Annotated in this window: 106 protein-coding genes and 3 tRNA genes (2 of these 109 cut by a window edge); 50 read left to right on the top strand and 59 right to left on the bottom strand. The window is 68.1% G+C overall.

The features are described from left to right. A protein-coding gene (gene gyrB / locus ACOZ32_RS08700) for a DNA topoisomerase (ATP-hydrolyzing) subunit B (protein WP_205251665.1) crosses the window boundary here: on the bottom strand, window positions 1-451 show its 5' end (the start). The gene continues 1,463 nt to the left of window position 1, outside the view; only the first 451 of its 1,914 coding nucleotides appear in the window; the start codon lies at window positions 449-451; its stop codon lies off the left edge, out of view. 140 nt (window positions 452-591) lie between these two features. Here gyrB and ACOZ32_RS08695 point away from each other — a divergent pair, with 140 nt between their 5' ends. After that, entirely contained in the window at window positions 592-3,006 is a 2,415-nt protein-coding gene (locus tag ACOZ32_RS08695) for a DNA topoisomerase VI subunit B (protein ID WP_205251664.1), read from the top strand. Continuing rightward, window positions 3,003-4,103 (top strand): DNA topoisomerase IV subunit A, encoded by a 1,101-nt coding sequence (locus tag ACOZ32_RS08690; protein WP_010902622.1) that lies wholly within the window; start codon window positions 3,003-3,005, stop codon window positions 4,101-4,103. Before ACOZ32_RS08695 ends, ACOZ32_RS08690 begins: the two co-directional genes overlap by 4 nt. Here ACOZ32_RS08690 and ACOZ32_RS08685 read toward each other — a convergent pair. From ACOZ32_RS08685 to psmB, 4 genes are all read right to left on the bottom strand, one after another. Continuing rightward, the gene (locus ACOZ32_RS08685; RefSeq protein ID WP_205251663.1) at window positions 4,054-4,848 is read right to left on the bottom strand and encodes an MBL fold metallo-hydrolase; all 795 of its coding nucleotides are present in this window, start codon (window positions 4,846-4,848) and stop codon (window positions 4,054-4,056) included. The two genes, ACOZ32_RS08690 and ACOZ32_RS08685, sit on opposite strands and share 50 nt — an antisense overlap. A gap of 65 nt (window positions 4,849-4,913) precedes the next feature. Further along, window positions 4,914-5,687, bottom strand: a complete 774-nt coding sequence (locus ACOZ32_RS08680) for an HAD-IIA family hydrolase (protein ID WP_205251662.1) — start codon at window positions 5,685-5,687, stop codon at window positions 4,914-4,916. Between the two features lie 54 nt (window positions 5,688-5,741). Then, window positions 5,742-7,427, bottom strand: coding sequence for an ATP-dependent DNA ligase LigA (gene ligA / locus ACOZ32_RS08675; protein WP_205251661.1), 1,686 nt, complete (start codon window positions 7,425-7,427; stop codon window positions 5,742-5,744). 141 nt (window positions 7,428-7,568) lie between these two features. Then, entirely contained in the window at window positions 7,569-8,300 is a 732-nt protein-coding gene (gene psmB, locus ACOZ32_RS08670; RefSeq protein ID WP_012289244.1) for an archaeal proteasome endopeptidase complex subunit beta, read from the bottom strand. Window positions 8,301-8,534: 234 nt separating this feature from the next. On the opposite strand from psmB, the gene ACOZ32_RS08665 reads away from it, so the two are divergent. Together ACOZ32_RS08665 and ACOZ32_RS08660 are read left to right on the top strand one after the other, a co-directional pair. Beyond that, window positions 8,535-8,900, top strand: a complete 366-nt coding sequence (locus tag ACOZ32_RS08665; RefSeq protein ID WP_010902617.1) for a DUF555 domain-containing protein — start codon at window positions 8,535-8,537, stop codon at window positions 8,898-8,900. A 40-nt stretch (window positions 8,901-8,940) separates the two neighbouring features. Continuing rightward, window positions 8,941-9,480: a helix-turn-helix domain-containing protein gene (locus tag ACOZ32_RS08660; protein ID WP_010902616.1), complete on the top strand. Its 540-nt coding sequence runs from the start codon at window positions 8,941-8,943 to the stop codon at window positions 9,478-9,480. A gap of 85 nt (window positions 9,481-9,565) precedes the next feature. Here ACOZ32_RS08660 and purM read toward each other — a convergent pair whose 3' ends face one another. From purM to ACOZ32_RS08645, 3 genes are read right to left on the bottom strand one after another with little or no spacing between them, the layout of a single operon-like run. After that, complete coding sequence (gene purM, locus ACOZ32_RS08655) at window positions 9,566-10,561, bottom strand: phosphoribosylformylglycinamidine cyclo-ligase (RefSeq protein ID WP_424335139.1); 996 nt, start codon at window positions 10,559-10,561, stop codon at window positions 9,566-9,568. A gap of 57 nt (window positions 10,562-10,618) precedes the next feature. Beyond that, window positions 10,619-11,227, bottom strand: coding sequence for a Zn-dependent protease (locus ACOZ32_RS08650; RefSeq protein WP_012289243.1), 609 nt, complete (start codon window positions 11,225-11,227; stop codon window positions 10,619-10,621). Further along, window positions 11,224-12,738 (bottom strand): TraB/GumN family protein, encoded by a 1,515-nt coding sequence (locus ACOZ32_RS08645; RefSeq protein WP_010902613.1) that lies wholly within the window; start codon window positions 12,736-12,738, stop codon window positions 11,224-11,226. Before ACOZ32_RS08645 ends, ACOZ32_RS08650 begins: the two co-directional genes overlap by 4 nt. A 102-nt stretch (window positions 12,739-12,840) precedes the next feature. On the opposite strand from ACOZ32_RS08645, the gene ACOZ32_RS08640 reads away from it, so the two are divergent. Further along, window positions 12,841-13,308 (top strand): acyl-CoA thioesterase, encoded by a 468-nt coding sequence (locus ACOZ32_RS08640; protein ID WP_010902612.1) that lies wholly within the window; start codon window positions 12,841-12,843, stop codon window positions 13,306-13,308. 7 nt (window positions 13,309-13,315) lie between these two features. Here ACOZ32_RS08640 and gatA read toward each other — a convergent pair whose 3' ends face one another. Beyond that, entirely contained in the window at window positions 13,316-14,587 is a 1,272-nt protein-coding gene (gene gatA, locus ACOZ32_RS08635; protein ID WP_235158000.1) for an Asp-tRNA(Asn)/Glu-tRNA(Gln) amidotransferase subunit GatA, read from the bottom strand. Next, the gene (gene gatC, locus ACOZ32_RS08630; RefSeq protein WP_012289242.1) at window positions 14,587-14,862 is read right to left on the bottom strand and encodes an Asp-tRNA(Asn)/Glu-tRNA(Gln) amidotransferase subunit GatC; all 276 of its coding nucleotides are present in this window, start codon (window positions 14,860-14,862) and stop codon (window positions 14,587-14,589) included. Before gatC ends, gatA begins: the two co-directional genes overlap by 1 nt. Before the next feature lie 160 nt (window positions 14,863-15,022). On the opposite strand from gatC, the gene ACOZ32_RS08625 reads away from it, so the two are divergent. Both ACOZ32_RS08625 and ACOZ32_RS08620 read left to right on the top strand, forming a co-directional pair. Continuing rightward, window positions 15,023-16,009 carry a transcription initiation factor IIB gene (locus ACOZ32_RS08625; protein WP_010902609.1) on the top strand — a complete coding sequence of 329 codons (987 nt, stop codon included), beginning with the start codon at window positions 15,023-15,025 and terminating at the stop codon, window positions 16,007-16,009. A gap of 32 nt (window positions 16,010-16,041) precedes the next feature. Beyond that, entirely contained in the window at window positions 16,042-16,515 is a 474-nt protein-coding gene (locus tag ACOZ32_RS08620; RefSeq protein WP_235157841.1) for an NUDIX hydrolase, read from the top strand. Between the two features lie 15 nt (window positions 16,516-16,530). On the opposite strand, the gene ACOZ32_RS08615 is transcribed toward ACOZ32_RS08620, so the two are convergent. Then, window positions 16,531-17,613 carry an asparagine synthetase B gene (locus ACOZ32_RS08615; protein WP_338416985.1) on the bottom strand — a complete coding sequence of 361 codons (1,083 nt, stop codon included), beginning with the start codon at window positions 17,611-17,613 and terminating at the stop codon, window positions 16,531-16,533. Then, the gene (locus tag ACOZ32_RS08610; RefSeq protein WP_235157846.1) at window positions 17,613-18,296 is read right to left on the bottom strand and encodes a PHP domain-containing protein; all 684 of its coding nucleotides are present in this window, start codon (window positions 18,294-18,296) and stop codon (window positions 17,613-17,615) included. The genes ACOZ32_RS08615 and ACOZ32_RS08610 overlap by 1 nt, the downstream gene beginning before the upstream one ends. A gap of 115 nt (window positions 18,297-18,411) precedes the next feature. On the opposite strand from ACOZ32_RS08610, the gene purL reads away from it, so the two are divergent. Next, window positions 18,412-20,514: a phosphoribosylformylglycinamidine synthase subunit PurL gene (purL, locus tag ACOZ32_RS08605; RefSeq protein WP_424335138.1), complete on the top strand. Its 2,103-nt coding sequence runs from the start codon at window positions 18,412-18,414 to the stop codon at window positions 20,512-20,514. 7 nt (window positions 20,515-20,521) lie between these two features. On the opposite strand, the gene ACOZ32_RS08600 is transcribed toward purL, so the two are convergent. Further along, the gene (locus ACOZ32_RS08600; protein ID WP_010902604.1) at window positions 20,522-20,659 is read right to left on the bottom strand and encodes a DUF7550 family protein; all 138 of its coding nucleotides are present in this window, start codon (window positions 20,657-20,659) and stop codon (window positions 20,522-20,524) included. Window positions 20,660-20,711: 52 nt separating this feature from the next. Continuing rightward, window positions 20,712-21,137, bottom strand: a complete 426-nt coding sequence (locus tag ACOZ32_RS08595) for a universal stress protein (RefSeq protein ID WP_070807663.1) — start codon at window positions 21,135-21,137, stop codon at window positions 20,712-20,714. Window positions 21,138-21,254: 117 nt separating this feature from the next. Here ACOZ32_RS08595 and hisF point away from each other — a divergent pair, with 117 nt between their 5' ends. After that, complete coding sequence (gene hisF / locus ACOZ32_RS08590; protein WP_010902602.1) at window positions 21,255-22,076, top strand: imidazole glycerol phosphate synthase subunit HisF; 822 nt, start codon at window positions 21,255-21,257, stop codon at window positions 22,074-22,076. 6 nt (window positions 22,077-22,082) lie between these two features. On the opposite strand, the gene ACOZ32_RS08585 is transcribed toward hisF, so the two are convergent. Further along, a complete protein-coding gene (locus tag ACOZ32_RS08585) occupies window positions 22,083-22,367 on the bottom strand; it encodes a DNA-directed RNA polymerase subunit L (RefSeq protein WP_235157850.1) in 285 nt (94 codons plus the stop codon). Window positions 22,368-22,466: 99 nt separating this feature from the next. Between ACOZ32_RS08585 and ACOZ32_RS08580 the strand changes: the two genes are divergently transcribed. Then, on the top strand, window positions 22,467-24,263 hold the full coding sequence (locus ACOZ32_RS08580) for a rhomboid family intramembrane serine protease (protein ID WP_285265871.1): 1,797 nt from the start codon (window positions 22,467-22,469) through the stop codon (window positions 24,261-24,263). On the opposite strand, the gene ACOZ32_RS08575 is transcribed toward ACOZ32_RS08580, so the two are convergent. Continuing rightward, complete coding sequence (locus ACOZ32_RS08575; protein WP_424335137.1) at window positions 24,254-24,874, bottom strand: METTL5 family protein; 621 nt, start codon at window positions 24,872-24,874, stop codon at window positions 24,254-24,256. The genes ACOZ32_RS08580 and ACOZ32_RS08575 overlap by 10 nt on opposite strands. Window positions 24,875-24,922: 48 nt before the next feature. Further along, the gene (gene dph2 / locus ACOZ32_RS08570) at window positions 24,923-25,957 is read right to left on the bottom strand and encodes a diphthamide biosynthesis enzyme Dph2 (RefSeq protein ID WP_010902598.1); all 1,035 of its coding nucleotides are present in this window, start codon (window positions 25,955-25,957) and stop codon (window positions 24,923-24,925) included. A 107-nt stretch (window positions 25,958-26,064) separates the two neighbouring features. On the opposite strand from dph2, the gene ACOZ32_RS08565 reads away from it, so the two are divergent. Continuing rightward, entirely contained in the window at window positions 26,065-26,463 is a 399-nt protein-coding gene (locus ACOZ32_RS08565) for a YlbF family regulator (protein ID WP_010902597.1), read from the top strand. A gap of 8 nt (window positions 26,464-26,471) precedes the next feature. Here ACOZ32_RS08565 and ACOZ32_RS08560 read toward each other — a convergent pair whose 3' ends face one another. After that, the gene (locus tag ACOZ32_RS08560) at window positions 26,472-27,122 is read right to left on the bottom strand and encodes a helix-turn-helix domain-containing protein (RefSeq protein ID WP_010902596.1); all 651 of its coding nucleotides are present in this window, start codon (window positions 27,120-27,122) and stop codon (window positions 26,472-26,474) included. A gap of 82 nt (window positions 27,123-27,204) precedes the next feature. On the opposite strand from ACOZ32_RS08560, the gene ACOZ32_RS08555 reads away from it, so the two are divergent. From ACOZ32_RS08555 to ACOZ32_RS08545, 3 genes are all read left to right on the top strand, one after another. Beyond that, the gene (locus ACOZ32_RS08555) at window positions 27,205-28,041 is read left to right on the top strand and encodes an MBL fold metallo-hydrolase (RefSeq protein ID WP_049892496.1); all 837 of its coding nucleotides are present in this window, start codon (window positions 27,205-27,207) and stop codon (window positions 28,039-28,041) included. An 86-nt stretch (window positions 28,042-28,127) separates the two neighbouring features. Next, window positions 28,128-29,477: a hypothetical protein gene (locus tag ACOZ32_RS08550; RefSeq protein ID WP_424335136.1), complete on the top strand. Its 1,350-nt coding sequence runs from the start codon at window positions 28,128-28,130 to the stop codon at window positions 29,475-29,477. 48 nt (window positions 29,478-29,525) lie between these two features. Then, window positions 29,526-30,431, top strand: a complete 906-nt coding sequence (locus ACOZ32_RS08545; RefSeq protein WP_010902593.1) for a hypothetical protein — start codon at window positions 29,526-29,528, stop codon at window positions 30,429-30,431. Window positions 30,432-30,455: 24 nt separating this feature from the next. Here the strand turns inward: ACOZ32_RS08545 and ACOZ32_RS08540 are convergent, their stop codons facing one another. Next, a complete protein-coding gene (locus ACOZ32_RS08540) occupies window positions 30,456-31,931 on the bottom strand; it encodes an HTTM domain-containing protein (protein ID WP_424335135.1) in 1,476 nt (491 codons plus the stop codon). Window positions 31,932-32,067: 136 nt separating this feature from the next. On the opposite strand from ACOZ32_RS08540, the gene ACOZ32_RS08535 reads away from it, so the two are divergent. Both ACOZ32_RS08535 and ACOZ32_RS08530 read left to right on the top strand, forming a co-directional pair. Further along, window positions 32,068-32,877 carry a class I SAM-dependent methyltransferase gene (locus ACOZ32_RS08535; RefSeq protein WP_010902591.1) on the top strand — a complete coding sequence of 270 codons (810 nt, stop codon included), beginning with the start codon at window positions 32,068-32,070 and terminating at the stop codon, window positions 32,875-32,877. A gap of 80 nt (window positions 32,878-32,957) precedes the next feature. Beyond that, window positions 32,958-33,641 (top strand): carbonic anhydrase, encoded by a 684-nt coding sequence (locus tag ACOZ32_RS08530; RefSeq protein ID WP_424335134.1) that lies wholly within the window; start codon window positions 32,958-32,960, stop codon window positions 33,639-33,641. A 291-nt stretch (window positions 33,642-33,932) separates the two neighbouring features. On the opposite strand, the gene ACOZ32_RS08525 is transcribed toward ACOZ32_RS08530, so the two are convergent. From ACOZ32_RS08525 to ACOZ32_RS08515, 3 genes are all read right to left on the bottom strand, one after another. Continuing rightward, window positions 33,933-35,006, bottom strand: coding sequence for a tyrosine-type recombinase/integrase (locus ACOZ32_RS08525; protein ID WP_424335133.1), 1,074 nt, complete (start codon window positions 35,004-35,006; stop codon window positions 33,933-33,935). Beyond that, a complete protein-coding gene (locus ACOZ32_RS08520) occupies window positions 34,999-35,376 on the bottom strand; it encodes a DUF5805 domain-containing protein (protein WP_424335132.1) in 378 nt (125 codons plus the stop codon). Before ACOZ32_RS08520 ends, ACOZ32_RS08525 begins: the two co-directional genes overlap by 8 nt. A gap of 1,742 nt (window positions 35,377-37,118) precedes the next feature. Next, complete coding sequence (locus tag ACOZ32_RS08515) at window positions 37,119-38,057, bottom strand: halocin C8-like domain-containing protein (protein WP_285271664.1); 939 nt, start codon at window positions 38,055-38,057, stop codon at window positions 37,119-37,121. A 206-nt stretch (window positions 38,058-38,263) separates the two neighbouring features. Between ACOZ32_RS08515 and ACOZ32_RS08510 the strand changes: the two genes are divergently transcribed. Together ACOZ32_RS08510 and ACOZ32_RS08505 are read left to right on the top strand one after the other, a co-directional pair. Further along, window positions 38,264-39,205, top strand: coding sequence for a hypothetical protein (locus ACOZ32_RS08510; RefSeq protein WP_350338676.1), 942 nt, complete (start codon window positions 38,264-38,266; stop codon window positions 39,203-39,205). Between the two features lie 360 nt (window positions 39,206-39,565). After that, window positions 39,566-39,928 (top strand): metal-dependent transcriptional regulator, encoded by a 363-nt coding sequence (locus tag ACOZ32_RS08505; RefSeq protein WP_010902585.1) that lies wholly within the window; start codon window positions 39,566-39,568, stop codon window positions 39,926-39,928. Window positions 39,929-39,939: 11 nt separating this feature from the next. On the opposite strand, the gene ACOZ32_RS08500 is transcribed toward ACOZ32_RS08505, so the two are convergent. The 7 genes from ACOZ32_RS08500 to dmsR all read right to left on the bottom strand — a co-directional run bounded on the left by ACOZ32_RS08500 (window position 39,940) and on the right by dmsR (window position 47,073). Next, complete coding sequence (locus tag ACOZ32_RS08500) at window positions 39,940-40,830, bottom strand: DUF106 domain-containing protein (protein ID WP_010902584.1); 891 nt, start codon at window positions 40,828-40,830, stop codon at window positions 39,940-39,942. A 72-nt stretch (window positions 40,831-40,902) separates the two neighbouring features. Beyond that, window positions 40,903-41,481 (bottom strand): TorD/DmsD family molecular chaperone, encoded by a 579-nt coding sequence (locus tag ACOZ32_RS08495; RefSeq protein ID WP_285271655.1) that lies wholly within the window; start codon window positions 41,479-41,481, stop codon window positions 40,903-40,905. Continuing rightward, a complete protein-coding gene (gene nrfD, locus ACOZ32_RS08490) occupies window positions 41,478-42,785 on the bottom strand; it encodes an NrfD/PsrC family molybdoenzyme membrane anchor subunit (protein WP_424335131.1) in 1,308 nt (435 codons plus the stop codon). Before nrfD ends, ACOZ32_RS08495 begins: the two co-directional genes overlap by 4 nt. After that, the gene (gene dsrO / locus ACOZ32_RS08485) at window positions 42,785-43,573 is read right to left on the bottom strand and encodes a sulfate reduction electron transfer complex DsrMKJOP subunit DsrO (protein WP_010902581.1); all 789 of its coding nucleotides are present in this window, start codon (window positions 43,571-43,573) and stop codon (window positions 42,785-42,787) included. The genes nrfD and dsrO overlap by 1 nt, the downstream gene beginning before the upstream one ends. After that, complete coding sequence (locus ACOZ32_RS08480) at window positions 43,570-46,086, bottom strand: molybdopterin-dependent oxidoreductase (protein WP_235168072.1); 2,517 nt, start codon at window positions 46,084-46,086, stop codon at window positions 43,570-43,572. The genes dsrO and ACOZ32_RS08480 overlap by 4 nt, the downstream gene beginning before the upstream one ends. Further along, window positions 46,079-46,318 (bottom strand): 4Fe-4S ferredoxin N-terminal domain-containing protein, encoded by a 240-nt coding sequence (locus ACOZ32_RS08475; protein WP_010902579.1) that lies wholly within the window; start codon window positions 46,316-46,318, stop codon window positions 46,079-46,081. Before ACOZ32_RS08475 ends, ACOZ32_RS08480 begins: the two co-directional genes overlap by 8 nt. Before the next feature lie 80 nt (window positions 46,319-46,398). Further along, window positions 46,399-47,073, bottom strand: coding sequence for a dimethyl sulfoxide reductase transcriptional activator DmsR (dmsR, locus tag ACOZ32_RS08470; protein WP_205252564.1), 675 nt, complete (start codon window positions 47,071-47,073; stop codon window positions 46,399-46,401). Between the two features lie 145 nt (window positions 47,074-47,218). On the opposite strand from dmsR, the gene mobB reads away from it, so the two are divergent. The 6 genes from mobB (at window position 47,219) to ACOZ32_RS08440 (ending at window position 53,068) form a co-directional block, all read left to right on the top strand. Then, a complete protein-coding gene (gene mobB / locus ACOZ32_RS08465) occupies window positions 47,219-47,665 on the top strand; it encodes a molybdopterin-guanine dinucleotide biosynthesis protein B (RefSeq protein ID WP_205251646.1) in 447 nt (148 codons plus the stop codon). 79 nt (window positions 47,666-47,744) lie between these two features. Next, window positions 47,745-48,446 carry a molybdenum cofactor guanylyltransferase gene (locus ACOZ32_RS08460; RefSeq protein ID WP_010902576.1) on the top strand — a complete coding sequence of 234 codons (702 nt, stop codon included), beginning with the start codon at window positions 47,745-47,747 and terminating at the stop codon, window positions 48,444-48,446. Window positions 48,447-48,509: 63 nt separating this feature from the next. Further along, window positions 48,510-50,162, top strand: a complete 1,653-nt coding sequence (locus ACOZ32_RS08455; RefSeq protein ID WP_012289232.1) for a type II/IV secretion system ATPase subunit — start codon at window positions 48,510-48,512, stop codon at window positions 50,160-50,162. Further along, window positions 50,159-52,294 (top strand): type II secretion system F family protein, encoded by a 2,136-nt coding sequence (locus ACOZ32_RS08450; RefSeq protein WP_229373409.1) that lies wholly within the window; start codon window positions 50,159-50,161, stop codon window positions 52,292-52,294. Before ACOZ32_RS08455 ends, ACOZ32_RS08450 begins: the two co-directional genes overlap by 4 nt. Then, window positions 52,291-52,944, top strand: coding sequence for a class I SAM-dependent methyltransferase (locus ACOZ32_RS08445; protein WP_010902573.1), 654 nt, complete (start codon window positions 52,291-52,293; stop codon window positions 52,942-52,944). The genes ACOZ32_RS08450 and ACOZ32_RS08445 overlap by 4 nt, the downstream gene beginning before the upstream one ends. A 53-nt stretch (window positions 52,945-52,997) precedes the next feature. Beyond that, window positions 52,998-53,068 (top strand) — tRNA-Gly (locus ACOZ32_RS08440). Between the two features lie 129 nt (window positions 53,069-53,197). Here the strand turns inward: ACOZ32_RS08440 and ACOZ32_RS08435 are convergent. The 4 genes from ACOZ32_RS08435 to ACOZ32_RS08420 form a co-directional block, all read right to left on the bottom strand. Continuing rightward, window positions 53,198-54,883 (bottom strand): PKD domain-containing protein, encoded by a 1,686-nt coding sequence (locus ACOZ32_RS08435; protein ID WP_010902572.1) that lies wholly within the window; start codon window positions 54,881-54,883, stop codon window positions 53,198-53,200. Next, window positions 54,880-56,598: a glycosyl hydrolase family 18 protein gene (locus ACOZ32_RS08430; RefSeq protein ID WP_010902571.1), complete on the bottom strand. Its 1,719-nt coding sequence runs from the start codon at window positions 56,596-56,598 to the stop codon at window positions 54,880-54,882. The genes ACOZ32_RS08435 and ACOZ32_RS08430 overlap by 4 nt, the downstream gene beginning before the upstream one ends. Before the next feature lie 92 nt (window positions 56,599-56,690). Then, entirely contained in the window at window positions 56,691-58,331 is a 1,641-nt protein-coding gene (locus ACOZ32_RS08425) for a glycosyl hydrolase family 18 protein (RefSeq protein ID WP_205251644.1), read from the bottom strand. Window positions 58,332-58,524: 193 nt separating this feature from the next. Next, a complete protein-coding gene (locus ACOZ32_RS08420) occupies window positions 58,525-59,535 on the bottom strand; it encodes an NADP-dependent oxidoreductase (protein ID WP_012289230.1) in 1,011 nt (336 codons plus the stop codon). 136 nt (window positions 59,536-59,671) lie between these two features. Between ACOZ32_RS08420 and ACOZ32_RS08415 the strand changes: the two genes are divergently transcribed. Beyond that, a complete protein-coding gene (locus ACOZ32_RS08415) occupies window positions 59,672-60,304 on the top strand; it encodes an SDR family oxidoreductase (protein ID WP_205251643.1) in 633 nt (210 codons plus the stop codon). Window positions 60,305-60,323: 19 nt separating this feature from the next. On the opposite strand, the gene ACOZ32_RS08410 is transcribed toward ACOZ32_RS08415, so the two are convergent. Next, window positions 60,324-61,574, bottom strand: coding sequence for an ABC transporter substrate-binding protein (locus tag ACOZ32_RS08410; RefSeq protein WP_010902567.1), 1,251 nt, complete (start codon window positions 61,572-61,574; stop codon window positions 60,324-60,326). Beyond that, on the bottom strand, window positions 61,571-64,021 hold the full coding sequence (gene htr18 / locus ACOZ32_RS08405) for a chemotaxis signal transducer protein Htr18 (RefSeq protein WP_205251642.1): 2,451 nt from the start codon (window positions 64,019-64,021) through the stop codon (window positions 61,571-61,573). The genes ACOZ32_RS08410 and htr18 overlap by 4 nt, the downstream gene beginning before the upstream one ends. A 290-nt stretch (window positions 64,022-64,311) precedes the next feature. Here htr18 and ACOZ32_RS08400 point away from each other — a divergent pair, with 290 nt between their 5' ends. After that, window positions 64,312-64,635: a hypothetical protein gene (locus tag ACOZ32_RS08400; RefSeq protein ID WP_227970920.1), complete on the top strand. Its 324-nt coding sequence runs from the start codon at window positions 64,312-64,314 to the stop codon at window positions 64,633-64,635. Here the strand turns inward: ACOZ32_RS08400 and ACOZ32_RS08395 are convergent, their stop codons facing one another. Then, entirely contained in the window at window positions 64,636-65,193 is a 558-nt protein-coding gene (locus tag ACOZ32_RS08395; RefSeq protein WP_148265493.1) for a hypothetical protein, read from the bottom strand. It lies immediately after the preceding gene. A 112-nt stretch (window positions 65,194-65,305) separates the two neighbouring features. Between ACOZ32_RS08395 and ACOZ32_RS08390 the strand changes: the two genes are divergently transcribed. Both ACOZ32_RS08390 and htr4 read left to right on the top strand, forming a co-directional pair. Further along, entirely contained in the window at window positions 65,306-66,667 is a 1,362-nt protein-coding gene (locus tag ACOZ32_RS08390; protein WP_424335130.1) for an NAD-dependent succinate-semialdehyde dehydrogenase, read from the top strand. Window positions 66,668-66,822: 155 nt separating this feature from the next. Next, window positions 66,823-69,159, top strand: a complete 2,337-nt coding sequence (gene htr4 / locus ACOZ32_RS08385; protein WP_205251640.1) for a chemotaxis signal transducer protein Htr4 — start codon at window positions 66,823-66,825, stop codon at window positions 69,157-69,159. Window positions 69,160-69,184: 25 nt separating this feature from the next. Here the strand turns inward: htr4 and ACOZ32_RS08380 are convergent, their stop codons facing one another. Next, complete coding sequence (locus tag ACOZ32_RS08380) at window positions 69,185-69,997, bottom strand: HD domain-containing protein (RefSeq protein WP_136361142.1); 813 nt, start codon at window positions 69,995-69,997, stop codon at window positions 69,185-69,187. Window positions 69,998-70,203: 206 nt separating this feature from the next. Between ACOZ32_RS08380 and ACOZ32_RS08375 the strand changes: the two genes are divergently transcribed. Both ACOZ32_RS08375 and ACOZ32_RS08370 read left to right on the top strand, forming a co-directional pair. Further along, entirely contained in the window at window positions 70,204-70,494 is a 291-nt protein-coding gene (locus tag ACOZ32_RS08375) for a twin-arginine translocase TatA/TatE family subunit (protein ID WP_010902560.1), read from the top strand. 39 nt (window positions 70,495-70,533) lie between these two features. Beyond that, a tRNA-Arg gene (locus ACOZ32_RS08370) sits at window positions 70,534-70,606 on the top strand. A 142-nt stretch (window positions 70,607-70,748) separates the two neighbouring features. On the opposite strand, the gene ACOZ32_RS08365 is transcribed toward ACOZ32_RS08370, so the two are convergent. The 5 genes from ACOZ32_RS08365 to ACOZ32_RS08345 form a co-directional block, all read right to left on the bottom strand. Continuing rightward, entirely contained in the window at window positions 70,749-71,345 is a 597-nt protein-coding gene (locus tag ACOZ32_RS08365; RefSeq protein ID WP_010902559.1) for an ABC transporter permease, read from the bottom strand. Further along, the gene (locus ACOZ32_RS08360) at window positions 71,342-72,043 is read right to left on the bottom strand and encodes an ABC transporter ATP-binding protein (RefSeq protein WP_010902558.1); all 702 of its coding nucleotides are present in this window, start codon (window positions 72,041-72,043) and stop codon (window positions 71,342-71,344) included. The genes ACOZ32_RS08365 and ACOZ32_RS08360 overlap by 4 nt, the downstream gene beginning before the upstream one ends. A gap of 63 nt (window positions 72,044-72,106) precedes the next feature. After that, a complete protein-coding gene (locus ACOZ32_RS08355; RefSeq protein WP_010902557.1) occupies window positions 72,107-73,375 on the bottom strand; it encodes a DUF7405 family protein in 1,269 nt (422 codons plus the stop codon). A 59-nt stretch (window positions 73,376-73,434) separates the two neighbouring features. Next, window positions 73,435-74,652 carry a trans-sulfuration enzyme family protein gene (locus tag ACOZ32_RS08350; protein ID WP_010902556.1) on the bottom strand — a complete coding sequence of 406 codons (1,218 nt, stop codon included), beginning with the start codon at window positions 74,650-74,652 and terminating at the stop codon, window positions 73,435-73,437. A gap of 134 nt (window positions 74,653-74,786) precedes the next feature. Next, window positions 74,787-75,293 (bottom strand): plastocyanin/azurin family copper-binding protein, encoded by a 507-nt coding sequence (locus tag ACOZ32_RS08345; RefSeq protein WP_012289226.1) that lies wholly within the window; start codon window positions 75,291-75,293, stop codon window positions 74,787-74,789. Between the two features lie 371 nt (window positions 75,294-75,664). Between ACOZ32_RS08345 and ACOZ32_RS08340 the strand changes: the two genes are divergently transcribed. Next, the gene (locus tag ACOZ32_RS08340) at window positions 75,665-76,804 is read left to right on the top strand and encodes a BMP family lipoprotein (RefSeq protein WP_205251636.1); all 1,140 of its coding nucleotides are present in this window, start codon (window positions 75,665-75,667) and stop codon (window positions 76,802-76,804) included. Next, window positions 76,801-79,170, top strand: coding sequence for a chemotaxis signal transducer protein Htr6 (gene htr6 / locus ACOZ32_RS08335; protein WP_285271479.1), 2,370 nt, complete (start codon window positions 76,801-76,803; stop codon window positions 79,168-79,170). The genes ACOZ32_RS08340 and htr6 overlap by 4 nt, the downstream gene beginning before the upstream one ends. 291 nt (window positions 79,171-79,461) lie before the next feature. Here the strand turns inward: htr6 and ACOZ32_RS08330 are convergent. Next, window positions 79,462-79,533 (bottom strand) — tRNA-Ala (locus tag ACOZ32_RS08330). 224 nt (window positions 79,534-79,757) lie between these two features. On the opposite strand from ACOZ32_RS08330, the gene ACOZ32_RS08325 reads away from it, so the two are divergent. Genes ACOZ32_RS08325 through ACOZ32_RS08310 form a run of 4 tightly spaced genes read left to right on the top strand, consistent with a single transcriptional unit; the run spans window position 79,758 to window position 82,192 of the window. Continuing rightward, window positions 79,758-80,225, top strand: coding sequence for a 30S ribosomal protein S15 (locus tag ACOZ32_RS08325; protein WP_010902552.1), 468 nt, complete (start codon window positions 79,758-79,760; stop codon window positions 80,223-80,225). Window positions 80,226-80,229: 4 nt separating this feature from the next. Next, complete coding sequence (locus ACOZ32_RS08320) at window positions 80,230-81,333, top strand: hypothetical protein (RefSeq protein WP_010902551.1); 1,104 nt, start codon at window positions 80,230-80,232, stop codon at window positions 81,331-81,333. Further along, window positions 81,330-81,575, top strand: a complete 246-nt coding sequence (locus ACOZ32_RS08315; protein WP_012289224.1) for a KEOPS complex subunit Pcc1 — start codon at window positions 81,330-81,332, stop codon at window positions 81,573-81,575. The genes ACOZ32_RS08320 and ACOZ32_RS08315 overlap by 4 nt, the downstream gene beginning before the upstream one ends. Next, window positions 81,572-82,192 carry a 30S ribosomal protein S3ae gene (locus ACOZ32_RS08310; protein WP_136361135.1) on the top strand — a complete coding sequence of 207 codons (621 nt, stop codon included), beginning with the start codon at window positions 81,572-81,574 and terminating at the stop codon, window positions 82,190-82,192. The genes ACOZ32_RS08315 and ACOZ32_RS08310 overlap by 4 nt, the downstream gene beginning before the upstream one ends. 60 nt (window positions 82,193-82,252) lie before the next feature. On the opposite strand, the gene ACOZ32_RS08305 is transcribed toward ACOZ32_RS08310, so the two are convergent. Continuing rightward, entirely contained in the window at window positions 82,253-82,702 is a 450-nt protein-coding gene (locus ACOZ32_RS08305) for a cupredoxin domain-containing protein (RefSeq protein WP_010902548.1), read from the bottom strand. Between the two features lie 96 nt (window positions 82,703-82,798). Between ACOZ32_RS08305 and ACOZ32_RS08300 the strand changes: the two genes are divergently transcribed. The 3 genes from ACOZ32_RS08300 to ACOZ32_RS08290 are packed head-to-tail and all read left to right on the top strand — an operon-like array spanning window position 82,799 to window position 86,407. Continuing rightward, entirely contained in the window at window positions 82,799-83,476 is a 678-nt protein-coding gene (locus tag ACOZ32_RS08300) for a protein sorting system archaetidylserine synthase (RefSeq protein WP_010902547.1), read from the top strand. 52 nt (window positions 83,477-83,528) lie between these two features. Beyond that, window positions 83,529-84,830, top strand: a complete 1,302-nt coding sequence (locus ACOZ32_RS08295) for a HEAT repeat domain-containing protein (RefSeq protein ID WP_285270583.1) — start codon at window positions 83,529-83,531, stop codon at window positions 84,828-84,830. 32 nt (window positions 84,831-84,862) lie between these two features. Further along, entirely contained in the window at window positions 84,863-86,407 is a 1,545-nt protein-coding gene (locus ACOZ32_RS08290; protein WP_229373406.1) for a phospholipase D-like domain-containing protein, read from the top strand. Here ACOZ32_RS08290 and ACOZ32_RS08285 read toward each other — a convergent pair. Further along, on the bottom strand, window positions 86,404-88,296 hold the full coding sequence (locus ACOZ32_RS08285) for a DHH family phosphoesterase (protein ID WP_205251631.1): 1,893 nt from the start codon (window positions 88,294-88,296) through the stop codon (window positions 86,404-86,406). The two genes, ACOZ32_RS08290 and ACOZ32_RS08285, sit on opposite strands and share 4 nt — an antisense overlap. A gap of 107 nt (window positions 88,297-88,403) precedes the next feature. Here ACOZ32_RS08285 and ACOZ32_RS08280 point away from each other — a divergent pair, with 107 nt between their 5' ends. Together ACOZ32_RS08280 and ACOZ32_RS08275 are read left to right on the top strand one after the other, a co-directional pair. After that, on the top strand, window positions 88,404-88,889 hold the full coding sequence (locus tag ACOZ32_RS08280; protein ID WP_010902543.1) for a Mov34/MPN/PAD-1 family protein: 486 nt from the start codon (window positions 88,404-88,406) through the stop codon (window positions 88,887-88,889). After that, window positions 88,886-89,326 (top strand): adenylyltransferase/cytidyltransferase family protein, encoded by a 441-nt coding sequence (locus tag ACOZ32_RS08275; protein WP_136361131.1) that lies wholly within the window; start codon window positions 88,886-88,888, stop codon window positions 89,324-89,326. The genes ACOZ32_RS08280 and ACOZ32_RS08275 overlap by 4 nt, the downstream gene beginning before the upstream one ends. 19 nt (window positions 89,327-89,345) lie before the next feature. On the opposite strand, the gene ACOZ32_RS08270 is transcribed toward ACOZ32_RS08275, so the two are convergent. After that, window positions 89,346-90,485 carry an acyl-CoA dehydrogenase family protein gene (locus tag ACOZ32_RS08270; RefSeq protein WP_285271413.1) on the bottom strand — a complete coding sequence of 380 codons (1,140 nt, stop codon included), beginning with the start codon at window positions 90,483-90,485 and terminating at the stop codon, window positions 89,346-89,348. Window positions 90,486-90,644: 159 nt separating this feature from the next. Here ACOZ32_RS08270 and ACOZ32_RS08265 point away from each other — a divergent pair, with 159 nt between their 5' ends. Both ACOZ32_RS08265 and ACOZ32_RS08260 read left to right on the top strand, forming a co-directional pair. Further along, window positions 90,645-91,493, top strand: coding sequence for an RIO1 family regulatory kinase/ATPase (locus tag ACOZ32_RS08265; protein ID WP_285271414.1), 849 nt, complete (start codon window positions 90,645-90,647; stop codon window positions 91,491-91,493). 75 nt (window positions 91,494-91,568) lie between these two features. Continuing rightward, a complete protein-coding gene (locus tag ACOZ32_RS08260) occupies window positions 91,569-93,080 on the top strand; it encodes an aldehyde dehydrogenase family protein (RefSeq protein ID WP_205252540.1) in 1,512 nt (503 codons plus the stop codon). A gap of 252 nt (window positions 93,081-93,332) precedes the next feature. Here ACOZ32_RS08260 and ACOZ32_RS08255 read toward each other — a convergent pair whose 3' ends face one another. The 4 genes from ACOZ32_RS08255 to ACOZ32_RS08240 all read right to left on the bottom strand — a co-directional run bounded on the left by ACOZ32_RS08255 (window position 93,333) and on the right by ACOZ32_RS08240 (window position 95,328). Beyond that, window positions 93,333-93,743, bottom strand: coding sequence for an SRPBCC family protein (locus ACOZ32_RS08255; protein ID WP_136361129.1), 411 nt, complete (start codon window positions 93,741-93,743; stop codon window positions 93,333-93,335). A 45-nt stretch (window positions 93,744-93,788) separates the two neighbouring features. Continuing rightward, window positions 93,789-94,013, bottom strand: coding sequence for a DUF7123 family protein (locus ACOZ32_RS08250; RefSeq protein ID WP_010902537.1), 225 nt, complete (start codon window positions 94,011-94,013; stop codon window positions 93,789-93,791). A 40-nt stretch (window positions 94,014-94,053) separates the two neighbouring features. Next, complete coding sequence (locus tag ACOZ32_RS08245; protein WP_010902536.1) at window positions 94,054-94,233, bottom strand: DUF7525 family protein; 180 nt, start codon at window positions 94,231-94,233, stop codon at window positions 94,054-94,056. Between the two features lie 66 nt (window positions 94,234-94,299). Continuing rightward, on the bottom strand, window positions 94,300-95,328 hold the full coding sequence (locus tag ACOZ32_RS08240) for a phosphate signaling complex PhoU family protein (protein ID WP_010902535.1): 1,029 nt from the start codon (window positions 95,326-95,328) through the stop codon (window positions 94,300-94,302). A gap of 108 nt (window positions 95,329-95,436) precedes the next feature. Here ACOZ32_RS08240 and ACOZ32_RS08235 point away from each other — a divergent pair, with 108 nt between their 5' ends. After that, a complete protein-coding gene (locus tag ACOZ32_RS08235; protein ID WP_012289220.1) occupies window positions 95,437-95,607 on the top strand; it encodes a DUF5786 family protein in 171 nt (56 codons plus the stop codon). A 9-nt stretch (window positions 95,608-95,616) separates the two neighbouring features. Here the strand turns inward: ACOZ32_RS08235 and ACOZ32_RS08230 are convergent, their stop codons facing one another. From ACOZ32_RS08230 to ACOZ32_RS08200, 7 genes are all read right to left on the bottom strand, one after another. Next, window positions 95,617-96,693, bottom strand: a complete 1,077-nt coding sequence (locus ACOZ32_RS08230) for an ATP-NAD kinase family protein (RefSeq protein WP_205251629.1) — start codon at window positions 96,691-96,693, stop codon at window positions 95,617-95,619. 90 nt (window positions 96,694-96,783) lie between these two features. Beyond that, the gene (locus ACOZ32_RS08225) at window positions 96,784-97,410 is read right to left on the bottom strand and encodes an undecaprenyl-diphosphatase (RefSeq protein WP_205251628.1); all 627 of its coding nucleotides are present in this window, start codon (window positions 97,408-97,410) and stop codon (window positions 96,784-96,786) included. A gap of 228 nt (window positions 97,411-97,638) precedes the next feature. Then, complete coding sequence (locus ACOZ32_RS08220) at window positions 97,639-98,334, bottom strand: competence/damage-inducible protein A (RefSeq protein WP_205251627.1); 696 nt, start codon at window positions 98,332-98,334, stop codon at window positions 97,639-97,641. A gap of 34 nt (window positions 98,335-98,368) precedes the next feature. Continuing rightward, window positions 98,369-99,094, bottom strand: coding sequence for a DUF5803 family protein (locus tag ACOZ32_RS08215; protein ID WP_010902529.1), 726 nt, complete (start codon window positions 99,092-99,094; stop codon window positions 98,369-98,371). Continuing rightward, the gene (locus tag ACOZ32_RS08210; RefSeq protein ID WP_010902528.1) at window positions 99,091-99,762 is read right to left on the bottom strand and encodes a DUF2110 family protein; all 672 of its coding nucleotides are present in this window, start codon (window positions 99,760-99,762) and stop codon (window positions 99,091-99,093) included. The genes ACOZ32_RS08215 and ACOZ32_RS08210 overlap by 4 nt, the downstream gene beginning before the upstream one ends. Further along, window positions 99,762-100,280 (bottom strand): transcription factor, encoded by a 519-nt coding sequence (locus tag ACOZ32_RS08205; RefSeq protein WP_012289219.1) that lies wholly within the window; start codon window positions 100,278-100,280, stop codon window positions 99,762-99,764. Before ACOZ32_RS08205 ends, ACOZ32_RS08210 begins: the two co-directional genes overlap by 1 nt. A gap of 208 nt (window positions 100,281-100,488) precedes the next feature. Further along, window positions 100,489-101,067, bottom strand: a complete 579-nt coding sequence (locus ACOZ32_RS08200) for a tRNA (cytidine(56)-2'-O)-methyltransferase (RefSeq protein ID WP_424335129.1) — start codon at window positions 101,065-101,067, stop codon at window positions 100,489-100,491. Between the two features lie 193 nt (window positions 101,068-101,260). On the opposite strand from ACOZ32_RS08200, the gene ACOZ32_RS08195 reads away from it, so the two are divergent. The 3 genes from ACOZ32_RS08195 to ACOZ32_RS08185 all read left to right on the top strand — a co-directional run bounded on the left by ACOZ32_RS08195 (window position 101,261) and on the right by ACOZ32_RS08185 (window position 104,155). Further along, window positions 101,261-101,917 (top strand): hypothetical protein, encoded by a 657-nt coding sequence (locus ACOZ32_RS08195; protein ID WP_205251625.1) that lies wholly within the window; start codon window positions 101,261-101,263, stop codon window positions 101,915-101,917. A gap of 33 nt (window positions 101,918-101,950) precedes the next feature. Continuing rightward, entirely contained in the window at window positions 101,951-103,129 is a 1,179-nt protein-coding gene (locus tag ACOZ32_RS08190) for an inorganic phosphate transporter (RefSeq protein ID WP_010902524.1), read from the top strand. Window positions 103,130-103,210: 81 nt separating this feature from the next. Continuing rightward, window positions 103,211-104,155, top strand: coding sequence for an NAD-dependent epimerase/dehydratase family protein (locus ACOZ32_RS08185; RefSeq protein ID WP_285271113.1), 945 nt, complete (start codon window positions 103,211-103,213; stop codon window positions 104,153-104,155). Window positions 104,156-104,194: 39 nt separating this feature from the next. Here the strand turns inward: ACOZ32_RS08185 and ACOZ32_RS08180 are convergent, their stop codons facing one another. After that, complete coding sequence (locus tag ACOZ32_RS08180; RefSeq protein WP_010902522.1) at window positions 104,195-104,509, bottom strand: PadR family transcriptional regulator; 315 nt, start codon at window positions 104,507-104,509, stop codon at window positions 104,195-104,197. A gap of 74 nt (window positions 104,510-104,583) precedes the next feature. Continuing rightward, a complete protein-coding gene (locus tag ACOZ32_RS08175) occupies window positions 104,584-105,303 on the bottom strand; it encodes a GAF domain-containing protein (protein ID WP_205251623.1) in 720 nt (239 codons plus the stop codon). 343 nt (window positions 105,304-105,646) lie between these two features. On the opposite strand from ACOZ32_RS08175, the gene ACOZ32_RS08170 reads away from it, so the two are divergent. The 3 genes in view from ACOZ32_RS08170 to ACOZ32_RS08160 are tightly spaced (at most 53 nt apart) and all read left to right on the top strand, a layout consistent with a single transcriptional unit that may run on beyond the window. Continuing rightward, window positions 105,647-107,704, top strand: coding sequence for a PrkA family serine protein kinase (locus ACOZ32_RS08170; protein WP_010902520.1), 2,058 nt, complete (start codon window positions 105,647-105,649; stop codon window positions 107,702-107,704). Between the two features lie 53 nt (window positions 107,705-107,757). Further along, window positions 107,758-109,971 (top strand): PrkA family serine protein kinase, encoded by a 2,214-nt coding sequence (locus ACOZ32_RS08165; RefSeq protein ID WP_010902519.1) that lies wholly within the window; start codon window positions 107,758-107,760, stop codon window positions 109,969-109,971. Continuing rightward, on the top strand, window positions 109,962-110,220 hold the start of the coding sequence (locus ACOZ32_RS08160) for a YeaH/YhbH family protein (RefSeq protein ID WP_285270577.1). Its footprint extends 1,070 nt past the window's final position; the window shows 259 of its 1,329 coding nt (coding positions 1-259); the start codon lies at window positions 109,962-109,964; the stop codon falls past the right edge of the window. The genes ACOZ32_RS08165 and ACOZ32_RS08160 overlap by 10 nt, the downstream gene beginning before the upstream one ends.

Here is a 110,220-nt window from a genome sequence, read left to right as displayed (position 1 = left end):
GTTCGCCGCGCTCGAACTGCTCGCGGTACCGCGCGCCGTCCCGGGAGACTTCCACCGCGAGGCGCTCGGAGAGGGCGTTCACCACGGAGACGCCGACACCGTGTAGGCCGCCGGACACCTGGTAGGACTTCGCGTCGAACTTCCCGCCGGCGTGCAACACAGTGAGAATGACTTCCACCGCCGGTCGGTCGTACTCCTCGTGGGTGGCCACCGGGATCCCACGGCCGTCGTCGGTGACGCTCACCGAGCCGTCGTCGTGCAGCGTTACGTCGATTCGATCACAGTACCCTGCAAGCGCCTCGTCGATGGAGTTGTCCACGACCTCGTAGACGAGATGATGCAGACCACGAGCGTCAGTGGAACCAATGTACATCGCTGGCCGCTTCTGGACGGCTTCGAGCCCCTCCAGAACCTGAATTTGGCCAGCGCTGTACTCGCTTTGATCAGACATGAACGTTAGACCACAGTAGACGGTCGGGTGGTAAAAAAGGCTCGCACGCGTGTGCGCGTGTGCCGACTGTGGGCCCGGTTTCACTTTCACCCCGGCACCGCTGGTGTTTTAGCCGCTGGTCGTGAACCACGGGACACTGAATGACGTCGTTCCAGTCGACACTCGACGACGACGAGGACGGCATCGCGGAGGAGCTTGCCGCGAGCCAGCGCGAGATCTCCGTCGCCGAGTTCTTCGAGAAGAACAAGCACATGCTGGGCTTCGACTCCGGAGCCCGGGGGCTCGTCACGGCCGTCAAAGAAGCCGTGGACAACGCCCTCGACGCCACCGAGGAGGCGGGCATCCTCCCCGACATCTACGTCGAAATCTCGGAGGGACGAGACTACTACACCCTCATCGTGGAGGACAACGGGCCGGGCATCACCAACGCACAGATCCCGAAGATCTTCGGGAAGCTGCTGTACGGGTCGCGGTTCCACGCCCGCGAGCAGAGCCGCGGCCAACAGGGCATCGGGATCTCCGCGGCGGTCCTGTATTCGCAGCTGACGTCGGGGAAGCCGGTGCGCATCGAGAGCCGGACCCAGGACTCCGAGACCGCCAACGTCTACGAGCTCATCATCGACACCGACACCAACGAGCCGGAGATCAGCGCTGAAACGGAGGTTTCGGCCGCGAAAAGCGACCTCCGGGGGACGCATGGCACGCGCATCGAGATGGCCCTCGACGCGAACATGCGGGCTCGCGGGCAGCTCCACGACTACATCAAACACACGGCGGTCGTGAACCCACACGCCCGCATCGAGTTACAGGAGCCCGGCGGCGAGCTCAAATCAGAGCGCGCCGAGGAGGCCAGCCTGCCCGCCGAAACCGACGAAATCCTCCCCCACCCGCACGGCGTCGAGCTCGGCACGCTCATCAAGATGCTGGCGGAGACGGATTCACACTCCGTCTCGGGGTTCCTGCAGTCGGAGTTCACGCGCGTCGGCTCCAAGACCGCCACCGGCATCATCGACGCGTTCCGCGACGAGCATTTCGGCCGTGAGATGCGGTGGCGGCCGCCCGCCGACGCCGACCTCGAAGCGACGGTGGCCGACGCCGTTGCGAACAAGGACGCCACACACACGGCCGTGTTCGCGCGGACGGTCGCCGACGCCGTCCGGGACGCCGACAGCATCGCGCCCGCCGAGTTGGGGGCGCTCGTCGCGGACGCAGCCGCCGACGCACAGGACGACACCGGCACGTCGTTCGGCGAGACCGTGCAGGCGAACGTCGTGGCCGCCGTCCGGGACGCGCTCACCAGTGACCGCGTCGCCGACGTGCTCGGCCCGGTCGATGAGGCGACGACCGTCCAGAAAGACGACGCCACCGTACGCGGGCTCGCCGAGCGGATCGCCGCGAAGTTCGAGTCCGATGGTGACACCGACCGCGTCACGCGGGACACCCTCGACGAATACGTCTTCCGGGCCGCCGAGAACACCGCCGAGTACGCCGACGCCACGATCGGTGAGACGGCCCGCGAGAACGTCGCCGACGCGCTCTGGGCGCGCATGGCAACGGTGCCCGACGACCCCCCGAACACGAGCGCGCTCGCCGACGACCGCGACGCGGCCAGCGACCTGCTGGCGGCGATGGCGTCGGTCAGCGTGATGGCCCCGCCGACGTCGTGTCTGTCGCCGATCGAAGCCGACCAACTGGAGGCCGGGCTGCGCACGGAGTTCGACGCCGACTTCTACGCGGCGGCCACGCGGGACGCCGACGTGCACGGCGGCGATCCGTTCATCGTCGAAGCCGGCATCGCGTACGGCGGCGACATCGACAGCGAGGGCGGCGTCCAGCTGATGCGGTTCGCGAACCGCGTGCCCCTCGTCTACCAACGGGGCGCGTGCGCCACCACCGACGTGCTCGGGGACATCGGGTGGCGCAACTACAACCTCAGCCAGCCCGGCGGCTCGGGGCTGCCACAGGGGCCGGCGGTCATCATGGTGCACGTCGCCTCGACGAACGTGCCGTTCACGAGCGAATCCAAGGACGCCATCGCCAACGTGCCCGAGATCGAGGCCGAGATCGAGCTGGCGGTCCGGGAGGCCGCCCGCGAGCTGAAATCCTTCCTGCAGAAGCGCCAGTCGATGCGGAAACGCCAACAGAAACAGGACGTCATCATGGACATCCTGCCGACGATGGCCGAAAAAGTCGGCGAGCTGACCGGCCGCGGCGGCGTCGACGTGTCGGACTCGCTTGCCCGCATCATGAACAACGTGCTCGTCGAGCGTGCGCGCAGCGACGACGGGCAAACGGTGACGCTGCGCGTGGAGAACCACGGCACCGGGAGCGTGGACGTCGATGTCACCGACATCGTCTCCGCGGAACCCGACGGCGTCGGCGACGACGCCAGCGTCGTGGCGATGGACGACGAATACTTCGTGAAGTGGACGCCCGCTGTGGCCGGCGACGACGCCGCGGAGCTGACGTACAGCGTCGACGCTGACGCGGACTGCGAGCTCTCCGTATCGGGCGTTGCGGACGCACGACTCACCGTATCCGAGGCTGACACATGAGCGAGACACACACCTCCGACGAGACCGAGGCCCGCGACCAGTTGCTGGCGATCGCCGAGCAGTTCTACGACCAGTTCGCCGACGGCGACATCCCCCGGATGTCGCTGCCGACGCGCTCGAAATCCAACATCGAGTACGACGAGGACGCCGACGTCTGGGTGTACGGTGACAGCCAGTCGACGCGCTCGGCGAACTCGGTCCGTGGCGCTCGGAAACTGTTGAAATCCGTCTACACGGTCGATTTCCTCGCCCAGCAACTCGACGAGGGGCGGTCGTCGACGCTGCGTGAACTCTACTACCTCTCGGAGTCCTGGGACGAGGCCGAAGCCCAGTTCAACGACCAAAGCGAGAGCGACAAGCTCGTCGAAGACCTCGAAATCGTCTCCGGGGTGAAACGGGAGGACTTCCACATGCGCCCCGAGGAGTCCGGCGCGAAGGTCATGGGGCCGCTGCGGCTGCGCGAGCAGACCCGGCGGGGCGACCGCGAGATCCACTGCCAGGAGGACGTCGGGCAGGGCGGCTACCAGATCCCGAACAACCCGGACACGATCGACTTTCTCGACACCGACGCCGACTTCGTGCTCTGCGTGGAGACCGGTGGGATGCGCGACCGGCTCGTGGAGAACGGCTTCGACGACGACTACAACGCCATCGTCGTTCACCTCGGCGGCCAGCCCGCCCGCGCCACCAGGCGGCTCACCAAGCGCCTCCACGACGAACTCGACCTCCCGGTGACCGTGTTCACCGACGGCGACCCGTGGTCGTATCGCATCTACGGCTCCGTCGCCTACGGTTCGATCAAGTCCGCACACCTCTCGGAGTATCTCGCCACCCCGCAGGCGCAGTTCATCGGCATCCGCCCCCAGGACATCGTCGACTACGACCTGCCGACGGACCCGCTGAGCGACTCCGACGTCAACGCCCTCGAATCGGAGCTCGAGGACCCCCGGTTCCAGAGTGACTTCTGGACCGAGCAGATCGGCCTCCAGTTGGACATCGACAAGAAGGCCGAACAGCAGGCACTGGCGTCCCGCGGCCTGGACTTCGTCACGGACACCTACCTCCCCGAGCGCCTCGCTGAGATGGGCGTGCTGTAGACGCCTGTTCGTCAAGCGCCACCGGCACCCCGCTGCTCGCCACGGCGCTGGCGAACCTGCGGCCGTCGCCGGTCAGGCGCTCGACGGTGTTGTAATGGATCGGCACAGCCAGCGCCGGGTCGAGCCGATCGGCGAGGTCCGCGGCCTCCGTTTCTCCCATCGTGATGCGGCGGCTGATCGGTGCCAGCAACACGTCGCAGTCGATGGCGTCGTGGCTGGCGAGGGCGTCGGAGGCACCCGGCCAGAAGACCGTCGTGTCCCCGCGGGTGAGCGTGTACCCGCAGCCGACGCCGGGTGGGTGTAGGGACGTGCCGCCGGGCTCGTCGGGTGCCGTCTGGGCCTCGGTCACGGTGAGCGCGACGCCGGCGGCTCGCTGGCGGGCCCCGTACTCGACGCGCCTGACGTCGTAGTCCAGGGCGTCGACCGGTGTGACATCCCGGCTGGTGGTGGCGGCGTCGATCGCGTCGTAGACGACGACCGTCGCGTCCGCGCTGGCGACGCGCGCGATGCCGTGGGGGTCGTAGTGGTGGGCGTGCGTGATCACGACGAGATCGCCGTCCTGGGCGCGGTACTCCGCCCCCGGCGGGTGCTCGTGCGCCCCCTCGAAGCCGCCGGGCGTCCACTCGCCGGTGAGCACGCCGTACCGGCCGGGATCGGTGTAGGCGACGGTGCCGTCCGCCCACTCGATGCGCGTGGTCGCGTACCCGAGCCAATCAACGGTCACGCCGGCGGCAGTGACTGTCATAGCGTCGTGTACGCTCGGTGTGGATAAATGGCCGGCCGTGATTCCCAGCGCGTTGGCCACCGGGGTTACGCGATCAGCCGCCCGATCTCGCCCAGCGAATCGAGGACGTGGTCGGGCTGAGCGTGAGCGGGCGCGGCGGCGTCGACGCCCGTGCGAACCAGCGCCGTCGTCATCCCGGCGGCCGCACCCAACGCCACGTCCGTGTCCGGTCGGTCGCCGACGACCAGACACTCCGCCGGCGGGACGCCGAGGCGGTCGACCGCGAGCCGCGCAGTCGTCTCGGAGGGTTTGCCGAGCACCGCGTCCGGGTCGCGCTCGGCAACACCCGCGACGGCCTGCACGATCGCCCCCGACCCCGGTTTGGCTCCGTCCGCGGCCGGGATCGTGATGTCTGGGTCCGTGCCGACGAGCGCCGTGGTGCCGTCCGCGAACGCGTCGACCGCGGCCTGGAGGTCCTGAAAGCCGAACGCCGGGTCGAACCCGGCGACGACCACGTCGGCGGCCACCGGATCGGCGGTGATGGCGACGCCGGCGGCGCGCAGTTGGGCCGTGATCGCGTCCGCGGCGATGGGGTACACTGCCGCGCCGTCGTGGGATCGCTGGAGGTACGTGATCGTCGCGTCGGTCGCGGTCAGTACCTCACTCGGGGTGGCGTCGACGCCGAGGCCCTCCAGGCGGGCGGCGTGCTCGCTGGCCGGTCGCATGGGGTTGTTCGTCAGGAACAACACCGCGTTGGCGTGCTCGCGGAGCGCGGCGACGCCCGCCTCGGCACCGGGCAGCAGCGTGTCTCCACGGAGGACTGTCCCATCCAGGTCCAGAACGACGCCACGGTAGGTCACGTGGGTAGTGTGGGCGCGTGGGCGTGAAGGTCTTTGGTCAGTGCGGGGCGGCTGTCACTGCTGTTGCTGGGCGGCGAGCCGCTCGACGCGCTCGATGGTGTCGGCCGTCGCCGGGGTTTTGTCCTCGCGGACGGAGACGAACCGCGGGAACCGCAACGCGTACCCCGAGGAGTACGTCGGCGACGCCTGGATCTCCTCGTAGCCGACTTCGAGAACCACCGCCGGCTCGATGTCGACCGTCTGGCCGTCCTCGCTGCGGACGTGTGGCTCCAGGCGGTCGCTGAGGGCCGCAAGCTCCTCGTCTGTCAGCCCGGTGGCGACCTTCCCGATGGTCTCGAAGCCGTCGCCGGCGGCGTCCCGCGCGGACAACAGGAACGTCCCCAGCACTGACGCGCGGCGGCCTTCCCCCCACTCCGCGCCGGTCACGACCAGATCCAGCGTCTCCACGTCGGGCTTGCGCTTCAGCCAGTCTTTCCCGCGGTCGCCGGGCGTGTACGGGGCGGCCGGGTTCTTCAGCATGATGCCCTCGTGGCCGCCCTCCAGCGCGGCCGCCTCGAAGGCCGCGATCTCGTCGGCGTCGTCGGTCACGAGCACCTCCGAGACCGCCGACGCGTCGTCGACCACCGAGCGCAGTCGCCGGTGGCGGTCGGAAAACGGCGCGTCCAGTAGGTCCTCGCCGCCGTCGGCGCTCGGCGCGTGCAGGCAGTCGAACGCGTGCAGTTCCACGCTGATCTCCTCGCGCATCGCGGCCACGTCGTGCTTGCGGCGGAACCGCTTGAGGATCTCCTGGAACGGCAGTGGGTCGCCGTCCTCGTCGGCCGCGACGGCCTCACCGTCTATGATCACGGGGGCCGTGACGTTGTTCTCGACGAACTCCACGAGCTCCGGGAGCGCCCCGGTCACGTTCTCCATGTTCCGCGAGTACAGCACCACGTCGTCCCCGTCGTAGTGCACCTGGACGCGTGCGCCGTCGAATTTCGTTTCGACGGCGGCCTCGCGCCACTCGTCGAGGGCGTCCGTGACCGTGCCGGCCTGCGCGAGCATCGCCTGCACGGGGCGGCCCACCTCCAGCCCCATCGCGTCCAGCGCGTCGGTGCCGCTGTCGCGTGCGGTTTCGGCCACGAGGCCGTAGTCGTTCGACACCTGGAGGGCGCGCTGCACGGCCGCAGTCGGCACGTCGAACGCCTCAGCGATGGCGTCCCGGACGGCCCCCTCGCCGACGCCGATGCGCATCTCACCCAACACCAGCCGCGCGAGGTATCGGGCTTCCCGGCTGGTACACTGGTTGAACAGCCCGAACAGGAGCGTGACTTTCTCGGACTGGCTCCCGTCGCCGGCGGCGGCCGCCAGGGCCGCGAGTTCGTCCGCAACACCGCTGACGGTGAGTCCGTCGGCGTGGTCGTCGCCGCCCCCGAACGCCGCGAGTCCGGTCTGTCCGCCGAGGGCCAGGCTGCCGGCGACGGCCCCGATGTCCCCGGTCTCGGCCAGTCGTGCCTCGATGTCGTCCGCGTCGACGTTCCGGCCCGCAGCCCGCGAGAGCGCCGTGTAACAGAGCTGTGGCCCGATGTCGAGTTTCGTCTCGGAGTGGGCGGGGAACACGCGTCCCTGGACGAACCGCGCGACGACATCGAGGTCGCTGTCGGCCGCGTCGAAGAGCTCCGCGACCAGCGCCACCACGTCGAGGTCGGCGTCGGTGGCTTCGATGTCGGCAGCGAACGTGGCGAACGAGCCGAACTTCATTGCGATAACGTAGCGACTAGTCGCGGATAAGCGGCGCGAACCGCGGCGACAGTGGAGAAACAGACGGCGGTGAGCCGCCAGGACACGGGCTGCCACGGCGAGCCCGCGCGGGGGCCGTCACACCGGCTCTGGGTCGGCGCGTTACAGGAGCGCGTCGAATTCCTTGTGGCCGACGGTCGTGAGGCCGTCGTGGGTGATCTTCGTGATGTGGATGCCGTTGCCCGAGGCGGTGTCGCGTTCGCTCGCGGACTTCACGGCGTGGGCGGCGACCTGTTCGGCGTCCGCCATCGTCAGATCCTCGCTGTACTCCTGTTCGAGCACACCCAGGGCGTACGGCATCCCCGAGCCCTGTGCGGTGTACGTGTCGGACATCGAACTGCCGGCGGGGTCGAGGCTGAAGACGTGACCGCCGTCGTCGTCGACGCCGCCCAGGATCGGGACGACGCGGAAGAACGGCCCGCCGCGCAGGAGGTTCGACGCCATCGTGGAGAGCGCGTCGATGGACATGTACTCGCCGCGCCGCGCCTCGTAGAGGTTCGCCTCGGCGCGCAGCGACCGAATGAAGCTCTGGGCGCCACCGACCGATCCCGAGATCGAGAGGGCGGCGTTGGGCTGGATCTCCTCGACTTTCTGGACGTTCTTGTTGGAGATGACGCGGCCGCCGAGGCTCGCGCGCATGTCCGACGCCATCAGCACGCCGTCCTGGGTGGTCAGACCGACGATCGTGGTGCCGGTCTTGTTGACGGTGTCCGAGCCGGCCTGCGAGCGGTCGCCCTCGGGGAGCGAGCCGACCTCCGGCTCGTAGGGGTTGGGCGTGTCGTCGAGTCGCGCCCGATTGCGGGCGAACTCAGAGCCGTTGTTCGGGTTGAACATTACCACTCGATACCAGCCCGGGACTGATAAAAGCATCTCTTCCGGGGATTCCGCGGGGCGTCCGAAACACCGGCTGATACGCCGTCTACCTGTGGGTTACACCGTCCGGGTGAGTTGGATGCAGCGCGGTGAGCGGTGAGATGACGACTGGCGGGCGGGAGACACAGTCTGGCGGCGGTCTCGTGAGCGTTCGGAACCACAAAGCACGACTTCCCCCGTCACGTCCACTGTGGTATGAGCAACTACGTCGTTGCGATGGAAGCTGCGTGGCTGGTCCGTGACGTCGAGAACTCCGACGACGCCATCGGCGTCGCCGTGAGCGAAGCCGGCAAACGACTGAACGACCAGGACCTCGATTACGTCGAGGTCGAGGCCGGCGTGACCGGCTGCCCTGCGTGTGGCGAGGGCCTCGATGCTGCGTTCCTGGCGGCCAACACCGCCCTCGTCGGGCTGGTGCTCGAACTCACCGTGTTCAACGCGGACAGCGACGAGCACGCCCAGCGCATCGCGAAAAGCGAGGTCGGGGGCGCGCTGCGTGACGTTCCCCTGGAAGTGATCGACGTCATCGAGGACGGCGACGCGCCGGCCGAGGAGGCGTAACCCCCGAAGACTTATTAATAACTCCTAGTTATCTGGGCGTGTGCATCTACCGACGCCCCAAGATCTCCGCGAGCGGCGGACCTCCCTCGATCTGACCCAAAGCGAGCTTGCCGACCGCGCGGACGTCTCCCAGCCGCTGATCGCGCGCATCGAAGGCGGTGACGTCGACCCGCGGCTCTCGACGCTTCGGCGCATCGTCGAAGCCCTCGAAGAAGCCGAAGGCGACGTGGTGCGGGCGGCAACACTCATGCACGCCGACCTCGTGAGCGTCGCCCCCGACGACGCCGTCAGCGACGCCGTTGCGCGCATGCAGAACGCCGGCTACTCCCAGCTGCCCGTCATCTCCAGCGGGGTCCCGGTGGGCTCGATCAGCGACAACGACATCGTCCACGCCGGCGAGGACGTCGGCGACCATGCCGTCCGCGAGGTGATGAGCGAGAGCTTCCCCACCGTGTCGGCGGACGCGACCCTCGACGAGATCTCCAGCCTCCTCGACCACTACAAGGCGGTGATGGTGACCGAAGACGGCGAAACCGTCGGCATCATCACCCAGGCGGACATCGCCGCCCGGATCAGTTGACCCGCCCGCCAACCCGGGGGTATCGACGGGGCGATGCCGGCTGAACGCGCCGTGTGGCCCCGCCAGCGCTGGCCGTTACCGCCGGCTACAGGGACAGCCCGCGGATCGAGACGCCATCGCCGTCGGCGACGCGGCCGACGACCTCGCCGTCCGTCTGGCTCGCGAGCGCCGCCGCCGCGCCCTCTGGGAGCGCGACCACGAACCCGGTGCCCATGTTGAACGTCCGGTGCATCTCCGCGTCACTGACGCCGCCGGCGTCCTGCACGTAGTCGAACACCTGCTGGGCGGGCAGCGGGTCCGACACCTCGTAGCGGAACCCGCCCATGCGGTCGAGGTTCGTCCACCCGCCACCGGTGATGTGTGCGGCGGCGTGGACGCCGTGCTCGCGGAACGCATCGAGCAAATGGGTGTAGATGCGCGTCGGCTCCAACAGCGCGTCCCCCACTGTCTCGTAGCCCTCGTACGGATACGGCTCGTCGTAGCCGCCGTCCCGGGTCGCCGCCTCGCGGGCGAGCGTGAGCCCGTTGGAGTGGATGCCCGCGGACGGGAACCCAACGAGCGCGTCTCCGGCCTCGGCCCGACCGGGGAACAGCTCCGCGTCGGTGGCCACGCCCGCCGCGGTGCCCGCGATGTCGAACCCCCGCACGACGTCGGGCATCACCGCCGTCTCGCCGCCCACGAGTGCGACGCCGGCCGCGTCCGCCCCGGCGGCCAGGCCGTCGCCGAGCTCGGCCGCCCGCCGCTCGTTGGGCTCGTCAACAGCGAGATAATCCACGAATGCGGCCGGTTCGACACCCGCCGCAAGGAGGTCGTTGACGTTCATCGCGATGCAGTCGATGCCCACCGTGGAGTAGTCCCCAACAGCCTCGGCGACCAGCAGTTTCGTGCCTACGCCGTCGGTGGCGAGCGCGAGATACTGGTCGCCGAGGTCCACCAGGCCGGCGTACGCGGTGCCGTCGGTTCCCGTCGACGCGGCGTCGACGAGCGCCGCCGTCGCGGCCTCGCTGTCGGCGATGTCGACGCCTGCGTCGGCGTAGGTCAGTCCGTCCGGGTCGCCATCGGCGTTCTCGCCAGCAGTCATACACGCACGTGCGCAACTCGTGGCGTTAAGCGTACTGGTATATGCGCGTCCACCCAACTACACGAGGACGCCCGCGAAGAACAACACCGCCGGCCCGATCGTGACCACCGCCGACAGCGCGTACGCCGTCGTGCTCCATTCCAGCACCGTCGCGCCGTCCAGGGGGCCAAACGGGATCATGTTGAACCCCGCCAGCAGGACGTTGATGAACACCCCCCAGTAGCCGACTCTGGGGGCGACCGTCACCAACACCACCAGTGAGACCGCACCGAGCACGACGTTCATCAGCGGGCCGGCCAGTGCGATGAGGCCGTTCTCGCGTGGCGTGATGTAGCCGCGGTGGTGGACCGCGCCCGGCGCGGCGAACAGGAACCCCGCGAGCCCGCCGGCGACCGCAAGCCCCAGCATTCCGTAGTCGGCGCGGAACTCCGCCTCCTGTCCGAACCGCAGTGCCACCGCCTTGTGTGCGAGCTCGTGCAGCAGGAACGCCACGCCCACGGTCGCCAGGCTCAACGCGAACGCGCGGGCGAACACCTGACTGGCGAGCACGTCCGTCAGCGTCGTCGGCGACACCGGCACCCGGTAGAACGCGAACGCCAGCCCCAGCAGCAGCCACGCCGCGCCGAGATCCCGCGCCTCGTGCCAGGACACCCACGACCGTGTCACAGCAGCCCCCACAACGCCCGGGCGCTGTTCTCAGCGCCCTGCACCATCGCGTCCGAAACCGCGTGCAGCGAGTCGAACGGCCCGCCGATGGCCGGCAACACCACTAGCGGGAACAGCACCGACGCCACGATGCTGCCGACGTTGGTCATCGCGACGACGGCGATCAGCCGGAACAACGGCACGTCGAGCATCTCCGAGACGATCTCCCGGACCGGACGCGTTTCGTCGTCCAACAGCGTGTTCAGCGTCTCGATGTCGGTGACGTGCACGGAGAGATAGCGCAGTTCGATGTATCCGGCGAACCAGCCCGGCGCGAGCAGCGGGTTCACCGACGTGAGCCACGCCACTGCGCCGCCGACGCCGGCCGACGTCCAGTGGGCACCCGCGAGCTTCGCGGTGGTCAGCGAGAACACGCCGTTGAACAGAAACCAGCCGCCGAACACCTGCAACAGCACGTCGTTGCCCACGCCGGCCATCACGAGCAGCGCGAAAAACACCAGGAACCCCACAGTGAACGCCAGCCCGACGCCTTTCAGCAGCCACGACCCCCCGGTCTCTTTCCCCGTCAGCGACTCCATCGGGGGCAGCGAATCGGGGTTTTCGAGGTAGTTCATGATGCCGTCACGGTGGCCCGCACCGACGACGGCGACGACGTCTTTGCCCTGGGCGCGAAGCGCGAGCAGGTTGTGCGCGATGAACGCGTCGCGCTCGTCGATGAGCGCTTGCGCGCCGCCCGGACTGAACCGTCGGAACTCGGCCATCATCGCCGACACCACGTCGGCGTCAGTGAGCTCGTCCATGGAGAACTCCGCGACATCCGTCTCCGTGTCCGGCGCGGTCCAAGCCAACACCGCCGTGAACGCGATGCCGAACACGGCACCGCCCGCGATGGCGAACAGTCCGACTTCGGTGATCGCGGCGATCACGCCAACCACACCTGCCAACACACCGAGTCCGGGTGGCACGCTGGGCAGCACGTAGAGACCGCCGAGCAGCTCGGCGATCACACCCACGAACGCCCCGATCAGCCCGCCGACGGTCAGGCCGAGTGTCAGGCTGTCGGTGACGCCGAGCGCCAACTCGCCACCCATCCGCAGCTTCTCCGGCAGCGACATCCGTGCCCAGAAGCGCTGGATGGTCACCTGGATGTCGCGGTCGACGAGCGCCACGTCGGCCCCCGCGGTGTTCGCGGCGTCCACGGCCGCCTGCATGTCGGCCCCGGGCTCGATGCCGAACTTCTCGCCGAGGCGCCGTTGGGCGTACGACAACAGCCAGTACGCCAGGAACTGGAACGCCATGCTGCCTTTCAGGAGGTCCGTAGCGTCCAAGTCATCGGGGGCGTCGCCCTGCATCTGCCGGAACCGGCCTTCGTCGAGCTCTACGGCGACTGTGTCAGGGTGTTCGTCGTCGATAACGCGCTCGACCTCCTCGACGCTGTCCGAGGAGACGTGCGCCGTGCCGACGACCCGCACCGACCCCTCGCGGTCGGCCGACGCGGCGTCCTCACTCATTACCTAGCGGATACGGGGGCCCAGCCTTACACCTGTCGATGGCCCGATGCTTGGCCGGCCGCTCCCGCAAGCTTTCAACCGCTCCGGTGAAAACGACGGCGCATGACCGACACGGTCCGGCTGATGGAGTCGTACACGGAGATGACCGAGATGCTGCTGCCGAACGACACGAACAACCTCGGGCGGGCGCTCGGGGGGACAGTCCTGCACTGGATGGACATCTGCGCCGCCATCGCGTCGATGCGGTTCGCCGGCTCGCAGTGCGTGACCGCGTCGATGGATCACGTGGATTTCATCACCGCCATCGAGATGGGGGAGGTGGCGGTGGTCGAGGCGTACGTCTTCGACACCGGCTCGACCAGCATCGACGTGAAAGTCGACGTGCACGCCGAGGACCCCCGTGAGGGCGCGACCCGAAAGACGACGTCGTCGTTTTTCACGTTCGTCGCGGTCGACGACGACGGCTCCCCGATCCCGGTCCCGGATCTGGCGTGTGAGTCAGACGCCGAAACCGGCCTGCGGGCGGCGGCGATGGAGGCTCACGAAGAGCAGGCACACCAGGAGCTGTGAGCGGCGGCTACTGTTCGACGGCGGCGGCGGCGTTGATGATCGTTTCCTCGCCGAACTTCGGGCCGACGAGCTGAACGCCGACCGGGAGGCCGTCGGCGTCGCCGGCGGGCACCGAGATGGCGGGGAGGTTCGCGAGGTTCGCCGGCGTGGTGTTGGCGTCCGCGAGATACATCTGGACGGGGTCGTCGAGGCTCTCGCCGAGCTTCGGCGGGAGCACCGGCATCGTCGGGGACGCCACCACGTCGACGTCGGCGAACGTTTCGTCGAAGTCCTGTTTCACCCACGCCCGGGCTTCCTGGGCTTGCTTGTAGTATTTGTCGTGGTAGCCCGCCGACAGCGCGTACGTCCCCAGGAGGATGCGGCGCGTGACCTCGTCGCCGAACCCGTCGGCGCGCGCGTCCGCGAACGTCTCGTTCCAGTTGCCGTCGAAGCCGCCGCCGGTGCCGTACCGCACGCCGTCGAAGCGCGCGAGGTTCGAGGAGGCTTCGGACATGGCGATGACGTAGTAGGCGGCGACGGCGTACTCACAGGACGGCAACGCCACGTCGACGGTTGTCGCGCCCTGCGCGCGGAGGTCCGCAAGCGCCGCTTCGAAGCGCTCGACGACGCGGTCGTCAGCGCCGTCGGTGAGTTCCTGCGGGACGCCGATGGTCAACCCGTCGACGTCGCCGGTCGCGGCGCCGGCGTAGTCGGCGTCTGCGCCCGCGTCGCGGGTGGTGCCGTCGTGTTCGTCGGGGCCGGCGATCACGTCCAGGAGTTCGGCCGCGCCCTCGACGGTGGGCGCGATCGGCCCGATCTGTTCGAGGCTGTTTGCGTACGCCACCAGTCCGTACCGGGAGACCAGGCCGTACGTCGGTTTGAGGCCGACGACGCCACAGTACGCGGCGGGCGCGCGAACCGAGCCGCCGGTGTCGGAGCCGAGCGCGAGGTCGGCGTCGCCGTTCGCGACGGCGGCCGCGGAGCCGCCGGAGGAGCCGCCGGGCACCCGGGTTTCGTCGACCGGGTTCTTGGTGGGACCGAAGTACGAGGTCTCGGTGGTCGTCCCCATGCCGAACTCGTCCATGTTGGTCTTGCCGACGATGGTCCCGCCGGCCGCGAGGAGGTCCTCGACGACGGTGGCGTTGTACGGCGGCTCGTAGTCGGCCAGCATCTTCGAGCCACACGTGGTGGGCACGCCTTTCGTGGAGATGTTGTCCTTGACGGCCACCGTCGTGCCGTCGAGGGGGCCGTCGGCCGCTCCCTGGATGGTCGTCTCGGTGATGAATGCGTTCAGGCTCATTACGAGACGTTGGGGCCTTTGAACCGGCCGTCTTCGGTTTCGGGGGCGTTTGCGAGCGCGTCGTCCTGGTCGAGGGAGTCCGCGATCTCGTCGGCCCGCATCACGTTCACCAGCTCCGGCTCGGCGTCGACTTCAGGGACCTCTTCGAGGCGCTCGAAGTGTTCGAGGATGTCCCCACAGTGGTCGACGACGGTGTCGACGTCCTCGTCGTCCAGTCGGAGGCGCGCGAGGTCCGCGACGTGCCGGATCTCCTCGGCGTCGACGGCGTCAGTCATACGCGAGTGGTCGCGCGTGCCGGCGGTAAGCGTTTCGATGGCGGGACCGAGCACGCAAATTAATGATATGTGGTAACAGTTATCAAAGTACTTTTGCCCGTGCATGTGCATTATCCACACGAGCGGACAACCACACCGGCCCCCCGCAGCCAGCCCCACAATGACAAACCAGCGCACAACACGAGACGGGAGCCACGGCACGGAATCAGTACCCACGCAGCGCAGCCGTGAGTCCACCGACGAAGACCACGGGTGCCCGGAGTGCAACGGCGACCTGGTGACCGACGAGGATCGCGGGGAGACCACCTGCGGCGAGTGCGGCCTCGTGGTCGAGGAGGACGGCATCGACCACGGCCCCGAGTGGCGCGCGTTCAACGCCCAAGAACAGGACGAGAAATCCCGCGTGGGCGCTCCGACCACGAACATGATGCACGACAAGGGGTTGTCCACGAACATCGGCTGGCAGGACAAAGACGCCTACGGCAACACCCTGTCGGGGCGCCAGCGGCGGAAAATGCAGCGCCTGCGCAAGTGGAACGAGCGCTTCCGCACCCGCAACAGCAAGGAACGCAACCTCAAGCAGGCGCTGGGTGAGATCGAGCGCATGGCCTCCGCGTTCGGGCTGCCGGACAGCGTCCGGGAGACCGCGTCGGTGATCTACCGCCGCGCGCTCGGCGAGGACCTGCTGCCCGGGCGCTCCATCGAGGGCGTCGCCACCAGCGCACTGTACGCCGCCGCGAGGCAGGCAAACACGCCCCGCAGCCTCGACGAGGTCGCAAGCGTCAGCCGCGTCGACCGCGGCGAAATCGCGCGCACGTACCGCTACGTGGCCCGCGAGCTCAGCCTCGAAGTCGCGCCGACGGATCCCGCGAGTTACGTTCCCCGGTTTTGCTCTGACCTGGAGCTGTCCGGCGACGTCGAACGGCGCGCCCGAGACCTGCTGGCCGCCGCCGCCGACGCCGGCATCACGTCCGGGAAGTCGCCCGTCGGCCTCGCCGCGGCGTCGGTGTACGCGGCGGCGCTGCTCACGAACGAGCGCGTCACGCAAAACGAGGTCAGCACCGTCGCGAACGTCAGCGAGGTCACCATCCGCAACCGCTACCACGAGATCCTGGACGCGGGCGGTGAACCCGGCGTGGAAGCGTAACCCATATTCGGGGCGTCGCGCCACCGCTGGGTATGGAAACCACGCGGCATTTCACCGCCACCGTCTACGTCGTCAACGACGGCGCGACGGCGCTCCACGAGCACGCCCGCCTCGGCCTCACGATCCCACCGGGGGGCCACGTCGACCGCGACGAGCTCCCCCACGAGGCCGGCCTGCGGGAAGTCAGCGAGGAACTCGGCCAGGAACCGACCCTGTTGGGGGAGCGCCCCGAGATCCCGGCTCCCGCCGGGGTCGCGTTGCCGACGCCGCGCTACCAGCTCTGTTACGACATCAACGTCCACGAGGACGGCTCGGTGGGCCACCAACACATCGACCACGTCTACTTCGGGACGGTGCCGACCCGCACGGTCGCGCCCGACGACGGCGAGGCACCGCCGGACGCCTGGGAGTGGTATTCGCCGGCCGCCCTGCGCGCGGACGCCGCCGTCGACCCGGACACGGCGCGGATCGGTATCGAAGCCATCGAAGCGGCCGCCGGGGAGTAACCCCCGGCTGCCCGGTCACTCCTCGATGCGGGCCTCGACGTACTGTGTGACGTGGTCGTCCATGCGGCGCTTGAACCCCGCCTGGCGGGCGAGCCGGTCGACCTCGCGGGCGACCAGGCTGCCGTACTGCACGGCTTTCTTGTCGCGGTCAGCTACCGCGGCGGGCAGCCACGATCGGGCCGCCTCCCGGAGCGCGCGTTTCCGGGTGTCGCCCGACACGAGCCACTCCCCCGGCAGCGCGAGCGCCGCGCGCACCACGTCGTCGTGCAGCAGCGGCGTCACCGGCTCCACGCCGGCCGCCCGCAGCGCGCGCAGATCCCGCTCCAGTTGGGCCGGCAGCGACTGCACCGTCTCCCGGCGTGCACCGCGCACAGTGTCGGCGTCAGTGCGCGGGTCGGTCGGCGCTTTCGCGACCTTCGCGTACCCACCGAACAGCTCGTCGGCCCCCTGCCCGACCACGAGGCGGCTGTAGCCGTCGGCGGCCGCCCGGGCGGCGACCAGGAACAACGGCAACGCGATCTGGACGGCCATGGCGTTCGTGCGGCCGATCGCCCGCGCCACCGTCGGCACGGCCGCCTCGATGTCCGCCAGCGTCACTTCGTGCACGCGCAGGTCGTCGGCACGCCCCATGGCGGCCGCCGACTCGCGGGCCGCCGCGATGTCGCTGCTGTCCGCGTAGCCGACGACGTACAGCGGCGCGTCCAGCGCGGCCGCGGCGAGCGCGGAGTCGACGCCCCCGGAGAACGCCACCGCCAGGTCGTCGCCCGCAGGAACGCCCCCGAGCGCGCCCGCAACGGCGGCCCGAACGCGCTCAACCGGCTCGTCGCCGGTCGGCGCCGGCTCCGGGAGCGACCACACCGGCCGTCCGCTGCCGGTCGCGCCCGGCGCGCGGACGTGGCCGGCCGGCAGGAGCGTCGGCGCAGCGAGATCCCGTGGGTCGTGGCTCCACTCGTCGCCGTCGACGTAACACAGCCGGCGGCCCAACACGTCCCGTGCGAGCCGGCCGTCCGGCAGCTCGCCCGCGAACCCGCCGGTTCCGGGCAGCGGGTCGCCCGACTGGACGGCGTCCAGCACCGCGTCGGGGGCAGCGCCCCGCATCAGAAGAACTCCGCGAGGCGGTTCGTGATCCGGCGCTTCGCGCCGCCGGCCGCCTGCCGGAAGCTGATATGCCACGGGGTTCGTTTCCCGTTGACCGTGGTTTCGCCCGCCCGGATGGCGTCCAGGATGGCCTCGACCGTGTGGTCGTCGGCGTCGATCCGCGTGACCGCCTGCCCCACCATCTCGGCGATGTGCGCGTCGCTGCCGGCGGTCATGGGGCAGTCGTTGTGCTCCGCGAACGTCTCGGCTTTCCGGTTCGCGAGCCCGGTCAGCAGCCGGGAGTTGTACACCTCGATGGCGTCCGCGGACGCCAGTTCGCGCCGCGAGATGTGGGGCGCAACGCCGCTGCGCGAGGACTGGAAGGGGTGGGGGACGATGGCGATGCCACCGCGGTCCCTGATCTCGGCCAGCGTCTCGGCGAACGGCAGCCCGGCGGGCACGGCGCGCTCGACACCGATGGCGAGCACGTGACCGTCCGCGCTCGTCACCTCCATCCCGGGAATGCCGACGAGATCGTAGTCGGCGGCCAACTCCGCGGCCCGGAGACTTGCGTCTATTTCGTCGTGATCTGTCACCGCAAGCGCGTCGAGCCCCACGGCCTGGGCCTGCTCCAGCAGCATCTCGACGGGGTCACGGCCGTCGTAGGAGCGCTCGGAGTGCGCGTGGAGTTCGACAGACAGCACAGTCAACGCTTGCCGTGGTGGGAAGAAAAACGACTCGGTACCGGTGCGCCGCCGAACACACCACGACTATGCATATGGAAACGACTAAACCACCCGAGTCAGACCACGAAAGTGAATGTCTCTTGGTGACTCGGATCGGGAGCGCGTCGTGGCAGCCCTCGGCCGCGACCCCACACCCGCGGAAGCCGCGCTGTTCGAGAACCTCTGGAGCGAACACTGCGCGTACCGCTCCTCGCGGTCGCTGCTGTCCGCGTTCGACAGCGACAGCGAAGCCGTGGTCGTTGGCCCGGGTGACGACGCCGCCGTCGTGCGCGTCCCCGGCACCGACCAACTCGTGACCGTCGGCGTGGAGAGCCACAACCACCCCAGCTACGTCGACCCCTACGACGGTGCCGCCACCGGCGTCGGCGGCATCGTCCGGGACACCCTCTCGATGGGGGCCTATCCCATCGCGCTCGCCGACGCGCTGTACTTCGGTGACTTCGACGACGAGCACGCCCGATACCTCCTGGACGGCGTGGTCGAGGGGATCAGCGACTACGGCAACGCCATCGGCGTCCCGACGGTCGCCGGGGCCACACAGTTCCACGACGGCTACACCGGCAACCCGCTGGTGAACGTCGCGTGCGTCGGCCTGGTGACCGAGGACCGACTCGTCACGGCGGCGGCGAAATCGCCCGGGAACAAGCTCGTGCTCGTGGGGAACGCCACCGGCCGGGACGGCCTCGGGGGCGCGAGCTTCGCCAGCGAGGACCTCGCCGAGGACGCCGAAACCGCCGACCGCCCGGCCGTCCAGGTGGGCGACCCCTACACGGAGAAACTCCTCATCGAAGCCAACGAGACGCTGGTCGACCGCGACCTCGTGGTCGCCGCCCGCGACCTCGGGGCCGCCGGGCTCGGCGGGGCGTCCTCGGAGATGGTCGCGCAGGGCGAACTCGGCGCGCGCATCACCCTCGACGCGGTCCACCAGCGCGAGCCGGAGATGAACGCCATGGAGATCCTGCTGGCGGAGTCCCAGGAGCGCATGTGCTACGAGGTCGCCCCAGCCGACGTCGACGCCGTCCGCGAGGTCGCCACGCGATACGACCTGGGCTGCTCGGTCATCGGCGAGGTCACCACGGGCAACTACGTCTGCGAGTTCGACGGCGAGACCGTCGTCGACGCGCCCGCGACGGTTCTCGCGGACGGAGCGCCGGCAACCGACCAGCCGTCGACGGCACCCCAAGCGCCAGCCACGGACCGTCCCGATCCGGCGCTCGGGACGGCCATCGACGCCGTGCTCTCGGCCCCCAACACCGCGAGCAACGAGTGGGTGTACCGCCAGTACGACCACGAGGTCGGCGCGCGAACCGTCCAGCGCCCCGGCGAGGACGCCGCCGGGCTGGCGCTGCACGAGGCCGACGACGGGACGACGGTCGCGCTGTCCGCGGGCGCGAATCCGGGGTGGACGGCCTGCCAGCCGTACGCCGGCGCGTACGCCACCGCCGTCGAGAACGCCACGAACCTCGCGGCGGCCGGTGCCGAGCCGCTGGCGGCCGTCGACTGCCTCAACGGCGGCAACCCCGAGGACCCCGACGTGTACGGCGGCTTCGAGGCGATGGTTGCGGGGCTGGCGGACGGCTGTCGTGCGATCGACACGCCGGTCGTCGGCGGCAACGTCAGCCTGTACAACGACTCCGCGACCGGCCCCATCGCGCCGACGCCGACGCTCGCCGTGGTCGGCTACCGCGACCAGTACCCCGTCCCCGGCAGTGGCCTCGCGGGCGACGGGGATCTCGTGCTCGTCGGCGGGCACGCCGACGGCCTCGGCGGATCGGTCTACCTCCAGGCGCTGGGTGGCACCGACCAGTTCCCGGCCGCCGACGCAGCCGGCGTGGCCGCCGTCCGCGAGGCCGCCACGCGAGCGGACACGCTGGCCGTCCACGACATCAGCGACGGTGGGCTGGCGGTCACGCTCGCCGAGATGGTGACCGCGGACGCCGGCGCGACCGTCACCGTGCCCGGGTTGGCGGCGCTGTTCTCGGAATGCCCTGGTCGTGCGGTCGTCGAAACACGCGACGCCGACGCGCTCCAAGCGGCCCTTGATGTGCCCGTCGTGCGCCTCGGGTCGGCGACCACGGACGGCACGCTGTCGGTGACCATCGACGACGAGACTGTGACGCGGGACGCCGCCACGATCCGGGATCACCGCGGCGTCATCGCCCGCGAGCTGGACTGACCGGCGATTACACGACGACGGGGACGGCGTACGCGACCGCCAGCCCAACCAAAAGCACGATGAGCCCGTTCGTGACCTGTCCAATCGAGAACTCCTGCATGGGCGCGGTGACGCGGCCCCCGTCGTCGCCGTGATCGTCGGACATACGCGGCGGTTCTCGGCGCCCGCACTTGGCAGTATCGAAGCGCAGTGACTGCCTACCGGACGATGTGCACGTCGTAGCGGTCGTCCGCGGAGACGCCTTGTCCCACGGAGGTGAGGCCGCCGACCACGTGGCCGGCGTTGTCGCTGCCGACGAACACGACCGTCGCGCCGGCATCAACCGCGAGCTCGCGGACGGTGCGACTGACACGCCCCCGGGGCGCGTATGCGTCCAATACCTCGTACTCCACCGGCACGCCCGGCGCGATCTCGTGGACGTCCGCCGCGATCGCGGCCGCAACCGTCCCGACATCGAACGACTCGTCAGCGCCCAGCCAGCCCCGGTCGCGGGCCATCGCGGGATCGCGTTGCACGGCGGTGACAGCCACCACGGCCGCGTCGGCGGCGTCGGCGAACGTGACGGCACGCCGGAGTGCCGCCTCCGCGAGCGGCGAGCTGTCGAACGCGACGACGTATGTCATGGGTTCGCCTGGGCGTTCGGGCCCCCTCAGCGTTTCGAGATCCACACGCCACGCCAGGGGAGCGCGCGGATCGGACACCTTATCCGGGTCTCGGGTGTACGCCGTCGTACCCGACCGATGACACTCACCAAGCGCGTCATCCCCTGCATCGACGTGGACCTCGACGACGACGGGGAGCCCGCAGTGTACACCGGCGTCAACTTCGAGGAGCTGGCGTACACGGGCGACCCCGTCGAGATGGCGAAGCGGTACAACGAAGCGGGCGCCGACGAGTTCGTGTTCCTCGACATCACGGCCAGCGCCGAGGGCCGGGAGACGATGCTCGACACCGTTTCGGCGGTCGCCGACGAGGTGTTCATCCCGCTGACCGTCGGCGGCGGCATCCGGGACACCGACGACATCCGGGAGACGCTGCGCGCGGGCGCCGACAAGGTCTCGATCAACTCGGGCGCGATCGCCGACCCGTCGCTGGTGGACCGCGGCGCGAAAGCCTTCGGCAGCCAGTGCATCGTCATCAGCGTCGACGCCCGGCGGCGCTTCGACGAACAGGGCCAACACTACACGCAGGTCGACGGCGAGTCGTGCTGGTTCGAGTGCACGGTCCACGGCGGCCGCGAAGGCACCGGCATGGACGCCATCGAGTGGGTTCAGGAGGCACAGCGACGCGGCGCGGGCGAGTTGTTCGTGAACTCCATCGACGCCGACGGCACACAGGACGGCTACGACGTTCCGCTCACGGCGGCGGTCTGTGACGCCGTTTCGACGCCCGTGATCGCGTCCTCGGGGTGTGGCGCGCCCGGCGACATGGCCGACGCCTACGACGCCGGCGCTGACGCGGCGCTGGCGGCGTCGATCTTCCACTTCGACGAGTACAGCATCGCGGAGACGAAAGAGACGCTCGCTGACGCCGGCTATCCGATCCGCGCCCCGGACGCGTGAGCCGGCTCAGACCGCGGCTTCGAAGATGTCCGCGAACGACTGCAGTTTCTGGCTTGTGTGGCCGGCCGCCGCCTGCAGGGCGTCGACTGGGTCCACGTCGCCGTCGGTTTTGATCGTGAGCAGCGGCTCCGTCTGGCCGCCGGACTGCTCGGGGTTCATGTCGTAGGACGCCGCGGTGACGCCGTCGGTCTCCAGCAGCGTGCCCTTCAGCACGTTCATGAACGTGTGGTTCTCCCCGGCGACTTCGATGGTCAGCTCCGCGTCGTCCTTCTCAATAACCCGCAGATCCATGGCTCCGGTTTCGCCCGTCCGGCGTTTCAACGTTTCGAACGGCCGACCCGTCGGGGTGCGCCCGCTGGTTTATTACGTCCCAACACGGAGACGTGATGTATGCACGTGCCGTCGGACGCCGCCGCGGTCGTCGCCCTGACGGCGGTCGGTGGTGTGCTCGCTGTCAGTGTCGTCCCGCGCTTTCGCCGCGCGCGGTGGCTCGCCGGGGCTGCCGTCAGCGGGGTGCTCGCCGGGCTCGTCGTGGCGGGGAGCAGCGGCCTCCTGGACCTGTGGCGGGCCGTCGGATACGCCGCCGTCGTGGTGTTGCTTGCGACCGGCACCGCCGTGTTCACCCGTGGACCGGGCCAAGACGCCGTCCAGGCGGTTCGGTCGCGGCTCCTGTTCGGCGTGCCCTGGGGGACGCTGCTGGTTGCCGGGATCGTGGCCGGGTTCTACACGCTCGTCCAGCGCGGCCCGGACGGCACACTGCTTGTGGTGCCGTTCATCTCCTGGTCGTACGCCTATCCGCTGGGCGTGCTCACGTCGCCGATCGCCCACGCCAACCTCGGCCACGTCACCGGCAACCTCATCGGCACGCTGGCGCTCGCGCCGGTCGCCGAGTACGCGTTCTCGCATTACCCGACTGCCCGCGGCACCGCCGCGTTCGGGTCGTGGCGAACGAACCCCTACGTCCGTGCCGGCGTGGTGTTCCCCGCCGGCGTGCTCGCGGTGGCGCTTCTCACCAGCGTGTTCTCCTGGGGCGCGGCCGTCGGGTTCTCCGGGGTCGTGTTCGCGTTCGCGGGGTTCGCGCTCCTCAAATACCCCCTGGCGACGGTGGTGGCCGTCGCCGCCCGGGACGCCATCTCGGTGTTCTGGCGGACGCTGCTGGAGCCCGTGACGTTCGCGTCGGCGTCCCAGTCGTTCGGGCCGCCGTGGTGGGCGGGCGTCGCGGTCCAAGGCCACCTCTTCGGGTTCCTTCTGGGCGCGCTGGCGGCGGTCGCGGTGCTCGTGCACCGCGATGACCACCCCAACCCGGCCCGCGTCTGGCTGGGCGCGGTCGTGATCGCCACGTCGCTGTCGCTGTGGGCGGTGTGGTGGTACGGCCGGAGCGCCGAGTACGTGCTGTTCCGCGCCGGCGGGCTGTTGCTCGTGGTGGTGCTTGCGGTCGTGTTTGCGGTCGTCGCGGGCACGCACAGCGGCGTTACGCTCCCCGGCCGGGGCGGCGAAACCACCGCGACGGCGCGCAAACTCGCGGCGGCGGCGCTGATCATCCCCGTGGTGACGATGGCGTTCGTCGCGGTGCCCGTGAACCTCACCACCGTCCAGGACGCGAACGTCGCACAGTCGGCGGTCTCGGTCAACGGCTACGAAGTCACGTACGCCGAGAACGCGACCAACAAGCGGGTTGCGGCGGTCGACATCCCGTACTCGGGGGCCGCGACGAACGTCTCCGCCAGCGGCGTCATCGTCGCCAACCCGGACCGCGGCATGTGGACCGAACGCGTTGGCACCGACGAGCTCGCGTTCCGTGGTGACGCGGCCATCACTGTCGGCGGGCTGAACTGGCGGGAGACCGTCGGCGTGCACCGCGAGGGGTGGGTCGCCACCGGCGGCCAGCCGGTCTACAACGTCTACCTGCGACCGCCGGACGGCGGATCGTTGCGGCCGGTGTTCGCGTCGGCGAACCGCACCGCAGCCCCCGTGTTGGACGGCCGCCACGTCCGGCTGAACGCCGACGCCGGGCAGTTCTCGCTGACGGTGCTGCGAAACGAAACGGCGCTTGCCACCACCGGCGTGCCGGCGGCCAACGCCACCGCCACGGCGGGCGGCCTGACGTTCGAACATACGGCCGGCCGGCTGCTCGCGCACACCGGCAACACGACCGTCACGGTCGCGCACAGCGAATCCTACGACTGACGACCCCAGTCCACGCGGAACAGTTCCACGTCGAGGACGGCGCGGTCCTGGGTGTGGAAGGAGAACTGAGCGGGCACCGCAAACTCGGCGGCGAACGCGTGGGTGACGGTTCCACCCCGGTCGCCGGCGAACGACTCCACGAACGCTTTGCTGCCGGCGTTGTGCACGGAGTACGACACCGCCGCGACGTCCGAGGCGGCCGCCAGGAACGCCCGGTCGGCGTGCTCGGCGCGGTCCTGCGCGCCGAACGGCGGGTTCATCACGACGGTGTCGACGGCTGCCAGCGGCGGCCGCGTGGCGTCGGCCACCGTCCACTCGACGCCCACACCCGGCTCGACGCGGGGTTCGTTGGCCCGGCCGACGGCCACCGCGTCGGGGTCACGCTCGACCGCCAGAACGCGGTGGGGGTTGCGGGTCGCCGCCGCGATCCCGAGCATCCCCGTGCCGGCTCCGAGATCGGCGACCGTGCGACCGGCGAGGTCGTCGTGGAGGTCGGCGAGCGCGATGAGCTGGGCGGCCAGCTCGGTCGGTGTGGCGTACTGTTCGAGCCCCGGGTCCGGATCCCGGAACCCCTCGACTGCGCCGAGTCGCCTGGCGAGCGCGCGCTTCACGCTCCACCCGTGGTGGGCGGCGGCGAAGAACCCTGCGCCCGCACGGCGCTACCAGGTGCCGTGGAAGGTGTCGAACGAGAGGTCCTCCAGTGGCTTGTTCCCGACGGCGATCTCGTACTCGCCGGGGGTCAACATCGGCTTGTGGAACTGCGGGCCGTCGTCGGTGGTGATTCGCGGGCAGCCCGTGTTCACGAACGCGTCCATGTCGAAGTTCATCAGCCGGTCGGGGGTCACCTCGTCCATCGTGATGAGGTAGGCGTTGTCGTTGTTCTCCACGATCTCCTCGGCCTGATCGAACCGGCCTTGGCCGATCTTCGTGCAGAAGATCACGCCCCACTGCTCGGCGTCCATCGCCTTGTGGACGGACGCGTAGCGCTCCTTGAGGAACTGCTCGGCGTCCGCGATCGACACCGCGTTGTTGACCGGATCCGCGATGACGACGTTCTTCTCGGGGTGTTCCATCGCCAGGCCGAGCGGATGGAACTTCCCGCCGCCGACGTACAACACCTGGTCGGCGTCGATGTCCGCGCTGGCGTAGTTGCAGCCAAGCACCTGGCCCTCGTTGGTGAGGCGGTCGTCGCCGCGGCGCGTGTGCACCGTGTATCCGCGCTCCTCCAGCCACGTGCGCATCTCCTCGAACTGGTTCATGTGCTGGGCGGTGGTCACCAGCCCAACGTCGCCGTCGTGGAGCTCGTCGCGGGCCTCCTGCATGATGGGCTCGACGTCGACGTTCGAGAACAGCGGCACGTAGATGATCGAATCCGACTCCTTCATCGGGGAGTGCCCGAAGTGCACGAACACGTCGGTGCGCCGCATCAGATACGTGTCGAGGTCGCAGGCCCCATAACAGGGCTGCCCGGACAGCATGATGCGGGTGTCGTCCAGGCGCGCCCGCAGGTCGTCGGCGACCGCTGGCCCGCGGCGCTTCAACCCCTCGGGGAACTGCAGGCCGACTTTCTCGGCGTCTTTCCGCTCGACCTCGTCGACGATGCGGTCGAGCTCGTAATCCCACGTCCGGTCGTGGCGCAGCGAGAGTCCAGTGTTCCGGAGATCGCCCGCCGACCGTGCCTCCTCGTTGCTCATTAGCTGCGGTATGGGGGCTTGCTCGTTTAACCCCCGTGGTTCGCGGTACGGGGGCGGCGTTCGGGGGTTCCGGCAGTTTGAAACGACGCCAGCACCAACCCCGGAACATGAGTGTTGAGACCGACGCCGCCGGCCCCAGCGCGGACCACGCTGCGGACGACCTCGCGCGCCAGCTCGGCGACGCGATCGCCGACCTCCCCGAGTACCGCCGCCTCATGGAGACCAAGCGCGCCGTCGAGACCACCGATGAAGTGCAGTCTCGGATCGAGGAGTTCGAGCAACTCCGCCAGGAGTTCATGCTCGCCCGCCAGTCCGGGGACGCCGACGAGGCCGCCCTCAACCGCGTCCAGGAGGCCCAACAGCACCTCCACGACCACCCCGTGATGGCGGACTACCTCGACGCCCAGGACGCCCTGGAAGCACGGTTTGAGGGACTCAACGACCTCATCAGCGACCCCCTGGACGTGGATTTCGTCGGGGAGTCCGGTGCCTGCTGTCAGGACTGACGGCGCCGTCAGTCAACGGCGTTGGCGGCGAGGTTCCGCGTCGCGCGGCGCAACCGCTCGCTCGCTGACTGCTCGGTGACGCCGAGCTGCTCGGAGACCGCCGACAGCGACGCCGACCGCGGCACGTCGAGGTAGCCCACGTCCAAGGCGACCCGGACGGCCTCGCGTTGGGCGTCGGTCAGCGGGTCTTGATGGGTGGCGTCGGCCTCGGGGACACCGCTGTAGATGCAGTGCAGCGTGAACGCCACCCCCTGGCTGGTGCAGATCTCGCGAAACGACGCCAGTGCGTCCCGGTCGGGGAACCGAACGCGAACGAACCACACGCCGTTCTGCGACTCGACGTGCAGCTGTGCGGCACCGAGATCCAGCCACTCGGTGTACATCTGGACCTCCGACGCGTCGGCGTTCTGGTAGCTGTACAGTCGCCGATCGGCCAGCTGATCCAGCAGCGTTACCGAGGTCGTGGTCGAGTCAGCCCGCATCGCGTCGTCGAACGCGGACAGGTCATCGCCGATCGCCCACGCGACCGTTTTGACCGTGTCCCCGCCATCAGCCACGTCGACGGATTCGACGTCAAACGTCACGTTGGGGACGCTGGTGGTCGCCTCGTAGAGGATCATGCGGGGCGACGACATCGACAGTTCAGCGATGACGCTCATCACATCGTACACGTGTCCACGTGCTGTTAAGTGCCCTGGCCGAACCACCGAACGCTTAGGACGCGGGCCACCAACGGCCGGTATGGTGCACTCCGACTGGGGCGACTGGCTGCCCGCAGCCGTCGCCGCCGCCGATCCCGACGGCATCGCGGTCTGGTATCTCGGCTGCAACGGCGTGATCCTGAAGGCCAGCGACGGCACGACGCTGTTCGTCGACCCCTACCTGGGGACCGGCGACCCGCCGCGAACGGTGCGCATGATTCCCGTGCCGTTCGATCCCCGTGACGTCTCCGACGCCGACGCAGTGCTCGCCACCCACGAGCACACCGACCACGTCCACGGCCCGAGCCAGGCCCCGCTGCTCGCCGACACGGGCTGCTCGCTGTACGCCCCCGAGGCCTCGATCGCGGTCGCCCGCGACGACGAACGCTGGCAGGACGACTACGCCGTCACCACCGACCAGTACCGGCGCGTCGCCGTCGGTGACACCTACGACATCGGCTCGTTCACCGTCCACGTCACGCCCGCACATGACCCCGACGCGGTCCAGCCGGTGTCGTACGTCTTCGAGCACGACGCCGGCACGGTGTTCCACGGCGGCGACACCAAACCCGCCGACGCCCTCGCGGAGATCGGGGCGGCCCACGACATCGACGTGGGGATCCTGGCGTTCGGATCGACGGGCGAGATCCCCGACAAACAGACCCGCGAACCGTCGGTCACGACGTGGTACAACACGGAGACGGAGGTCGTCGCGTGCGCGAACGCCCTCCAACTCGACCGGCTGGTCCCCACGCACTGGGACATGTGGAAAGGACTGACCGCGGACCCGACGGCGCTGCACGCACACACCCGCAGCATGGCGTCACCACAGCGCCTCGACGTCGTCGAAATCGGCGACCGCATCGACGTCTCGTAGGCCCCCACCTCGCGCATACACCTACCCCCCGGCAATTTAAGGGCCTCTCCGCGTAGATTGCTGTATGAACGACGCACTCCAGGGTGATGCCCGTGAGTGACGAAACAGTCGTCGAAACGAACGGTGTGACCGTCAGCAAGTTCTTCAACGCCGAGGACTTCCCGGTGCCGGCCGTCGCCTTCGACGTGTCTTCGACCCGTGACGGCGGGGTGACGCTGACGATCACCGACGAGATCCCCGAGGAGTTCGGCATCGACCAGATCGGGTTCCACCCCGAATACGGCAGCGAACACTGGACGGCGACGGGCGACGGCGTCGTGCGCTTCGAGCGCGAGATCGACGCCGGCGAATCGTTCACCACCGTCTACGGCGTCCGCATGGAGGACGACCAAGACGAGACGCCGTTCCTTTCGGCCCCGGAGATCGACGTCGACGGCCCCGACATCGAGGACGCCATCCCGCCGGAGTCCAGCGACGTGGTGCGGGAGCTGGCGGGCGGCGACCGCGACACGGTCCCCGGGCTCGAAGACGAGGACACCACCGACCACGAGTTCGGATCCGTCGAAGCGGACGTCGGCGACGCCGATGTCGACACGCCGGTCACCGACGACGCCGAAATCCTCGGCGACGACGCCGGGCTCACCGACATCGGTGGGACCGAGCCCGAGGACGCCGACGACACGAGCCCCGACACTGACGGCCAGCCCGCGGACAACACCACAGGGACGGGCGCCGCACTCGAAGCGACGGCGACCACCGACGGCGACGACACCGCCGACGCCGACCCGCCAACCGACACGGTGGCCGCCGACACCAGCGCCGCCGACGACGCTGCGGGTGTGGACGCTGCGCCCCGTGATGGCTCGGAGATCGTGGCCGCGCTCGCGGACGCGATCCGCAACGACGCCGTCGCCGACGAGGACCTCGCAACCATCCAGGACGCGATGGGTGGGGTACCCGAATCGACGCGCGTGGAGCTCACACACCTGCAGTCCCGGGTCTCCGAGATCGAAGCGTACACCGACGCCCTGGAGTCGTTCATCGACGACAACGGCACGGCACAGGACGTGCTCAACGACCTCGAAGACGACGTGGCCGACCTGGAAACCGAGCTATCGACGGTGCGCGACGACGTGGCTGGCGTCGAGCAGTCCGTCGACGCTGCCGCCGACGACCGGGCGGCGCTGCACGAGCGCGTCGACGACGTCGAAGCCACGGTCGGGGCTGTCGACGACCTCGAATCGTCGCTGGACCGGCTGCGCGGCGACGTGGACGCCCTCGACGAGCGCCTCGCGGACACCGAGGACGACGTGCTGGCGCTGGCCGACGTCTCCGGCGACGTGGACGCCCTCGAAGCCGACGTCGCCGAGCTCTCCGAGCACGTCGACGCCATCGACGACTGGCGCGACCAGCTGTCGGACGTGTTCAGCGCCTGAGCGCTCGGGATCACAACGGTTTTCGGCGCGCACTGGCTGCACCCAACAATGACACCCCCGCCGGTTCGCATCGCCGTCCCGCGGAAAGGACGGCCATTGGAGGCGGTTCTCGACCGCGTCGGCGAGCTCGCCGACGCGGCGTCGGTCGCCGACGACATCGCCACGACGCTGCGCTACGAGAAGGGGCTCACGAAAGGCGACCACCACGACGCTCGTGGTGTCTACGAGCGGCTCGCCGCGTACAGCACTCCCGACGAGCCGACGGCCCCCGATTACACGCTGTTGCGGGACTCCCGTGTGGGGAAACCGCGCCGGATCGTGTTCGACTCGCTCACCGTGACCGTGGCGGGGACGCGCGTCGAACTCATCGGACGCGAGGAGCCGTTTCGCGCGCTCCGCACGCACGAGTTCGCTCTGGGGTTCGACAGCGCGGACCTCGTGCTCGAGGAGGTGGTGGGGCTCCGTCCCGAGCCGCTGACCTCGATCGCGGACGTGAACGAGCGCATCGATCCCGTCGACACGGACGTGCGCGTCGCCTCCGGCCTCGGCGACACGGTCTATCACACGCTGTTGGCGACGCCGGACGCCCACGGTTCGGCGGGCGTCGACCGGGCGTTTCTGGACGCCTACAGCGGCCCCGTCTGCATCAGCCCCCGCTACGAGCGCCTCGTCGAAGCCGTGCTCGGCACCGCCGTGACCGAGGGCCTGACGTTCACCTACCCCGATGCCGACCACGACGAGGAAGAAGCCGCGATCGCTGACGCCGGCGTCGGTGTCTACCTCACGGTCACGGGATCGACCGCCCGCGACCACGGCCTCACCGTCGGCGAGCAACTGTTCCCGAGCGAGACCGTGCTCATGGAGAACCAACACGAGGCCACCGGGGAGCGTGTTGCCAGTGTGCGACAGGCGCTCACCACCGCACCGACGGAGACCGCGATCCCACCACAGTAACGCCGACCCGCCGCTGCTCGCTTGCTACACCCGTTCGGCAGCGTTCACGGGGCAGTCCGCTGCCCCGATTCGACGCCGGTGTGTCGGCTCCGACCCGCCGAGCCGCGTCGGCTGCCGGACGTCATAGACGGTCACGTTCGTCACCCTCCGGTGCGGCGTTCCGGCAGCCGACCGCCGACACAGATAGGCCACCAACCCCGCCCGGACCGCGTGACTGTCGCTGTTGACAACGTTCACGACGTACTTGCGCCACCGCGCGCTCGGATACTGGGCTGACACGTCGGGGGGCTTCCCCCAGGAGAACGCGCCGCCAGCGAACGCCCCAACGCGCCCGCCACCGGGCGTGGCGGCCGGCGCTTTCACCCAGTGATCGATGCTGACTGGCTCCGGGGCGAACATGTACCACCGCGGTGGTGGCGCGTCCCCGGCGTCGAGTGGCCCGACGCTGACCGGCGTTTCCACACCCCCGACTGAGACGACCGTGTACGCCGCCTGTCCGACCAGCAACACCACGAACACGCCCGTTACGGCGGTTCGAGCGCGCGCTCGAACGGATCGAGGCAGTGACGGCACTGGAACTGACGGCACCCTCTCACGCCGGTCGGCAATCCACCGAACGGGATGCACGGTGCGCTGTGGGCGGGCTGCAGCCGCCGCCTCCCAGACACAACCGGGAACGAACGGCACCAGTCCGACGACTGCGACGAGCGGGAACACGCCCAGCTGCATCGTCGCCGCCATCCCCAGGTGCATCCCCGCGAACGCCGCCGCCGCCGCCGCCCGCCACCACCCGGTCAACACGATCAGACACACCGACCCCGCGAGCAACACCAGCCACACTCGGTCGAACGCCACCAACAACCGCGGGGTTTCCGACAGCACGTGGCCGAGCCCGACGACGAACATCTCCAGACTGAACACCGTCCGTACGGCCGTCCCGGACACCCACGCGTCCCCGCGAAGCTTCAACACGGCGTTCGACGTGTAGACGATCACGGGCTGGCACAGCACCCCCACGGTCGCCACCGAGACGACGCGGTCCCGCCACGCCCCCCGATCCACGGCGTCCACGCTCCAGCGCTCCCCCAGGGGGAGCCCGAGCGCCCACACGAACAGCATCTGCAGGACGAGATCACCGCCGTTCAACACCAGCGGGTTTCGGGCGTGCATCGACACCACGAGCACTCCCGTTGCGAACGTCGCGGCTGTGCTCCGATACCCAACGAGCAACGCGACCGCGGCCACCGCCGTCACCGCGAACAGCGCCGCCTGTGCCCACGCCGCCCCCGAAAGCATATGCAAGGACGCGCGGCTGACGACCGGATACTGTGCGCGCATGACCGCCCGCGGGAGCACGCCACTGTCGGTGTAGAACGCCGTCAACGACTGCAGCCGCAACGCCAGATCAACCAGCACGACCACCGCGAGTCCGACACGGAACGCGGCCAACGATCGCGTGTCGACGCCGAGACGCGACGCGACCGCTGCTCGGAAACGCATACACCCGACTGGCCCCCGACCGCTGATAAACGTTGCCTGGCACGTGTCCCCACGACCACGGCAGGGCGCCGCCACGGCTCCCACCACATCCTCGCCTTCCGTGGTATTCTTGAGCACGCACGCCCTTCTCACGCTGATGAACACCGCTCCCGACACCGGGACCGAACGCGCGACGTACACGTGGTCGGCGGGCCGGTACCCCTCACTGGCCCCGAACCTGCTGCCCGCGATCGCACGCCTCGTGAGCGCCTGCGGCGTCGACCCCGGGAACACGGTCCTGGACGTCGGCTGTGGCACCGGGAACGCCGCCCTCACCGCCCGCCGCGCCGGCGCAACCGTCACCGGGCTTGACGTCACGCGGTCGATGCTCGAACTCGCCCGGGACACCACACAGCTCACGGATTACAACGACATCTCCTGGGTCGCCGGGGACGCAAGCACGCTCCCGTTCCCCGACGACGCCTTCGACGTCGTGCTCTCCAGTTTCGGCCACGTGTTCTCCCCGGCCGCAGCCGAGGCCGGCCGCGAGATGCTGCGCGTCGCCCAGCCCGGCGGCCGCGTCGCGTTCACCGCGTGGTCCCCCGACGGCCTGGTGGGGGCGCTCACCGACGTGCTCGATGACTACGTCGGACACGACGACCACGACCCCTGGGCGCACCTCCGGTGGGGGAACCCGGAGTTCGTCCGCGACCACCTGGGTGACGCCTGCGAGCTCACCTTCGAGCGCCGCATCGCGCGCTTCCGGTACGTCTCCCCCGAGCACTTCTGGCGGAACTTCGCCGAGGAGGCCGGCCCGCTCTCACCGGCGCTGCGCGCGCTCGACGACCCCGGTGCGCGGAGCGCCCTCCGCGAAGACGCGCTTGCCACGCTGGATGAGTGGTTCGCGGACAACACGGTTCGCGTCGAGTACCTCCTCGCCCGCGGCGTCGTCGACGGCGCCGCCTGACCCACCCACGGCAGCCACCGTTGGAGGCGACGGGCTGCTTGGCCCCGGCATATATCATGGGGCACCCCGTCGGTGTGTGCATGGACAACGTGATCGTCGACATGCTGGCGGGCAACCAGCGCCATGCCGCCAAATTCCAGTCCCGGTTCGACGACGTCCAGAACGCACAACACCCCGACGCAGTCACTGTCTGCTGTGCCGACTCACGGGTGCTTCAGGACGAACTGTGGGGGAACACGGACCCAGGTAGTATCTTCACTTGCGCGAACATCGGCAACCGAGTGATCCAACGAACCCCCGACGGAGACGTCGTCTCCGGCGACGTGCTCTACCCCATCGAGCACACTGGAACGGAGACAGCCGTCGTGGTGGGTCACACCGGCTGTGGCGCGGTCACAGCAGCGTACCGGGATCTCACCGGCGACACTGGGGCGGAGCCGCCGGGGATCGCGCACTCGCTGACTCCCATCCGCACGCGACTGGCGGCTGGAGTGGATCTGCTCCCGGCGGACCTCTCAGAGTCCGCAGCGATCAACCGACTCGTCGAATACAACGTCGACCAGCAGGTCCAGTTCCTTCTGGAAAGCGACCGCGTCGACGACGCCGTCTCGGTCGTCGGCGCGGTGTACGACTTCCAGGACGTGTACCCGGGCTCCCGTGGCGAAGCACACGTGATCAACGTCGACGGTGAAACCGACCCATCAACGCTCCGCGAGCAAGCGCCCGAAATCGCGTCACGGATCACTCGGCTCTGGAGTTACTAACCGCGGCGGACCGCGCTCTTCGGGCGAGAATCCGAAACCGGTGATCCGCCACAGTACGGTGGGAACGGACCTCCACAACAGGGAGTACGACACGTCTGTCGTCATCTGGGTTCCTCCACGATCTGATGGCGGATACACACGTGACGTCGGATCTGAGAGTGGGCGTTTGGAGAGCCGTCTGAGTGGGGGTCCATTCACTGGATCGGGCAAAAAGACGCATCAATAGCCGATTAAGCCTGTTGTGGCCACAACGCCGACCTCCAACGTCTCTCTATCGTTGAATGCGGTTTATCAAGCTCTTCCGTGGGAGGAAGTCAGCGAATAGATGTGGTTGAGGTACACCTCCCGTACTCGATCCCCCCAGTTGTGCGTGTACGTGTCGATGATGTCGTCGGCCACGTCGCCGCGGAGGTATTTCACGACGCCGCGATCACCAGTCCGGTTCCGAAGGTGCGTCGTGAAGAAATGCCGGAAGTAATGTGGCGTTACGTTCTCGGCGGCGTCCCCACCTTTGTGATACCACCCGCGGGGTTCGGCGTGTCGCCGCACCATCCCTCGGACCATCTCCGGCGTCAGACGCTTGCCCCATGCGTCCTGCGTGCTCACGAACACCGGGTCGGCAGGCGATGTGGTGTCCGGTCGAATCGCCAACCACCGGACGAGTTCGGTTTTCAACTCCCGGTCAAGGGGGACGAGCGTGGCACGCTTGCGCTTGTTCGACGCCGAGCGCTGCTCGCCGTTGACCGTTTCGCCACGGCTCATCGCCGGATCAACGTACAGCGTGTCGGGGTGGCTGCCGAGCTGGCCGCGTGTCCCCACCTCGTAGGCGGAGGAGACAGCCGGCGCGTCCAGGTTGACGTCCCGGAGGTCGAGGTTGCAGAGCTCGCCGACTCGAAGCCCGGTTTTCAGCAGTCCAACGATCACGGCGCGCTCCAACGGGTGGGTGATGTCCGCGATGAACTCCCGCATCGCCGCAACCGAGATGTCTCTCCGAGTGGGGTTCGTGTCGATGGCCTCGTCCATCTCCTGGCTGACCAACGCCATCGGATTCCCGTCAACGACGCCGACCTGCTGCATGTAACTGTAGAACCGGTTCACGTACGACGCGTACGTCGCGACCGTGCTTTCGGCGTACTGCTCGCGGAGGTGATGCACCCAGGTCAAGCAATCCCGGCGGCCGGCGTCGACCGGCTGCGCGCCGGCGTTCGAAAGGAACGCTTCGAACGACCGGAGGACGCGTGCGTACGCGTCCCGGGTTCGCTTTGCTTTGCCGTGATACTGCATGTCCTCGAGGAAGTAGCCGATAGGATCGTCACGCGCATCAGCATCGGTCTCCCTCGCCAAGGAATCACGCGGCTCACTCATCAGCCTGGGAAACGTAGCCACCGCGTCGCGGGTCGAACCGTATCACACCATCGTCTGCGAGGGACTGCACCGCGGTGTCGATCCGGTCCTCGAAGTCCCCCGCCAGTTGAGTGACTAACTCATCCCAGGACACGGCATCCCCTTCGTCGACCATCGATTGAACCCGGTCTTCGAGGGCATCACCCCTAGGGGTTGCGTCGCTAGAACCACCGTCTGGACTGTCGTCCAGGAACCCCCGTCGTCCGGCCTGCACCATCGTTCGGAGGAACTCGCTTTGCGTCATATCTAATCGCTCGGCGTGATCCCGCCACGTGGCTTTCTGGTCCGCTGGTACGTACGTCTTCACGACGGCGCGATCAGTGTCTCCCATACAGGGCCAACAGCCACGGCTCACTTCAATGTTCCTCATACAGAGATAAGTGTTTTTATCGGTTCTCCGGGCCTGGTTCAGATCGCCAAAGAAGGTCTAGACAGGAGGATTTCTTTTGATTTGATTCCATAGAAGAGGATTTCCACTGGAACGTGGAGTACCACACAAAAAGATAAAGACGCCACCGGATGAGGGGAGGTTGCACGCCGGTGTATAACCGTGTATCGAGTGGGCGGTCTTGAACTCGTACACAGCCGAAAACTGGCACTCGGCGATCGATTCACTGACGCCGGCACAGTGGCGACCCCGGCACACTCAGTAGGCGACCGTCGATAGCTGCGTGGTCTAGCGCAGCCGTATACGTGGCGCCCTCAGACCAGCCCACAAAACAGCCAACCTGAAGGGGACACCACGTTCTATCCGAACGGAGCCCGGCGTAACATCAGCGATGTTCAAATCGTGAGTTCCTCGTGATGCAATGTTGGACCAATTCCCGGTGCCGAAGGCTTCGCCACAGAGTATTGACGATCCGATGGCATCTGAACGCAGGTATCGAAGAGCCGGTGGCGCACCGCTTTGCGCCGACCAGCAAGGCCGCCACAGCTCGGCTCAGAATGTGTTTGCCCAAGCTCGGCAGGCGGTGGGTCAGTGAGTACCGTACTACTGTCTGGATACCCTGTGGAGTCCGCGGCTCGTGGCCACAGTTACATCGGCCGAAACATATGTATAATCGCGTTAACTTTTGGTATCGCCCACGGTGGACCAATGTATCACGCTGTTTCACTGGTCGGTGGCCGGAGTGATCGCGTTACGCACACAGCTGGTTGATCATCTTGCCGATGTTCCTCATAGTACGGGTGGAGCTTACCGTGGCGCTCACGTGGGGAATCAACACAGCGTATCAAGATCTTCCGTTTGACGACGTTACTCAGGTCAACGCAGAACACTGTCGGAGTTAGCCAGAGAATTTCCCGGACAGTCTCACCACGGCGTTCTTTAGTTCTATCCCTTTGAGTGGGGAACACGCGGATCACGCAGTCTTGTAGAGCTGTTGTACACCCCTGCAACAGCAAGACAACGATTGCCAAGCGGTGGCTATGTTCCGCCAACCGGTGTTCACGTCCAACATCTGCGCATCGTAAGTTCCTCATCGCGTAGTTTCCACTGTGATCCGTGCGAAACCGTGAACCGACGATCACCAAATCCGGTGTGTGGCGTCTGTCTGCGGAAGCGAGCTGCTTGGAACACACGAATCCTGGTATTGGAATGAAGACAGTCGTAAATCTGAGAGTGATATACGAAAAGCACGGCCTGTACTGGATTCGAGGGTTTGAGCGTATTAGGTGGATTCAACCACCGGTAAGCGTGCAGGATTGAGTGCAATCAAATGGCTAAGCCGCGATAACTGGCTGCTGTACCTGTCACTTGATGGTGGTGGTGCCAGCGGCGTAGTGATTGGATCCGATCTACCAGCCAGCGTCGCTAAGTTACGGTAACGGTTGTTTCCCGGGATGGGACGGTTCAGTTCGCCCCGGACCGGACTGACAGACCGATGTAGTAGGCGACGCCAACAACGATCCCACTCAATGTGGCCTCAGAGAGGGCCGCGATCGGGTTCCGACCGAGGGCGATGTAGCCCACTAGCGTCAGCAGCGATGAGCCGACAGCGACGGTAGCAGCGGCTGTCCGCGTGGAAACGCTGCCTAGTCCGAATCCAATAGTAACGTCTCCCATTATTTACGTTATATATTCGGGAGCGGTACTTCAATTATTTCACCTGGCTTATCGGGCTCACACACATCAAGCCCAGAGGACTTACAGATTGTCGCACTGATGTCGTTACCGCACCCATCGGTTGTAGCCTCGGCGACTTTACAAATGGCTTCGACGATCGTAACACATGCAATGCCTCCGGCAACACTTATCCCGAGGACCCCGCAGACCACCTTACCAAACGCTCCACAGAGCTTTTTGCAGATGACTTGTGTGGCGAAATAGCAGCCATCGCATCCACTGAAGTTTAGCTCATCCGGAAGGTCCGGGAGGTCATCTGGGGATGGCAGATCGAGTTGCGCGCTCGGATCTTCTGCATCCTGTACGTGGCTGAGGTCATCGATCAACGCCTCGACAGCCTGTTTGCTCGGTTCCTCGGTTGTCTTCGTGAACGAGCCATCGATTTCGCCGGAACGGTCAGTCGCAATGGCTAGGTCGGTCCCCGATGAATCGTCGCCCAGCAGGTCGTATTGCTCAAGCTTTTTGAATGTGCCATCGTCGTGGTAATACTCGACGTCGAGCTGTGCAATGGCGATCTCCTGGGATTCGGGATGGCGTCCGAGAATGATCCCCGCACGACTGTTTTCTGCCGCGTCCTGAAGCTCATACGAGGCAACTTCGCGTTTGAAGCCTTCTGTCTCAGTAACAGCCACGGTGAGGGTAGTATCACTCCAGGCGAATGAGTAGCCGAGGTCCACGGCCTTTTGGCGGAGCTGCGTAAACGCGGTTGACTGTGCGATGCTACGCGCTGCATCGCTCTCTTCAGAGCCACTCAACACAGTGACCGGATCGCTTTCTTCCCCCTCTGCGGCGGCGACCGAAACGTTTAGTCTGGATCCAATCCCGATTGATCCCAGCGCCGCCATTCCCTTCAGCATTTTCCGCCGATTTGGATCGTTTCCGCTCATTTCCAAGCTATCATTGTCTTTGCAGGTATATAAAATTTGTTAGTAACTTATCTTAGTAAAAATAACTAGATGGGATATCTGTTGCTAGAGTCTCTTTCAGTATACTCGGTCAAGTCATCCGACTGTGTGGTGTGGGTTGCGTTCCATTAATACGATCTCTTTCAAACAATCAAAGAATATATTTGACTTTATTTCGTTATACATGTATGAAACAGCCGCCGTTTGAGAGGTTCCGTCAGCCGGAGTATACAGGGGAAAACCGGTGCACACCGTGTACGGTGTTGAATCTCATCATTGCAGCGATACTCGGCTCCGCCATCGCGCGCAAATCACGACTCGGTGGTGTGATCGCGGTGGGGATCTCGGTTGGACTGATCTATCTCCGTGGCTACCTACTGCCCGGCACACCAACGCTGACAAAGCGGTACTTGCCGCCGGCAGTACTTCGCTGGTTCGGGAAGGAACCGGACCCAGCAGTCAGCACCGGCTTCCAGGGAAGCGGTGCGTCGGCGCAGCCAGCGTCAAAAGCGGACGCACGGTCACCGGCGGAGGATGTGTCGCCGACGGATCGTGGGCCGAGTGGTGTATCCAATGCATCCGCAGCCGAGGTTGATCCGTCAACAGGAGACCTAGAGGAGTTCTTTGTGGCGCATGACGTCCTGGAGCCGTGTGCGGACGCGGATGATCTCTGTGTGACTGCTGAGTTCGAAGACGCCTGGATGACCGCGGCTGAGCGACTGATGGACGCGGATCTCACCGGTGAGCTGGTTGCAGAGTCGTTCGGAATGGACACCGAGGCAGGCGAAGAGTTCGAGCGAATTGAGGACGGAGAGACACAGATCCTCGAATCCGAGTCCGGGTGGATCGGACAGTGGCCGTCCCGGGCAGCGCTGATCGCGGACGTTGCAGCGAGTCAGACGCTCCGGTCGTGGGCCCCAGAGTGGAGTGGTGTCGATGCGGAAGATCGGGGCACGGTGCTGAACGGACTGCGGATGTTCATCGAGACGTGTCCAACGACGGGCGGTGACGTTGAACTCGGTTCGGAGGTCGTCGAATCGTGTTGTAGCTCTCACGAGGTGCTTGCTGTGACTTGCGAGGACACTGGCGAGCGACTGTTCGAGCAGCAACTTCCAAACGCCGAGGCGTGAACGCACGTGGCCCGTTGTGAGGTGTGGTCTGTACGCACCCCAGAAATGTAGGCTAGCCTAGAATCCGGAAGTGTTTTGCCTGCTAGATTCGCACTCGTTGATAACCACCACCTGAGCGGCTGTCGGAGCACCGGTCGAACCCGGCACCACGACCCCGAAATCCACTCTCAGAATGATATGTGCTATGTACACACTCGACTGCACGAGGAGCGGTTCACACCGTCCAGCGGCGAGTGATGCAGTCAAACCACGGTCGCGCGCGCACCGACGCGGTAGCAGTCTTATCCCGCTGCAGCCCAACGTTCACATACGAGTGGCACAGACCCAATCATCCACACCCGGCTCCCGGTGGACCGACCAATGAGTGGCGCGGACCAGTACCTGCTGGCGATCTACATCGAATCCCATCGCGACGACAGCCCCGTGCCGACGGGACAGCTTGCCGACCGCCTAGAGAAGGCCGCACCGTCGGTGACGGAGATGCTCAAGCAACTCGACGAGAACGGGCTCGTCACCTACACGCCGTATAAGGGTGCACGCCTCACTGATGCGGGTCGTGAGCGCGCCACGGAGCTCCACGAATCCTACGTGACGCTGTCGTGGTTCTTCCGAAGCGTGCTCGACTTGGAGACCCACGAATCCGAGGCAATGGAGTTGGCGAGCATCATCGACCCGACGGTGACCGATCGACTGGCCGCAACGCTACCCGACGACGACCGCTAGAGCCGCGCTCGCTACGTCGAGGCCTGGATGTTGAACGTCTTCTGGAGGAACTGGCGTGACGCCATCGAGCACACGAAATACCATACGATCCACGTCGCCATCGGTCCGAGCAGTGCGTGCTGCCAGGCAACGTGTCCGGCGAGCGGGACCACCATTCCGTGCTCGCTCGCGCCGAGGTGTCCGCCACGGACCTCCCAGCGGAGCCACAGGAACACCGGGATCGTCAACAGCATGATCCACACCATCGGCCGGAACTGCAGCTTGAACAGCCCGAGCTGATCGCCAGCGGCGTCCATCTGCTCGCTTTGGATGCGTTCGAGTGCTTCGTCGTCACCGCGCTCTTTGGCTGCCTCCCGGCGTTCTTTCAGGGCCGCCATCCGGTCTTTGTACGCCTGGAGCGTCTCGTGGTCCATGAGCCGGGACTGGAGGTACGTGGAGTAGACGCCGGTGGTGACAGCCAACACCAACACGACGATGTGGAACGGCAACAGGTTCATCACCGGGGCCAGGAGCTGGTTGTCGACCGATGCGATCGTGGTCTGGATGGAGCTGTTCCAGTATCCCGCGAACAGCCCGATCGCGCCGACGGCTGCCGCCTTGTCGTAGATCGTCCAGGACGCGGATTCGATCGCCGGCGCGTCGGTGTGTTCGGTCGACTCGGCGTCAGTGTGTGCCGCCAGCTCGGCCGCCAGTTCGTCGGGGTCCGCAACCACGAACCCCGTGTCGGTGCTCGTGAGCACGCCCGCGGAGATCAGTCGCCCCCACTGACTGCTGGAGACGGCGTCGCTGACGTCGTCCCACTGGATGTCCCCGGTTCGGGCGTCGCTTTCTTCGAGGACGGCGCTCGCTGCCTCTCGCATCGCTGCTGTTTGAAGGAGTGATGCTAGCTGGGTGTCAGGCATACTGATGTCTCACGATTTCGGTCGGTCATTATGACCCTTCTGCTTGCCGGAGATCCGGGCCCCAGCGGGGAGTCACGGGGGCGTGTCAGCACGGGCCAGCGTGTCCACGGTCACGTTGAGGAGAGTTCGGTAGAACGGCTTCGGGTCGGCGTCCCGGACGCGCCGGGCGAACGACTCGACCCAGTTCCGTGGGTGCTCGGTGAGGAACTGTTCGAGTGTTTCGGCGCCCTCGTGCTCGCGCAGGTAGGCCGCGAACTCGAGTTCGGTTGCGAGGTGGTCCGGCGGTGCTGACTCCGAGGCAGCGGGCTGGAGGCCGTACTCGCTGTACCAGCGGGCGACCGCCTGCGTCGACGGCCCGTACACCGGGCCGAGGTCCGCGTCGCGTTCGCCGTCACGGTAGACGCTTTCGTACGGCGGTGATTGGGACGGTCCGGGCCCGACGAACAGTCGCGTGTACTCGGCCCGAAGCGACTGTGCGTCGACTGTCGTGTCGGTCTCGGCGGCGAGCGCCGCCTGCAGGTCGTCATCGGGCTGTCGCCAGCAGGCCGCAAGCGCCGCGAAGCGGGCTGCGGTCGGCGGACCGTCGCCCGTGTCATCGAACGCGTCGGCGACCGCGACCGCGCTGTCGTTGTTCCGGGTGGCTGGTGTCATTGTGTTCGATCACCGCCGTCAGTGGCGTACGCCGCATCGGGTGCCGCGCGCTGCAGGGGGAGATAGCGGAGACCGGCCATCACGATCAGCGCGCCGATCGAGATCACGCCGACTGTGACCGCGATCTCGACCGCGGTCGGCGTGTACGTGCCGGCGGTCGCCCAGGCGTCGGTCGTGAGGCCGGCGTACTCGCCGCCGGTTGCGATCCCCGGGGCGGCGTTGATGTTCACGCGCTGGTAGCCGGTGAACACCAGCCGGATCCCCTCGAAGAGCGTGCCGAACACCGCCAGCACGCTCGCGGTGAAGATGACCGACGTGCGCCTGCGAAGCGACGGCGTGGCCAACAACAGCAGTGGCACTGCGCCGCCGAGACCGGTCCACAGCCAGAAGTAGACGGTGTCCCCGATGAGGAAGTTGCTGGTGATCGCCCAGAACCCGAAGTGGTGCGCCCACGCGTGCGGGAGGCGCTCGGCGGCGAGCAGGTACACCACGTGGAACGCCAAGAAGATCCCCAGCAGTTTGCCCAGGCTGGTGAGCTCCCCGCGGTCGGCGGTGAACGCCGTGAATCGGTCCGCGAGGATCGACACCACGAGCAGTAGTCCAAGCCCCGAGACCAGCGCTTTCGCGATGAACACGGGCGCGACGAGCGGGCTAAACCAGTCGCCGCGGCCGACCTGTGTGGCGAAAATCCAGCCGGTCACGGAGTGCAACGCGACTGCCGCGGGCAGCGCACAGACCGCGGTCCAGAACATGAGCGTGCGGTCGCGGTCGCGGCCGGCGGCCGAGTCGGACACCCACAGCGACAGCCGCGACCCCCGGGCGGCGAGATCGCGGCGCGTCAACAGCCACAGGTACCAGACGTTGAGTGCGCCGTACAGCATCACGATGCCGAAGTCCCAGACCATCGGCGACCGGAAGTCCGGGGAGGTGACGAACTGGTAGATGCGGTCCGGACGCCCGATATCCGGCAGGATCAACAGCCCCGCGACGATGATGCAGCCCAGGCTCACGAGCACGCCCAGCCGAGCGAACCCCTCGTAGCGCTGGGAGTGGAAGAACTTCGGCGCACTGGACAGGATCAGCCCGCCGGCCGACAGCCCCACGAACAGCACGAACAGCATGATATACAGTCCCCACGAGAACACGTTGCGCATCCCGGTTTCGATGAGGCCGTGCTGGAGTTGGTACGCCCACGCGCCGAGGCCGATCACCAGGAGGAGCGCGAGCACGCCGAGCCAGCCGCGCCCGAGTGTCCCGAACGACGACAGTACGGGGCGGCGTGCGGTCGTGTCGGTGTCCGCCATCAGTCGTCACCTCCCGCGGTCTCCGCCGGCACGTGTGGGGTAACGTCGTATCCGTTTTCGACGCTGCCGCTGCGCCGTCGCGCCGCTTTCGCTGCCTCGTCGTCGTCGAGTTCGCTTTCGAGCTTCTTGCTCTTCCAGGGGCGTCCGGGCGACATCTCGCCGTTGATGTAGTACGTGCTCGGGTCCGTTCCCTTCTCGTCCAGGAGTTGGTGGGTGTCGTACTCCGCGATGTACTTCGAGACGGTGCTGTCGTCGTCGTCCAGGTCACCGAAGATGCGGGCGTCCGCCGGACAGTTCACGACGCAGGCGGGATCGAGGCCGTCCTCGACGCGGTGGCTGCAGAACGTGCATTTCTCGACGACGCCCTGCGGTCGTTCGGCCACGTCCCCCGTGCCGTCTTCGGGGCGATGCTCGGGCTCGTCCCAGTTGAACACGCGGGCGTTGTACGGGCAGGCCGCCATGCAGTACCGACACCCCATGCATTTGTCGTAATCGATCTCCACGATGCCGTCGTCCCGGGTGTACGTGGCGTTCACCGGGCAGACCTTCACACAGGGCGCGTTCTCGCAGTGTTGGCACGCCGTCGGCTGGTAGGTCATTTCGAGGGTGCCACCGTCACCGCCCTCGGGGTAGTCGCCCGACGGGGTGTCGACGTGGTCGCCGCCCTGCGTGAGCACGCGGTTCCAGAACTGCCCCATCGGGACGTTGTTCTCCTGTTTGCACGTGAGCGAACACGACTGGCAGCCGATACATCGTTCCTGATCGATGACGAGGCCGTAGTTGGTCATGACGAATCACCGTCGGTGGCGGTCCCGGACGAACCGCGGGGGTTGTGTTGTGTGTACTCGTTCGATTGGTGCTCGTCGGCGGCCCGCGTCACCTCGACGCGGCAGTCGTAGAACGCGAACGTGCGCCCGACTTTCGCCGTTTCCGCCGAGATCAGGTCCTGGAGGTGCCCGTCGACGAAGTCGCGCGCCCACCATCCCTGGTCTGTGTTGACCAACCCGGGTTGGATGCCGTCGTTGTACTTGGCGCGGACGACCACGCTCCCCCGGTCGTTGTGTACGCGGACGTACTCGCCGTCGTCGATCCCGCGGCGTGTGGCGTCCTTGGGGTGGATGTCGAGTTGGGGCTCCGTGTTGATCTCCCGGAGCCACGGCACGTTCGCCCACTGTGAGTGGATGCGCCACTTGGAGTGTTTCTGCATGAACAACAGCGGGTACTCGTCGGCGTGCGCCCAGTCGTCGGCCGTCCGGGCTTCCAGTGGTTTCGGGACTTCAAGCGAGACGCCGTCGTCGGGGAGCGCCGGCCCCTCCTCGACGGGTGCGTCGTCGTCGTAGACTGTGATGCGTCCCGATTCCGTGCCGAACTCGTCGGTGTACGCGACCGTCGGCGTTTCGTCGGTGGCGACAGTGCCGGTCTCGCGCAACGCGTCCCAGGAGAGCCGGTCGTCGTTCTGCACGAAGCGGTCGAGGACGTCGTGTTTGTCGTCGGGGAACTTGTCGCCGTGGCCCAGCCGCTGTGCGAGCCCCGCCATGATGTAGTAGTCGTCGCGGGCCTCCCACAGGGGGTCGTGGGCTTTCGTCCGGTAGCTGAGGTTCGGGTGCGTGTACGTCGTGAGGAGGTCTTCGGTCTCGAACCAGTGTGCTGCTGGGAGGATGATGTCCGCTTGCTGCGTGGTCGGCGTGTGATAGATGTCCGCCCAGACGACGGTGTCCAAGTTCGACATCGCGTCCAGCCACCGGTCCCGCTCGGGGAACTGGTTCCCGAGCATGTTCGAGTTCATGCCGTACATGAACTTCGTCTGGACCGGGTCGCCGTTCGCCAGCAGGTCGAGCACACGGTTGTAGCCGTAGGTGTCCACGCCGGCCGCGCCGTCGGGGTCGTTCCAGTCGCCGGTTTCGAGGTACGATCCGTCGTAGGAGGGGTGTTGGGCGTGGATGTTGCCGTGCCGACCGTAGTCACCAGTGAGCGCGAGCAGCGTCGCGTACGTCTGCCCGAAGACGTGGCCGTAGAGGTACCGGCCGACCCCGTAGCTCGGCATGATTCCGCCGGGGCCACGGGTGGCGAGCCAGTCGGCGGCGGTTTCGATGTCGGCGGCGGCCAGGCCCGCGGTGTCAGCGACGGCTTGTGGTGGGTACGACGACGCCTGCTCACGGAGCGCCGTGAGCCCGGTATGAACGGTCGTGCCGTCGATCGTCCACTCGCCGAACAGCGCGAACGGGCCGTTCGTTTCAGCCGGGACGACCTCCGGGGAGCCGGTTTCGGTGTTGAAGACGACGATCCCGTCCTCGGGAGGTGTCGCGGTGACGCTGGCCGGGTCGAGCAGCGTGCCGTCGTCGGCACGGACCAAGGCGGGGGCGTTCGTCCGCGACCGCAAGAACGCCTCGTCGTAGTGGTCGTGCTCGAAGATGTACTGCATCATCGCCAGCGCGAGATGCGTATCCTTCCCGGGTTTGATGGGGAGCCACAGGTCGGCTTTCTCCGCGGTGTTGGTGTAGACGGGGTCGACGACCACCAGCTTTGCGCCGTTGCGCTTGGCGTCCAGGATCCACTCGGCGTCCATCTGGAACTGGCTGGCGAAGATGTCGGACCCCCAAATGATGATGGTCTCGGCGTTCACCCAGTCGTCGGCCGTGTTCGTCGGCGGCATGAACACGCCGCCCTCGCCGGTGACGCGGTTGAATCCCTGGCCGACGTTGGTGTCGATGCCGTACGTGAAGTCGTCTTGGAGGCCGCCGACTAGCTCCTTGAGTCGCCGGTAGCCGGTGATCCCGCCGTCGCCGGAGCCGGAGTGCCAGAGCAGACTCCGTGGCCCGTACTCGCGTTTCGCGCGTTGGATTTCGTCGGCAACCAGGTCCAGTGCGTCGTCCCAGGCGATGCGCTCGAACTGCGCGTCCGCCCCGCGCTGATCGGGCTGTGGGTCGTCCGGGGACCAGCTCGTTCGCTTCATCGGGTATTTCAGGCGGTCGGCGTTGTAGACCCGCTGGAGATGGGTCATCCCCAGTGTGCAGCCGCGTTTGAACGTTTTCGCCGCCGGCACTTGCTGTTCGACCTTCTTGATTTGGCCGTCCCGGACGAAGACGTCGAGCGGGCATTTCCCCCGGCAGTTCGGCGAGCAGGCGGTTTTGACGACCTGATCCTCGCCGAGGAAGCTCGTGACGGCGTCCCCAGCCGTGTCGGAGTCGTCGGCCTCCTGGAGCGTCGACAGCAGACCGCCGCCGCCGCTCAGCCCGACTGCGGCGACCGCGCCCGACTTGAGGACGTCTCGCCGGGTGGCGTTGAGGTCGGTGTCACTCATCGAAGTCCTCCGGTTCCGTGGGGCGGTCGTCGCACCCGAACTCCGCGGTCACTCTGTCGTGGTAGCGCTCGTGGAACGTGGCCTCGGAGAGGTCGCCGTTGGCGACGCGGATCGCGTCCGCGGCCATCTCCTTGCCGAGTTGTGCGTCGTAGCCACAGTCCGCGAGCATCGAGTCGGCCGTTTCCTCCCAGTCCGGAATCGGCTCGTGTGCGTCCGGCGTGTTGGGGGCCATACAGCTAGCCGTAGCGTTCCGGCGGGCATGGTGGTGGTGCTAAATAATTGCGGCCTTTATCTGTGGCAGTCGGGGCGGCGTCACGGCGCGGAGCCGGCTGACTGTTGGGCTTCGGTGAACGCGCTCGTGGCGAGCTTGGACTCGACGGCGCTCAGTCGCTGTGAAACCGCCGACTTGGAGATGCCAAGCGCCGTCGCGAGATCCGACAGGTCGGCACCCCGCGGCGTGGCGTAGTAGCCTTTGGCGACCGCCGCCGCCGCGGCCTCGCGCTGTTTGTCGGTGAGCTTGAAGAGATCGAGGGTCACATGCGTGTGTGAGTCGCCCGACTGGTCGTCGGCGGCGAGCCGCGTCAGGTGGGTCAGCGAGACGGTGTTCGCGACCGCCTTGAGATCCGCCACGAGGTCCGTGAGCGTCGTGCGGTCGGCGAGATACGTTTCGACGGTGATGGTGTCGGCGGCGACGGCCGTGATCTGGGGGACACAGCCGTGGTCGCTGAACACGCAACACAGGCAGCTCTCGGTGGTCTGGGTTGCGACGTGCATCACGTCGGATCGGTCGGCGTCCGGGCACGCCGGCGCGACAGTGACGTCGGCGTGGCAGTCGTCGCCAGTGTACTGGTGGCGGACGGCAGTGACCTCGCCGTCGATCTCTTCGAGGGGGCATGCGGCCGCATCGGAGAGCGCCACGTCGAGCACGACGCGCAGACGGCGCCGTGATCTGTCGGTGTTCGGCTGGCTGGCTGTGCGCTCTGACATACCGCGTGTTTGCGGGTGGCCGGTAAAGTACCGCGCGGCTGTTCCTACAGGGCTGGAACGACGCCGCGGCCAGCAACTCGGCGCGCACAGACCCACCGGCGCGAACAGCGCAGCGTTCTTGGGCGCTGGGCCGGACCGGTCCCGTATGCAGGTACTCGCCGTCGTGGGACCGTCGGATTCGGGGAAGACGACCGTTGTGGCGCGCCTGGCCGAGCGACTCGCCGCCCGGGGACCCGTCGCCACGGTCAAACACCTCACCCACGAGCCCGACATCGACACCGAGGGAAAGGACACGGCGCGCCATCGGGCCGGCGGCGCGTCCCGGACGATCGGGCTCACCGACGACGGCTCGTGGTTCGGAACCGGTGACAGCCGCGACCTCTCGGCTGTCCTCGGGAGTTTCGCGCCCACACACGACTACGCCCTGGTGGAGGGGTTCAGCGACAGCGCCCTCCCGAAGGTCGTGCTCGGCGGCCGGGACGCGGCCGCGCCAGTGGCCGTGACCGCGGCGAGCGCCGACGCGCTGGACCTGGACGCGGCTGTGGCCGCGATCACGGATCCGGCGGCGGCCTACGAGCCCCACGAGCAGTAGCGTCGGCCGGCGGCGGGCGCGCTCCAAGGGCGTGGGATTCGGCGGGACGGTTTTCAGCGACCAGTGTGGACCGACACTCATGGTGATGGGCAGCGCGGCCGGGGGGCGGGCGGGGATCGTTCTCGCTGGGGGTCGCTCCACCCGCTTCGGGGATCGCGAGAAGGCGTTGGCCACGCTCGGGGGCCGCCCACTGCTCTGGCACGTCGTTGCGCGCCTCGGGACGGTGGTCGACAGTGTGGTGGTGAACTGCCGGCGCGACCAGCGCGCGGCGTTCCGGACGGCGGTCACGACCACGGACACCGACGTGGCCTTCGCGGTCGATCCGGATCCCGGGCAGGGTCCGGCGGCGGGACTTTCGACGGCGCTGAACGCGGTTGGGGAGCCGGTCGTGGCGGTCACGGCGTGTGACATGCCGTTCATCGACCCCGCGTTTTTCGCGTGGCTGTGTGACCGGCGCGCCGACGCGGGCTGCGCCGGTGCAGTGCCCGTCGTTGATGGACACTTACAAGTCACGCACAGCGTGCTGGCCGCGGCCCCCACGCGGGTGGCTGTCGACGCCGCGGCGGCGGCCGGGAACCGGAGCCTGAGTGGCGTGGTCGCTCGCCTGCCGGTCACGCAGGTTCCGGCGGCGCAGACACGCCACCGGACGGCGCGCCACAGCTTCATGGACGTGGATACGCCGGCCGAACTGGCTGCGGCCCGGGAGCGCCACCGCGCCCCACGCGCCGTCGATCGCGCGCACGACCCCGGTGAGACCGGTGTTTCGAACGCGGGTGACTGAGATGCGTGCCACAGCGCCGGACAGCTTTTTATGGTCACACGACTGAACGCTCCAGTAGGAGCGATGGCTGGGGATCTCTTCGCGGGCCTGGATGGCGGGTTTGATGCGCTACAGCGGCGCGCGAGCCGGATCGTCGAGGTGTTGCGCGGAACCGCCGTCGACGTTCCACCGTACGACCCACAGGCCCACGGCCCGCTGGTCGAGTTTGACGGGGTGGCGGACTACGAGGAGGTCGACCGGTACTGGGTCAACGCCCCCTACGCGTTCGTGTTCATCGGGTTCGACGCCGAATCCGACACCCACTACTATCACGTCGTGGAGCCACACCTGGATGACTTCGAGCAGACGGTGTTGGACCAGCTCTACGACGACATCCGGGACGCGCTCATCTACGATGCCACCACCGATCCCGACGACCGCGAGGCGGTCCTGATCGCGCAGATGCAGCGCCTCCTCTCGGAGTACAGCATCGACGTGACGCCGAACGCGTTCCACCGGCTGTTTTACTACTTACACCGCACCTTCGAGGGGTTCGAGAAGCTCGACCCCGTGATGCAGGACCCCCACATCGAGGACGTGTCGTGCGACGGCTACGGGCTGCCGCTGTTCGTCTACCACACCGACTACACGGACATCGAGACCAACATCACCTACGAGCAACAGGAGTTGGACAGCTTCGTCGTGCGCCTCGCCCAGCAGTCCGGCCGCCACATCTCCATCGGCGATCCGGTCACCGAAACCACCCTGCCGGACGGATCGCGCGCGGAGCTCGCGCTCGGCGAGGAGGTCACCCCGAGGGGGTCGGCGTTCACCATCCGGAAGTACAGCGAGGAGCCGTTCACGCCCGCAACCCTGGTCGACTACGACACGTTCAGCCTCGACCAGATGGCGTACCTCTGGCTGGCCATCGAATCCAACAAGAGCCTGCTTTTCGCGGGCGGTACCGCCTCGGGGAAGACCACGTCGATGAACGCCGTGTCGATGTTCGTGCCGCCGCGGGCGAAGATCCTCACCATCGAGGACACCCGCGAGCTTGCGCTGTACCACGACAACTGGCTGTCGTCGGTGACCCGGGGGGCGGACGGCGGCGGCGGAGACACCATCACGATGTACGATCTGCTGCGGTCGGCGCTCCGCCACCGCCCCGAGTACATCATCGTCGGCGAGGTGCGCGGCGAGGAAGCGATGACGCTGTTCCAGGCGATGAACACGGGCCACACGACGTATTCGACGATGCACGCCGACAGCGTGCAGACGGTCATCAACCGCCTCGAAAACGACCCCATCAACGTCCCGCGGGCGATGATCCAGAGCCTGGATATCCTGTGCGTGCAGACGCTCACGCACGTCGGTGACGAGCGCGTTCGCCGCAGCAGCGTGATCGCGGAGATCGAGGGGATCGACCAGCGCACCGGCGACCTCGACTACTCCACGGCGTTCGAATGGGACCCCACGCGCGACGACTTCGAGCAGCGCGACTCGAACGTCCTCGACGAGATCCAGGACGAGCGCGGGTGGTCGCGAAGCGACCTGCTCCGGGAGCTCAGGAACCGCAAGCGCGTCCTCCAGTATCTCGTCGAGCAGGACGTGACCGACTACCGCCGGTTCACGGCCCTGATCAACGAGTACTACGCGCAGCCCGAGCGCGTGGTCGCCCGCGTCACCGACGCGCTCGATTCGGACGTCGCGGCCGCCGCGCCGGGGGTCGTGGAGTGATCACGGTGGCCGTGTGGCTGCTGCCGCTGGCCGCGGTGCTGGCAGTCGACTGCGTGGTCGGCGCGGCCGCCATCACCGGCGCGAACCGCGTCGATCGCGTGCTCTCCCGGGTGGGGCGTGCGGCGTTCGGTGGGCTGGCCCGAGACCGCGAGCGCGCCAACCCCGAGCAGGTCGCGGCGCTCCAGGGGGCCCACGTCGCCCAGACGTACCGGACGTACGCCGCCCGCACGTACCTGTTCGCGACGCTCGCCGCGCTCACTGCCAGCATCCTGGGCGTGTATCTCGTTGCCGGCGTGCTCGTGTTCCTGGGCGGAGCCTCCGCCGGGGTCCGCAGCCAGTTCCCGGGGCCCGTGCGCGGCCTGTTCGTCGATAGCGTCGCCGCGTTCTCGCCGGGCGTGCTGTTCGGTGCGTTCGTCCTGTCGGGCGCAACGGTCGGCGTCGTCGCGGCCTACGGGACGTACACGGCACGCTGGCTGCGGCCGCGGTATGCGGCCGGCGAGCGCGCGCGCCGGATCGACGCGTCGATGGAGCGCACCGTGGCGTTCATGTACGCGCTGTCGCGCAGCGGCATGCCGCTGGCCGAGGTGTTGCGGATCCTGGCGCGCAACCAGCCCGTGTACGGGGCGGCGGCCGAGGAGATGGCGGTCGCGGTCACGGACATCGACAACTACGGCGAGGACATCATCACGGCCCTCGAACGGGTGGGGTCCCGCACGCCGAGCGACGACCTCGCGGAGTTCACCGAGAACCTCGGGAGCATCCTCCAGTCCGGCAGCGACCTGCCGGCGTTCCTCAAACAGGAGTACGAGTATTACGCCGAGGAGGCCGAGGCCACCCAGTCGCAGTTCCTCGAGTTGCTGGCGACGCTGGCGGAGGCGTACGTGACGGTGCTGGTCGCCGGGCCGCTGTTCTTGATCACGATTCTGGTGGTGATCGGGCTCACGCTCGGCGGAACGCTCGGGTTCCTTCGGCTGACCGCGTTCGTGCTGGTGCCCGGCGCGACGTTCGGGTTCGCGGTCTACCTGGACTCGATCACGGACGCGACGGTGGGCGGTCCCGGCGACGAGCAGTCCGTGGGCGGCGAGCAGTCCCGGTTCCAGTCGATCCCGTCGCCGTCGGCGGCGCTGTGTCCCGACGGCGGCGCTGACGCGGCCGTGGCACCGCTCGGATCGTCGCCGGAGAACCGCGCTCGGTTCGCGATCTCCGAGCGCCTGCGACCGGTGTTGTACCGCCTCCGGAACCCCCTCACGGTCGTCCTGGAGACGCCGACGCTGCTGTTCTGGGTGAGCTGTCCGATCGCGGCTGTGTACCTCGGCAGCCAGTGGTGGGCACCACTGAGTACGGGCGTGTTCGCGCCGGCCGCGTACGACGACGCGCTCGTGCATGCGACCGTGTTCGTCGTCGGGACGTTCGCCGTGGCATACGAGACGGCACGGCGACGGCGGAAAGCGATCGAAGCGGAGGTGCCGGACTTCCTGGACCGGTTCGCGTCCACGAACGAGGCGGGGATGGCCGCCGTCGAGAGCTTCGGGCGCACCGTTGATGGGGATCTGGGCGCGCTCACGCAGGAACTCGAACGCACGTGGGCGGACATCCAGTGGGGGGCCCGCATCGAGCACGCGCTCACGCGGTTCCGGGACCGCGTGAACACGCCGGCCGTCTCGCGGGTCGTGGCGCTGACGACGAACGCGATGGCCGCCAGCGGCAACCTCGGGCCGGTGCTCAGGATCGCCGCCAACGAAGCCACCGCCAGCCGGCGCTTGGAGCGGGACCGCCGCAACGAACTGCTCACGTACGTCGTCGTGATCTACGTGTCGTTTTTCGTGTTCATCGCGATCATCGTCGCCCTCGACACCATCTTCATTCCGAACATCCCCACCGGCGCGGCGACGCAGGCCGGGAGTGGCGCGAGCAGCGCCGTCGATAGCGGTGCGTTCTCGCAGTCGGCCGGCCAGCTCACGGCCGCCAAGAAGGCCGCCTACAGCACGGTGTTTTTCCACACCAGCCTGGTGCAGGCGGTCTGCTCGGGGCTCGTGGCCGGCCAGATGGGGGCCGGATCGGTGAAAGCGGGCGCGAAACACGCCACCGTGATGCTGGTGGTTGCGTACACGACGTTTCTACTCCTGGGATGACAGACACACCACACGCCGCCGACCGCGACGTACAGCGGACGTACAACCGGATCGCCAGCCACTTCGCGAAGACCCGCGAATACCCGTGGCCGGAGGTCGAGTCGTTCCTGGACGAGGAGTGTGCGGCGCCGGCGGTGGCGCTCGACCTCGGCTGCGGGAACGGACGCCACGCCGAGTTGCTCGCCGCGCAGGCCGCCGACGTGGTCTGCGTGGACGCCAGCACGGGGCTGCTCTCGGAGGCCCGCGACCGCGCGGCGGCCAACGACTTCGATGCGACACTGGTCGCCGGCGACGCCGCCTGCGTTCCCGTTGCGTCGGGCACGGTGGACATCGCGGTGTACGTTGCGACGCTACACCACCTCCGAGACCGGGACGCTCGCGTGGCCAGCCTCACCGAACTCGCGCGCGTGCTGGCCCCCGAGGGCACCGCGTTGGTGTCCGCCTGGAGCACCGCCCACGACCGCTTCGACGCCACCACCGGCTTCGACACGACCGTGGACTGGACGCTCCCCGGCGGTGAGACGGTGCCGCGGTTCTACCACGTCTACGACCCCGACGAGTTCGACGCCGACCTCGCGGCCAGCGACCTCCGTGTGGTGTCCTCAACCGTCTCCAGTGGCAACTGTTACGCGGTCGTTGCGCCGGCGTGACGCTGGCGGCGAAGGGAAACACCCATAAACGACGGCTGGAAAGCAGTGGGTGCGCGCCGGTAGTCTAGTGGTAGGACCTGAGCCTTCCAAGCTCATGGCCCGGGTTCAAATCCCGGTCGGCGCATTTCTGTCGAACGGAGTGCGACGAAACGCGCCGGGGAATCTGTACCCTGCGAGTCGCAGCCCGCGCAGCGCTGCGAGCAGGAACGCCTCGCATCGGTTCAAATCCCGGTCGGCGCATCCCTCGCGGTCGTCAGTTGCCGACGCGGTTGTACAGCTCGATGGCGTCCACAACGTCGTCGTTGCGGTCCATGTCGGTCTCCAACTCGACGTGGGCGGTGGCGGCGATCATGTCGACCGCGCGCTGGCGTTTCGCTGCCGTGTCGAATTTGTCCGCCAGCGGTTCACCGACGCTGACCTCAAGCGACCAGTACTGGTTGGGGTAGGCGGTGCGCATGTTGTACGGGGAGTCGTGGTACGCCAGCCGGACGGCGTACGCCGACAGCGACGACGCGACGTCCGAGTAGGCGTCGGGCACTCGCTCGTCGGGCAGCGTGATCTCGATGATGTCGCGCTGGGGGTGGCCGTATCCCGGCCGGGGGCGCTGCTCGTTGTTGTACGCGCCCGCGGACATCGTCTTCCCGAAGTTCGAGGGGCCGAGCCACCAGACGACCGCGCCGTCGAGGTGGTACGGCACGGGGCTGGTGTTCTTGAACAGCAACACCTGGTACCAGAACCAGCTGTCGCCGTGGATCTCCGTGGATAGCTCCATGGGCGCGGTGGCGGTGAACCCGTCGCCGCCGAGGGGATCGCCGGTCACCGGGTGGGTGTTGTTCTGGAGCGTGTCGAGGAGCGCGCTGTCGTAGTTGTCGAGATACGTGAAGTCGTCGCTCCACGCCGGATCGGTTTTCGCCTGCAGGTAGACGCGGTCGCGCTCTTTGACTTCGGCGTCCGCCTCGCCGCGGGCGTCCGTCGGCCACTGGGTCTGACAGAACACGCCGGGGTCGTTTGTCGCCGCGACCGGGCCGCCGGTTTCGTCCCAGGCAGCGGCTCGGCCGCTGCCCTGGAAGGTGGGTGGCTCCGTCTCGTCGGGCAACAGCATGAGCCGCGGCAGCAGTTGTGCGATGGCGTGATCCGGGACCTCGGTGTCCGCGCTGCGGAACGACTGCGCCCAGCCGAGGGCCTGGCTGCCGAGCGCGCCGAACGGCAGCGAGCCGTCCCGGACGGTGTTCCGGATGGCGTCCAAGTCCACGTTGAACGCCGCGGCCTTCTCGGCGTCCGTCCAGTTCACCGTGGCGCGCTCGACGCTGGCGACGCCGCCGCCAGCGCCGTTCTCGCCGGGCATGAAATCCAGGAACACGTCCGGAATGTGGCGCTCCTGGTAGGACGGCAGGAACTCCGCGAGCGTCGTGTCCGCGGTGAGCGCGGCGTCTTCGCCGTCGGTGACCGTGATCGTGGTGTCGGCGGACGCGGTGTCGCCGTCCGCACCGGTGACCGTGAGCGACACCGTCACCGAGCCGGCCGCAGCGAACGTGACCGTCGGCGTGGGGCCGGTGACGTCGTCCTGGTCGAGAAGCGTCCACTCGTAGCCGTCGATGTCGCCGGTCGACGCCGAGGCGTCGAGTGTGACCGACTCGCCGACCGACGGTGACGACGGACGCACCGTGATGGCGGCCGCGAGGGAGCCGTCACCATCGCCGTCGTCGACGGGGCGAAGCTGGTTCCACGGCCCCCACTCGTCGCTGCCCGGTTCGTCGCCTTTCGTCCACCACTTGGCCGCCCAGACGTAGCCGTCGAAGGTGACCTCGTCGCCCTCGGTGTACGCCGTGTCGGGATCCCACGCGGGTGGGCTGTCCGATGCCGCCGTTGCCGATGCGCTCGCGCCCAGCAGCGCGCCGACCGTGAGCGCGCCGCGCTGGATGTAGGTGCGTCGGTTCATGGTGTGTGTTGATTGATCGTTTCGAGTAGCGTGCCGTCGTAGTCCTGCGAGAGCTCCCAGATCATCACGCCGCCGAGGTCTTCGGCGACCGCCAACTCGACCTTCGCAGCGATCGAAGTCGGGTCGTCGTAGCTGATGAACACGCCCTCGCTGTCGTTCCAGAGGTAGGGAACCCCGCCCTGCTCGTTGCGCTGTTTGGTCCAGGCGTCGGCGCCCTCGTAGTTCGCGGCGAGGTCGCCGTAGTCGAACGCCCCCGTGTTGGCGTCGTCGGGGCCGCGGAGGTCGTTCCACGTGCCCGGCGGGATCACGTCGTTCTGGTACTTGGGGTCGCCTTGCTGCCACTCCGACAGCGAGAACGTGTCCCAGATGCCGTTCTCAACGTTGCAGCCGCGGCCGTAGAACGGCATCCCCAACACGAGCGTGCCGGGATCGTCGACGGGGTCACCGTGGTCCTCCCACTCCATCCAGTCCACCCAGTAGCCTTGCTCCTTCCAGATCGTGAGTGTCGTTTCCAGGGTGTACTGTTGGGCGTCCCCGGACGGCGGGTAGTCCGGGGGCGTCCCGTAGATCGGCGCGTTCAGCCCGGCGGTGCCGTGCCAGACGCCCGTGAAGTCGTACGCCATCATGTAGATGTCGTCGACCACGGCGGCGACCTCGCGGTGGTTGATCAGCGCGGCGTTCCAGTCCGACCCGCCGTTGGCGACCGAGAGGTCGTACGTGCGGCCGTCCTCGACCTCGGCGTCGTTGAGCCGGTCCCGAACGGTCTCCAGGAGCGCGACGTGGTTCGCGGGTCCCTGGGCGCTGCCGCACTCGCATTTCCCGCGGCGCGGCCCCGGGTGTTCCCAGTCGACGTCGATGCCGTCGAAGTCGTAGGTGCGCATGAGGTCGACGGCGGTGGTGGCGAAGCGCTCCCTGCTGGCCTGGTCGGCGGCGGCGTCCTCGAAGCCCGGGGACAACCCCCAGCCGCCGATCGAGAGCTTCAGCCTGGTGTCGGCGGCCCGGTCCTGCTTGAGGCTGGCGAACGACGCCAGCAGCGACTCGTGGTCCACGTCGCTGTCGGGGAGCACCACGGTGCCGTCGGGCTGCACGTCCAGGAAGGCGTACAGCACGTCGGTGACCTGGTCGAAGGGCACGTCGGCCGGGTAAAAGTCGTAGTCGTCGGTCCCCTTCCAGCTGGGGTAGTAGCCGACGACTTTGAACTCGTCGTCGCCGGGCGACGTGGTGGCGGTGATCTGCTGTGTCGCCGTGTCTGTGGTGCCGTCGCCGGTGGTGACGGTGAGCTCGATGGTGTACTCGCCGGCGGCGTCGTAGGTGTGGGAGGCCGTGACGCCGGCTGCAGTGGTGCCGTCGCCGAACGCCCACTCGTAGCTGTCGACGCTCCCGGTGGTGTCGCCGGCGTCGACGGTCACGGCGGTGCCCGGCTCCACCGTGGTGTCGGTGACCGTGAACGCGGCCGTGGGGCCGCCCGGCGACCCGTCGACGGGGCGGCGTTGGGTCCACGGCCCCCACTCGTCGGCACCGGGTTTGTCGCCTTTCGTCCACCATTTGGCTTCCCAGACGTAGCCGTCGAAGGTCGCCTTATCGCCGTCCGTATAGACGGTGTCGGGATCCCACTCGGGCGGGGTGTCGGCCGCCGATGTTGGTGTGCTCGCCGCGAGCAGCGATGCGATGACTGCCGATGACGTGCGGAGGTAGCTGCGTCTATCGTGGGGCATGCATTGGGGGGTGCGCGCGGAGCCGGTGGCGGCCACCACGGCGGTGGGTCGCCGCCAGCGCGTCCGTGTTCGGGGGGCGATGCATCGTATCGCTACTGCCAGGCGTCCCGGACGGTGTCCAGGAGGACTTCGTTTTTGTCGCCGGAGAACGTCCAGAACATCATCCCGCCGATGTCGTGCTGGGCGGCGTAGGCGGTTTTGGCCTCGACCGACCGGGGGCTGTCGTAGCTCACGAGCACGTTCTTCGACGGCGAGTACAACCACGGCACCTTCGCGGTGTCGTCCCAGAACGTCTCGTAGTCGCTGCTCGGGGCGAGGTTCTGGGTGATGTCCCAGTACTCCTTGATGCCGTTGTCCTGTCCCCACGTTCCGTCCGGCGTGCCGTCGAAGGGCTGGTAGAGGCCGTTGTTGTCGCTGCTGGCGACGTTCCCGAAGCTGCGCCCGTAGAACGGCAGGCCAAGCGACAGCTGGGCGGGGTCGAAGGCCGTATCCAGCCAGAAGGACATCGACGCGTCCACGTAGAACTCGTCGGCGTTCGGCGACGGATCGGCTTCGGTGCCGTACAGCGGTGCTTGGTGGTTGGTGTAGTCGTTGAACGCGCCGTGGTAGTCGTAGGTCATGACGTTCAGGAAGTCAAGCGCCTCGGCGTTGGCCGCGTGGTCCAGCCCGGTGTTCTTCTCCGGGTCGGCGGACAGCGCGGTTGTTAGCTGGTAGCGCTTGCCGTCCTCGTCCTCGGCGACGTCGAGCTTCTCGCGGACGGTCTGGAGGAGTTCCGTGTACCGCTGTTTGTCGCCGTCGCGAACGACGTTGCCGGAGTTCCCGCCGCCGCCGGGGTACTCCCAGTCGATGTCCAGGCCGTCGAAGTTGTGGGTGCGCATGATCTCGATGGCGGTGTCCGCGAACCGCTCGCGGCTGGCCTGCGACTGGGCGGCGTTCGAGAAGTACGTCGAATCGTTCCAGCCGCCGATGGAGAACAGGAACGCCGTGTCGGGGTCGTCGACGAGGTCGTCGAAGCCAGTGTGGTCGTGCCAGGATTTCGGTTCGAGCACGCGCATCGCGGCGTTCTCCTGGATGTAGTCCACGGCCCCGTCCTCGCGGACGGTGAGGAACGCGTAGTTGACGTGTGTGACCTTATCCAGGGGGATGTCGCCCGGGAAGTAGTCGCGGTCCCACTGTGCCCACTGCATGTAGTAGCCGACGACGCGCCCGTCAGCGGGCGCACCGCCGTCGGCGACCAGCAGCGTCGCCGATGTCGTGTCGGTGGTGCCGTCGCCGGTGGTGACAGTGAGCTCGATGGTGTACTCGCCGGCGGCGTCGTAGGTGTGGGAGGCCGTGACGCCGGACGCGGTGGTGCCGTCGCCGAACGCCCACTCGTAGCTGTCGACGTCGCCGACGGTGTTGCTGGCGTCGACGGTCACGGTGGTTTCGGGCTCGATCACTGATTCGCTGGTGGTGAACGACGCGGTCGGCCCGCCGGGATCGGTGGGGCTGTCGTCGACGGGGCGAAGCTGGTTCCACGGCCCCCACTCGTCGGCACCGGGTTTGTCGCCTTTCGTCCACCATTTGGCTTCCCAGACGTAGCCGTCGAAGGTCGCCTGGTCGCCGTCAGTGTAGACGGTGTCGGGGTCCCATTCGGGTGGGGTGTCGGCGGCCGATGTTGGTGTGCTCGCCGCGAGCAGCGATGCGATGACTGCTGATGACGTGCGGAGGTAGCTGCGTCTATCGTGGGGCATGTGTGAGGCGTGTCGGCCACGCCCGCAGGGGCGGGTCCTGTGCTGCGTGGCCGTGTGTCATCGCTACGCGGGGTCCGCCCTAATCAGTTTTTGCCACACAGTGACCTATAATAAATAATACGTTCGGACGTTGGGTATAACGACCGGCTTGACCCAACGAGGGCCGTCGATGCCGACCGGCGGACGGCTGGTGTTACTCCGAGACGCCGACGACCTGCTTGCCGATGTTGTCCCCGGAGAACAGCCCGAGGAACGCGTCCGGCGCGTTTTCGAGCCCGGAGACGACCGTCTCGCGGTGCTCGATGTCGCCGGCCGCGACCCACTGCCCGAGCTGTTCGCTGGCTTCGCCGAACCGGGTGGCGAAGTCCCCAACGAGCAGCCCCTGGACTTTCGCGCGGGGCGCGATGAGCTGGGGGAGCTTCCGCGGTCCCGTCGGCACGTCCTCGTTGTTGTAGTGTGCGATCTGCCCACAGACGGCGACGCGCGCGTCGACGTTCAGCTTCGTGAACACCGCGTCGCTGATCGGGCCGCCGACGTTGTCGAAGTAGACGTCGACCCCGTCGGGGGCGGCGTCATCGAGGGCGGCGCTGTAGTCGTCGACCTGCTTGTAGTTGATCCCGGCGTCGAAGCCGAGGTCCTCAGTGAGCCAGTCGACTTTCTCCTCGGAGCCGGCGAACCCGACCACGCGGCAGCCGTTGTGCTTCGCGATCTGGCCGACCACGGAGCCGACTGCGCCCGCCGCGCCGGAGACGACCACCGTGTCCCCGGGCTTCGGGGCGCCGACCTCAAGCAGGCCGAAGTAGGCGGTGCGGCCGGGCATCCCGAGCACGCCGAGGTACGCCGGCAGATCCGCGACCGACGGGTCGACCGGCGCGACGTTGGCGGCGTCGAGCAGGCTGTAGTCCGCCCAGGTGCCGTTGCCGGACACCAGGTCGCCGGCCTCGTAGGCGTCGCTCTCGCTTTCCACGACTTCCCCAACGACGCCGCCGCTGAGGGGTTCGCCGACCGTCCACGGGTCCGCATACGAATCGGAGTCCCGCATCCGACCGCGCATGTACGGGTCGACGGAGAGATACCGAACGCGCACCAGCAGTTCGCCGTGGCGGGGCTCGGGAACGTCGCGCTCGCGGAGTTCGAAGCTGTCCATGTCGGGTTCGCCTTCGGGTCGCTCGGCGAACACCCACTCGCGGGAAGTGTCTCGCATACAATCATCAACAACCCCCAGGGGGAGGGTAGTTACGCTTCCAGCAGCGCCTTCCGGTGTGCACGAGCGCGCACCGAGAACAGGCACGCCTGGCAGGCACCCGTAGGTATTCACCGCAGCACGGTCATGCATCCGTATGGACGTACTCGTTGCTGGCGCGCACGGACGTGTCGGCCAACACCTCACGGAACGACTCGCTGACGACGGCCACCACGTCCGCGGAATGATTCGGGACCCCGCACAGACCGACACCATCGACGGGCTGGGTGCCACCCCCGTCGTCGCGGATCTGACCGACGACGTGGCGGACGCGGTCGCGGGCTGCGACGGCGTGGTGTTTGCGGCCGGGTCCCGCGGGGAGGCGCTCGACGCGGTCGACCGGGACGGCGCGATTCGGCTGCTGTCGGCGGCCGAAGACGCCGCCGTCGACCGCTTCGTGATGCTCAGCTCGATGGGAGCCGACGACCCGTCCCGGGGCCCGGACGACCTCCGATCGTACCTGGCGGCGAAAGCCGACGCCGACGCCCGCCTCCGGGAGAGCCCCATACCGCACACGATCGTGCGCCCGGGCAGCCTGACCACCGACGCGGGCACCGGGCGTGTGACGGTCGCGGACACACTGGACCCGGCGGCCGGCTCGATCCCCTGTGCCGACGTGGCGCAGACGCTGGCGGCGGCGCTCACCGCGCCGGCGGCCCGCGACACGACGTTCGAAGTGCTGGCCGGCGACACCCCCGTCGCGGAGGCGGTTGCGTCCGTGGGCGATTGAGCACCGCGCCGACGGGCGCTCAGCCGGTCGCTTCGGCTTTGGCGTCCTCCCAGACGGAGACGAGCCGGTCCAAGTCGGGCACGCCGGTGTAGAACCGCGACTTGTCGATGATGTCCTGGAGGTCGTCGATCCGCAACACCGTCCGCTGTCGCCGGTTGAGCCGGTCGATCGAGGACTGGTGGGGCACCACGTTGGTTCCGCCGACCGTCGGCCACATCAGGTTCTTCGCGGTGATGCCGTGTTGCATGTACGCCAAGTAGTTGGTGGACACGCTGGGGTGGCTGCCTTTCAGCATCGTCGTGGTCTCCACCCAGATCACGCCGCCCTCGTCGGGAACCCTGGCTTCGTACTCGAAGCGCCCGCCGCGCCGGAGGCTGCCGTTGATCCAGTTCCCGGAGACGAACGCGATGTCGATGTCGCCGGCCGCCAGCGCCGTGTTCAGCGACCCCACGTCGGCGTAGACGCCGGCCGCGTTCTCGAACAGCGCGACCGTCGCCTCCCGGATCCGCTCGACCTCGGCGTCGGTGTGGGTCGCGTACGGGTCGATGCCCTCCCGCAGCATCACGATCTGCACCCCCCAGAACGGGAGGTCGTAGACGCCGACGTCGTACTCGTCGGCCCACGCCGCGTCGTAGCTGCGGGCGTCCGACTCGCTGACGACGTCGGTGTTGAGCGCGAACGACGCCCACCCGAACCGCTGGGGGACGCCGTACAGCTGGCCGTCGGCGTCGAAGTTGTAGTCCTCATCGAGGAACGCGAACTCGTAGCCGTTCTCGCGCTGGAACAGGTCGGTGTACTTGTCGAACGTGTACGGTTTCCACGCCTCGTAGTCGAGGGGGCGAATCAGGCCGGCTTCAGCCAGGTCCGGAAGCCACGCCATGTCGAACGTGGCGTGGTCGAACTCCCGCCAGGCCCCGTCGTCTAAGCGGTTGAACGCGTCCAGATTGGACGTGAACAGGTCGACCCCGGTCTGGCAGTCGAACTTCTTCTCGAAGGGACGCTGGACGTTGGCGGCCTCGTAGCCGCTCCACGTGAGGTGGCGGATCGTCTCGCCGGACGACTGGGTGTTGTCGGCGCTGTACAGCCTGTCGTCGGGTGCGGCCGGCACCGCTGCCAGCTCCGCGTCCCGCCACGCGCCGTCGTCGCCGGTGCTCGCGTCCCCGCCGTCGTCGAGTCCGCCCATGCAGCCGGCAAGCGCCGTCGTGGCGGCCGCACTGAGCGCGGCCGTTTTGACGTACTGGCGCCGGGAGAGATCAGTGTGGTCTGTCATGTGTCGTGGTGTGTCGCGTCTCGTGAGTGGTCAGTGCTGGCGGATCGAACGAACGCGCCAGTGGTGTTCTCCGCGCCGCCGTCGGCCACGGCGTGGTCCTCCCGAACGGTGAAATCCGAGAGCAACTCGTAGAGGTCCGTGGACTGATCGGAGAGGTCTTGGATCCGGTTGGTGACCTCCGTGAGGGAGGCCGTCTGTTCTTCTGCCGCGGCGGCGGCGTCCTCGGCTCTGGCGGTGGTGTCGTCGCTGATCGAGCCGACCTCGTCGACCATCGTCACGACCTCCTCGGTGGTCGTTGCCTGTTCGTCGGTCGCGGTGTTGATCGTCTGCACGCCACCGTTGGCCTCCTCGATGCGTTCGACGATCGTGTCGATCGTCTCGACGGTGTCCGTGACTGTCGACTTCCCCTCCGAGAGCCGGTCGCCCATCTCCTGCATGTCCGTGACCGCGTCGGTGGTCGAGTCCTGAACGTCGGCGATCAGCGACTCGATCTCCTGGGTGGCTTCGGTCGTCTCCTTGGACAGGGATTTGATCTCGTCGGCGACGACCGCGAACCCTTCGCCGGCCTCGCCCGCGCGGGCTGCCTCGATCGACGCGTTGAGCGCGAGCATGCTGGTCTGCTCGGCGATGTCGTCGATGAGCGTGACGATCTCCCCGATCTCGGTCATCTCGTCGTCCAGGGCTTCCATCTCGGCGATGGTGCGTTTGGCCTGCTCGTCGACGGCGTTCATCTCCTCGATGGCGTCCTGGGACCGGGCCCGACCCGACTGGCCGACGGAGACGGCGTCGTTGGATTTGGCCGCGACCTCGTCCGAGGAGGACGCGATCTCCTCGATGGTGGCAGAGAGGTCCGTCATTTCGTCGGACACGTCCTGCACGATGCCGTTCTGCTGGCGGGCGTCCGCGGACATCTCCTGGACGGACTCGCTGACCTGGCCGCTGGCGCGCTTGACCTCCTCGGCGCTCGTGGTGATGTGGTCGCTTGACTCAGCGACGTCCTTCGAGAAGCGCTGGATCCGGTGTATCGTGCCTTCCAGCTCCTCCAAGAGGCTGTTGAGGGCAGTCGCGATGGCCGCCATGGACTCGTGGTCGGTGTCCGTCTCAAGGCGCTGCGTGAGGTCGCCATCGGCGGCGTGTTCGACGGTTTCCCGGATGTCTTGGGCCTGTGATTCGAGGGCCGCCGCGAGCGCTTCGGCTTCTTCGCGGGACTGTTCGGCTTCCTTGCGGGACTGCTCGGCGGTCTCCTGGGCGTCTTCGAGGTCCGCGATCGCGGTTTCGAGGTCCCAGTGCATCGTCTCCAGGGATTCGCCCAGGCGGCCGGGGACCGATTTGTCGAGCGCGTCCGCGTCGAAGTCCTGCTCGGCGAGGGCGTCGGCCTGCCCCGCCACGGTCTGGAGGTACTCTTGGATGTCGCGGAACGACCGCCTGAGATCCCCGACTTCGTCGATGCGAGTCGTCTCTTCGATCGCGGTGTCGATGTCCCCGGCCGCGATCGCCTCCGCGCGGTCGGACATGTCCGTGAGCGCGGTTAGCGCGTCCCGACCGATCACGAGCACGAGCGCGCCGAGGCCGGCGACCGCGGTGACGATGAGCACGACGATGTTACGCTGTACGTCGCCTTCGAGCGCGTACGCGTTCGACGTGGGGGCGTGCTTGAGGAGCACCCAGTCGGTGCCTTCGACTTTCGCGTGGCCCACGAGCAACCCGTCCCGGGTTTCGATGCCGCTGTTCGTGGTGAGTCCCGTTGCGATGACTGGTGCGTCCCGGCCGGCACCGTACGCGCTGCTGATCGCCGACTCGTCGGCCGCGATCTGGACCGTTCCCTTGATGTCGACGACCTGCGTGTAGCTGCCGTCGATGTTCCGGCTGAACGCCTCGCCGCGGGTCTCGACGCTGTGGAAGACGAACACGGCGTTGTCGGAGCCGGGCTGCTTGCTGGCGAACGCCATGACGGGGGTGCCGCGGTAGTTGAACACGCTCGATGTGATGACGTCACCGCCCCCGTAGAAACTGAGGCCTTCGCCGCGCCAGGGGATGGAGTACGACGTGTACGTGTCGCCCTCGACGGCGGCGTCGGTCGAGGCCCGGATGGTGTCCGTCGAGAGGTTCACGTAGTGGAGCGCTGCGGCGGTCTCTGTGAGCCCCGAGATCCGCGTGGAGAGGACCTCTGATTTGTCGGCTTGGGGGGCGGACTGGATTGCGTTGTCCTGTGAGAGGTACTGCGTTGCCGATCGCTGGCGACCGATCCATTCTTCGAGTGCTTCGGCTTCCTGTTCGGTGCTTGTGAGCAGTTCCGTGTCGCGTTGCTCGGTGACTTGTGTGGAGACTGCTTGTGTCGTGAATACGCCGACGCCGACGAGGACGAGCATGATGGTGACGATGACCACTGCCGCTTTTCGCAGCAGACTCGTCCGTATCGCTGTCGGAACGTACGTGCCCAGCGCCATAGTTGTGTTATGTGTTCACACACGTAAAGACCCTTCTCCGGGATCAGCAGAACCTGTCCGCTACCGCCGACTGAGGCCATAAAAAGCCGTTGCCGTGGTCAGTGCTCGGCGTGATCTGGCCCACTGACGAACCACTGTGTCGGGGTGCACCTGGCTGGTAGCCCGCCATCCGTGCGCTTTCGGCGAGACACTCACCGGATGGTAACGTGGTTTCGTACGGTATGCCATATGTTTACATACCTCATGCCCTATGTATGTACTGTCGGCACCCCAACTGGAGGTCACGCACAATGTCCACCGAATCCAACGACACATCCGAGACGGCGTTCGAGTTCAGCCTTCCCGAGCAGTGGGCGCTTCACAGTGCTGTCCGCAGCCACACCAAAGACGCCCTCGACGAGAGCAGCAGACTCCCGTACCCGGCGGTCGAACTCGCCATCCTCGGGCGCATCGAGGACGGCGAGTTCACGTTCACGGCCTTCGAGTGCAGGCGACTCGCTGCCCTCCTCTCGCAGTACGCCACACACGACCAGACGCCACGGATCGACCACGACCCCGCGCGCGCCATCGCCGGGCAGCTGCGCGACCACTGCCAGCCGCCGCGCCACCGGTGATCACGACTGCGCGTCGTCGCCGCTGCACGCGAAAATCTCTTCCCGATCAGCCAGAAACGACGACACACCATCGAACGCGTCGATCTCCGAGAGGTGGGCGTACGCCCCGCGGTGGTCGTGCAGCAACTCGAGTTCCGCCAGCCGGCGCTGCACCGGCGTGATCACGTCGGCGAGACGCTTGTGGCCGGGGTTGTGATCCACCGTGTCGCCGGCCGGCTCGAACGCAACGCGCTCGGTCGCCGTGATGTAGACCGTGCCGTCGCGGTGGCTGCCCCGCACCGCGTAGGTGAACGGGTTGCTGCCCAACGGGCGTCGGTACACCGCCCGGAGCCGGTAGTCCGTCGCGCCGTCAACGCTGACGTGGCCGTTGAAGCGGAGCCGCAACACCGCCTCCGTCAGCTCGTACTCGAATCGCAGCTTCGCCACGGCGGCGTCCTCCCCGAAATACGTCTTCACGCGGTTCGCGCTGTACAGCTGCTCGCCCCCGCGCTGGTACGGGCGCGACACTGCAGCCGCCGCCGCGCCGATCCGGTGGCGAGTCAACCCCCCTTGAGTCACGACCCCGGATATGCGTGACGGGGATAAAAGTTTGGCGTCGAAACGGAGGCCGCCCACCCTGGGTGGTGGCTGGTGCAGAAGGCGCAAACCCATCGGGAAACAACGCCACCACATGGACGACATCAACCCCGCAACCGGGGCCCGGATCGACACCTACGAGACGGACACTGCTGCCGACATCGAGGCCGCGCTCGCCCGCGCCGCGGACGCCGCCGACGACTGGCGGGACCGGCCGATCCGGGAGCGCGAGCGCCACGTCGCGGCCGCAGGGGACGTGCTCCGGGAGAACACACAGACGTACGCCGAGTTGATCACCGCGGAGATGGGGAAGCCGATCACGCAGGCCCGCGCGGAGATCGAGAAGTGTGTGGCGGTCTGTGACCATTACGCGACGCACGCCAGCGCGTACCTCCAGCCCGACGGCCACCCGAGCCCCCCCGGCGCGGACGTGCAGACCGTCTACGAGCCCCTCGGGCCGGTGCTGGCGGTGATGCCGTGGAACTTCCCGTTCTGGCAGGTGTTCCGGTTCGCCGCGCCGGCGCTCGCGGCGGGCAACGTCGCGCTCCTGAAACACGCCTCGAACGTGCCCGGGTGTGCGGAGGCCATCGCGGACGTCTTCGAGGCGGCGGGGCTGCCGGCGGGCGTGTTCCAGACGCTGCTCGTCGGCGCGGACGCCGTCGGGGACGTGATTCGGGACGACCGGGTGCGCGCCGCGACGCTCACCGGGAGCGAGCCCGCAGGCAGCGCGGTCGCCGCGACCGCCGGCGAGACACTCAAGAAGACCGTGCTCGAACTCGGGGGCAGTGACCCGTTCGTGGTGCTCGATGACGCCGACGTGGCGGCGGCCGCGGCCAGCGGCGCGTGGGCGCGCACCCTCAACAGCGGGCAGTCCTGCATCGCGGCCAAACGGTTCATCGTTCACACGGACGTCTACGAGGCGTTCCGCGACGCGTTCGTCTCCGAGATCGACTCACTCACCGTGGGCGATCCGACGCGCGAGGAGACCGATGTCGGCCCGCAGGCCAGCGCCGCTGGGCTGGACACCACCCACGAGCAGGTGCGGGCGTCCGTCGACGCGGGCGCGACCGTGGTGACCGGCGGCCAGCCCAGTGACCGCGAGGGCGCGTTCTACGAGCCGACGGTGCTCACCGACGTGCCGGCGGGCTGTCCCGCCGACACCGAGGAGCTGTTCGGGCCGGTGGCGGCGGTCTTCGAGGTGCCCGACGAGGCGGCGGCGATCGCGAAGGCCAACGCCACGGCGTTCGGACTCGGGGCCAGCGTGTGGACGGCCGACCGGGATCGCGGCCGCCGGGTCGCCCGCGCCATGGACGCCGGCTGCGCGTACGTGAACCAGCCGGTGACCTCCGACCCCCGGGTTCCGTTCGGCGGGATCGGACGCTCCGGGTACGGCCGCGAGCTGGCCGGTGCGGGCATCCGGGCGTTCGTCAACCGGAAGACGCTGTGGGTGGAGTGAGTCGCCGGTCCGGGCCCGGCGCGCAAATGGCCACAACAATCATGAACACGACGTGGCCCCGTGAGTCATGCTCTCATTCGTGCGCCGTCAGGCGTTTTCAGGCGTGAGACTCCTGGGTGTGGTTTTATATACGAGACGCGTTTGACCGGAGAGTAATGTCGATACGATCGTTTGCGCATCGAATACTGCGGCGGGCGCTGCCCGGGTTCGTTCGCCGGAGCTATCTCGCGAAGTTCGGTGTCGCGCTTCTCGCGGTGGTCGTCTGTATCAGCGCCGCGGGCGGCGTGATGTATCTGAACACCTCCGAGCACCTCCAACAGAGCTCGCGGACCGAACTCAAGAAGGCCGCCGAGCTCAGCTCGTCGGCGGTGGATAACTGGCACGACGAACGCACGAACAACGCCAGGATGCTCGCTCAGTACGGCGTCTTTGACAACGACAACGCCACCGAGGTCCAGCAGTTCTTCACCGACGAGCAACACCACCTGCCGAGCGACGTGCGTGACATCCACTACGTGAGCCTGACCGATGCCCGGGTCATCACGAGCACCGACGCGGGGCTTCGAAACGCGTCCTTTGGCTCCGAGGCGGCCCCGTGGAGCCGCCAGCAGCTCACCCCCGGCGACGACGGCGTGTTCGTCTCCCAGCCGTACGTGAACGACGGGGTCACGGAGGTCGCGTACGTCGCACGCGTCTCCAGCACCCCGGGCCGGCGCACCGCGGTCGTGATGACGGCGAGCCTGGCGGCGATCTCGTCGAGCTTCTGGGATCCGACGCCCCACAGCTTCACGCAGCTCGTCGACGGCACCGGCTCGGTGATCGCCGACGACAGCAAGCGCGCCACCAGGCAGCCGTACGTCGAAAACGCCACGTCGCCGATCGTCGGGGCGAGGGCTGTGGGCTTCCAGCCGGCGGCACAGGCGGCCAAGGAGATGGACCAGGCCCACGAAACCGCGTACGCACCCGTCGACGGCACCCCGTGGGTGGTGACCCTGCACGTGCCGACCAGCGAAGCCTACGGCCTCGCGTCGAACATGGCGGAGAACGTGTTGCTGATCTTGGGGATCGCGCTTGCCGGCCTGGTGTTCATCGCGCTCACGCTCGGTCGCGGCACCGTGCGCGCGCTGAACGACCTGGAGGCGAAGGCCGCCGCCCTGGAGCGCGGCGAGTACGACACGGACCTGGACGTCGCCCGTGTGGACGAGTTGGGGCGGCTGTTCGAGGCGTTCGCTAGCCTCCGGGACACCGTTCAGGCGCGGATTCGGGACGCCAACGAGCAACAGGCGGACGCGGAGGCGGCGCGGTCGGAAGCCGAGGCCGCACAGGCCGACGCGGAAGCCGCGCAGGCCGAGGCGGAGGCCGCACGCGAGGAGTCCGAGGCGCAGGCGCGCCGCCTGGAGACGACCGCCGAGGCGTTCTCGGAGACGATGCGTGCGTACGCCGCCGGCGACCTGACGGTGCGCCTGGATGCGGACGTCGAGCAGGCGGCGATGGCGGACATCGCGGCGGCGTTCAACGAGATGGCGGCGGACATGGAGGCGACGATCGCGGACGTGGTGGCGTTCGCCGACGAGGTCGCGACCGCCAGCACCGACGCCTCCGACAGCGCGGCAGCCGTCGAGCAGACCGGCCGCGACGTCTCCGACGCCGTCGGTCGGATCCGCGACCGGGCGACCGACCAGCGCGACCAACTGGAAGCCGTGGCCAGCGAAACCGACGAGATGTCGGCCACCATCGAGGAGGTCGCGGCGAGCGCCGACCAGGTCGCGGAAACCTCCCAGCGCGCGGCCGCGTTGGGCGACGACGGCCAGGCGGCGGCACAGGACGCGGTCGCGCAACTCGAAGAGATCGAGGACGAGACGCAGGCGGCGGCGACCGCGGTCGACGACTTGGAGGCGAAGATGAGCGAGATCGAGACGATCGTAGCGGCGATCACGGACATCGCCGAGCAGACGAACATGCTGGCGCTGAACGCCAACATCGAGGCCGCCCGCGCCGACCAGGACGGTGACGGCTTCGCCGTGGTCGCCGACGAGGTCAAGGACCTCGCCGACGAGTCGAAGGCGTCGGCCGCCGAAATCGAGGCGCTCGTCGCGGAGGTGCGCGCACAGACCGAGACCAGCGTGGCGGCGATGGACCGCATCCAGGAGCGGGTTTCCGACGGCGTCGAAACCGTCTCGGAGACCGAACGGTCGCTGTCGGAGATCGCCGGCCGGATCGCGGAGGCGGACACGGGCGTCCAGGAGATCTCGAACGCGATGGACGACCAGGCGGCGTCGGTGTCTGACGTCACGACCGCAGTGGGTGACGTGGCGGCGCTGGGCGAGGAGACGGCGACGGAGGCCGAATCGACGGCCGACGAGGCGGCCGAGCAGGCAACGACGCTCTCTGACGTGGCGGCCCAAACGGAGACGTTGGCCGAGCACGCGGTCGCCCTGCGCGAGCACGCCGCCCAGTTCGAAGTGGCCGCCGACAACGAGCGCGGGGAGTGACTCGGCGGGACGCTCAGGCAGCCGCCTACAGCTCGATGCGTTCGACGAGCGCGTCGCCCTCGCCCGTCGAGTTCAGCGCGACGATGCGCACGTCGTCTTCGATGCCCGAGCGGTGGAGTTTCTCCTTCAGGAGGTTGTCCACCTGGTAGACGCCGGCGGCGTTCTGCATCTCGATCTCCACGAGCACCGGCGCGTCGTCGCCCTCCTGGAGGGCGACCCGGCTGATCGCCTGGCTGGACAGCGTGTTGATGCCGCGGCCGCCGCGCTCGTAGGGCAACCGCGACCGGCCGTGCTCCATGTCGAGGCCGTCGGCAACCCGGATGACCCCGGCCTCGGTCGTCAACGGGGTTTCTTCGGTGTGGTGGCAGAGGATCGCGTGCAGCACCTCGCCTTTCACGCGGACGGCGTCGGCGGGGTCGTAGAACTCCGGCAGGATGCGGTCCAGGACGTCCGCGGCCAGCGGGATCGAGTAGTAGGCGTGGTCGTCGCGGTGGACGACGTGCCCGATGTCGTGGAGCGTGGCCGCCAGCGCCACGATCACCGGCTCGTCGGCTTCCGACAGCCCCTGGTCGGTGGCCCCGTTGAACGGGACGCCGCCGCGCTTCAGGAGGGCGTACAGCCGCAGCGCGCGGTTGCGCACGATCTCGATGTGTTTCGCGCCGTGGTCGTTGTACCCCTTCCGGGTGACCGGGTTGACGTTCTGGGCGGTGAGGTACGCCGTCACCGCCTCGTCGTCGAGCACGTACTCCAGAACATCGTTCAGGCGACCGTCCGGGAACGCGTGGGACTGCGCCGGATCGTACGCTCGCGTCGGATTCGATTGGTCGGGCTGTGTCATCTCCGGCAACGTTGGATGGCTGCCAGGAAAAAGCCGGCGGGGGAATCGGGTGCAGACGCCGGGGGCCGGAGCCGCCGACATCCCACGCAAGGAGAGCACCACCAGCCGGGGTGGGTTGCGCGCATCCGGGGCCGAATCGGCCCGTGACCACCCGCCTGGAGCGAGCATAAAGCCTATAGTCAAGAGATGGGTATCCGTAGGTAGAGATGTTCACCAGCACCCCACTGTTCATTGGTGGCCTTCCTGGCGGGATGGAGATGGCGGTCGTCCTGCTCATCGCCATTCTGCTGTTCGGGGCGAACAAGATCCCGAAGCTCGCCCGCTCCAGCGGCGAGGCGATCGGCGAGTTCCAGAAGGGCCGCGAGGAAGTCGAACAGGAGCTCCAGGAGATCAAATCCGAGTCCGCGCCCGACGCGAGCGCGGACGCCACCGCCGACACGACCAGCGACACGACCACGGACGCGACCAGCAGCGCCGACGACACGGCGACCAACTAACGCAACTGATTTTCGCCGTGGGACCCACGCCGGACGTGTGGGCGTGTGGCCAAGCGGACACGGCGAGAGGTTCCTAACCTCTAGATCGCGGGTTCGAGTCCCGCCACGCCCGTGCAGCGAGGAGCGAAGCGACGGGCCAACCGGCATGACCGGATTCGAAGCACGCGGGACGCGCACCTCGGGGTCACGTCCCGCCACGCCCGGTTCTTCGAGTACGCGCTGACCGGTGCCGAAGTCGAGTTCCGGAGCCGCGCTTACGTCGCTCGGAACGCGGTGGCGGGGTCGGTGCGTGCGGCGCGCCATGCCGGATACAGGCCGGCGACCGCACCGAGAAGCGCCCCGGCGGCGACGGCACCGCTGCCCCACTCCACGAGCACCACGGTAGGCACCCCGGCGGAGGCGGTGACAGCGGCTGTGGCGAGCGCGCCACCCACAACGCCGCCGACACCCCCGAGGCCGCCGCAGAGCGCGGCCTCCACGACGAACAGGTGCGCGATGTCAGCGGGCTGCGCGCCCGCGGCCCGCATGACCGCGATCTCGGGGGCGCGCTCGACGGCCGCCACGAGCATGACGGCGGTGATCGCGACCGCACCCAGGCCGGCCCCGAGGACGGCCACCATGGCTGCGAGCACGCCGCCAGGGACACCCCACACACGGGCGAGTGGAACGTCGGCGGGCGACCCCGCGCCGAGCCAGTGGACGCCGAGCGTGGTGTCGAAGCCCGCCGCCACCCCTACGAGCGTGAGCGCCGTGCCCGTGCTGGCTGCGACGCCGAGCGCCGCCAGCCCCGATCGGCGCGGGTGGCCGCGGATCGCGCGCAGCCCCATGCGAACGCTCTCGAACTGGTTCATGCCGTGTCACCGTCGGGATGCCGGATGGCGCCGTCGTGGAGCGCGAGCCGACGGTCCGCGTGGTCGGCGACGCGCGCGGTGTGCGTCGCAACGAGCACCGTGGTGTCGGCGTCCTGTTGGTCGGTGATCGCGGCCATGATCTCGCGGCCAGCGTCGGCGTCGAGCGCCGCGGCGGGCTCGTCGACGAGCACCACCGCGGGGTCGGCGACCAGTGCGCGCGCGAGTGCCACCCGGTGGCGGTGGACGCCCGACAGCGCCGCGGCTGGCCGGGTGGCGTGGCTGGCCGGGAGGCCGGCCCGCTCTAGGGCGGTGGTGGCGCGTCGCCTGCGCTGTCGGCCCGGCACCCCCTGGAACAACAGCGGGAGGGCGGCGTTTTCGACGGCACTGCGCCGCGGCAACACGGTGGTGCCCGGGAACACCACGCCGATGGTTTCGGCGCGGAAGTCGGTCCGCGCTGTCGGGTCAAGCTGGGTGACATCGGTGCCGTCGACGACCACGCGGCCGCTCGTGGGGGCGGCCAGGCAGCCCAGGACCGCCAGCAGTGTGGATGCGCCACAGCCCCGCGGCCCGACGACGGCGGTGTACGAGCCACGCGGGAGGCGGAGGGACACGTCGCGGAGGGCGTGGACTGGCTGGCCGCCGCGCTGGTAGGTCTTGCGGACGGCGTCGAGTGCGACCGCTGGGGCGACCTCGCTCATCGGCGGTCACCCGGGCTGCGGTCGGTGCTGGCGTGGGTGCGTCGGGGCACGATCGGGGCGTGATTACGCGTCCGGCTTCGGGAGCGCGCGCTTGGGGCGGGGCGGCACCAGGAAGTTCCCGCGGTTGGTGACCGAGAGGTACTGTCGGATGCCGTTGTTCGCCGTGCGGCCGACGGCGCTGTCCGCGGTGACATCAGCGCCGTTCATCGCCTCGCGCGTGCGGACGAAGTCGCTGATCGCTGACTGCAGCGCGAGGAAGTGCACGCCGGCCTGTCCGCCGTCCGTGGAGTCGAAATCGCGGCGGAGGATGATCGGGCGGCCGTCCTCGCGGACGGCCTGGAGCTTCTGGCCGTGGCCGACCATGCCGTCCTCGCGGGCGGACTCCGCCGGCGCCGGTGAGCCGTCCAGTCCGGGGGCAGCACCGAGGTTCTCGCCCGTGCCTTCGATGCGGTCGTCGGCGGCGTGGGCGGGACAGAACATCTTGGCCTCGCGGTCCTCGCGGTCGTCCTGGCCGTACCACTGCTGGAGGTTGAGCGTGATGTGGGAGACGTGCTGGGTGGTGCCGCCCGCGAACGGACCGTCGTCGATCGTGACGCGGTCTTCGGTGGCCTGACTCCCTTCGAAGTCGGATTTGAACCCCATGTAGAGGGGGGCGTCCTCGGGAACGGGGGTGTCGTCGGGAACGCCGCCGGTGTCCTGGTTGTCCGCAGGGAGTCCGGCACCGACGAACCCGGTCCGGCGGTCGACCACGTCGAACACCGACGTGAGCGTGGCGTCGATCGGCTCGTCGTTCGCGGCGTCGCGGTCGCCGCGGAGCGCCGCCTCGGCTTCGAGCACCGCGTCGGCACGGTCGCTTGCGAGATGGAGGATCGCGTCGGGCTCGTCGAGCGTGGGGGATTCGAGTTCCGAAAGCGCGCGCGGGCGGGGCAGATCAACCCCCGTTGGGGCGGCGTCCAGCGCGTCGAAGTACGCCGGCGAGTAGCCGATGGTGAACAACAGCCCTTCGTTCGACCACTCGTAGGCGCGTTCGAGCGCGGTGAGTGCAGCCGTGACTGCCCTGCGGTCGGCGTCGGTGGTGGCCGCTGGGCCGGCAGGAAGTGACAAGTGCAGCAGGACGTGGTGGCGGGGTGGCAACACGTTCCCGGCGTCGTCGCGTGCGGCGTGGTCGTTCCACGCGTGCTGTCGCGTGGGGAGCGTGGTCGGGTCGGCAACGCCGCCGGGGATCGGGTCGTCGGTGCGTCCGAGGCACGCCGACAGCGCGCTCGCGCCGCCGATGGCGACGGCGGCTTTCAGGAACTCGCGCCGCGGGACGCCACGCTGGTCGGAGTTCATACGTCCCGTAGGGGCTGGCGGAGTTAATGGATTCTGGTCGCCGGGGTGGCACGGCGGCGTTAGGCTGTCGGGGTGGTCGATCGGACCGCCTCGAAGCCGCGGTCGAGATCCGCGATGAGGTCCTCGATGGCTTCGATGCCGACGGACACGCGGATCAGCGAGTCCGTGATGCCCATGGCTTCGCGGTCGGGCTTCGGGATGGGTTCGTGGGTCATGCCGGCGGGGAGTTCCACCAGTGATTCGACGCCGCCGACGCTGACCGCGAGGTTGAACTCGTCGAGCGCGTCGAGGAAGCGCTTGGCGTCGGCGAGGTCGCCGTCGAGTTCGAACGAGAGGATGCCACCGTAGCCGGACTGCTGGGCGTCCGCGAGGTCGTGTTGCGGGTGGGAGTCGAGGCCGGGGTAGTGAACCGCGGTCACGCGGTCGTGGTCGGCGAGGTATTCGGCGATGGCGAGGGCGTTGGCCTCGTGGTCGCGCATCCGCGGGGCGAGGGTTTTGATGCCGCGCAACACGAGGTAGGCGTCGAACGGCGCGAGCATGTTCCCGAGGCCGACCTGCTGGAGGAACTCGACGCTGTCGGCGAGCGCGTCGTTGTTGGTGACGAGTGCGCCGCCGACGGCGTCGCTGTGGCCGTTGAGGTATTTCGTCGTGGAGTGGGCAACGACGTCCGCGCCGAGCGCCAGGGGCTGTTGGAAGTAGGGGCTGAGGAAGGTGTTGTCGACACCGAACAGGACGCCGGCGTCGTCAGTGATGTCGGCGATGGCGGCGATGTCACAGAGCTTGATGCGTGGGTTTGTGGGAGTCTCCATCCAGACGAAGGCGGTTTCGGGACGGATCGCGTCGGCGACGGCGTCCGGGTCGGTGGCGTCCACGAACGAGACGGCGACACCGAGGTTCCCCTCGAAGAGGGTTTCGAGCATGCGCCGTGTGCCGGCGTAGAGGTCGTCGAAGGCGACGACGTGATCGCCGGGTTCGACGGCGGCGAAGGCGGCGGTGGCGATGGCGGCGGTGCCGGAGCCAAACGCGAAGCCGTGGTCGCCGCCTTCGAGGGCTGCGAGGCGCCGTTCGAGGGCGTGTCTGGTCGGATTGTTGAGGCGCGAGTACAGGAACTGCCCGTCGTCGGGGTCGACGCCCTCCAGGCTGAGGTCGGTGTCCAACTCCTGGACGGCGTACGTCGAGGCGAGGTGGATGGGCGAGACGACATCGCCGTGGCGCGTCTCGCGCGGTGATTCGCCGTGGCTGACGGCGAGGGTTTCGAACGCAGGTGTGTCGTCCATACGGGGTGGTTCGGACTACACGGCAAAAACGTTTCGAACAGTTGATAATTATCCGGCGGCGATGTATTACCCCCAAGAATATCAGGTGGGAAGCAACCCGCACCGCGGTGCGTCACCCGGCCGAGCGGGCTGGCTTACTCCTCGACGACGACGGTCCCGATCATGCCAGATGCGACGTGTGGCATGCAGACGTAGGTGTACTCGCCGGCCGTCTCGAACGTGTGTTCGAGGGTCTCACCGGCGTCGACAACTGCGAACTGGTTCCCGTCTTTGTCCATGGTTCCGAACCCGGATGCGCCATCGGGGATCGAGATCTTGTCGTGCATGTCCGGCCACGCGCTCACGTTGTGACTGGACTCCTCGAACTCCCACGTGACCGTGTCCCCGACGGAGACGGTGAGCTCCGACGGCTCGAACTTGAACCCGCCATCGGGTGCGACCGCGATCGTGTTCCCACCGCTCTGGCTGGCCTCCTCGCCGCCGCCGGCCTCGTTTCCGGTGGCCTCCTCGCCGCTCTCGGAGTCGCTCTCATCGTCGCCGGTGTCGCCGCCACCGGAACAGCCAGCGAGAAGGGTCGCAGTCACCGCTGCGCCGGTAGACTTCAGCATTGTTCGACGGTCAAGTCGGGTGTCACGAGACATCACTACCGACTCAGGACTGGGCACGTTTAAGAAGCGCCACTTCTGCGTGATCCTGGGAGTGGGGCACAGATACAAACCCCGTTTATCCGTGCCGCCCGGCGACCGGCGGCCCGCCGCGGGACGGACGCCGATCACGCAACTGCCCGACCGGACAGCCGGACGATAGAAACCCCACAGAACGTCCCTCGAACCGGCACCTTCATATACCAACTGTGCGTCTCGGTCGCTTCGCGCCCAGTTTTCGACCACACTAAATCGTGGTTTTTCGACAGTTCCAGCTGGTTTCCGGCCCCATCACGACGTTATCACTCGCGAGAAGCTGGCCCCGACGTTTTTACCAGCGGCTTTTGCTTACTCTGATAGAGGACACCGTGCCCACGCCACACCTCACGAGACGACAACTGCTTGCGGGTGCCAGCACAGCGACCGTCGCCGCGGTCACCGGCTGCCTGGGACGGCGCGGCGGTGGTGAGTCGACCAGTGGCGGTGGCGCACCCACCGAGCAAGCGCGGGCCACCGACGACGCCCCAGCCACCGTCGGGATGGTGTACGCGCTGGGCGGCCTGGACGACCGGTCGTTCAACGACGCGGCGAACCGGGGTGCCCAGCGCGCCCGGCTCGACCACGGGATCGCGTACACGAACCACGAACCCGACAGCATCGCCGAACTCGGGGAGACACAGGCGACGCTCGCCGCGTCGTCGAACCCGGCGTACGATCTGGTCTGCTGTGTCGGGTTCCGGCAAGCCGACGGGCTCGAGAGCGCCGCCGCGGCTGCCCCCGACCAGCAGTTCATGATCGTCGACACCGCCGTCGACGCGTCGAACGTCGCGAGCTACGTCTTCGAAGAGCAGATCGGTTCGTTCCAGGCGGGCCGTCTCGCGGCCCTCCTGACGACGCGGGACATCGACGCCGGCGGCGGTGCCACGAACCCGGACGCACGCACGGTGGGGTTCGTCGGCGGGGTCGACGAGCCGCTCACGCACGGGTTCCACGCCGGATTCCAGGCGGGAGTGACACACACCGCCACCGACATCGACGTGCTCGCGGCGTACATCGGCGACTTCGAGGACGTCGAGGCGGCGCGGACCGCCGCCGCAGCCATGTACGACGCCGGCGCTGACATCGTCTACCACGCCGCCGGCGGTGCCGGCGTGGGTGTGTTGCAGGCCGCCCAGGCCAACGGCCGGTACGCCATCGGCGTCGACTCCGACCAGTCGCGCAGCAATCCACGGTACGCCGACGTCGTCCTCGCGAGCATGGTCAAACGCATCGACACGGCGGTCTACGACGCCATCGAAGCGACCATCGACGGCGACCTGCCGGCGGGCGACGTGGTGTCGCTCGGCCTGGCGACCAACGGGGTCAGCGTCCAATACGGCACCCAGTTGGGGCCGGCGATCCCCGACGCCGTCACGGACGCACTCGGGGAGACACGCGAGGCGCTCGTCGCGGGAGACATCACGGTGCCGACCGAGCGCCCGCAGTCCGCCGGCGGTGGTGGCGTATGAGCGACGGCATCACTGGCGCACTCCGGAACGCCGCCAGTATCGTCGCGCCTGACGCCATCAGACGCCGGTTCGGCGCGAAGTTCGCCGTCGCGTTCATCGTCGTGTTGGTGATCATCGCGGGGGCCGGCGTGTTCGCGTTCCAGTCGACGGAGACGACCGTCGAGCACCAGACCACCCGCCAGCTGGCCGAATCCAATCAGCTGGAGGCCGACGCCATCGGGGCCTGGATGGAGCAACAACGGACGCACGCGCGGTCGGTGTCACAGGACGAGGCGCTGCGCGACGACCGCCGCGCGGCCCCCTACATCCTGCTCAAAGACCAGTTGCTGCCCGCGGACGTGGTGAGCATTCATCTCGTCAACGAGACGCGGGGAACGGTGGTCGCGAGCACGGAGCTGGCCATCGAGGGCCGGTCGCTCGCGGAACTCGACGCGCCGTGGACGACCGCAGCCGTCCCCGAGGGCCCGGGCAACGACAGTGCGGTGTGGGCGACCGAGCAGTCGTACCGCTCCCCCGTGCTCAACGACGAGCCGGTGATGGCGTTCGCCAGCTCGGTGCCGAAACGCGAGGGCACACACCTCGTGGTGGTGACCCGCATCCAGCCCCAGGTCGACCGGCTCTCGGACGCGAACTCGACGCGCCGCACCACGATCCTGAACACCGACGACGAGCCCGTACTGGATTCCAACAGTCGATTCGATGCCGGCGCGCTGACCGACAGCATCGCGGCAGTTCGGAACGACACCACGGCGGCCACAACGACGGTGTCGAACGGCCGCGTGTACGCGCTTTCGGCGACGCCACACACCGACTGGGTGACCGTGACGAGCGTCGACACCGGAGAGGCGTTCGCGGTCAGAGACACCGTCGGCCAGACGGTGACCGTGCTGGTGGTGCTTGCAGTCATCTCGCTGGCGATCGTCGGGGTTGCGCTCGGCCGCCACACGGTCACGCCGCTGAAGCGGCTCCGGAACCGCGCCCAGGACATCGAATCCGGGACCTTCGACGTCGACCTCTCGACGCGGCGCATCGACGAAGTCGGACGCCTCTACGGGAGCTTCGACGACATGCGTGTGTCACTCCAGGACCGCATCCAGGAGGCCGAAGCCGCCGTCGAGGAAGCCAACGCAGCGAAAGCCGAAGCCGAGGAGCTGCGCACCGACGCCGAGGACGCCCAGGCGGAGGCCGAGCGCGCGAAGGCAACGGCGGAAGCCGCCAGCGAACGCCTCCAGGAGCGGGCGGCCGACTACAGCGAGGTCATGCGGGCGGTCGCGGACGGCGACCTCACCGAGCGCCTCGACGAGGACGCCGACGAGGAGGCGATGCGGGCGGTCGCCACCGAGTTCAACGCGATGCTCGACGGCCTGGAGGCCACCATCGCCCAGGTCGCGGGGTTCGCCGACGAGGTCGCCGACGAGACCCTGCAGGTCGCCACTGGTGCCGAGGAGATCGAGACGACCAGCCAGACCGTCAGCGAACGCATCCAGGAGATCGCCGACGGCGCCATCCAGCAACACGACGACCTCGAACGCGCGGCCGGCGAGATGGACGAGCTGTCCGCCAGCATCCAGGAGGTCGCGGCGTCCTCCGCGACAGTCGCCGAAACGGCTGCCGACGCCGTCGAGCGCGGCGAAGCCGGCCGCGACGCCGCGGAGTCAGCCATCGACGACATGGCCGAGATCGAGTCACTGTCCGCCGACGCCGTCGATCAGATCCTCGCGCTCCAGGAGCGCATGTCGGACATCGGTGACATCATCGAGTTCATCACGGACATCGCCGAGCAGACGAACATGCTGGCGTTGAACGCCAACATCGAGGCCGCCCGCGCCGACAAGGACGGCGACGGCTTCGCCGTGGTTGCCAACGAGGTCAAGGATCTCGCCGAGGAGACCAAGCAAGCCGCCGCCGATATCGAATCCGAGATCCAGGCTGTGCAGGCCGAGACCGACGAGACGGTGGCGGACATCCGCGCCACCAGCGAGCACATCGACGACGGCGTGTCGACGGTCGAGCAGGCCGCAGCCGCCATCGAGGACACCGTCGACGCGATCGAGGACGCCAACCACGGCATCCAGGAGATCTCGGACGCCACCGAGGACCAGGCCGACGCCACCCAAAGCGTGGTGCGGCGCGTCGACGACGTGGCCGACATCAGCCAGCACGTCACCGAGGACGCCGAGCAGGTGTCGGCCGCCGCCGAAGAGCAGTCCGCGTCGGTTGCGGAGATCGCGCGCAGCGCCGACGATCTCCGCGATCGCGCCGACGCACTGGCCACGACGGTCAACCAGTTCGAGACCCGCGCTGACGCCGACGAGCCCGATGCTGACGCCACGGTGGACGCGTCCGCCGACGACACCGGCGACTGAACCGCCGGGTCGCGGCACGCGGTGGCGACGCGTGAGAGGAACACAACGGGCCGTTCGCCGGGTTGTGATCTGGACTTGGTGAGGGAAGCAACAGTGGGGGGCGCGAGCCGGAGACGGTGATAGCGCGCTGTCCCACCCGCCACCGAAAGGACGGCAAGCAGCTCAGATGGCGCGAACCCACACGGTCCTGTTGCACTCGCTTCCGTGCGGGCGTTGCCCCAAACGCGACGAACGCGTCTCACGGAACGTACCGTGCGGTGTCGGGAACTGAGGACAGCGAAGGAACGGGAGTGGACTCGTCGGGATTTGAACCCGAGGCCTTCCCCGTGCCAGGGGGATGATCTACCACTGATCTACGAGCCCGCGAACGCATCCATTCGTTGCCGGGGGTCGTTGATAAACCCCGCGATTCGAGCGCCTCGGCGGGATGGAAACGTTTTACCAGGCGGACCGTCTCCGACGGTGTAGGGAACGCACGGCCGTAGATCCGACACGCCCGCCGGTTGGTGGGCTTGGGACTGCGGTAGTGTCGCGGCACCAGCTGGTGCCGGCAGCGTCTCGTGTTGTTCCAATCCAGATCGTAAACAATGGCACGAATGCACACACGCCGTCGCGGGTCCAGCGGTTCGGATCGCCCGACGGCAGACGAACCGCCGGAGTGGAGTGACGTAGATGAGGACGCCATCGAGGAGCGCGTCGTGGAGCTCGCCGAGCAAGGCCACGACCCCTCCCAGATCGGCTTGAAGCTGCGCGACGAGGGCGTGCAGGGCACGCCGGTGCCGGACGTGAAGCTGGCGACCGGCAAGAAGGTCACCGAGATCCTCGAAGCTCACGACGCCGAGCCGGAGCTGCCCGAGGACTTCCGGAACCTCCTGGAGAAGGCGGTCCGGCTCCACGAGCACGTGGAAGCCAACGGCCAGGACCACCAGAACAAGCGCGCGTTGCAGAACACGCAGTCGAAGATCCGCCGCCTCGCTGACTACTACCGCGGGGACAAACTCGACGAGGAGTTCGCGTACTCCTACGAGACGGCGCGCGAGATCATCGAGGAGTAACGGCATGGCGACGACGGGACGCAGCAGCAACGACAGCGACGGCGTGCGGGACGTCGCTGGCGTGGTGTCCGGTGCGGAGTTCGTCCGCGTGACAGCGGCGCCGACCGGCGGGTGCGTTGTGGCCGCGGGACTGCTTGCCGGCGTCTGTGACGAGGTGGGCGTCCCCTCTCAGGTGCGCGTGGTATCCGAGCCACCGTCGCACAGCGGCGCTGCTGACGGTTCGCAGGCAGCCACGCCGACTGCGTCCCACGTGACCGTGGGCTGTGAGGCGGTGGCTGCCGACGCCTCCGTGACCGGCGTTGCGGACGCGTTCGCGCTCGCTCGCGAGGTCGGGACCCACCCGGATCCCGTCGTCACCGCTGCGGGCGCGGTCGCGGACGGCGTTGAGCCGCCCGCCGACGTGCGGGCGGCAGCCGAGGCGTGGACGCGCCGCCCGGGCGTCGGCGTTCCGACGGCCGACCTGGCCGCCGGGCTGGCGCATTCGACGCTCGTACACGCGTCGTTTTCCGGCGACGAGCAGGCAGCCGGGGCGTTCCTCGCCGAGCTCGGGCTCCCACCGGAGCCCGACGCGGCGGCGCGCCGACGGCTCGCGTCGGCGGTGGCCTTGGACGCCACCGCTGATGCGCCGCCGTGCGCCGCTGACGCGGTCCACGACGCGCTGCGTCCGCGCGCCACCCCGGACGGGATGATGGCGACCGTCGAGGGGTACGCCGACGTGTTGAACGCGGTAGCGTGGGCAGCGCCCGGACACGGGGTCGCCCTGGGGCTCGGCGTTGCCGACCGCACCGCGGTGCTGGCGGCGTGGCAGGCACACGCAGCGCCGTCGCATGCGGCCGTCCGTGCGGCGTCGCTGGCGCGCCACCGCGGCGTCGTGGTTGCGGACGTCCCCACGGCCAGCCCGACCGTTGCACGGCTGCTCCGCGACTATCGGGCCACGGAGCCGGCAGTGCTTGCGGTGGGCACGGAGACCGCTGCGCTCGCGACGACCGATGCCGACGCGCACGCCGTACTGCCGGGCAGTGTCGGAACCCGTCGGCGCGCCGTCACCACGCTCGGGGACAGCAGCGACGCGGACGCAGTGATCGAGACCGTGCGGGGTGGACTGTGACGCGCACGGCGACGATCCGCACCGCCGTCGACACCCCGGCGTTGGTCGCTGCCTGCGTGCGCCCCGACAACACCGCGGAGATGACCACCACGGTCGACGACACCGGCGACACCGTCGTGACGCGCATCGAGCGCGCGGACACCGCAGGCATGCAGTCCACCGTCGACGACTACGTCGTGAACCTCACCGTTGCGGCGACGGTTGCACAGACAGCAAACCAACACACCACACATCAATCATGAGCGAACGTTCAGTTTCCAAGCAGGACCAGGAGAAGCGGTGGTACACCGTGCTCGCGCCCGAGGAGTTCGACCGCGCGGAGCTCGGTGAGACCCTGGCAGAGGAGCCAGATCAAGTATACGACCGAACCATTCAGGCCGCACTGTCGGACATCCGGGACGGCGGTGACAACAACATCAAGCTGACCTTCCAGATCGACGACGTGGGCAGCGACAGCGCGTCCACGCAGTTCGTGCAGGCCGAGCTGACGCGGGACTACCAGCGCAGCCTCGTGCGCCGCGGGTCGTCGAAGGTCGCAGTGACGGTCACGGTGTTGACGACCGACGACTACCGCGTGCGCATCCAGCCGGTGGCGTACACCACCAAGCAGGCCGACCAGAGCCAGCAGCACGCGATCCGGCGGACGATGATCGACCTCGTGGAGGAGGCCGGCGAGGAGCGCACCTTCGAGGCGCTTTTGAACTCCATCATCGAGGGACGGCTGTCGTCGGCGATCTACGACGAGGCGAACACGATCTACCCGCTTCGCCGCGTGGAAGTCGAGAAGGCGACCCTGGAAGCCCACCCCGAGGAGGTCCACGAGGAAGAGGAGACGGCAGTGGACTTCAGCGGCGAGTAACTCGCGGTCGCCGATCACACACACCTGGTTTTTTCGCGCGTCGACGCGTCGCCCAAGCGTTCAGTCGTCGACGACGAGTTTCCCGCGCATGCCGGCACCCTCGTGGGGGATGCAGAAGTAGTAGTACTCACCGGGGACAGTGAGCGTGACCTCGTAGGTGGCGCCGGGTGAGATGTTGCCGCCGCCCTCGACGTTGTCCTGCCAGGCGCGCCTGGCGTCCGGCTCAGTGTCGAAGCCGCCGGACGCGAAGTACGACGCCCCCTCGGGCAGTCCGCTCCCATAGGCGGTGACGGTGTGGTTCCGGGAGCCCGTGTTCGCCCACGTGACCGTGTCACCGGCGGTCAGCTGGTGGGTGGCCATGTCTTCGCCCTCGACGGGCTCCTGCGGGACGAACCCGTTCGACACCATGCCGATGTCGTAGTCGGACTTCGAGACCGATGGGCCGATGCAGCCAGCCAACACGCCCACTGAAAGGGTGGTTCCGCCGGCGAGAAACGCCCGACGATGCATGTCACACGGTTGGGCTGTGGCGTATTTATTTGCCGCGGTCGCGGGTGGGTCGCGGATGTAAACACGTAAGGACGGGCCACGTGTTTGGCGAGTCGTATGCAACCGCGCTTCGTCGGTCGGTTAGGGGTGGCCGACGCCGTGACCACGGCGAACGCGGCGCTGGGGTTTCTCGCGGTCGTCACGGCACCCAGCAACCCCCGGCTCGCCGCCCGGATCGTGCTGGTGGCGGCGATCGCCGACGGCCTCGATGGGGTGGTGGCGCGCCGCCTCGGCTCGACGCCGGCGGGCAAACACCTCGATTCGCTTGCCGACGTGGCGTCGTTCGGCGTTGCGCCGGCGTGCATCGTGGTCGCCGCCACGGGGAACACCTGGCAGGCGGGGGCACCGGTGGGGATCGGGGCGCTCGTCGTCGGGGCGGGGTTCGTCGCCAGCGCGGTCGTCCGGCTGGGCCTGTACACGGCCTACGACACCGGCCACGAGCACACGGAGGGCGTGCAGACAACGCTTGCCGCCACGCTGTTGGCGGCGGGCGTGCTCGCGGGCGTCGAGCAGCCGACGGTCATCGTTGGGGCTGCGGGGGTGCTGGCTGTGTTGATGGTGTCGACGATCGAGTACCCAGATCTGTTGGTTCGGGACGCGCTCGCGATGGGCGTCGTGCAGGCGGGCGCGGTGGTTGCGCCGGCGGCGCTGGCGGGCGCGTTCCCGAAGGCGTTGTTCGGGTGGGCGGGCGCGTACCTGGTGTTCGCACCGCGGTTCTACTGGCGAGCGGCGTAGCCAGCGCCCCCGAAGGGAAACGCTCATAGGCGCGCTGGCGGAACGCACGTGTATGAGCGACGGGGACGAGGAACCCGCGGAGACGACCGAGGAGGCCGGTGAGGCGGCGGACACGACTGCCGTTGATCCGGACACGCTTGAGTCCCGGCTGGACGACGCCGAGGCGGCGCTTGAGGCGGCCAGCACCGAGTCCGACCTCGACGACATCGAGGCCAGCCTCGACGCTGTCGCGGCCGACATCGAGGCCGCCGAGCTCCCCGAACCGGACGACGACGACGAGGAGAGCCGCGAAGCGGCACTCACCGATCACCTCGCCGAGGTTCGCGACGGTGTCGACGACCAGCGCGGCCCGTACGCCAGCGACGCCGCCGAGACCGTCGACGCCGCGCAGTCCACGATCGCGGAGACGCGGTGGACCGACCAGGGCGAAGACGACCTCGCGGCCGTCGTCGCCCAGTTCCGTGAGGCGGCCGGCGACGCCCTGGGGGAGACGTTCGACGAGACCGGTGATCTCGGTGCCGACCTTGCGGCGGTCAGTGAGCGGATCTCGGCGGCGGGGTTGGACGCCGACGCGGACGCGAACACCATCGAATCCCTGGTCGCGGCCACCGACAGCCTGGACGAGGGCGTCGCGGACGCCCAGGAGTGGGACGACCTCTCAGTCCGCCAGAAGCTCCGCGCGGAGGGGTACTATGAGGTGATGGGTGACAAGCATAAGGACTTCCCGCCGGAGTGGACCGCCCTCAAGCAGTGGGAGCAACGCGGGAACGTCGAGATGATCCTGCTGTGCATGGAGCATTTGGACGACTCGGAGTTCATGCAGCGCCACTGTCTGGACGCGCTGTTGCACGTCGCGAAGCCGGCGGCACTCGACGCGGTCGGGCAACTGGCTGCCCGCCGGGACCCGAAAGCCATCGAGGTCGTGGGGAAGATCGGCGTCGAAGACGGCCTCGAACACATCGAGGAGTACGTGGCTGAGGACGGCAGCCCGAACCTCCGGACGACCGCGCTGAAGGCGGTCGGGGAGATCGGCAGTCGTGAGTCCACGCAGGTCGTCGCCGACCAGCTCGTCGCCGAGCGGGCCGACGTTCGCAGCCAGGCCGCCCGCGCGCTCGGACTGATCGGTGACACGCGCGCGATCGCGCCCCTCGTGGACATCCTGGAGAGCGATGACTCCGAGACGGTGCGGGCGTCGGCGGCCTGGGCGCTCGTCCAGATCGGCACCGAGGCCGCGCTGGAGGCGGCCGCCGAGTACGCCGACGACCGGGCGTACGTCGTCGAGCAGGAAGCCACGAAGGCCGTGACCGCGCTTGACCATCGTGACGCTGCCGACGCTTCGACGGGGAGCGCGTAAGTTCAAGTAGGGACGCGCGGCCAGCAGGGCGTGTGTTCGCTCGATTGGCCGTGGCCGCGCTGCTCGCATCGACGACCATTGTGGGAGTGGCACCGAACCCGGCCAGCGACGGCGACGCCGGCGAGTTCGTGGTCGTCTCCTTCGGGACGCCCACGAACACGACCGGGTGGACGATCACCGACAGCCACCACCGCGCCGCGTTCCCGAACCGGACGCTCTCCGGAACCGTGGCGGTCTCAACCGCGCCGGCCACGACGAGGTCCCGGACGCCCCATCCGGTCGTCGAGGTGACCGGGGAGTTGTCGCTGTCGAACGCCGGCGACCGGGTCACGATCCGCACGCGACACAACCGGACCGTCGACGCGCTGTCGTACGGCCGTGCGCCCACGGCGGAGCGCTGGGACGGCGACACGTGGACGCCGCTGGGGGCGACGGATTTCCCGCCGGTCGCGGCGACGAACGTCTCGCTGTCGGCGTTCGTGCTCCCCGACGACCCCGGGCAGCCGGTGGCCGCGATCGCCGACGCCGACCGGCGGCTCTACCTGGCCGGCTACACGATCACGTCGACGCGCGTCACGGACGCGCTGGTGGCCGCCGCGAACGCCGGCGTGGACGTGCGGGTGCTCGTCGGCGGCAGCGTCGCCGGTGGCGTGCCCCGCGCCGAGATCACCCAGGCAGACCGGCTCAGTGCAGCGGGCGTAGACGTGCGCGTGCTTGGGGGTGAGCGCGCCCGCTATCGGTTCCACCACGCCAAGTACGTGGTCGCCGACGACCGCGCGGTCGTGCTCTCGGAGAACTGGAAGCCGTCCGGGAGCGGCGGCCACGCCAACCGCGGGTGGGGCGTGTCGGTGGCCGACGCTCGGCTGGCCGCCCACCTCGCGGCCGTGTTCCGCGCCGACACCGGGTGGCCGGACGCACAGCCGTGGGCGGCGGCTCGGGACACCCTCACCGCCCGGAACCGGTCCGTGGCCTCCGGCGAGTTCGCCACCCGGTTCCCGCCGGTCACGACCCAGGCTGACCGCGCGGTAGTACACGTTGCACCGGACAACGCCCGCCAGGGCGTGCACGCGCTGCTCGACAACGCCACCGAGTCGGTGGTCGTCGAGCAGCCGCGCCTGGATCCACACGGCGAGTTCACGACCGCGCTCGTTGACGCGGCCAAGCGTGGGGTCCGGGTGCGCGTGCTGCTGTCGGGGCGGTGGTACAACGAAGCTCAGAACCGCAACACGACCCGGCGGCTGAACGCTGTTGCTGACGCCCACGAGCTGGATCTGGCGGCGGCGATCGTCGAGCCGCGGTCGCGCTTCGAGAAGGTGCACGTGAAGGGCGCGGTCGTCGACGGCGAGCGCGCGGTCGTCGGCAGCCTGAACTGGAACACGCAGGCCGCCACGGAGAACCGGGAGGTGGTCGTGGTGATCGACGATCCGGCCGTCGCAACGTACTACGGGCGGGCGTTTCGCGCCGACTGGCGGGGCGGCGCGTGGCGGCTCCCGGTCGGCGTCGCGGTGGCGTGTTGTGTCGCCGTCACTGCCGGCCTGTTCGCGGCGGCCGCCCGCGTCGAATTCGAGGCGGGTTAGCGCTGTGGGGCGCTCCGGAGGTCGGCGTCGAGTTCGGCGTCGGCCATCTTCTCGATGAGCGCGTCCAGCACCGCATCACGCATCCCGGGAACGAACCGGATCGAGCCGACGACCAGGTGGCCGCCGCCGGAGACGCCGGCCCCAGGGAGCTCATCGTTGAGTTCTTCGACCATCGTGGGGATGTCCAGGCGCACCCCGTCCGATCGGAGCACCGCGAAGTCCGGGCCGTAGCCGATGGTGATCACCGGCTCCCCGGTTTCCTCGACCTTGCGGTCGTGGATCTCGCCGGTTGTTTTCCCCGGCGCGGGGTACGTAAAGCGGTGGGCGTGGTTCTCCACGTCGATCCGGTAGAGGTTCGCGCCGCTGGCGACGCGCTCGTGTTCGACGTGGCTCCGCGTGGCGTCCAGTTGCTCGGCGACGGCTTCGCTGGCGAGCCGGTCGAGGAACGGCACGAGTTCGCGGTGGCGCTGCGCGTCGCCGTCCACGTTCAGGATGTCCGCGATGACCTGCGTGCCGTGGTCGTACCGGAGCATGTACGCCTCGTAATCGAGGGCCTCGCTCATCTGCTGGAGGAACGACTCGTCGTAGCCGGCGTCCCGGGCGAGGTCCAAGTAGTCGGTCATGGCGTCGGCCTTCGAGCGGTCCGAGAGGCCGGCAACCGCGGGCACGTGTTCGAGGTCGCTCGTGATCCCGGGGTAGATCATGCGCGCGAGCTCCACACACAGCATCCCGGTGGTGATGCGGTAGTCCTCGCCGTGCAGGTAGGGATTGACGTGCTCGTCGACCAGCGGGTCGACGGCCCCCGGATCGGGGTGGTGGTGGTCGACGACGACGATCGGGATGTCGTAGTTGTCCAGGGTCTTGTAGGCGGGCGTGTCCTCTTCGGTGCTGCCGTTGTCAAGCATCAACAACAGCGGGAGCTTCTGGCCGTGGCGGGCGCGATCCTCCAGCGCGAAGTTGAGGTCGCGGGTGGCGTCCTCCATCTCGTAGTAGGGGGCCTTGCTGGGGAGGCGCTTGAGGAGGTGGCGGGCGGCGTCCTCGTCCTGGTGGGTGTCCTCGATGAACTGCCGGAGGGCGTACTGCACCGGGAGGCTGGCGCACATGCCGTCGCCGTCTGCGTGGTGGCGCATCCGGATGGGACGCCCCTCCAAGACCGCGCGGCGGAGTGTCCGCGCGACCGACCGGAGGTCCGGCAGGAGCTGTTCGAGCGCCGGCCAGTCGACGAGCGCGTCGACATCGACGGGGTCTGCTTGTTCGGCCAGCGCCGCGTCGAGGCGGCGCGCGACGTCGGCGCTGTCGCCGCCCGACAGCACCTCGAAGGCGTCCACTTCGAGTTGGGTGGTTCCCTCGCGGTCGTCGGCGTCGCCGCTGACGTGGACGATGTCGCCGACCTCGACGCCGGGGTGGGCGCGCACGCCGGCGTCCTCGAAGGCGGTGCAGGGGATGGCGCTGGTTTCGTCGCGCACCCGGAACACCGTGGGGCCGGCGGTCTGCTTGATCTGGACGACCTCGCCCTCGATGTGGACGGTGTCTCCGATCCGGGACCCGACGGCGTCGGCGGTGGTGCGCTCGTAGGCGTGGCTGCGCTGTTCGGTCTGATACTCCTCGGGGTCGACGAACTCGAAGCTCAGGTCGCCGTTGTCGCGGACGGCCGACAGGTGCACGATCACGTCGTCGTCGACCGCCAGGTCGGGGTCGCCGGAGTACGTCGATTCGTGGATCAGTCCGGAGACGTGCTCGGAGAGGTCGACGAACGCGCCGTACTCCACGACACCGTTGACGGTGGCGTGGTAGTATTCGCCGGCTTCGACCTCCTGGGTGGTGCAGGAGGCGTCGAGACGGACGACGGTTGGCGCAGCGGCCTCATCGCCCACAGTGGCGTCAGTCATCTTGTCTAGGGATTGGCGGCGGCAGTTTTAACTCCTGCGAGGTTCGGCCTCGGCTGTGCCGGCAGCGAGTCGGAACCCTCAACTTCAGCGGGCGCGGACACCACGGTATGTTGTTCGGTGGCCGGCCGTCCGTACTCGGCATCGCCGAGGACGCCCTGGAGTTCGCCCGGGAGGCGGCCCAGGACTCTCACCCCGACGAGTACCTCGGGCTGTTGCGGGCGACGCCCGCGTCGGCGTTCGATCTGGACGCCGACGACGGATACGTCGTGACCGACGTGCTCGTGATCCCGGGCACCGAAACCAACCCCGTGAGCGCCACGTTCGGGTCGACACAGGTGCCCAACGACATGCGCAACGTCGGCAGCATCCACTCCCACCCCAACGGCGTGCTCGCGCCGTCGGACGCCGACCGGTCGATGTTCGGGAAGGGGCAACTCCACATCATCCTCGGCCACCCCTACGGGCCGGACTGCTGGCGGGCGTTCGACAGCGAGGGCGAACCCCGCACGACGACGGTGCTCGACGTCGACTTGCCGGACCCCGAGTCGTTTTTCGATTTCACACAGGCCGACATCGACGAGGAGTTAGAATGACACGCGTCGTCGCGCAGGGGACGTTCGACCTGATTCACCCCGGCCACGTTCATTACCTGGAGGACGCGGCCGCGATGGGCGACGAACTGCACGTCATCCTCGCGCGCCGCGAGAACGTCACGCACAAGGACCCGCCGGTGTTGCCGAACCGCCAGCGCCGCGACGTGGTGGCCGCGCTCGACCCCGTCGACCACGCCCGGATCGGCCACCCCGAGGACATCTTCGCGCCGATCGAAGCCATCGACCCGGACGTGATCGCGCTGGGGTTCGACCAGCACCACGACGCGGCCGCCATCGAAGCCGAACTCGCCGACCGCGGCCTCGACTGCGCGGTCGAACGCGCGTCCCCCCGCGAGGCGCGCTACGACGACGAGGTGCTGTCCTCGGGCGACATCGTCGATCGGGTGCTCGCCCAGCGCGGCGACTCGGATCCGTGAACGGCCGGGCAGCGTGCGCTCACAGCCCGAGTTCGCGGCCGATGACGAGGTGCTGGATCTCGCTGGTGCCCTCGCCGATCTCCATCAGCTTGGCGTCCCGGAAGAACCGCTGGGGGGCGAAGTCCGTGGTGTAGCCGTAGCCGCCCAGCGTCTGGACGGCGTCCTCGGCGACCTCGCGGGCGGCCTCGCTGGCGTCGAGCTTGGCGAGCGCGGACTCACGGGTGACCGACTCGCCGGCGTCGTATTTGCTGGCGGCGCGGCGTGTCAGGAGTCGGGACCGCTCGATCTTGCGGTGCATGTCGACCAGCGTGTTGCGGACGGCGTCGAACCGGGAGATCGGCTGGCCGAACTGCTCGCGGTCGGTGGCGTACTCGCTGGCAGCGGTGTACGCGCCCTGTGCGAGCCCGGTCGAGAGGGCGGCGATCGAGATGCGGCCGCCGTCGAGTGTTTTCTTGGTCTGCGTCCAGCCGTCGCCTTCCTCGCCGAGCAGCCGGTCGGCGGGGATGCGGCAGTTGTCGAAGGAGATCTCACAGGTGGGTGAGGCGTTCAGCCCCATCTTGTCCCATTCGGCCGTGACCTCGAAGCCGTCGTCGGCGGGGTCGACGATGAACGTGGAGATGCCGTCGTAGCCGGCGTCCGGGTCGGTGACGGCTTTGACGACGACGCTGCCGGCGACGGAGGCGTTCGTGATGAACTGCTTGGTGCCGTTGAGCACGTAGTCGTCGCCGTCGCGCGTGGCCGTGGTGGACATGTCGCTGGCGTCGCTGCCGCTGGTTGGTTCCGTGAGCGCCCACGCCCCCAGGTAGTCGCCTTCGGCCAGCGGGCGCAGCCACTCGCGTTTCTGTTCGGCGGTGCCGAACAGTTCGATGGGTTTCGCGCCCAGGGAGACGTGGGCGGCGTACGAGAGCCCGATCGAGCCCGAGACGCGGCCGAGCTCCTCGGTGACCGTGGCGTACATGAGCTGGTCGCCCCCGAGGCCGCCGTACTCGTCGCTGATCGGCACCCCGAGCATGTCGAGGTCCGCGAGCGCGTCGAAGACCTCCGTGGGGAAGCGATGCTCGGCTTCGATGTCGCCGGCGATCGGCTCGATCTCCGCCGCGCAGAACTCGCGGACGGTCTCCTGGATGAGCGCGTGCTCGTCGGGCAGCTCGTGGTTCATGCGTCAACGTTTGGCACAACCATGATAAACGCACCGAAAACATGTACTTGTTACAACGGCTGTGTGGGCGGTCCCAGTCGACCCGCCGGACACCCCCGGCGCCGTGCCGACGAACCGCGATGGCGTTGGACATTTGACTCGGGCCGCCGAACCCCCAGTGTGCGCATCCGCCAGCTCGTTCGCGGCACCGTCCCATGGGAGTCACTGGAAGCTGTCGCCCGCGAGCTCGGCGCACGCTACGACCAAGACACCGTGCGGGTCGTGTTCCTCGACGCCGACAACTGGTTGTCGACGCCGTGTGTCGTCAACGACCGCTGGTTCGTGAAAGTCATCTCCGAGCAGAACGCGCTCGTGCACGCGGTGTTCACCGGTGCGCGGAACCTGGGGATGTTCTCCAGCGGCACCGAGGGGTTCTTCGAGCGCTTCGACGGCCCGGTTGCGATGGCCGAACACGAACGCGACGCCACCCGCGATCTCCGGGCGCTCGGCGTGAACGCGCCGCGGCCGATCGAGGCCTTCGAGGTCGACGGCTTCGGCGTGCTCGTGTTGGATTACCTGCCGGCGTTCACGCCCCTGGACGAAGTGCCCGTGGGGGACGTGGCCGCCCACGCGCCGGCGGTCTTCGAGGCGCTGTCCACGATGCACGCCAACGGGGTCGCACACGGCGACCTGCGCGCCGAGAACGTGCTCGTGTCCGACGGCGACCTCTACTTCATCGACGCCACCAACGTCGACACGGACGCCATCGCCGACGCCCGCGCGTACGACCTCGCGTGCGCGCTCGCCGCCCTGGAGCCGCTCATCGACGCCCAGACCGTGGTGCGGATCGCCCGCGAGTCGTACACCGTCGACGAGGCCGCGGCGGACGTCTCCACCACGATGGACGCGCTCTTGCGCGCCCAGGACTTCCTGGGGTTCGTCCAGCTTCGCCCCGACCACGACTTCGACACCGCGGCGCTGACCGGCCACATCGGGATGGCCGCAACGAACGCCCAGCGCGGCCTGTGACACCATGTGACAGTGTACGCGCTATCGTCCATAGAAGACCCATCTTTTTCACGCAGTACAACGCAGACTCTCCCGATGACGTACCAACATTACATCAACGGCGAATGGGTCGACGGCGACGGCACCGAGACCTTCGACAGCAGGAACCCCGCGAACGGCGAGACGCTGGGCACGTTCCAGCGTGGCACGACGACCGACGTCGAGGCGGCGATCGCGGCCGCCGACGACGCCGAGGACGAGTGGCAGTCGCTGTCCCGCATCGACCGCGCGGAGTACCTCTGGGACATCTACCACGAGCTCAAAGACCGCCACCAGGAGCTCGGTGAGGTCGTCACCAAGGAGTGTGGCAAGGAGATCAGCGAGGGGAAAGCCGACGTAACCGAAGCCTGGCAGATGGTCGAGTGGGCGGCCGGCGACGCCCGCCACCCGAAAGGTGACGTGGTCCCCTCCGAGATCCCCGAGAAGGACGCCTACATGCGACGCCAGCCGCGCGGCGTCGTCGGCTGCATCACGCCGTGGAACTTCCCGGTCGCCATCCCGTTCTGGCACATGGCCGTCGCGCTGGTCGAGGGCAACACCGTCGTCTGGAAGCCCGCCGAGCAGACGCCGTGGTGTGGCCAGATCATCGCCGAGATGTTCGCGGACGCCGGCATCCCCGACGGCGTGTTCAACATGGTGCAGGGCTTCGGCGACGCCGGCGCCCGCATCGTCGACCACGACGACATCGACACCGTGCTGTTCACCGGCTCCGCCGAGGTCGGCGAGGAGGTCGCACAGACGGTCGCCGACGACCCCGGCAAGCTCGCAGCCTGCGAGATGGGCGGCAAGAACGGCATCGTCGTCACCGAGAAGGCGGACCTCGACATCGCCGTTCACGCCGCGGTCATGAGCTCGTTCAAGACGACCGGCCAGCGCTGTGTGTCCAGCGAGCGCCTCATCGTCCACGAGGACCTCTACGACGAGTTCAAACAGCGGTTCGTCGAGATCGCGGAGTCGGTTGCAGTCGACGACCCCCTCGACGAGGAGACGTTCATGGGGCCGGCCATCGAGCCCGCCCACGTCGAGAAGATCCAGACGTACAACGACATCGCCCGCGAGGAAGCCGAGAACGTGCTCGTCGACCGCACCGAGCTCGGCGACGACGAGATCCCCGACGGCCACGAGGACGGCAACTGGGTGGGGCCGTTCGTCTACGAGGTGGACTACGATCCGGACCTGCGCTCGATCACCGAGGAGGTCTTCGGCCCGCACGTCGCGCTCATCGAGTACTCCGGTGACATCGAGCGCGCCGTCGAGATCCACAACGACACGCCCTACGGGCTCGCTGGCGCGGTCATCAGCGAGGACTACCGCCAGATCAACTACTACCGCGACAACGCCGAAGTCGGGCTGGCGTACGGCAACCTGCCGTGCATCGGCGCGGAAGTCCAGTTGCCGTTCGGCGGCATGAAGAAATCCGGGAACGGCTACCCCAGCGCGCGCGAGGTCATCGAAGCGGTCACTGAGCGCACCGCGTGGACGCTGAACAACTCCAAGGACATCGAGATGGCGCAGGGGCTCTCAGCGGACATCAACACCGACGAGTAAGCCGTCGTCGCGTCGGAACACACGTTTTTTACGAAGAGGCGGATGGTGGCGAGTGGCCACGAGTCCCGGAATCGTGGCCACGCGCCGATAGCAGCGGTGGTGGGGTGGGTGCGGACGCGGAGCGATGTTGTGATGCCGTCACGACGAGAAAAGCGTCGTTTCCGGCAGTACACAGTACTGGCTCCGACTACTTAAACTCACGTGTCGGTGGGTGCGTGTGCCGGGTCTCGACCTGCCCGCCCGCCACACCGGCTATGCGTCGGCAAGCTTGCGCTGCAAGCGGTCCAGTTCGTCGTCGAGGTTGCGCTTGAAGAACTGCTCGACGCCGGGCACGGAGCCATCGACGACGAACCGGTTCGTGAGCGTCGATCCGTCGTCGGCCGGCTCGATCTCGTGTTCGCCGGTCACGTCGAACATGCCCGACTTGCCGATGAACTTCACGAACGTCGGTGGTCGTACGTCCACGTCGCGTGTCTCCACGTCGATGGTGCGCCGGACGACGGGGATCGGCAACTCGACGTGCCACGTCGTCGTGTCGCCGGTGGTCGTGTAGCTATCGACGACGCTGATGGCGTCGGCGCGCTTCTCCGGGTCGGAGATAAACGCCCAGACGTCCTCAGGGGGCACCGCCAATTCGAACGTGCGCTCGACCCGAACGGTCATACGCGGAGTTTCGGTGCCGTCAGGAAAAAGCCGCCGATTACCGGACTACGCGGGCTCGACCCGCCACGTCGTCGATTTCGACCGGCTCCACTTCTCGATGTCGACTTCCTCCGATTTCTCCGCCAGCTCCGGGAGCCGAACACCGACCTGCTTCGAGGAGAGCCCGAGATGGTCCGCGATGTTCTTCGACCGGAAATACCGTTCACCCCGGTCGACGCTCTCCCGAAGGTAGTCGAGGATGCGGCGTTCCTCGTCGGTGTAGTCGCTCATCACTTGCTGTTGTGGCTTCGTCGGCTTAATGGTTTTCCGGCTACCCCCAGAGCTGGATCGCGCCGACGGACAACGCCGCAAGCACCATCGCCGCGCCGAACCCGATCGCTGTCTGGAACTGCCCGGACGATACGAAGGCGTACGCGGCGGCCGCAGCCGTCAGCAAGCCGAACACGATGCCCACGCCAACACCCTTGTCGGTTTCGTCGGCGGACTGCATAGTCACACGCCAGGGTTGCCGGTGGCGGCCCTTAACTGATTCTACTCGGCGGCCCGGGGGCGTCGGTCACGTGAGTGTGGTGTGTGCGGACTGCTCGTTCAACGCGAGGTTCGCGGCGATCTCGGCGTTGCGCATCGAGTACTGTGCGGACTGCTGGAGGCTCACCAGCACCTCCCGGGCTTCGAGCAGGTCGGCGTTGTTCATCTCCGGGAGGTCAGCCAGGATGTCGGCCTCGCGGTCCTCGATCGCGCTGAACTGCTCGCGCACCGCCACTGTGGCGTCGTAGTCGCGGTTGACCGCCGCCGAAACGGCGCTGGCGGCGACGTCGTCGACGGCGTCGGTGAACTCGCGGATGCGGCGCATCGTCGCCTGATCGACGTCCAAGGTGTGGCCGTCCGTCGCCATGACGATCTCCGCGATGTCTTCGGCGTTGTCCGCAACGAGTTCGAGGTTCTTCGCGACGCTCCGGTAGCCGACGAGCGGGAACCCCTCGTCGAGCCCGACCGTGCGCGCCAGCCCGGGGTCGTGGTAGGCGGTGAAGATGAGCCGCAACAACAGCACGAAGATCTTGTTGGCCTGTCGCTCCCGGTTGAGCGCGCGCTGTGCGAGATCCGGGTTGCCGTGGGCGAGCGCCTTCACGGCCTCCCCGCGCATCGTCGACCCGGTGTTTTCGAGGCGCTCCAGGAGGTTGTTGAGGTCGAAGTCAGCCGGATCGACCGAACACCGGATGGTGATCCTGGCGGGGGTTTCTTCGACCACCCCCAACCCCATGAGCTGGGTTTCGGCGCTGTAGACCGCGTTGATGTGCGCCGAGTCGAGGGCGGCTTCGCTCTCGACGTGGATGATGCGCCGCCCGAGCACGTACTGACCGACGATGGCGCGCTCGACGGCGTCGGCGTCGAAGTCCGTGGCGTGGATCGTGGCTTCCGTCTCCCCCTGGCGGGCCGACGCCGGGGTGACCGTCAGCGAGCCACGTCCCCCCTCGCGGACGGTCACCTCGTCGCCTTTCACGACGTCCTGGCTGCGCGCCCATTCGGCGGGCAGCGTCATCGCGAGCGTCGACGGGCCGAGTTGCTGAACTTTCCGTGTCCCCATGCCGTACGCAAGTTCGTGCGCGCCCTTAGTTTCGACCCACGGCCGGCTGCATCCCCACAGACACTGTGATCCGGCGTGCTTTTCCGTGACCCAGTCGTATAGATGCACATGGGTTTTGGTAGCTACGATGAGTCCGAGCAGAAAGATCAGAGCGTAGATACGGACGAAGACAAGGGCGTCAGCGTCCACGAGAACGACCACGATGGGGAGGTGTCGTTCGACTCCGAGGCCGACAGCGAGGAACTCATCGACCAGCTCAAATCGATCAAAGACGAGTAACCGCCGTCCTCACACCACGTTCACGAGGCGCTTCTCGAAGCGGCCGGTTCTGACCCGCTGCCAGCCTCGCAGCGACGCGTCTGTGTCCTCGCTGCCGGTATCGACGCGCAACACGCCGGTCTGATCGAGTTTCTGCGGTGAAGCGACGACGCGGACCTCGCTGCGGTCGATGATCGCCGGGGAGATCTGATCGTTGCCGCGCCCGAACACGAACCCCTGGCCGCCGATCGGGGAGACGTACACGACGTTGTCGGTGCCAAGCGCCGCGGTGATCTCGCTGGCGCTGCCGTCGCGCACAACGAGCGCGCCGTCACGGTACACGTCCACACCGAGCGGCGATCCGGAGACGCCGAGCGCGTCGGCGACCTCGGCGAGCGTGCCGCCGGGCCCCAGGACGTACGTCACCCCGTCGCGGACGCTGTCAGCGACGCCAGCGGCCAGCGCGCCGGTGGTACCGGCGTAGGCTTGCTTGGCGGGTTGGAGGGCGTCGGCCCCCTCCGTGACGGGGGTTGCAACGACGCCACGGAGCGTCGTCTGCACCTCGCCGTCGCGGTACGCGCCCTCGTCGATGTCGCTGACCTCCCTGGTGGTGGTGTCTTCGAAGGTCGCCGCAACCCGGCCGGCAGCGGCCGGCTGGACCGCGAACACGGCGGAGTACACCTTCACGCCGGCCGGCACGCCGAGGACGGGCACCGACGCGTCGTGGGCTGTGACGGCGGTCGCGACGTCGGTTGCCGTCCCGTCGCCGCCCACGAACAGGATCACGTCCACACCGTGGTCGATGAACGCCTCGACGGCCGCCCGCGTGTCGGCCGCCGTCGACGCCGGCGTGGTCGGGTGACCCACCACGGTGGGCGTGAACCCGGCGGCCGCGGCGACGCCCCCGCCCATCGGCTCGTCGTAAGTCACAACCGACACGTCGCCGGCGGCGTCACGCAGCGCGTCAAGCGCCGTGCGCGCTCGCTGGGGGGCTCGTTGGTCCGCGCCGCGCTCGCGGGCCTCCGCGACGTTTCCATCGGTGCCTTTGAGGCCGACTCGGCCGCCCATCCCGGCGATCGGGTTCACGACGACGCCGACAGTGCGCATGCGTGACACTGCGACAGCGACCACAAAAAGCCACGCGGTCGCGGCGGCTGGCGTGCGCGAGCGCCCCGCGACGCTCCGCCGCCCGCAGGCTCACCGACCCCCGAAGACAACGCCCAGCAGCCGTGCCTCAACCCGAATGCAGCGGTCCGCGAACGCCGTGACCAGCGGCTGGGCCGCGTAGACGGCCCCGAACCCGAGCACGGACGCAGCGATGCCGCCGGCGATGTCGACGGGGTAGTGGACGCCGACGTAGACGCGGCTGTAGCCTACGAGCGCCGCGACCGCCACGCCGACAACCACGGCCCGCCACCGGTCTTGGAGAGACGCCAGCGGCCACGCGAACGCGAACATGACCGTCGTGTGTTGGCTCGGGAAGGAGTTCTCCGGCGGGCCGGCTAGCAGCGTCTCGTAGCCGGCGGCGTACGGTGCGGGGTGACTGTGGAGTGTGCCCATGCCGTACGAGATCGCGAGCGCGACGACGATTGTGGCGAACACGAACACCGATTTTTGCTTCCCGTCGTGGGTCGTGATCCCGAGCCCCGCGAGGGCGGCTTCGAGCACGGGGATCGGGCGATCGACACCGGGAGCAACCCAGAGAACCACGAGCACGAGCGGCACGAGGAAGACGGCGCGCTCGGCGAGGAACACCATGGCCTCGTTGAGAACCGGCGTGCCCGCGTGGGGCGTGATGAGAGACGCGACGGGTGGCGGGGTCATGTGGGCGTGTGGTCGCACGCACGCGATTAAAAGCGTCGTGGTCCGGTGGACCGTCGCCGTGCTCGGACCCAAGGGTTAAACACGGTCACGACGGAACCACAAGACATGTTCACACCGCTTGAAGCTGGCGCGTCACTCCCACCGAATCTCACTGGCTGGGCGGTCACCGTGCTCGGCCTCGCGTTGGTTGTCGGGTGGCTTGCAGCCTTCTACCGGTGACCCGGCGTTTCACTCCTGAGACACTGCGGTGACGCGGTCCCGGAACCAGTCGGCGGCGGCGCGGACGGTGTCCGCATCAGAATGCTGTATTTTCACGCGGACCCGGTCGCCGGGGTAACTGCCGACGGTCACGTCGTATGCCTCCTGGAGCGCCGCGATCGTGTCGATGAGCGCGCTCTCGGGGGCGTCCACCGACACCTCTTCGGTGTACACCTGTTCGCCGGTGAACTCGTCGGCGACGGTCTCGAACATGCCTTTCATCTCGTCGGGCACGCCCGGCAGCACGTAGACGTTGTTCACGGCCGCACCCGGCGCGACGCCCCGGGGGTTTTCCAGCAGTCGGGCGCCCGCGGGGAGGTGGGTCGTGCCGGTGGTGAGGTCAGCCGCCGAGTAGGTGTCGTGGCGCTGGAAGTACGCCACGGCGTCGGCGTGCTCTGTGAGCTCGCGGTCGAACGCGGACGCGACGGCGTCCATGGTCACGTCGTCGTGAGTCGGCCCGACGCCACCGGTCACGATCACGGCGTCGTACCGCTCGGACAGCGCCGCAACGTCGGCCTGGATCGTCGCCACCTCGTCAGGGATGACGATCGTCCGTGCGACTGTCGCGCCGCGCTCGTGAAGCTGCTGGCCGAGCCACGCGGCGTTCGTGTTCACCGTGTCGCCGGCGAGCAATTCATCTCCGACGGTCACCAACGCCACCTGCATGCAGTCGGGTAGGGGCCGCGTGGAGAAAAGCCCCCTACTTTTCGAGGTCGACCTCCGACGCCACGCGCTCGGACTCGAGCTGCCGGATCTGGAGCCGATAGTAGATGACGCCGCCGGCCCCGACGAGGCCCAACAGGACGGCGAGCCCGGCGAACAGCATGGCGTTGCGCTGGCTGTAGTAGCTGATCCGGATCCGGTCGGCGGGCACCGAATCCCACGCCAGGCGCACCCGATCGTCGTCGATCCGGCGGTCGTATCCGCCGGGCTGGACGGAGCTGATGATCGGGAGCGAGGCGCGCATTCCACGGGGTAGTGTCACCGAATGCGATCCGTTGACGACCACCGGGATCACGGTCTGTGATCCGTCCGCGGGGGCCGTGTACGCGAACGTACCGTTGGTCGCGGGGAACGTCGCGACCAGCGCGGAGTCCGTGGTCGAGACGTTGATCGCGTCGCTGCCGACGACTGTGCCGTTGGGGTGTCGGAACGCGACCGCCGAGATGTCCGTCGGCGCGGCGTCACCACGCCCGGCGGGCCGACCGATGGTCACGTTCTGTCGGTCCGTGACCGACGCCACGACGGTGTACGTGTCACGGGACATGTTCACCGCGACCGGGGCGGTGTGTGACCACTCGTAGGTGGCGTTCTGGGCGAGCTGCTCGTCGGACGGGGTGGCAGCCGACTGGGGGCCGCCGAAACCAGCACAGCCGGCGGTGACGGCGAGCGCGGCGACCGCGAGCGCGACCCAGAGCGCCCTCATGGCACGACGGCAAGGAGCTCCGACGGGAGGTGTTGGCCGATCGCGGCCAGCAGTCCCGGCGGATCAGTGGAGTCCTTGCAGATGACGCTCTGTTCGAGCAGCCCGATTCGCTCGACGGTGACGATGTCGCGGGCGTGGCCCGCGCGGTTGACTGTCGCCCGCACCTCGCCGCGGGTGGCGCTGTTCACGTTCAGCCGCCCCGACCCACGGGTCCACTCGTAGAGACGGTCGCGCTCGGCGTCCGCGAGCGCCGCCGGCCCGTCGTCGTCGTGGACGAACCGCAGCGGCATGTGCTGGACGAGCCCGAACCGCTCCCGGATCTGGCTGGGGGTGCCCGGCCCGAGGTCGAGCTCCGCGGCGGGGACGCGCACGTCCTCGCCGGCGTCGAGCACGATGCCGTCGTCGTCCCAGGACGCAAGCGTCCCGACGTACGTCTCTCCGGATTCGAACTCGGGTGTGATTTCGCCCCAGGACTCCACCAGCGCGTTGCGGGCGGCGACCTCGTCCGGGCCCTCCAGGGTGACCGTCGGGAAGTCGTCGTGTCGAACGCCGACATCGACGGTGACCGCGAGGGAGCCGATGTCGTTGCCGACGAGCGACCGGAGCCCGTCGAGGGCCCGCTCACGGGCGTCGCCGCTGACGTAGACTTTGGTTGCGAGTACGACCATTAGGCCTCCACGGCGAGTTCCGAGCGCAGTCGCTCGATGCGGTCGTCCATCGCGTCAACGAGGTCGGTGTTCTCCATGGCTTCGACGGCGGAGCCACACTCCGGACACTCGAACCCGAGGTCCATCGCCTCGCCGAACTCGAAGCGGATCGAACAGACCTCACAGAGGTAGAACTCGTTTTCGAGTTCGTACTCGCGGCGGTCGACGAGCGCCTCCAGCAGTCGGTCCATCTCCTCGCGGAGGTTCCCCGGCACGTTCTCGTACTGGAACGTCCAGAGATACGTGAGCCACCCCGAGTCCTCGTCGCGGACCCGGCGGTAGGTCGCGAGGTCGTTCTCGTAGAGGATGAACAGCGCGCGCCGCACGTCGTTGAGCTCCAGCCCGAGTCGCTCGGCGAGTTCCTCGTCGGTCACCTCGCCGTCCGGCGGCGCGGCCGCGACGGGCATCCCCTTCGGTCCGACCAGCTCGTGGAGGTACTTCTGTACCACGGGGTCGTCAAGTAAGTCCTCAAAAGCCATTGTTGAAACCGGCGGTCGGAGCGCCATTAAGTCTTGTTACTCCGGGGGCGTTCGTGGGCGCTGCGAGGCCGCGAACGGCTTTCGTGGCCGGTGCTCGTCAGTGAATACTGTGACTGGAGTGCTCGCTGCCGCGCGCCGAGGCGGTCCTGTTCCGTGTCGCGCTCGGTGAGCCCTGGCCGACGACTGTCGCCGCGACCGCCGCCGGCGGCTAGTCGCCGTCGCCGGCGGCCGCACCCTCGGCGTGGTCGCCGTCCTCGACGTCGACGACGTGCTTGCCGAGTTCCTCGGGGATCACGCGGCGCTCGGCGTTCTCGTAGCCCTGTTCGAGTTCGCGGCCGTCGAACAGCCGGTCGAGGAAGACCGCGAGCCCGGCGACCTCGCTGTGGGGCTGGTTCGTCACGCCGACGTTCCAGTCGGCGGCCTCGTACACATCCCCGGGCACTTTCTCGCCGCCGACGACGACCAACACCGGCTCCTCGCGGTGGATGGTGCGGATCTCGTCGTCGACGGACTGGAGCTGTTCGCCGTACATCGTGAGATGGACGACCGCGCCCGGCCAGTCCTCGATGGTGGCGTTCAGTTCCGTCGTCCGTTCGACATCGAACGGGCCGCCGAACCGGCCGGTGATGTCGCGGACTGTCTCGGCGGCCTGGGTCGCGTTGTCGGGGAACAGCACGCGGTCCGCGCCGAGCGCGCGCGCCGTCAGCCCGACGTGTGTCGTCATGCGGTCGTCCCGGCCCGGCCGATGGCCGTACCGGAGGACCGCGACTTCGGGAGGGGACTGCATGCGTCCCGGAAGGTGTGCCGTCGGGGTACGCGTTTCGGAACGGCCCATGCGGTGTGCCGTGTGGACGATGGTCCACACCCGGATCGGAATGTCTATGCCCGCCGGCGTTGTACCAGTAGGGGAGCTGATCTTTGCACATGTCTTTCCAGTTTTGGCCGTGTCTGTCACCCCTCGCAGGGCTGGCGGTGGTAGCGTGAATCCGAGCCGCGTCGACAGCCTCACCGACCTCGCGTACGGCGTGTTGATCTTTGCTGCGGTCGGACTGATCCTGCGCGTCGGAACGAAAACCGGCGTTGCGTTCGGGTTCGGCGTGCTGGCGGCCTACGTGTTGCACATCGCATGGAAGATGGCGCGCTTCGATCCCGAGTGGATGACGCGGACCGTCGACGAAACCGTCACGGAGACTGTCGAGGAGTCCATGGACGAAGCCGTCGAGCAAACCATGGGCGAAACCGTCGAGCGAACCGTCGACGAGACTGTCGGTGAGACCGTCGAACAGACTGTTGATGAGACGGTCAGCGAAACCGTCGAGGAGACGGTCAAGGAGTCCGTCGAATCCACGGTCGACGAAACCGTGGGTGAGACCGTCGAGCAAACCGTCGACGAGACTGTCAGCGAAACCGTCGAGGAGACTGTCAAAGAGTCCGTCGAGGAGACCGTGGATGAGACGGTCAGCGAGACTGTCGAGGAGTCGGTCAAACAGCAAGTCGAGGAGTCGGTCAACGAGACGGTCGAAGAGACCGTCGAACAAACCGTCAAAGAGACCGTCGACGAGCGGCTCGCCGCAGCGGACGTGCAGCCGGGCAACGACGACGAACCCGGCGACGACGAGGACGGGGCCGAGCCGTGATCGGTGCGCGGACGCGACACACTGGGGGCGGCCATGATTAGCGCGCTGCTCGGGGTGGGGTTGGTTGTTGCGGCGTTCGTCGGTTTCAACGTGGGCGGATCGACGACCGGGCCGGCGTTCGGCCCGGCCGTGGGTGCGGACGCGCTGTCGAAGCCGACGGCAGCCGGCCTGATGACCGTGTTCTTCTTCATCGGGGCGTGGACGCTCGGTCGCCGCGTCGTGGACACGCTGGGCACGGAGCTGCTGCGCCAGCCCGGCATCTTCACCCTGGAGGCCAGCATCGGCGTGCTGTTTTTCATCGGACTGGCGTTGTTCGTCGGGAACTACGCCGGTGTGCCGGCATCGACGTCGATGACCGCCGTCGGTGCGATCGCGGGCCTCGGATTGGCGCGTGACGCCCTCGACGTCGCAGTCATGGGTGAGATCGTGATCTGGTGGGTGGTCGCGCCCGTCATCGGCTTCTGGGTGTCGCTGATCATCGGCCGATACTTCTACGCGCGGCTCCACCGCCGGGTGGCCATGAACCGCACGGAGGGCGCGCTCCTCCGGGTCGACCGGACGGGCGCGATCCCGACGGTGCGGCCGGCGGAGAACACGAACCGCCGGGAGTTGTTCGGCGTGGTCACGGTCATCACGATCGGGTGTTTGATGGCGTTTTCCTCCGGCACGTCGAACATCGCGAACGCCATCGCACCGCTGGTCGGCAGCGGCGTGGTGGGGATGAACCCCGCCATCCTCCTGGGGTGTGCCGCGGTCGGCGTCGGCTCGTTCACGATCGCGCGCCGGACCCTCGAAACGATGGGCAGCGATATCACCGAGCTGCCGCTGACGGCCGCCATCGTGGTGGCGTCGGTGAGCGCGACGCTGGTGATCTTCCTGTCGGCGATCGGGATTCCGGCGAGCTTCGTGGTCATCGCGACGGTGAGCATCGTCGGGCTCGGATGGGGGCGTGCGACCCGCCCGGTGAGCGTGCAAAGCGCGGTCAGCGGGGACTCCGACGTGGCGGTGTCTGTCGGCGGGTTGGCCGCCGACGACCCCGACGAGGCGGTGCCGGCCATCGGCGAGGAACAGCCCGAGGACATCCCGAGTGCGGGCGACCTCTTCGACCCGGGGACGACCGTGCGGGTGATCGCGATGCAGAACCTGGTGCCGATTGTGGGCACCGTCAGCGCGTACCTGGCGTTTCGGTTCCTCCCGATCTGGGGGTTTTAGCGGCCGGGACGGCGCGCCTGGCCGTGGCGGGTGCGGCCGGGCAATCAGAACGCACTTGTCGTGGGGGCCAGAGCGTCCGGTATGGAACTCACTGGGAAGCGGATCGTTGTGACGGGCGGTGCAGGACTCGTGGGCAGCCACGCAGCGGGCGCGCTGGCCGACGACAACGACGTGCTCGTGGCCGACGACCTCTCGAAGGGCAGCCGGGCGGCGGTTCCGGACGGCGTCGAGTTCCGACGCCGGGACATGTGTGACCCCGACGACGTGGCGGACGTCATCACGCCGGACGTGGACATCGTGTTCCACTTCGCGGCGTACACGGACACGAACTACGAGCAGCCCCGACAGCTGTTCGAGGAGAACGGGGCGATGACGTACAACGTGCTCGAACGGATGGCGGCGGTCGGCGTCGACCGGTTCGCGTTCACGTCGTCGTCGACGGTGTACGGCGAAGCGCCGATGCCCACGCCCGAGGATTACGCGCCCCTGGAGCCGATCTCGGTCTATGGCGCGTCGAAGCTGGCCGACGAGGGACTGATCTCGACGTACGCCCACACTCACGGGATCACGTCGTGGGTGTATCGGTTCGCGAACATCGTGGGGCCGCGCCAGCGCGGCACCGTCGTCCCGGATTTCATTCAGAAGCTGCGGGCGGACCCGGAGACGCTGACGATCCTGGGGGACGGCCGTCAGGAGAAGTCATACCTGCACGTCGAGGACTGCGTGGACGCCATGACGCACGTGATCGAGCACGCCCCGTCGCGGCCGCTGAACGTGTTCAACCTGGGGACGCGGACCACCACGTCGGTCACCGCGATCGCGGACCTCGTCAGCGACGAGCTCGGCGTCGATCCGGCCTACGAGTACACGGGCGGCGACCGCGGCTGGACCGGCGACGTGCCGCGGATGCGGCTGTCAATCGAGAAGCTGGCCGCGCTGGGGTGGGAGCCGACACGAGCGAGCGACGAGGCAGTGCGGACGGCGGCCGCGGAGCTGGCGGCGGAACTCAGTGGGGACGAAGCGTAGCGTGGAGGTGGGCGGCTGGCAGCGGGGTTTGCGGGGGTGTTAGTTCCGGGCTGTGGGGTGGCCGTCACTGTCGTCGGCAGGGGTGGGCACGTACTGGTCTTCCCACTCGCGGCGGGATTGGAGCTCGCGTTTCCCGCGGTCGGTGAGCAGGTAGTGGTTGGTTCGTTCGTCGGCTTTCGTTTTCTCCAGGAGGCCCTTGTCGACGAGCGTGTCGAGGTTGGGGTAGAGGCGCCCGTGGTTGATGTTGCCTGTGTAATACGTTTCGAGATCGGATTTGATGTCGAGGCCGTTCGGGGTGTCGAGCCCGGCGGCGACCACGAGCAAATCCCGCTGGAATCCAGTGAGGTCGTCCATCTCTCCAGGTGAAGTAGAACACCCCCACTGTATTAAGTACTCTGGCAGAAGTGTCAAATACAAGTCTTTTCGCGTTACTGTTCGACCCGGGGCGGAGTGAGAAGCTCCGAGTCCGCGAGGCCGGCGCACGCCCCCACGATCGTGAGCACACGCTCTGGCGTGAAGAACTCGGGGGTGTGGGATTCGGCGTCGACGATGCCGACGACGTCGTCGCCAGCGAGGACGGGACAACAGCATTCGCTGGCGACGGCGCTGTCGCGCTCGTTGCCGGGACCGTCGTGGGCTGCGGTGTCGTCGACAACCACAGCCTCCCCGCTGCGTCCCACAGCGGCGTTGGTCGAGCGGGCAGCAACCGAGTCTGTGAGCGGGACGACGGCGCGTGACGGCGCACCCGTGTAGGCTTCCTTGACGAGGATCGGGTGGCCGTCGCTGTCGGCTGCACGCCGGTAGATCCCCAGCCAGTCGACGGGGAGTTCCTCGGCGAGCGCGTCGACAGTCCCGGCGAGCGCAGCGAGGCGGGCGGTGTTGGGGTGGTCGCGGAGCTGTTCGGGGTCGTATTCGAGCCCACAGATCGGCGCGAGGTTGTACTGGTCGTCCGCGGGGCCGACGTCACGCGCCGTGCCGGGAGTCGACTCGGACGGCACGGGGTACGTGTAGTGGTCTTCGACGGCCGCCGTGGTGATCGTCGTGTGGGGCGGCCGTGCAACCAGCGCCGCGCCGCGGTGGGCGGCGTCCGAGGCCGCATCCGCGTACTCCGGGAGGCCGATGGCCCGGAGATACGAGTCGTGGTCCATGCTACCACCTTTGTACCGCCGGTATTTATGTGCACTCACTGGTGGGATATGCCGGGGTCGGTCGGGCGCGGAACGTGACACAGCCCGAACTATTCTGCGGTCTGTGACGGGGGCGGTCGTTGTGTCGAGGTTCCACCCGGAAATATCCGGATGGGGACGCGGTCGTGTGCCGGGCGTCCCTGAATCCGGGCGTATGACGTGTGCCAACGGGCAACGCACTTATGTGTTACCAATCCCCATAATTATATGAGTGCCGGTGTCCCGCCCAGCGACCGCCCCCACACCCCACATCTGACCCACCTCGGTCGCACACCCGGGCGAGCCACCGAGACACACACCCACCATGACTGAAACCCTCGACCGACTCAGCGAGCAATACGCGGAGTCAGTGCCAGCGGACCTCCGAGACACCCAGAGCTTCCAGTGGTACCTGGACACCCTCTACGACGACCCCACGGTCGCCCGCAACGCCCACCAGCGGCTCGCGGACATGTTCGACTACTACGGCAAGACGACTGACGACGACGGGGTCGTCGAGTACCGGCTTGCATCCGAGGACCCGCTGGGCGAGGGTGCGAACACGTTCTTCGGTCGGGAGGTCCACGAATCCATCCACGAGTTCGTCAACAAGGTCAAAAGCGGCGCTCGGGGGCTCGGCCCTGAAAAGCGCATCATCCTCCTGCTCGGGCCCGTTGGCTCGGGGAAATCAGACGTCGACCGCCAGGTCCGCCGCTATTTCGAGGACTACACCGCACAGCGCGAGGGGCGGCTGTACACGTTCCGCTGGACCGATCTCTGCTCGGTCATCGACGACCAGGACCCCAACGACGACACCATCACCTCCCCGATGCACCAGGACCCGCTCGTGTTGCTCCCGGAGGCCCAACGCCAGCAGGTCATCGACGACCTCAACGAGGACCTCGACGCGCCGTACTCGCTGCGCAACAGCCAGAGCCTCGACCCCGAAAGCGAGTTCTACATGGACGAGCTGCTCGCGCACTACGACGACGACCTCCAGGCCGTCCTGGAATCCCACGTCGAAGTGGTGCGGCTCGTCGCCAGCGAGAACCGCCGCGACTGCATCGAGACGTTCGAGCCCAAGGACAAGAAAAACCAGGACGAAACCGAGCTCACGGGCGACGTTAACTACTCGAAGCTCGCGGTCTACGGCGAGAGCGACCCACGGGCGTTCGACTACGCCGGCGCGTTCTGCAACGCCAACCGCGGCATCTTCTCCGGCGAGGAGCTGCTGAAACTCCAGCGGGAGTTCCTCTACGACTTCCTGCACGCCACCCAGGAACAGACCATCAAGCCGAAGAACAACCCCCGGATCGACATCGACCAGGTGATCGTCGGGCGCACGAACATGCCCGAATACCAGGACAAGCGCGCCGACGAGAAGATGGAGGCGTTCAACGACCGCACCAAGCGTGTGGACTTCCCGTACGTCCTGGAGTACGACCGGGAGGCCAAGATCTACGAGAAGCTGCTCGGGAACGCCGACGTGCCGGACATCCACGTGGAGCCACACACGCTCACGATGGCCGGGCTGTTCGGCGTGCTCACGCGCATCCGCGAGCCCGACACCGACGCCATCGGGCTCTTGGAGAAGGCCAAAGCGTACAACGGGGAGCTCGATGACATCGACGACGTCGACCCGGAGAAGCTCCGCGAGGAGGCCGAGGTCACCGGTGATCGGGAGGGCATGGACGGCGTCAGCCCGCGGTTCGTCGGCGACGAGATCGCCGCCGCGATCATGGAGTCGATGGACCGCGACCGCGGGTTCCTGTCGCCGCTGACGGTGTTCAACCGGGTCGAGGACAACCTCCCCCAGCACGGATCGATCCCCGAGGACCACGTCGCGGACTACCAGCGCGTCCTCGAACAGGTCCGCGAGGAGTACAAGGAGCGCGCCATCGAGGACGTCAGGCACGCCCTCGCCTACGATCTCGACGAGATCCAGCGCCAGGGCGAGAAATACATGGACCACGTGATGGCGTACATCGACGACGACACCGTCGCCGACGAGCTCACGGGCCGCGAGCAGGAGCCCGATGAGACGTTCCTGCGCGCCGTCGAGGAGCAACTCGGCGTGCCCGGCGACCGCAAAGACGACTTCCGCCAGGAGGTGTCGAACTGGGTGAGCCGGCGCGCCCGCGAGGGCGAGCCGTTCGACCCCCAGGACAACGACCGACTGCGCCGCGCCTTGGAGCGGAAGCTCTGGGAGGACAAGAAGCACAACATCAACTTCTCGGCGCTGGTGTCGAACGCCGACGTCGACGAGGAACAGGACAACGAGTGGGTGGCGGCGCTCGTCGACCGCGGGTACAGCGAGGACGGTGCCCGTGAGGTCTTGGAGTTCGCCGGCGCCGAGGTCGCGAAAGCGGAACTGGAATCGTGACAGACTACATTGGGCGGGCGAACCGCGCGCTGCGGGACGCCTACGACGAGCCGATGAGCCTCGCCGAGTACGTCGACCGGGCGTTCGAACAGCCGTTAGCCGCCGCCCACGCCAGCCGGTACCTGCTGGCGGCGATCGAGAGCGCGGGCACCCGGGAGGTCGTGGAGAACGGCGAGCGCGCGCAGCGCTATCGGTTCTTCGACGACCCCCACAACGACGGCGAGCACGCGGTCCTCGGGAACACGGCGACGCTGAACGCGTTCGTCGACGACGTGCGCGCGATCGCGGCGGGCCGCGGCAAAGCCGAGACCATCCTGTGGTTCGCCGGGCCGACGGCCACCGGGAAGTCGGAGCTGAAGCGGTGTCTGATCAACGGGCTCCGGGAGTTCTCGAAGACCGACGCGGGCCGGCGATACACCATCGAGTGGAACGTCTCGGACGCCGACCGCGGTCCGGGGTTGACCTACGGCGAGGAGCCCGTCGACCGCGAGGACGACTGGTATGAGAGCCCCGTGCAGGCGTCGCCGCTGTCGGTGTTCCCGACGGACGTCCGCGAGGACGTGCTCGCGGACGTCAACGACCACCGCGAGGACGCCGACGCGTTGCGCGCCGACGCCGACCTGCCGCCGTTCTCCCGGGAGGCCTACGACCACCTCGAACAGCAGTACCGCCGCGAGGGCGTCGCGGACGTGTTCGCGGCGGCGACCGACCCCAAGCATTTGCGCGTGAAAAACTACGTCGTGGAGCGCGGCCAGGGGATCGGCGTGTTGCACTCCGAGGACGCCGGCAGCCCGAAAGAGCGCCTCGTGGGGTCCTGGGTCGCGGGGTTGCTCGGGCAACTGGATTCGAAGGGGCGCAAGAACCCCCAGGCGTTCAGCTACGACGGCGTGCTCTCGCAGGGCAACGGCTGTCTCACCATCATGGAGGACGCCAGCCAGCACGCCGACCTGCTACAGAAGCTGTTGAACGTGCCCGACGAGCGCCGCGTGAAACTCGACAAGGGGATCGGGATGGACCTGGACACGCAGCTGGTCGTGATCTCGAATCTGGACCTGGAAGCGCAGCTGAACAAACACGACGACCGGCAGGGGTTCGACCCGCTGAAGGCGTTGAAGCGGCGGCTGTCGAAACACGAGCTCGGCTATCTCACGTCGATCAGTCTCGAAGCCCAGTTGCTGCGCCGGGAGCTCACCGGTGACGCCGGCGTGTGGACGGCCACGGACCCGGAGGTGTTGGCCGAGCGCGCCGCACAGCCGGTGACGGTGTCGGTGCGCGACGATGACGGGGAGACGGAGCGCGAGCTTGCGCCGCACACGATCGAGGCGGCCGCGCTGTACAGCGTCGTGACACGGCTCGACGACGACGACCACGGCGACGAGCTGTCGCTGGTCGAGAAGGCGTTGCTGTTCGACCGAGGGTACGTCGGCAGCGGGGAGGACCGCCGGGACGCGAGCGAGTTCGACCTCGCTGACGGTGCCGACGGTGCCAACGGGATCCCGGTGACGTACACGCGGGACGTGCTGGCCGATCGCCTGCACGCGGACGCCGACCGCAGCCACCCCGACCTCGCGGTCGAGCGGGTCATCACGCCCGGTGACGTGCTGTCCGGGATGGTCGACGGGCTGTCGTCCGCGCCGGTGTTCTCCGACGCCGAGCGCGCGGAGTTCAACGACCGGGTGGCGGTCGTGGAGGCGTACATCCACGACCAGCAGGCCGAGGACGTGCGCGACGCGGTGCTGGCCGGGGAGGGAGCGAGCGAGTCGGCGGTCGAGGAGTACGTCGACAACGTCCACGCGTGGGCGACCGGCGACACCGTCGAGAACGCGCGCGGCGAGCAAGCGGAGCCGGACGCGCTGTCGATGAAGCTGTTCGAGACGGAGACGCTGGGGCGCTTTGACGCCGACACCCACTACCACGGCAACGACCCCACGCCGGCCGTCGAGACGTTCCGCGAGGACACCGTGATGACGGCGGTGACTCGCCACGCCTGGGAGCACCGCGACGACGAGTTCCACGCCCACGACGTGGATCTGTCGACGGTGCCGGTGTTGCGCGACGTGCTCGCGGGCAACGACTGGGACGACGTCAAGCGCGTGCACCCGGAGTTCGACCCGACGCAGTGGGCGGACCCGCCGGAGGGCACTGACACGGCCGCGGTCAAGGCGGACGCCATCTCGTTTCTGGTGTCCGAGCGGGGGTATTCGCGGGCGAGCGCCGAGCTGGCGTCCCGAAGCGTGATCTCGGAGGTGACGGACGAATGGGACTGAGAGAGGACCGCGAACGGTTCCACGAGATCGGTGAACAGCGCCGCCAAGACCTCGCGGAGTTCATCCAGTACGGCGATCTGGGGGGCAGCGGCCCCGACGCCGTGCGGGTGCCGATCAAGCTCGTGGACCTGCCCGCGTTCGAATACGACCAGCTCGACCGCGGCGGGGTCGGGCAGGGCGACGTCGACCCCGGCGATCAGGTCGGGGAGCCCGACGAGGCCGGCGAGGGTGACGACGACGAGGCCGGCG

Origin of the sequence: Halobacterium sp. MBLA0001 (genome assembly GCF_049705385.1) — an archaeon.
Taxonomy (GTDB): domain Archaea; phylum Halobacteriota; class Halobacteria; order Halobacteriales; family Halobacteriaceae; genus Halobacterium; species Halobacterium salinarum.
Note: the sequence above shows the minus strand (reverse complement) of the source record. Positions and strands in the feature narration are given on the sequence as shown.

What these genes read in the sequence shown, in the direction of transcription:
- ACOZ32_RS08210 (WP_010902528.1), bottom strand. Translation starts at nt 99,762, where the DNA reads ATGGTCGTACTCGCAACCAAAGTCTACGTCAGCGGCGACGCCCGTGAG.
- ACOZ32_RS08665 (WP_010902617.1), top strand. Translation starts at nt 8,535, where the DNA reads ATGAGCAACTACGTCGTTGCGATGGAAGCTGCGTGGCTGGTCCGTGAC.
- ACOZ32_RS08310 (WP_136361135.1), top strand. Translation starts at nt 81,572, where the DNA reads ATGAGCGAACGTTCAGTTTCCAAGCAGGACCAGGAGAAGCGGTGGTAC.
- nrfD (WP_424335131.1), bottom strand. Translation starts at nt 42,785, where the DNA reads ATGGCGGACACCGACACGACCGCACGCCGCCCCGTACTGTCGTCGTTC.
- ACOZ32_RS08255 (WP_136361129.1), bottom strand. Translation starts at nt 93,743, where the DNA reads ATGACCGTTCGGGTCGAGCGCACGTTCGAATTGGCGGTGCCCCCTGAG.
- ACOZ32_RS08350 (WP_010902556.1), bottom strand. Translation starts at nt 74,652, where the DNA reads ATGGACGACACACCTGCGTTCGAAACCCTCGCCGTCAGCCACGGCGAA.
- ACOZ32_RS08180 (WP_010902522.1), bottom strand. Translation starts at nt 104,509, where the DNA reads ATGGACGACCTCACTGGATTCCAGCGGGATTTGCTCGTGGTCGCCGCC.
- ACOZ32_RS08295 (WP_285270583.1), top strand. Translation starts at nt 83,529, where the DNA reads ATGAGCGACGGGGACGAGGAACCCGCGGAGACGACCGAGGAGGCCGGT.
- ACOZ32_RS08230 (WP_205251629.1), bottom strand. Translation starts at nt 96,693, where the DNA reads ATGCGCACTGTCGGCGTCGTCGTGAACCCGATCGCCGGGATGGGCGGC.
- dsrO (WP_010902581.1), bottom strand. Translation starts at nt 43,573, where the DNA reads ATGACCAACTACGGCCTCGTCATCGATCAGGAACGATGTATCGGCTGC.
- ACOZ32_RS08225 (WP_205251628.1), bottom strand. Translation starts at nt 97,410, where the DNA reads ATGACCCCGCCACCCGTCGCGTCTCTCATCACGCCCCACGCGGGCACG.
- ACOZ32_RS08275 (WP_136361131.1), top strand. Translation starts at nt 88,886, where the DNA reads ATGACACGCGTCGTCGCGCAGGGGACGTTCGACCTGATTCACCCCGGC.
- ACOZ32_RS08520 (WP_424335132.1), bottom strand. Translation starts at nt 35,376, where the DNA reads ATGGGAGACACTGATCGCGCCGTCGTGAAGACGTACGTACCAGCGGAC.
- ACOZ32_RS08300 (WP_010902547.1), top strand. Translation starts at nt 82,799, where the DNA reads ATGCAACCGCGCTTCGTCGGTCGGTTAGGGGTGGCCGACGCCGTGACC.
- ACOZ32_RS08205 (WP_012289219.1), bottom strand. Translation starts at nt 100,280, where the DNA reads ATGGCTTTTGAGGACTTACTTGACGACCCCGTGGTACAGAAGTACCTC.
- ACOZ32_RS08495 (WP_285271655.1), bottom strand. Translation starts at nt 41,481, where the DNA reads ATGACACCAGCCACCCGGAACAACGACAGCGCGGTCGCGGTCGCCGAC.
- ACOZ32_RS08250 (WP_010902537.1), bottom strand. Translation starts at nt 94,013, where the DNA reads ATGAGCGACTACACCGACGAGGAACGCCGCATCCTCGACTACCTTCGG.
- ACOZ32_RS08305 (WP_010902548.1), bottom strand. Translation starts at nt 82,702, where the DNA reads ATGCATCGTCGGGCGTTTCTCGCCGGCGGAACCACCCTTTCAGTGGGC.
- ACOZ32_RS08355 (WP_010902557.1), bottom strand. Translation starts at nt 73,375, where the DNA reads ATGAACTCCGACCAGCGTGGCGTCCCGCGGCGCGAGTTCCTGAAAGCC.
- ACOZ32_RS08620 (WP_235157841.1), top strand. Translation starts at nt 16,042, where the DNA reads ATGGAAACCACGCGGCATTTCACCGCCACCGTCTACGTCGTCAACGAC.
- purM (WP_424335139.1), bottom strand. Translation starts at nt 10,561, where the DNA reads ATGACTGCTGGCGAGAACGCCGATGGCGACCCGGACGGACTGACCTAC.
- ACOZ32_RS08510 (WP_350338676.1), top strand. Translation starts at nt 38,264, where the DNA reads ATGAAACAGCCGCCGTTTGAGAGGTTCCGTCAGCCGGAGTATACAGGG.
- ACOZ32_RS08380 (WP_136361142.1), bottom strand. Translation starts at nt 69,997, where the DNA reads ATGACACAGCCCGACCAATCGAATCCGACGCGAGCGTACGATCCGGCG.
- ACOZ32_RS08455 (WP_012289232.1), top strand. Translation starts at nt 48,510, where the DNA reads ATGGCTGGGGATCTCTTCGCGGGCCTGGATGGCGGGTTTGATGCGCTA.
- htr4 (WP_205251640.1), top strand. Translation starts at nt 66,823, where the DNA reads ATGTCGATACGATCGTTTGCGCATCGAATACTGCGGCGGGCGCTGCCC.
- ACOZ32_RS08550 (WP_424335136.1), top strand. Translation starts at nt 28,128, where the DNA reads ATGCCCGTGAGTGACGAAACAGTCGTCGAAACGAACGGTGTGACCGTC.
- ACOZ32_RS08270 (WP_285271413.1), bottom strand. Translation starts at nt 90,485, where the DNA reads ATGAACCACGAGCTGCCCGACGAGCACGCGCTCATCCAGGAGACCGTC.
- htr18 (WP_205251642.1), bottom strand. Translation starts at nt 64,021, where the DNA reads ATGGCGCTGGGCACGTACGTTCCGACAGCGATACGGACGAGTCTGCTG.
- ACOZ32_RS08360 (WP_010902558.1), bottom strand. Translation starts at nt 72,043, where the DNA reads ATGAGCGAGGTCGCCCCAGCGGTCGCACTCGACGCCGTCCGCAAGACC.
- ACOZ32_RS08595 (WP_070807663.1), bottom strand. Translation starts at nt 21,137, where the DNA reads ATGACATACGTCGTCGCGTTCGACAGCTCGCCGCTCGCGGAGGCGGCA.
- ACOZ32_RS08410 (WP_010902567.1), bottom strand. Translation starts at nt 61,574, where the DNA reads ATGACAGACCACACTGATCTCTCCCGGCGCCAGTACGTCAAAACGGCC.
- ACOZ32_RS08530 (WP_424335134.1), top strand. Translation starts at nt 32,958, where the DNA reads ATGGACAACGTGATCGTCGACATGCTGGCGGGCAACCAGCGCCATGCC.
- ACOZ32_RS08555 (WP_049892496.1), top strand. Translation starts at nt 27,205, where the DNA reads ATGGTGCACTCCGACTGGGGCGACTGGCTGCCCGCAGCCGTCGCCGCC.
- mobB (WP_205251646.1), top strand. Translation starts at nt 47,219, where the DNA reads ATGCAGGTACTCGCCGTCGTGGGACCGTCGGATTCGGGGAAGACGACC.
- dph2 (WP_010902598.1), bottom strand. Translation starts at nt 25,957, where the DNA reads ATGAGCAACGAGGAGGCACGGTCGGCGGGCGATCTCCGGAACACTGGA.
- ACOZ32_RS08445 (WP_010902573.1), top strand. Translation starts at nt 52,291, where the DNA reads ATGACAGACACACCACACGCCGCCGACCGCGACGTACAGCGGACGTAC.
- ACOZ32_RS08220 (WP_205251627.1), bottom strand. Translation starts at nt 98,334, where the DNA reads ATGCAGGTGGCGTTGGTGACCGTCGGAGATGAATTGCTCGCCGGCGAC.
- ACOZ32_RS08200 (WP_424335129.1), bottom strand. Translation starts at nt 101,067, where the DNA reads ATGCAGTCCCCTCCCGAAGTCGCGGTCCTCCGGTACGGCCATCGGCCG.
- ACOZ32_RS08460 (WP_010902576.1), top strand. Translation starts at nt 47,745, where the DNA reads ATGGTGATGGGCAGCGCGGCCGGGGGGCGGGCGGGGATCGTTCTCGCT.
- ACOZ32_RS08565 (WP_010902597.1), top strand. Translation starts at nt 26,065, where the DNA reads ATGAGTGTTGAGACCGACGCCGCCGGCCCCAGCGCGGACCACGCTGCG.
- hisF (WP_010902602.1), top strand. Translation starts at nt 21,255, where the DNA reads ATGACACTCACCAAGCGCGTCATCCCCTGCATCGACGTGGACCTCGAC.
- ACOZ32_RS08415 (WP_205251643.1), top strand. Translation starts at nt 59,672, where the DNA reads ATGGACGTACTCGTTGCTGGCGCGCACGGACGTGTCGGCCAACACCTC.
- ACOZ32_RS08190 (WP_010902524.1), top strand. Translation starts at nt 101,951, where the DNA reads ATGATTAGCGCGCTGCTCGGGGTGGGGTTGGTTGTTGCGGCGTTCGTC.
- ACOZ32_RS08400 (WP_227970920.1), top strand. Translation starts at nt 64,312, where the DNA reads ATGTCCACCGAATCCAACGACACATCCGAGACGGCGTTCGAGTTCAGC.
- ACOZ32_RS08645 (WP_010902613.1), bottom strand. Translation starts at nt 12,738, where the DNA reads ATGAGTGAGGACGCCGCGTCGGCCGACCGCGAGGGGTCGGTGCGGGTC.
- ACOZ32_RS08235 (WP_012289220.1), top strand. Translation starts at nt 95,437, where the DNA reads ATGGGTTTTGGTAGCTACGATGAGTCCGAGCAGAAAGATCAGAGCGTA.
- ACOZ32_RS08175 (WP_205251623.1), bottom strand. Translation starts at nt 105,303, where the DNA reads ATGGACCACGACTCGTATCTCCGGGCCATCGGCCTCCCGGAGTACGCG.
- ACOZ32_RS08475 (WP_010902579.1), bottom strand. Translation starts at nt 46,318, where the DNA reads ATGGCCCCCAACACGCCGGACGCACACGAGCCGATTCCGGACTGGGAG.
- gatA (WP_235158000.1), bottom strand. Translation starts at nt 14,587, where the DNA reads ATGAGCCTGAACGCATTCATCACCGAGACGACCATCCAGGGAGCGGCC.
- htr6 (WP_285271479.1), top strand. Translation starts at nt 76,801, where the DNA reads ATGAGCGACGGCATCACTGGCGCACTCCGGAACGCCGCCAGTATCGTC.
- ACOZ32_RS08515 (WP_285271664.1), bottom strand. Translation starts at nt 38,057, where the DNA reads ATGAGCGGAAACGATCCAAATCGGCGGAAAATGCTGAAGGGAATGGCG.
- ACOZ32_RS08365 (WP_010902559.1), bottom strand. Translation starts at nt 71,345, where the DNA reads ATGAACCAGTTCGAGAGCGTTCGCATGGGGCTGCGCGCGATCCGCGGC.
- ACOZ32_RS08480 (WP_235168072.1), bottom strand. Translation starts at nt 46,086, where the DNA reads ATGAGTGACACCGACCTCAACGCCACCCGGCGAGACGTCCTCAAGTCG.
- ACOZ32_RS08615 (WP_338416985.1), bottom strand. Translation starts at nt 17,613, where the DNA reads ATGCGGGGCGCTGCCCCCGACGCGGTGCTGGACGCCGTCCAGTCGGGC.
- ACOZ32_RS08280 (WP_010902543.1), top strand. Translation starts at nt 88,404, where the DNA reads ATGTTGTTCGGTGGCCGGCCGTCCGTACTCGGCATCGCCGAGGACGCC.
- ACOZ32_RS08425 (WP_205251644.1), bottom strand. Translation starts at nt 58,331, where the DNA reads ATGCCCCACGATAGACGCAGCTACCTCCGCACGTCATCAGCAGTCATC.
- ACOZ32_RS08560 (WP_010902596.1), bottom strand. Translation starts at nt 27,122, where the DNA reads ATGAGCGTCATCGCTGAACTGTCGATGTCGTCGCCCCGCATGATCCTC.
- ACOZ32_RS08600 (WP_010902604.1), bottom strand. Translation starts at nt 20,659, where the DNA reads ATGTCCGACGATCACGGCGACGACGGGGGCCGCGTCACCGCGCCCATG.
- ACOZ32_RS08580 (WP_285265871.1), top strand. Translation starts at nt 22,467, where the DNA reads ATGCACGTGCCGTCGGACGCCGCCGCGGTCGTCGCCCTGACGGCGGTC.
- gatC (WP_012289242.1), bottom strand. Translation starts at nt 14,862, where the DNA reads ATGACTGACGCCGTCGACGCCGAGGAGATCCGGCACGTCGCGGACCTC.
- psmB (WP_012289244.1), bottom strand. Translation starts at nt 8,300, where the DNA reads ATGTTCAACCCGAACAACGGCTCTGAGTTCGCCCGCAATCGGGCGCGA.
- ACOZ32_RS08500 (WP_010902584.1), bottom strand. Translation starts at nt 40,830, where the DNA reads ATGCCTGACACCCAGCTAGCATCACTCCTTCAAACAGCAGCGATGCGA.
- dmsR (WP_205252564.1), bottom strand. Translation starts at nt 47,073, where the DNA reads ATGTCAGAGCGCACAGCCAGCCAGCCGAACACCGACAGATCACGGCGC.
- ACOZ32_RS08430 (WP_010902571.1), bottom strand. Translation starts at nt 56,598, where the DNA reads ATGCCCCACGATAGACGCAGCTACCTCCGCACGTCATCGGCAGTCATC.
- ACOZ32_RS08505 (WP_010902585.1), top strand. Translation starts at nt 39,566, where the DNA reads ATGAGTGGCGCGGACCAGTACCTGCTGGCGATCTACATCGAATCCCAT.
- ACOZ32_RS08390 (WP_424335130.1), top strand. Translation starts at nt 65,306, where the DNA reads ATGGACGACATCAACCCCGCAACCGGGGCCCGGATCGACACCTACGAG.
- ACOZ32_RS08375 (WP_010902560.1), top strand. Translation starts at nt 70,204, where the DNA reads ATGTTCACCAGCACCCCACTGTTCATTGGTGGCCTTCCTGGCGGGATG.
- ACOZ32_RS08625 (WP_010902609.1), top strand. Translation starts at nt 15,023, where the DNA reads ATGACAAACCAGCGCACAACACGAGACGGGAGCCACGGCACGGAATCA.
- ACOZ32_RS08185 (WP_285271113.1), top strand. Translation starts at nt 103,211, where the DNA reads ATGGAACTCACTGGGAAGCGGATCGTTGTGACGGGCGGTGCAGGACTC.
- ACOZ32_RS08320 (WP_010902551.1), top strand. Translation starts at nt 80,230, where the DNA reads ATGGCGACGACGGGACGCAGCAGCAACGACAGCGACGGCGTGCGGGAC.
- ACOZ32_RS08215 (WP_010902529.1), bottom strand. Translation starts at nt 99,094, where the DNA reads ATGAGGGCGCTCTGGGTCGCGCTCGCGGTCGCCGCGCTCGCCGTCACC.
- ACOZ32_RS08585 (WP_235157850.1), bottom strand. Translation starts at nt 22,367, where the DNA reads ATGGATCTGCGGGTTATTGAGAAGGACGACGCGGAGCTGACCATCGAA.
- ACOZ32_RS08325 (WP_010902552.1), top strand. Translation starts at nt 79,758, where the DNA reads ATGGCACGAATGCACACACGCCGTCGCGGGTCCAGCGGTTCGGATCGC.
- ACOZ32_RS08285 (WP_205251631.1), bottom strand. Translation starts at nt 88,296, where the DNA reads ATGACTGACGCCACTGTGGGCGATGAGGCCGCTGCGCCAACCGTCGTC.
- ACOZ32_RS08540 (WP_424335135.1), bottom strand. Translation starts at nt 31,931, where the DNA reads ATGCGTTTCCGAGCAGCGGTCGCGTCGCGTCTCGGCGTCGACACGCGA.
- ACOZ32_RS08685 (WP_205251663.1), bottom strand. Translation starts at nt 4,848, where the DNA reads ATGACAGTCACTGCCGCCGGCGTGACCGTTGATTGGCTCGGGTACGCG.
- ACOZ32_RS08240 (WP_010902535.1), bottom strand. Translation starts at nt 95,328, where the DNA reads ATGGGGACACGGAAAGTTCAGCAACTCGGCCCGTCGACGCTCGCGATG.
- ACOZ32_RS08690 (WP_010902622.1), top strand. Translation starts at nt 3,003, where the DNA reads ATGAGCGAGACACACACCTCCGACGAGACCGAGGCCCGCGACCAGTTG.
- ACOZ32_RS08535 (WP_010902591.1), top strand. Translation starts at nt 32,068, where the DNA reads ATGAACACCGCTCCCGACACCGGGACCGAACGCGCGACGTACACGTGG.
- ACOZ32_RS08170 (WP_010902520.1), top strand. Translation starts at nt 105,647, where the DNA reads ATGACTGAAACCCTCGACCGACTCAGCGAGCAATACGCGGAGTCAGTG.
- ACOZ32_RS08345 (WP_012289226.1), bottom strand. Translation starts at nt 75,293, where the DNA reads ATGTCTCGTGACACCCGACTTGACCGTCGAACAATGCTGAAGTCTACC.
- ligA (WP_205251661.1), bottom strand. Translation starts at nt 7,427, where the DNA reads ATGAAGTTCGGCTCGTTCGCCACGTTCGCTGCCGACATCGAAGCCACC.
- purL (WP_424335138.1), top strand. Translation starts at nt 18,412, where the DNA reads ATGTCTCTTGGTGACTCGGATCGGGAGCGCGTCGTGGCAGCCCTCGGC.
- ACOZ32_RS08640 (WP_010902612.1), top strand. Translation starts at nt 12,841, where the DNA reads ATGACCGACACGGTCCGGCTGATGGAGTCGTACACGGAGATGACCGAG.
- ACOZ32_RS08420 (WP_012289230.1), bottom strand. Translation starts at nt 59,535, where the DNA reads ATGCGAGACACTTCCCGCGAGTGGGTGTTCGCCGAGCGACCCGAAGGC.
- ACOZ32_RS08545 (WP_010902593.1), top strand. Translation starts at nt 29,526, where the DNA reads ATGACACCCCCGCCGGTTCGCATCGCCGTCCCGCGGAAAGGACGGCCA.
- ACOZ32_RS08525 (WP_424335133.1), bottom strand. Translation starts at nt 35,006, where the DNA reads ATGAGTGAGCCGCGTGATTCCTTGGCGAGGGAGACCGATGCTGATGCG.
- ACOZ32_RS08435 (WP_010902572.1), bottom strand. Translation starts at nt 54,883, where the DNA reads ATGAACCGACGCACCTACATCCAGCGCGGCGCGCTCACGGTCGGCGCG.
- ACOZ32_RS08165 (WP_010902519.1), top strand. Translation starts at nt 107,758, where the DNA reads ATGAGCCTCGCCGAGTACGTCGACCGGGCGTTCGAACAGCCGTTAGCC.
- ACOZ32_RS08260 (WP_205252540.1), top strand. Translation starts at nt 91,569, where the DNA reads ATGACGTACCAACATTACATCAACGGCGAATGGGTCGACGGCGACGGC.
- ACOZ32_RS08695 (WP_205251664.1), top strand. Translation starts at nt 592, where the DNA reads ATGACGTCGTTCCAGTCGACACTCGACGACGACGAGGACGGCATCGCG.
- ACOZ32_RS08245 (WP_010902536.1), bottom strand. Translation starts at nt 94,233, where the DNA reads ATGCAGTCCGCCGACGAAACCGACAAGGGTGTTGGCGTGGGCATCGTG.